General features: G+C 46.2%; 104 protein-coding genes, 1 pseudogene and 2 riboswitches (2 of these 107 only partly in view). Of the genes and pseudogenes, 73 read left to right on the plus strand and 32 right to left on the minus strand.

The genetic code is table 11. The features are described from left to right. From V1499_RS07800 to V1499_RS07830, 7 genes are all read left to right on the plus strand, one after another. Positions 1 to 933 carry the 3' portion of an alpha/beta fold hydrolase gene (locus V1499_RS07800; RefSeq protein ID WP_409275195.1) on the plus strand. Its footprint begins 867 nt before the window's first position, so only the last 933 of its 1800 coding nucleotides appear in the window; its start codon lies beyond the left edge, outside the window; it ends in the stop codon at positions 931 to 933. A gap of 179 nt (positions 934 to 1112) precedes the next feature. Continuing rightward, a complete protein-coding gene (locus tag V1499_RS07805; protein WP_409275197.1) occupies positions 1113 to 2732 on the plus strand; it encodes an ATP-binding protein in 1620 nt (539 codons plus the stop codon). Positions 2733 to 3013: 281 nt separating this feature from the next. Continuing rightward, a complete protein-coding gene (locus V1499_RS07810; RefSeq protein WP_409275199.1) occupies positions 3014 to 4039 on the plus strand; it encodes a Bug family tripartite tricarboxylate transporter substrate binding protein in 1026 nt (341 codons plus the stop codon). A gap of 98 nt (positions 4040 to 4137) precedes the next feature. Continuing rightward, positions 4138 to 4590, plus strand: a complete 453-nt coding sequence (locus V1499_RS07815; RefSeq protein WP_409275201.1) for a tripartite tricarboxylate transporter TctB family protein — start codon at positions 4138 to 4140, stop codon at positions 4588 to 4590. Positions 4591 to 4611: 21 nt separating this feature from the next. After that, complete coding sequence (locus V1499_RS07820) at positions 4612 to 6138, plus strand: tripartite tricarboxylate transporter permease (RefSeq protein ID WP_409275203.1); 1527 nt, start codon at positions 4612 to 4614, stop codon at positions 6136 to 6138. 100 nt (positions 6139 to 6238) lie between these two features. After that, positions 6239 to 7840 (plus strand): ATP-binding protein, encoded by a 1602-nt coding sequence (locus tag V1499_RS07825; RefSeq protein ID WP_409275205.1) that lies wholly within the window; start codon positions 6239 to 6241, stop codon positions 7838 to 7840. Then, positions 7824 to 8534 (plus strand): response regulator, encoded by a 711-nt coding sequence (locus V1499_RS07830; protein WP_409275207.1) that lies wholly within the window; start codon positions 7824 to 7826, stop codon positions 8532 to 8534. Before V1499_RS07825 ends, V1499_RS07830 begins: the two co-directional genes overlap by 17 nt. Before the next feature lie 87 nt (positions 8535 to 8621). On the opposite strand, the gene V1499_RS07835 is transcribed toward V1499_RS07830, so the two are convergent. After that, positions 8622 to 8927, minus strand: coding sequence for a BC1872 family protein (locus V1499_RS07835; protein WP_409275208.1), 306 nt, complete (start codon positions 8925 to 8927; stop codon positions 8622 to 8624). 209 nt (positions 8928 to 9136) lie between these two features. Here V1499_RS07835 and V1499_RS07840 point away from each other — a divergent pair, with 209 nt between their 5' ends. The 3 genes from V1499_RS07840 to V1499_RS07850 all read left to right on the plus strand — a co-directional run bounded on the left by V1499_RS07840 (position 9137) and on the right by V1499_RS07850 (position 11826). Further along, positions 9137 to 10348, plus strand: coding sequence for an MFS transporter (locus tag V1499_RS07840; protein WP_409275210.1), 1212 nt, complete (start codon positions 9137 to 9139; stop codon positions 10346 to 10348). 151 nt (positions 10349 to 10499) lie between these two features. Next, positions 10500 to 10817 (plus strand): hypothetical protein, encoded by a 318-nt coding sequence (locus V1499_RS07845; protein ID WP_409275211.1) that lies wholly within the window; start codon positions 10500 to 10502, stop codon positions 10815 to 10817. A 394-nt stretch (positions 10818 to 11211) separates the two neighbouring features. After that, complete coding sequence (locus V1499_RS07850) at positions 11212 to 11826, plus strand: TrkA C-terminal domain-containing protein (RefSeq protein WP_409275212.1); 615 nt, start codon at positions 11212 to 11214, stop codon at positions 11824 to 11826. Positions 11827 to 11958: 132 nt separating this feature from the next. On the opposite strand, the gene V1499_RS07855 is transcribed toward V1499_RS07850, so the two are convergent. Both V1499_RS07855 and V1499_RS07860 read right to left on the minus strand, forming a co-directional pair. Then, the gene (locus tag V1499_RS07855; RefSeq protein WP_409275214.1) at positions 11959 to 13530 is read right to left on the minus strand and encodes a glycine betaine ABC transporter substrate-binding protein; all 1572 of its coding nucleotides are present in this window, start codon (positions 13528 to 13530) and stop codon (positions 11959 to 11961) included. Continuing rightward, positions 13531 to 14655, minus strand: a complete 1125-nt coding sequence (locus tag V1499_RS07860) for an ABC transporter ATP-binding protein (protein WP_409275216.1) — start codon at positions 14653 to 14655, stop codon at positions 13531 to 13533. Between the two features lie 373 nt (positions 14656 to 15028). Between V1499_RS07860 and V1499_RS07865 the strand changes: the two genes are divergently transcribed. The 15 genes and pseudogenes from V1499_RS07865 (at position 15029) to V1499_RS07935 (ending at position 33070) form a co-directional block, all read left to right on the plus strand. Continuing rightward, positions 15029 to 15691, plus strand: a complete 663-nt coding sequence (locus tag V1499_RS07865; protein ID WP_409275218.1) for a lysozyme family protein — start codon at positions 15029 to 15031, stop codon at positions 15689 to 15691. 181 nt (positions 15692 to 15872) lie between these two features. Beyond that, positions 15873 to 16577, plus strand: a complete 705-nt coding sequence (locus tag V1499_RS07870) for a DUF421 domain-containing protein (RefSeq protein ID WP_409275220.1) — start codon at positions 15873 to 15875, stop codon at positions 16575 to 16577. A gap of 444 nt (positions 16578 to 17021) precedes the next feature. After that, positions 17022 to 18512, plus strand: coding sequence for a peptide MFS transporter (locus tag V1499_RS07875; RefSeq protein ID WP_409275222.1), 1491 nt, complete (start codon positions 17022 to 17024; stop codon positions 18510 to 18512). A gap of 363 nt (positions 18513 to 18875) precedes the next feature. Then, entirely contained in the window at positions 18876 to 20627 is a 1752-nt protein-coding gene (locus tag V1499_RS07880) for an ABC transporter ATP-binding protein (protein WP_409275224.1), read from the plus strand. 3 nt (positions 20628 to 20630) lie between these two features. Next, complete coding sequence (locus V1499_RS07885) at positions 20631 to 22400, plus strand: ABC transporter ATP-binding protein (RefSeq protein WP_409275226.1); 1770 nt, start codon at positions 20631 to 20633, stop codon at positions 22398 to 22400. 393 nt (positions 22401 to 22793) lie between these two features. After that, positions 22794 to 23537, plus strand: a complete 744-nt coding sequence (locus V1499_RS07890; RefSeq protein WP_409275228.1) for a L,D-transpeptidase family protein — start codon at positions 22794 to 22796, stop codon at positions 23535 to 23537. A gap of 193 nt (positions 23538 to 23730) precedes the next feature. Further along, entirely contained in the window at positions 23731 to 25431 is a 1701-nt protein-coding gene (locus V1499_RS07895; RefSeq protein WP_409275229.1) for a hypothetical protein, read from the plus strand. A 92-nt stretch (positions 25432 to 25523) separates the two neighbouring features. After that, positions 25524 to 25673: riboswitch (FMN riboswitch) on the plus strand. A gap of 232 nt (positions 25674 to 25905) precedes the next feature. Next, positions 25906 to 26562, plus strand: a complete 657-nt coding sequence (gene ribE / locus V1499_RS07900; protein ID WP_409275231.1) for a riboflavin synthase — start codon at positions 25906 to 25908, stop codon at positions 26560 to 26562. A 12-nt stretch (positions 26563 to 26574) separates the two neighbouring features. Then, positions 26575 to 27183, plus strand: a pseudogene (gene ribB, locus V1499_RS07905) (3,4-dihydroxy-2-butanone-4-phosphate synthase); the annotation flags it as partial. 50 nt (positions 27184 to 27233) lie between these two features. Beyond that, positions 27234 to 27704 (plus strand): 6,7-dimethyl-8-ribityllumazine synthase, encoded by a 471-nt coding sequence (gene ribE, locus V1499_RS07910; protein WP_409275233.1) that lies wholly within the window; start codon positions 27234 to 27236, stop codon positions 27702 to 27704. 143 nt (positions 27705 to 27847) lie between these two features. After that, positions 27848 to 28588, plus strand: a complete 741-nt coding sequence (locus V1499_RS07915; protein ID WP_409276253.1) for a GTP cyclohydrolase II — start codon at positions 27848 to 27850, stop codon at positions 28586 to 28588. Further along, positions 28581 to 29672 carry a bifunctional diaminohydroxyphosphoribosylaminopyrimidine deaminase/5-amino-6-(5-phosphoribosylamino)uracil reductase RibD gene (gene ribD / locus V1499_RS07920; protein ID WP_409275235.1) on the plus strand — a complete coding sequence of 364 codons (1092 nt, stop codon included), beginning with the start codon at positions 28581 to 28583 and terminating at the stop codon, positions 29670 to 29672. Before V1499_RS07915 ends, ribD begins: the two co-directional genes overlap by 8 nt. Before the next feature lie 126 nt (positions 29673 to 29798). Continuing rightward, a complete protein-coding gene (locus tag V1499_RS07925; RefSeq protein ID WP_409276254.1) occupies positions 29799 to 30725 on the plus strand; it encodes an ABC transporter ATP-binding protein in 927 nt (308 codons plus the stop codon). Between the two features lie 13 nt (positions 30726 to 30738). Beyond that, on the plus strand, positions 30739 to 31947 hold the full coding sequence (locus V1499_RS07930; RefSeq protein ID WP_409275237.1) for an ABC transporter permease: 1209 nt from the start codon (positions 30739 to 30741) through the stop codon (positions 31945 to 31947). Further along, positions 31940 to 33070, plus strand: a complete 1131-nt coding sequence (locus tag V1499_RS07935) for an ABC transporter permease (RefSeq protein ID WP_409275238.1) — start codon at positions 31940 to 31942, stop codon at positions 33068 to 33070. Before V1499_RS07930 ends, V1499_RS07935 begins: the two co-directional genes overlap by 8 nt. Before the next feature lie 53 nt (positions 33071 to 33123). Here V1499_RS07935 and V1499_RS07940 read toward each other — a convergent pair whose 3' ends face one another. Beyond that, on the minus strand, positions 33124 to 33564 hold the full coding sequence (locus tag V1499_RS07940) for a C40 family peptidase (protein ID WP_409275239.1): 441 nt from the start codon (positions 33562 to 33564) through the stop codon (positions 33124 to 33126). A gap of 435 nt (positions 33565 to 33999) precedes the next feature. On the opposite strand from V1499_RS07940, the gene V1499_RS07945 reads away from it, so the two are divergent. Further along, positions 34000 to 34767 carry an ABC transporter ATP-binding protein gene (locus tag V1499_RS07945; protein WP_409275240.1) on the plus strand — a complete coding sequence of 256 codons (768 nt, stop codon included), beginning with the start codon at positions 34000 to 34002 and terminating at the stop codon, positions 34765 to 34767. Continuing rightward, positions 34754 to 36673, plus strand: a complete 1920-nt coding sequence (locus V1499_RS07950) for an ABC transporter permease (RefSeq protein ID WP_409275242.1) — start codon at positions 34754 to 34756, stop codon at positions 36671 to 36673. Before V1499_RS07945 ends, V1499_RS07950 begins: the two co-directional genes overlap by 14 nt. Before the next feature lie 41 nt (positions 36674 to 36714). On the opposite strand, the gene V1499_RS07955 is transcribed toward V1499_RS07950, so the two are convergent. Next, entirely contained in the window at positions 36715 to 37734 is a 1020-nt protein-coding gene (locus V1499_RS07955; protein ID WP_409275244.1) for a sensor histidine kinase, read from the minus strand. Next, positions 37731 to 38396 carry a response regulator transcription factor gene (locus tag V1499_RS07960; RefSeq protein ID WP_409276255.1) on the minus strand — a complete coding sequence of 222 codons (666 nt, stop codon included), beginning with the start codon at positions 38394 to 38396 and terminating at the stop codon, positions 37731 to 37733. Before V1499_RS07960 ends, V1499_RS07955 begins: the two co-directional genes overlap by 4 nt. A gap of 112 nt (positions 38397 to 38508) precedes the next feature. Here V1499_RS07960 and V1499_RS07965 point away from each other — a divergent pair, with 112 nt between their 5' ends. From V1499_RS07965 to V1499_RS07975, 3 genes are all read left to right on the plus strand, one after another. Next, positions 38509 to 39165, plus strand: coding sequence for an HAD family hydrolase (locus V1499_RS07965; protein ID WP_409276256.1), 657 nt, complete (start codon positions 38509 to 38511; stop codon positions 39163 to 39165). Between the two features lie 139 nt (positions 39166 to 39304). Next, a complete protein-coding gene (locus V1499_RS07970; protein WP_409275246.1) occupies positions 39305 to 39841 on the plus strand; it encodes a DinB family protein in 537 nt (178 codons plus the stop codon). 529 nt (positions 39842 to 40370) lie between these two features. Beyond that, positions 40371 to 41627 (plus strand): cytochrome P450, encoded by a 1257-nt coding sequence (locus tag V1499_RS07975; protein WP_409275248.1) that lies wholly within the window; start codon positions 40371 to 40373, stop codon positions 41625 to 41627. 73 nt (positions 41628 to 41700) lie between these two features. On the opposite strand, the gene V1499_RS07980 is transcribed toward V1499_RS07975, so the two are convergent. Further along, positions 41701 to 42651 (minus strand): Gfo/Idh/MocA family protein, encoded by a 951-nt coding sequence (locus V1499_RS07980; protein WP_409275250.1) that lies wholly within the window; start codon positions 42649 to 42651, stop codon positions 41701 to 41703. Positions 42652 to 42926: 275 nt separating this feature from the next. On the opposite strand from V1499_RS07980, the gene V1499_RS07985 reads away from it, so the two are divergent. The 3 genes from V1499_RS07985 (at position 42927) to V1499_RS07995 (ending at position 48838) form a co-directional block, all read left to right on the plus strand. Beyond that, on the plus strand, positions 42927 to 43658 hold the full coding sequence (locus tag V1499_RS07985) for a TIGR02206 family membrane protein (RefSeq protein WP_409275251.1): 732 nt from the start codon (positions 42927 to 42929) through the stop codon (positions 43656 to 43658). A 451-nt stretch (positions 43659 to 44109) separates the two neighbouring features. After that, a complete protein-coding gene (locus V1499_RS07990; RefSeq protein WP_409275253.1) occupies positions 44110 to 47286 on the plus strand; it encodes an SNF2 helicase associated domain-containing protein in 3177 nt (1058 codons plus the stop codon). A 115-nt stretch (positions 47287 to 47401) separates the two neighbouring features. Beyond that, positions 47402 to 48838: an NAD-dependent succinate-semialdehyde dehydrogenase gene (locus V1499_RS07995; RefSeq protein ID WP_409275255.1), complete on the plus strand. Its 1437-nt coding sequence runs from the start codon at positions 47402 to 47404 to the stop codon at positions 48836 to 48838. A gap of 49 nt (positions 48839 to 48887) precedes the next feature. Here V1499_RS07995 and V1499_RS08000 read toward each other — a convergent pair whose 3' ends face one another. The 8 genes from V1499_RS08000 to V1499_RS08035 form a co-directional block, all read right to left on the minus strand. Beyond that, positions 48888 to 49370 carry a PepSY domain-containing protein gene (locus V1499_RS08000; RefSeq protein WP_409275256.1) on the minus strand — a complete coding sequence of 161 codons (483 nt, stop codon included), beginning with the start codon at positions 49368 to 49370 and terminating at the stop codon, positions 48888 to 48890. A gap of 122 nt (positions 49371 to 49492) precedes the next feature. Then, positions 49493 to 50191 carry a PepSY domain-containing protein gene (locus tag V1499_RS08005; RefSeq protein WP_409275257.1) on the minus strand — a complete coding sequence of 233 codons (699 nt, stop codon included), beginning with the start codon at positions 50189 to 50191 and terminating at the stop codon, positions 49493 to 49495. A 90-nt stretch (positions 50192 to 50281) separates the two neighbouring features. After that, a complete protein-coding gene (locus V1499_RS08010) occupies positions 50282 to 51631 on the minus strand; it encodes a sensor histidine kinase (protein ID WP_409275259.1) in 1350 nt (449 codons plus the stop codon). Beyond that, the gene (locus V1499_RS08015; RefSeq protein WP_409275260.1) at positions 51628 to 52323 is read right to left on the minus strand and encodes a response regulator transcription factor; all 696 of its coding nucleotides are present in this window, start codon (positions 52321 to 52323) and stop codon (positions 51628 to 51630) included. Before V1499_RS08015 ends, V1499_RS08010 begins: the two co-directional genes overlap by 4 nt. 268 nt (positions 52324 to 52591) lie before the next feature. Further along, complete coding sequence (locus tag V1499_RS08020) at positions 52592 to 53782, minus strand: NAD(P)/FAD-dependent oxidoreductase (RefSeq protein ID WP_409275262.1); 1191 nt, start codon at positions 53780 to 53782, stop codon at positions 52592 to 52594. Positions 53783 to 53915: 133 nt separating this feature from the next. Next, positions 53916 to 54524 (minus strand): hypothetical protein, encoded by a 609-nt coding sequence (locus tag V1499_RS08025; RefSeq protein ID WP_409275264.1) that lies wholly within the window; start codon positions 54522 to 54524, stop codon positions 53916 to 53918. Next, entirely contained in the window at positions 54505 to 55035 is a 531-nt protein-coding gene (locus V1499_RS08030; protein WP_409275265.1) for an RNA polymerase sigma factor, read from the minus strand. Before V1499_RS08030 ends, V1499_RS08025 begins: the two co-directional genes overlap by 20 nt. A gap of 261 nt (positions 55036 to 55296) precedes the next feature. Continuing rightward, positions 55297 to 55824 carry a DinB family protein gene (locus V1499_RS08035; RefSeq protein ID WP_409275267.1) on the minus strand — a complete coding sequence of 176 codons (528 nt, stop codon included), beginning with the start codon at positions 55822 to 55824 and terminating at the stop codon, positions 55297 to 55299. Between the two features lie 145 nt (positions 55825 to 55969). On the opposite strand from V1499_RS08035, the gene V1499_RS08040 reads away from it, so the two are divergent. After that, positions 55970 to 56353 (plus strand): VOC family protein, encoded by a 384-nt coding sequence (locus tag V1499_RS08040; protein WP_409275269.1) that lies wholly within the window; start codon positions 55970 to 55972, stop codon positions 56351 to 56353. Positions 56354 to 56419: 66 nt separating this feature from the next. Here the strand turns inward: V1499_RS08040 and V1499_RS08045 are convergent, their stop codons facing one another. Continuing rightward, positions 56420 to 56992, minus strand: coding sequence for an FAD-dependent oxidoreductase (locus V1499_RS08045; RefSeq protein WP_409275271.1), 573 nt, complete (start codon positions 56990 to 56992; stop codon positions 56420 to 56422). A 221-nt stretch (positions 56993 to 57213) separates the two neighbouring features. On the opposite strand from V1499_RS08045, the gene V1499_RS08050 reads away from it, so the two are divergent. From V1499_RS08050 to V1499_RS08080, 7 genes are all read left to right on the plus strand, one after another. Then, positions 57214 to 59100 (plus strand): site-specific DNA-methyltransferase, encoded by a 1887-nt coding sequence (locus V1499_RS08050; protein WP_409275273.1) that lies wholly within the window; start codon positions 57214 to 57216, stop codon positions 59098 to 59100. A gap of 4 nt (positions 59101 to 59104) precedes the next feature. Then, positions 59105 to 62053, plus strand: a complete 2949-nt coding sequence (locus tag V1499_RS08055) for a type III restriction-modification system endonuclease (protein ID WP_409275274.1) — start codon at positions 59105 to 59107, stop codon at positions 62051 to 62053. 161 nt (positions 62054 to 62214) lie between these two features. Then, positions 62215 to 63369: a glycerate kinase gene (locus V1499_RS08060; RefSeq protein WP_409275276.1), complete on the plus strand. Its 1155-nt coding sequence runs from the start codon at positions 62215 to 62217 to the stop codon at positions 63367 to 63369. Positions 63370 to 63677: 308 nt separating this feature from the next. After that, a complete protein-coding gene (locus tag V1499_RS08065; RefSeq protein WP_409275277.1) occupies positions 63678 to 64559 on the plus strand; it encodes a GNAT family N-acetyltransferase in 882 nt (293 codons plus the stop codon). Between the two features lie 19 nt (positions 64560 to 64578). Then, a complete protein-coding gene (locus V1499_RS08070; RefSeq protein WP_409275279.1) occupies positions 64579 to 65835 on the plus strand; it encodes an enhanced intracellular survival protein Eis in 1257 nt (418 codons plus the stop codon). Positions 65836 to 65990: 155 nt separating this feature from the next. Next, complete coding sequence (locus tag V1499_RS08075) at positions 65991 to 66539, plus strand: sigma-70 family RNA polymerase sigma factor (protein ID WP_409276257.1); 549 nt, start codon at positions 65991 to 65993, stop codon at positions 66537 to 66539. Next, positions 66532 to 67488 (plus strand): hypothetical protein, encoded by a 957-nt coding sequence (locus V1499_RS08080; protein ID WP_409275280.1) that lies wholly within the window; start codon positions 66532 to 66534, stop codon positions 67486 to 67488. Before V1499_RS08075 ends, V1499_RS08080 begins: the two co-directional genes overlap by 8 nt. Positions 67489 to 67672: 184 nt before the next feature. Here V1499_RS08080 and V1499_RS08085 read toward each other — a convergent pair whose 3' ends face one another. The 3 genes from V1499_RS08085 to V1499_RS08095 form a co-directional block, all read right to left on the minus strand. After that, the gene (locus tag V1499_RS08085) at positions 67673 to 69532 is read right to left on the minus strand and encodes a PAS domain S-box protein (RefSeq protein ID WP_409275282.1); all 1860 of its coding nucleotides are present in this window, start codon (positions 69530 to 69532) and stop codon (positions 67673 to 67675) included. A gap of 114 nt (positions 69533 to 69646) precedes the next feature. After that, positions 69647 to 70603, minus strand: coding sequence for an ABC transporter permease (locus V1499_RS08090; protein WP_409275284.1), 957 nt, complete (start codon positions 70601 to 70603; stop codon positions 69647 to 69649). A gap of 12 nt (positions 70604 to 70615) precedes the next feature. Next, positions 70616 to 71512 (minus strand): ABC transporter ATP-binding protein, encoded by an 897-nt coding sequence (locus V1499_RS08095; protein WP_409275286.1) that lies wholly within the window; start codon positions 71510 to 71512, stop codon positions 70616 to 70618. Positions 71513 to 71644: 132 nt separating this feature from the next. Between V1499_RS08095 and V1499_RS08100 the strand changes: the two genes are divergently transcribed. Next, positions 71645 to 72523, plus strand: a complete 879-nt coding sequence (locus tag V1499_RS08100; RefSeq protein WP_409275288.1) for a GNAT family N-acetyltransferase — start codon at positions 71645 to 71647, stop codon at positions 72521 to 72523. A 75-nt stretch (positions 72524 to 72598) separates the two neighbouring features. Beyond that, positions 72599 to 73573, plus strand: coding sequence for an aldo/keto reductase family oxidoreductase (locus V1499_RS08105; protein WP_409275290.1), 975 nt, complete (start codon positions 72599 to 72601; stop codon positions 73571 to 73573). A 96-nt stretch (positions 73574 to 73669) separates the two neighbouring features. On the opposite strand, the gene V1499_RS08110 is transcribed toward V1499_RS08105, so the two are convergent. After that, on the minus strand, positions 73670 to 74023 hold the full coding sequence (locus tag V1499_RS08110; protein WP_409275292.1) for a hypothetical protein: 354 nt from the start codon (positions 74021 to 74023) through the stop codon (positions 73670 to 73672). 347 nt (positions 74024 to 74370) lie between these two features. Between V1499_RS08110 and V1499_RS08115 the strand changes: the two genes are divergently transcribed. The 4 genes from V1499_RS08115 to V1499_RS08130 all read left to right on the plus strand — a co-directional run bounded on the left by V1499_RS08115 (position 74371) and on the right by V1499_RS08130 (position 77346). Beyond that, complete coding sequence (locus tag V1499_RS08115; RefSeq protein ID WP_409275293.1) at positions 74371 to 75099, plus strand: amino acid ABC transporter ATP-binding protein; 729 nt, start codon at positions 74371 to 74373, stop codon at positions 75097 to 75099. 21 nt (positions 75100 to 75120) lie between these two features. After that, positions 75121 to 75930 (plus strand): transporter substrate-binding domain-containing protein, encoded by an 810-nt coding sequence (locus tag V1499_RS08120; protein WP_409275295.1) that lies wholly within the window; start codon positions 75121 to 75123, stop codon positions 75928 to 75930. 102 nt (positions 75931 to 76032) lie between these two features. Next, entirely contained in the window at positions 76033 to 76683 is a 651-nt protein-coding gene (locus V1499_RS08125; RefSeq protein ID WP_409275297.1) for an amino acid ABC transporter permease, read from the plus strand. Between the two features lie 12 nt (positions 76684 to 76695). Further along, positions 76696 to 77346, plus strand: coding sequence for an amino acid ABC transporter permease (locus V1499_RS08130; RefSeq protein WP_409275299.1), 651 nt, complete (start codon positions 76696 to 76698; stop codon positions 77344 to 77346). Between the two features lie 83 nt (positions 77347 to 77429). On the opposite strand, the gene V1499_RS08135 is transcribed toward V1499_RS08130, so the two are convergent. The 3 genes from V1499_RS08135 to V1499_RS08145 form a co-directional block, all read right to left on the minus strand. Further along, on the minus strand, positions 77430 to 77825 hold the full coding sequence (locus V1499_RS08135; protein ID WP_409275301.1) for a hypothetical protein: 396 nt from the start codon (positions 77823 to 77825) through the stop codon (positions 77430 to 77432). 188 nt (positions 77826 to 78013) lie between these two features. Beyond that, positions 78014 to 78142, minus strand: a complete 129-nt coding sequence (locus tag V1499_RS08140; RefSeq protein WP_409275303.1) for a 3-methyladenine DNA glycosylase — start codon at positions 78140 to 78142, stop codon at positions 78014 to 78016. 12 nt (positions 78143 to 78154) lie between these two features. Then, on the minus strand, positions 78155 to 78385 hold the full coding sequence (locus V1499_RS08145; RefSeq protein ID WP_409275305.1) for a hypothetical protein: 231 nt from the start codon (positions 78383 to 78385) through the stop codon (positions 78155 to 78157). Between the two features lie 210 nt (positions 78386 to 78595). Here V1499_RS08145 and V1499_RS08150 point away from each other — a divergent pair, with 210 nt between their 5' ends. From V1499_RS08150 to V1499_RS08190, 9 genes are all read left to right on the plus strand, one after another. Then, complete coding sequence (locus V1499_RS08150; RefSeq protein ID WP_409275306.1) at positions 78596 to 79399, plus strand: cyanophycinase; 804 nt, start codon at positions 78596 to 78598, stop codon at positions 79397 to 79399. A gap of 3 nt (positions 79400 to 79402) precedes the next feature. Beyond that, the gene (cphA, locus tag V1499_RS08155) at positions 79403 to 82039 is read left to right on the plus strand and encodes a cyanophycin synthetase (protein WP_409275308.1); all 2637 of its coding nucleotides are present in this window, start codon (positions 79403 to 79405) and stop codon (positions 82037 to 82039) included. A gap of 125 nt (positions 82040 to 82164) precedes the next feature. Beyond that, positions 82165 to 83196, plus strand: coding sequence for a sporulation integral membrane protein YtvI (gene ytvI / locus V1499_RS08160; RefSeq protein WP_409275310.1), 1032 nt, complete (start codon positions 82165 to 82167; stop codon positions 83194 to 83196). Between the two features lie 161 nt (positions 83197 to 83357). Continuing rightward, positions 83358 to 83465 carry a YjcZ family sporulation protein gene (locus V1499_RS08165; RefSeq protein ID WP_409275312.1) on the plus strand — a complete coding sequence of 36 codons (108 nt, stop codon included), beginning with the start codon at positions 83358 to 83360 and terminating at the stop codon, positions 83463 to 83465. A gap of 18 nt (positions 83466 to 83483) precedes the next feature. Next, the gene (locus tag V1499_RS08170) at positions 83484 to 83609 is read left to right on the plus strand and encodes a YjcZ family sporulation protein (protein ID WP_409275314.1); all 126 of its coding nucleotides are present in this window, start codon (positions 83484 to 83486) and stop codon (positions 83607 to 83609) included. A 303-nt stretch (positions 83610 to 83912) separates the two neighbouring features. Then, positions 83913 to 85205 (plus strand): ABC transporter substrate-binding protein, encoded by a 1293-nt coding sequence (locus V1499_RS08175; RefSeq protein WP_409275315.1) that lies wholly within the window; start codon positions 83913 to 83915, stop codon positions 85203 to 85205. A 145-nt stretch (positions 85206 to 85350) separates the two neighbouring features. Beyond that, positions 85351 to 86304 carry a carbohydrate ABC transporter permease gene (locus V1499_RS08180; RefSeq protein ID WP_409276258.1) on the plus strand — a complete coding sequence of 318 codons (954 nt, stop codon included), beginning with the start codon at positions 85351 to 85353 and terminating at the stop codon, positions 86302 to 86304. Next, a complete protein-coding gene (locus V1499_RS08185; protein WP_409275316.1) occupies positions 86301 to 87170 on the plus strand; it encodes a carbohydrate ABC transporter permease in 870 nt (289 codons plus the stop codon). Before V1499_RS08180 ends, V1499_RS08185 begins: the two co-directional genes overlap by 4 nt. A 224-nt stretch (positions 87171 to 87394) precedes the next feature. Then, a complete protein-coding gene (locus V1499_RS08190) occupies positions 87395 to 87973 on the plus strand; it encodes a cell wall hydrolase (RefSeq protein ID WP_409275318.1) in 579 nt (192 codons plus the stop codon). A 30-nt stretch (positions 87974 to 88003) separates the two neighbouring features. On the opposite strand, the gene V1499_RS08195 is transcribed toward V1499_RS08190, so the two are convergent. Then, positions 88004 to 88420 (minus strand): YkvA family protein, encoded by a 417-nt coding sequence (locus tag V1499_RS08195; protein ID WP_409275319.1) that lies wholly within the window; start codon positions 88418 to 88420, stop codon positions 88004 to 88006. A gap of 143 nt (positions 88421 to 88563) precedes the next feature. Then, positions 88564 to 90300: an AAA family ATPase gene (locus V1499_RS08200; RefSeq protein WP_409276259.1), complete on the minus strand. Its 1737-nt coding sequence runs from the start codon at positions 90298 to 90300 to the stop codon at positions 88564 to 88566. 398 nt (positions 90301 to 90698) lie between these two features. On the opposite strand from V1499_RS08200, the gene V1499_RS08205 reads away from it, so the two are divergent. The 4 genes from V1499_RS08205 to V1499_RS08220 all read left to right on the plus strand — a co-directional run bounded on the left by V1499_RS08205 (position 90699) and on the right by V1499_RS08220 (position 95874). Beyond that, positions 90699 to 92279 carry a peptide chain release factor 3 gene (locus V1499_RS08205; protein ID WP_409275321.1) on the plus strand — a complete coding sequence of 527 codons (1581 nt, stop codon included), beginning with the start codon at positions 90699 to 90701 and terminating at the stop codon, positions 92277 to 92279. Between the two features lie 195 nt (positions 92280 to 92474). Then, positions 92475 to 93632, plus strand: coding sequence for a DUF5667 domain-containing protein (locus V1499_RS08210; RefSeq protein WP_409275322.1), 1158 nt, complete (start codon positions 92475 to 92477; stop codon positions 93630 to 93632). Positions 93633 to 93751: 119 nt separating this feature from the next. After that, a complete protein-coding gene (sigI, locus tag V1499_RS08215; RefSeq protein ID WP_409275324.1) occupies positions 93752 to 94507 on the plus strand; it encodes an RNA polymerase sigma factor SigI in 756 nt (251 codons plus the stop codon). Further along, positions 94504 to 95874, plus strand: coding sequence for an anti-sigma factor domain-containing protein (locus V1499_RS08220; protein WP_409275326.1), 1371 nt, complete (start codon positions 94504 to 94506; stop codon positions 95872 to 95874). The genes sigI and V1499_RS08220 overlap by 4 nt, the downstream gene beginning before the upstream one ends. Before the next feature lie 28 nt (positions 95875 to 95902). Here V1499_RS08220 and V1499_RS08225 read toward each other — a convergent pair whose 3' ends face one another. From V1499_RS08225 to V1499_RS08240, 4 genes are all read right to left on the minus strand, one after another. Continuing rightward, positions 95903 to 96103, minus strand: a complete 201-nt coding sequence (locus V1499_RS08225; protein WP_059173753.1) for an alpha/beta-type small acid-soluble spore protein — start codon at positions 96101 to 96103, stop codon at positions 95903 to 95905. Between the two features lie 123 nt (positions 96104 to 96226). Further along, positions 96227 to 97567: a (Fe-S)-binding protein gene (locus V1499_RS08230; RefSeq protein ID WP_409275328.1), complete on the minus strand. Its 1341-nt coding sequence runs from the start codon at positions 97565 to 97567 to the stop codon at positions 96227 to 96229. Then, complete coding sequence (glcD, locus tag V1499_RS08235) at positions 97564 to 98988, minus strand: glycolate oxidase subunit GlcD (protein WP_409275330.1); 1425 nt, start codon at positions 98986 to 98988, stop codon at positions 97564 to 97566. Before glcD ends, V1499_RS08230 begins: the two co-directional genes overlap by 4 nt. A 255-nt stretch (positions 98989 to 99243) precedes the next feature. After that, entirely contained in the window at positions 99244 to 99591 is a 348-nt protein-coding gene (locus tag V1499_RS08240) for a DUF3905 domain-containing protein (protein WP_409275331.1), read from the minus strand. A 142-nt stretch (positions 99592 to 99733) separates the two neighbouring features. Between V1499_RS08240 and V1499_RS08245 the strand changes: the two genes are divergently transcribed. Both V1499_RS08245 and V1499_RS08250 read left to right on the plus strand, forming a co-directional pair. After that, entirely contained in the window at positions 99734 to 99895 is a 162-nt protein-coding gene (locus tag V1499_RS08245) for a hypothetical protein (protein WP_316568306.1), read from the plus strand. Continuing rightward, positions 99895 to 100047, plus strand: coding sequence for a hypothetical protein (locus V1499_RS08250; RefSeq protein ID WP_409275333.1), 153 nt, complete (start codon positions 99895 to 99897; stop codon positions 100045 to 100047). Before V1499_RS08245 ends, V1499_RS08250 begins: the two co-directional genes overlap by 1 nt. Positions 100048 to 100063: 16 nt before the next feature. Here V1499_RS08250 and V1499_RS08255 read toward each other — a convergent pair whose 3' ends face one another. Together V1499_RS08255 and V1499_RS08260 are read right to left on the minus strand one after the other, a co-directional pair. Then, the gene (locus V1499_RS08255; RefSeq protein ID WP_409275335.1) at positions 100064 to 101809 is read right to left on the minus strand and encodes a B12-binding domain-containing radical SAM protein; all 1746 of its coding nucleotides are present in this window, start codon (positions 101807 to 101809) and stop codon (positions 100064 to 100066) included. A gap of 164 nt (positions 101810 to 101973) precedes the next feature. Next, positions 101974 to 103005, minus strand: a complete 1032-nt coding sequence (locus V1499_RS08260) for an acyltransferase family protein (protein ID WP_409275336.1) — start codon at positions 103003 to 103005, stop codon at positions 101974 to 101976. A gap of 322 nt (positions 103006 to 103327) precedes the next feature. On the opposite strand from V1499_RS08260, the gene V1499_RS08265 reads away from it, so the two are divergent. The 3 genes from V1499_RS08265 (at position 103328) to V1499_RS08275 (ending at position 107633) form a co-directional block, all read left to right on the plus strand. Next, positions 103328 to 104338, plus strand: a complete 1011-nt coding sequence (locus V1499_RS08265; protein WP_409275338.1) for a 2-oxoacid:acceptor oxidoreductase family protein — start codon at positions 103328 to 103330, stop codon at positions 104336 to 104338. Between the two features lie 3 nt (positions 104339 to 104341). Further along, a complete protein-coding gene (locus V1499_RS08270; RefSeq protein WP_409275340.1) occupies positions 104342 to 106636 on the plus strand; it encodes a thiamine pyrophosphate-dependent enzyme in 2295 nt (764 codons plus the stop codon). A gap of 412 nt (positions 106637 to 107048) precedes the next feature. Next, entirely contained in the window at positions 107049 to 107633 is a 585-nt protein-coding gene (locus V1499_RS08275) for a metalloregulator ArsR/SmtB family transcription factor (protein ID WP_409275342.1), read from the plus strand. A gap of 43 nt (positions 107634 to 107676) precedes the next feature. Here the strand turns inward: V1499_RS08275 and V1499_RS08280 are convergent, their stop codons facing one another. Then, complete coding sequence (locus tag V1499_RS08280; RefSeq protein WP_409275344.1) at positions 107677 to 108465, minus strand: carbon-nitrogen family hydrolase; 789 nt, start codon at positions 108463 to 108465, stop codon at positions 107677 to 107679. A gap of 118 nt (positions 108466 to 108583) precedes the next feature. Between V1499_RS08280 and V1499_RS08285 the strand changes: the two genes are divergently transcribed. The 8 genes from V1499_RS08285 to V1499_RS08320 form a co-directional block, all read left to right on the plus strand. Then, complete coding sequence (locus V1499_RS08285; RefSeq protein ID WP_409275345.1) at positions 108584 to 109801, plus strand: pyridoxal phosphate-dependent aminotransferase; 1218 nt, start codon at positions 108584 to 108586, stop codon at positions 109799 to 109801. Positions 109802 to 109840: 39 nt separating this feature from the next. Further along, positions 109841 to 109943, plus strand: a riboswitch (SAM riboswitch). Positions 109944 to 110055: 112 nt separating this feature from the next. Further along, positions 110056 to 111264, plus strand: coding sequence for a 2,3-diketo-5-methylthiopentyl-1-phosphate enolase (locus tag V1499_RS08290; protein ID WP_409275347.1), 1209 nt, complete (start codon positions 110056 to 110058; stop codon positions 111262 to 111264). Next, positions 111261 to 111935, plus strand: coding sequence for a 2-hydroxy-3-keto-5-methylthiopentenyl-1-phosphate phosphatase (locus V1499_RS08295; protein ID WP_409275349.1), 675 nt, complete (start codon positions 111261 to 111263; stop codon positions 111933 to 111935). The genes V1499_RS08290 and V1499_RS08295 overlap by 4 nt, the downstream gene beginning before the upstream one ends. Further along, on the plus strand, positions 111929 to 112558 hold the full coding sequence (locus V1499_RS08300; RefSeq protein ID WP_409275351.1) for a methylthioribulose 1-phosphate dehydratase: 630 nt from the start codon (positions 111929 to 111931) through the stop codon (positions 112556 to 112558). The genes V1499_RS08295 and V1499_RS08300 overlap by 7 nt, the downstream gene beginning before the upstream one ends. Positions 112559 to 112649: 91 nt before the next feature. Then, positions 112650 to 113174: a 1,2-dihydroxy-3-keto-5-methylthiopentene dioxygenase gene (locus tag V1499_RS08305; RefSeq protein ID WP_409275353.1), complete on the plus strand. Its 525-nt coding sequence runs from the start codon at positions 112650 to 112652 to the stop codon at positions 113172 to 113174. A gap of 233 nt (positions 113175 to 113407) precedes the next feature. After that, positions 113408 to 113668 (plus strand): Spo0E family sporulation regulatory protein-aspartic acid phosphatase, encoded by a 261-nt coding sequence (locus V1499_RS08310; RefSeq protein WP_409276260.1) that lies wholly within the window; start codon positions 113408 to 113410, stop codon positions 113666 to 113668. Positions 113669 to 114006: 338 nt separating this feature from the next. Beyond that, positions 114007 to 114831, plus strand: a complete 825-nt coding sequence (locus V1499_RS08315; RefSeq protein WP_409275355.1) for an electron transfer flavoprotein subunit beta/FixA family protein — start codon at positions 114007 to 114009, stop codon at positions 114829 to 114831. Positions 114832 to 114863: 32 nt separating this feature from the next. Continuing rightward, positions 114864 to 115343 carry the beginning of an electron transfer flavoprotein subunit alpha/FixB family protein gene (locus V1499_RS08320; protein WP_409275356.1) on the plus strand. 552 nt of this gene lie beyond the right edge of the window, so the window shows 480 of its 1032 coding nt (coding positions 1-480); the start codon lies at positions 114864 to 114866; the stop codon falls past the right edge of the window.

The following is a 115343-nucleotide window of genomic DNA, read 5'->3' on the forward strand; positions in this document are numbered from 1 at the left end:
TCTTTTTCACCGGACAGCAAAAAGCTGGCATATGTGCTGAACGGCGCGACCCAGCCATCCGATATATGGGAGCTGGAAATAGAATCGAAGAATACCAGAAGGCTAACCTTCGTATCGAGCCTGCCGGTTGTCGAGGAACAGCTCATCGCGCCAGAGTTAATTACATTCACATCGTTTGATGGCCTTGAGGTGCCGGCATTTTATTACCGGCCGAAAAACGCCGAAGGGAAGCTGCCGGTCGTGGTGTTTGTCCATGGCGGTCCGGAGTCGCAAATCCGCGCGGTCTATAATCCGTTCCTGCAATATTTCTTGAGCCGAGGGTATGCGGTGTGCACGCCGAATGTGAGGGGAAGCACCGGGTACGGGAAAAGCTATTCCCACCTGGACGATGTTAGGAAGAGGATGGATTCGGTCAAGGATCTCGTGGCGCTTGTCGAGTGGCTGAAGGAGGAAGGAAACGCCGATCCCGATAAAATTGCCGTCATGGGGAGGAGCTATGGAGGCTTCATGGTTCTTGCCGCCATTACCCATTATCCGAAGCTGTGGGCAGCGGCAATCGATATCGTCGGGATATCAAGCTTCCGGACGTTCCTGGAAAACACCAGCGTTTGGCGCCGCAAGTTAAGGGAAGCGGAATATGGCAGCATCGAAGCGGATGGCGATTTCTTTGATGAAATTGACCCGCTGTACCGGACGAAGGACATTGAATGCCCGGTCATGATGCTCCACGGTGCGAACGACCCGCGTGTGCCGATCGAGGAAACCGAGCAGATGGTCAATGAATTGAAAGCCCGGAACCATCCGGTCCAGTACATCCGTTTCGAGGATGAGGGCCATTTCTTTGTAAAATTGAAAAACAACATTACCGCCTATACTGGCGTCGCCGACTTCCTTGACGAACACATAGGGAAGGCCGCGATAACCGCCATGTAAATAAAGACAGAGCATATCAGCAAAGTAGGAAAACAACCCTATCTACCGTTTGAAGTTCACAGCCCCCGCGAGGAAACTAAGCGGGGGTTGTTTTTTAGAAAAAAATGTATAAAAATACCGAAAATTGTGATTTACTAAAAATAGGAATATCACTTCAGGGTAAGGATTGGGGCGATTGGATGTTGCTGGATTATATGATAAACCTTTCAATTTTTTCAACGATGGTCAGCATTCCTTTAGTCATTCGTTCGTTCATGAAGCCCATTCAAATGAAACATTGTCGTTTTCTTGCAGGTCTGTATGCTGGAATTGTATCGTCGGTACTTGTGTATCTTTCCATTCACGAACAGGGATATTTATATGATATCCGTTACGCGGTACTCATCCTCGTCTTTGCCTATCTTGGTCCTTTTCCGGGACTGTTAGCCGGAGGAATTTCCCTTATGTCCAGATTACTGGAAAGCCCGAACTGGCTGCCGGCGGTCGTAGGCTGGCTTGTGATTATGGGGGCATTTACACTGATTCATCGAAGATATTCCAGTTTCAGTCCGTTCCTGAAATGTTTCATTCTTTATGTGGCCTATACCGGCATTTACATTGCCATTGTTCCGTTCGCATTTAATATATTCAGGCACGATTTCTTTTTTCATTTTGAATACTTGCTATTTATCCTACTCGGAGTTCTGCTTGGAGGGCTCCTTATTGAAGCGAATGAGAAGCTTCATTGGACTATTACTGAAAAGGAGGCTATTAAGGAGAGTTTGGTGGAGAGCGAGCGAAAGTACCGACTTATTGCCGAAAACACCTCCGACCTCATTGCCGTATTGGGCAAGGATCGATCCTTCACCTATCTCTCCCCATCCCATGGAAGCGCGCTTGGTTACAGTTCCCAAGAGCTTGACGCAATGGGGATATTGAGTACATTCCATCCGGATGATTTGGATTTCTCTCGGAGGGCGGTTGAAGAAGTTTTTCAAAAAAAAGAAACCCTTTCGGTTGAACTGAGATTGCGCCATAAAGACGGACGCTGGATCGACTTTGAATCCCGCCTCATGCCAGTAAAAGAAAACGAATCAATCGAGCACATTGTCATCGTGAGCAGGGATATTTCTGAACGGAAAAAAGCCGAAGAAATCCTGTTGCGGTCGGAGAAGCTCTCAGTTGTCGGCGAGCTTGCGGCTGGGGTTGCCCACGAAATTCGCAATCCCCTTACAACGATTAAGGGATTTATTCAGCTTTATAAGACAGAAAACCCTGCTTTTAAGTTTAATGATTTGATTCTCAATGAATTGAGCCGGATTGAAACAATCACGAGCGAAATGCTGTCGCTCGGCAAGCCGCAGGCAATTACCATGGACAAGGCAAATATTAGGGACATCATTGAAAATACAATTGACACCCTTTCGCCAGAGGCGCATTTGAAGGACGTCCAAATCAATTTCCGGTATGAAGAACCTGAATACCTTATAATTTGTGAAAAAAATCAGGTCAAGCAGGTGTTCCTGAACATTTTTAAGAATGCCATGGAAGCGATGGAGGACGGAGGGAAAATTCATATCACGCTTCGAAAAGATCGAATCGGGAATTGTGTGATTACTGTACAGGACGATGGCTGCGGCATTCCTGAGGAGATTCTCCCGCGCATTGGTGAGCCTTTTTACACCCTGAAGGAGAAAGGGACGGGCCTGGGCTTGATGATTTGCCATAAAATCATTAAACAGCATCACGGGAGCATTGATTATCATAGCCGCGTGAATGAGGGGACGCTCATTACAATCACGTTGCCGCTTGCGGGGTGACAAACTGAAATTTATAATAGGTAAATATATTTTTAAAAAACGAATTTCTTCGCCTCCAACACGGAGGCTTTTTCTATTTAAAAATTGTTTATCAGCCTCAATTGGACCAGAAGGCTTCCCCGTCCCAAAATGATTATTTTCGTAAACTGCGAATTTCGCAAGTGAACAAAATGAACAAAATGAAGATTAAGTTTTTAATGCAATTTATATTTATAATATTCAAATTATCAAAATCTTTAATAAAATTAAGAAAGCGTTTTCAATTTAAAAGGGGGATATGTATGAAAGCATGGAAGAAGTTTTCGCTTTTGGCAGCTGCGGGGGTATTCGCATTAAGTTTGGGGGCATGCAGTGAAAAGGAAACTGCGGGGGGAAAGAAAAAAAGTGGTTCTGAATATCCAAGCAAAGCTTTAACTGTAGTTGCTCCATCCGGCGCGGGTGGCGGATGGGATTTAACCGCGCGTTCGTTTACAAAGATTCTTAGTGAAACAAAATTGGTCAAGCAGCCAATGACGGTAGAAAATAAGCCGGGCGGCGGCGGTGCGGTCTTTATGGCCGAGTATGCAACCCAGCATGTATCCAATAACCAAATGCTGTTTGTTAATTCTCCGCCAATTATCATTAATAACCTGAAAAAGGAAGGAAACAGCCCATACGGATATGCAAACACGACGCCTTTGGCGCAATTGACACGAGATTATGGAGCAATTGTCGTGAAGGCGGATTCCAAGTTTACTGATTTGAAATCCGTTTTGGATGAGGTGAAAAAGGATCCTGCCAAGCTGACCTTCGCAGGGGGATCCGCCCCAGGTTCAATGGACCACTTGATTTCCATTTTGCCTGCCTTTGAATATGGAATTGACCCATCGAAGGTAAAATATGTTTCCTATGATGGCGGCGGGGAAGCAATTACCGCTCTTCTAGGAGGCAATGCCGATGTCATTGGTACCGACGCGTCGAGTGTTAAGGAATTCGTGAAGGCCGGGAAGGTAAAGGTTCTTGCTGTTACTTCTTCTGAGCGCCTTGGAGGGGATTATGCTGATGTTCCTACTGCGAAGGAACAGGGAATAGACGCTGAATTTACGATTTGGCGTGGCGTGTTCGGACCAGAGAAAATGTCTGATGAAGCAAAGGCTTATTGGGACAACACAATCGCCAAGCTCGTTGAAACATCTGAATGGAAGACAGAAGTTGAATCACAGGGCTGGGAATTGGAATACAAAAACAGCGAGGATTTCAAACAGTTTTTGAAGGATCAGGAAGGCCAGGTTCAGAAACTTCTTGAAGCGCTCGGAATGCAAAAATAGGATATGGAGGGAAGGAGTCTCTTCTCCTTCCCGATTTTAAATTTTGTCCCTTGCTGTAATTGAAATGGAAACTTCAAGGGATGCGAGGGGGAATTACAATGGATAACAGGTTTGATCGGATAGCATCGGTTCTTTTTCTTGCGGTCGGCCTCGCTTTCGCGGTTGGCAGCAAAAAGCTGGCCGCCTCGGCATACGGAAGCAGTGTAGGCCCTGATATATTTCCTTTCACCTTGGGAGTGTTGCTTATCCTTTTGAGCATACGGCTTTTCTATGAGACTTTTAAAAGGAAAAACAGCGGAGGTAAAAAGGAAAAAATCCACTACAAACCATTCCTTATCATTTTTGCAGCCACGATTATTTACGCACTGACCTTGGAGAAAGTCGGCTATGTCATCACGACATTTGTGTTTCTCTTTGTTTGCTTCCAGGTAATGGAGCGTTCCAAATGGGTGGTTTCCTTAATCATTTCAGCCATTTTTTCATATGGGGTATATTTTATGTTTGTCGAAGTGCTTAAAGGAACGCTTCCTGGCTGGCCGGTTTGGTTTTAGATAAGGGAAGGAGAAGGTAAAGTGGACGTTATACAGTATTTAGTGGATGGATTCGGTACGGCATTAATATGGTACAACCTGATATTTGCATTTGTCGGGGTTTTAATTGGCACGGCCGTAGGAGTTTTGCCCGGCATCGGACCAATGAGCGGAGTCGCGCTTCTTATTCCAGTTACAGCGTCGATTACCGGGAATTTGCCTCCCGAGCAGGCTGCGACAAGTGCGATTATTCTTTTGGCGGGCGTCTATTATGGAGCAATGTACGGTGGGTCGACGACGTCGATTTTGTTAAATACCCCGGGAGAATCTTCATCGGTCGTAACAACGCTTGATGGCTACCAAATGGCCAAAAAAGGCAGAGCCGGAAGCGCTTTGTCCATAGCGGCAATCGGTTCGTTTGTCGCGGGGATATTTACGCTGATCGCACTTGTTTTGTTAGCGACCCCACTGTCAAATGTTGCCCTTAAGTTCGGGCCCGCCGAGTATTTTTCGTTGATGCTCCTCGGTCTTGGTGCTGTTAGTGGGCTGGCGGGAAAGTCAGTGACGAAAGCCTTGATTATGACCATTATGGGGCTTTTGGTGGGAACAATTGGGATTGACAATGTATCGGGAATTGCCCGGTTTACATTCAACCAGCCATGGCTTTATCAAGGAATTGAGTTCCTGACCATTGCTGTCGGACTTTTTGCTCTCGGAGAAGTGTTTAAGACAATTTTGGAAAAGGATTCGGAGGATACCCAAGCAGCCACCATCAAAAACCTGTATCCGACGAAAGCCGAGCTGAAGCAATCAGCCGCGCCCATTGCAAGGGGCTCACTGCTTGGCTTTTTTATCGGGATACTTCCCGGGGCGGGAGCGACCCTAGCATCCTTTTTCTCCTACCTTTTTGAAAAAAAGATTTCGAAGAACCCTGAAAAATTTGGGAAGGGAGCGATCGAGGGGGTCGCTGCTCCTGAATCGGCGAACAATGCCGCGTCTGGGGGAGCGATGATTCCTCTTTTGACACTCGGAATTCCGGGCTCAGGTACGACGGCCATCCTAATGGGGGCGTTTATGATGTACAATGTGCAGCCGGGACCGCTCCTATTTGACAACCATCCGCAGGTTGCCTGGGGGCTGATCGCGAGTATGTTTGTCGGCAACGTGATGCTCCTTGTGCTGAACTTGCCGCTAGTAAGAGTTTTCGCGAAAATCATCCAGACGCCAAAGAAGTATTTGATACCAATTATTATCGCCATTTCGATTTTCGGCGTCTATGCGGTCCAGGTTTCGGTCAACGATCTGCTACTTCTCATTTTCTGCGGCCTTGTCGGCTACTTTCTTGGGAAAAATGATTACCCGATTGCCCCGCTAGTGCTTGGGCTCGTATTGGGGCCAATGCTCGAGAATAATTTACGGAGGGCACTCACCATATCAAACGGCGACTTTACTCCGTTTTTCACAAGGCCACTCTCTCTTGTTTTCCTCTTGATGACCGTATTGTGGCTCATCATTCCAGTATTAATGAAACTTAAAGGAAAAACGGTAGTCATAAACGAAGAGGCTTGATTTGCAAAAACTCCTTTCGGGGAGTTTTTTTGCTTTTATAAAAAAGTATCTTGTTGGCAGAATATTCATAATTCATTATGATAAGAAGAGGGAGGTTATTATGCGCTTACATACAAAGTTGATGGTTGGCATAAGTTTGGTCATCCTGCTGATTGGCGGGTTATTTGAATATACGTTTAAAACGATTATGGAAGAGAATTTAAAACATGAAAAAGGAACCAAAGCCCTTTCTGTAGCTCAGTCCATCGCAAATATGCCTGAAATCCAAAGAGCTTTTTTTTCGGAAAATCCGTCCGCTACTATCCAGCCTATCGCTGAGAAAATCAGGCAAAAGGTTAATGCTGAATTTATTGTTATCGGAAATAGGAAAGAAATTCGTTACTCCCACCCGAATCCGTTGAGGATTGGGCAAACAATGGTCGGAGGAGACAACGTCCGGGTCTTCAAAGGAGAATCTGTTATCTCTGAATCTACCGGAACCCTTGGCCCATCTCTTCGTGGGAAAGCACCGATTTTCCATGATGGGACAGTCATTGGCGTCGTCTCAGTCGGATACCTTCAGACCGATATAGAAAGGGAAGTTTCAAAGGTCCAACAGAAAATATTCCTCGCGACTCTCACAATATTGCTCGGAGGCATCATTGCAGCCCTGTTAATCTCTTTAAATATTAAAAGAGCCATTTTTGGGCTGGAGCCAAAGGAAATCGCCTGGATGTACCAGGAAAAGCACGCCATCCTTGAATCCATTTACGAAGGCATCATCGCAATCGATACTGAAGGAAAAATAACGGTCGTCAATGAAACGGCCCATAAAATTCTGGACGTCCCAAATCAAGTCCTTTTAAGGGGGAAAAGGATTGAAGAGGTCATTGTTCATTCCCAGCTCCTTAACGTCGTGAAAAGTGGAAAGGCGGAATATGACCAGGAGCTCACCATTAACGGAAATTCATTCTTTGTTAACCGTGTTCCAATCATTAACAACAAAAATGAGGTAATAGGCGCTGTTGCAAGCCTTAGGAATAAATCGGAGATATCGAAGCTCCTCCAGGAACTGACGCATATCAAATCCTATGCGGAGGGGCTTAGGGCACAGACACATGAATATTCAAATAGGCTTTATACACTTTTGGGCCTTATCCAACTCGGCTCGTATAAAGAGGCAATCGAATTTATTTCGAATGAGATGGACCATGCACAAGGTTTTATCGAATTTTTGATGAGGGAAGTGCCCGATCCGGTTATTGCCGGGTTCATTCTTGGTAAAACAAGCCTAGCAAGCGAACTGAAACTAACGTTTCATGTGGACGAGTCCAGTTCTTTTAAGGATGTTCCAGCGGAAATTAGTAGGGACAAGCTGATTACCATTATTGGAAACCTCATTAATAACGCATTTGAAGCGGTTAAGAATAACAAGGACAAGGAGAAGAAAGTTTCCTTATTTTTGACAGACTTGGGGAAGGACTTGATTATAGAAATTGAGGACAACGGAAAAGGAATACCAACGGATGACTGCGGCAAAATTTTTGAAGAAGGCTTTTCGACGAAAGGTTCGTCAACGAACCAGGGAATTGGCCTTAGCCTTGTAAAAAATGCCGTGGAAAGCCTTGGCGGTACCATCACCTTTTCTTCCGTTGAAGGGGAAGGGACACTTTTCACCGTAGCACTGCCAAAAAGGGGGAAGCGGAATGGACAACGCCAATAACATTGAAGTACTCATCGTAGAAGACGATTTAAGAATTGCGGAAATCCAGCAGAAGTTTATTGAACAAGTCGGGGGCTTTACGACCGTCGGGATTGCCGCGAGCTATAATGAGGCGAGAAGCTATATTGACATCATGCAGCCCGATCTTGTCCTGTTGGATGTTTACTTTCCAGATATGGACGGCTTGGACCTGTTAAGGGAGCTAAAGCAGAAAAAAAAGAAGATGGATGTCATCATGATCACCGCTACAAAGGAAATTAACCGGGTCCAGGAAGCAGTCACGATTGGCGTTTTTGATTTTATTATTAAGCCGGTCATTTTTGAACGATTTAAGCAATCGCTTGTCCGGTATCGTGACTATTATGGCCAGCTCCATAATCTTGAGAGGCAGTCAGTTCTTGTTACCCAGCAGCAGGTTGATATGCTTTTAAGGAAAGAGGCCGGCGTCGTTGTGGCGGAGAAACCCCTGCTGCCAAAAGGCATTGACCCGCGTACACTTGAAAAAGTATTCGACGTCCTTGTAAAAGCGGACTCCGGGCTTACGGCGGAATCAGTTTCGATGGAAATCGGGGTTAGCAGGACGACCGGGAGGCGGTATTTGGAGTATTTGGTATCGGAAGAAAAAGTAGATGCGGACTTGGCGTATGGAACTGTTGGGAGGCCGGAACGGATTTATTTGGTGAAGGAAAAATAGGATTTTGATAGTTTCTGATTGTTGCCCGGCTATAGTGGAAAGCCGGGCTGTTGGTATTTGCCGGATATTTAGGTTGCTAAAATTATATTAAAACCAGCCATCATCTACCGAGCTGTTGTCGGCTATTGTAAAGGCGGCTTCGGTAATTGCTTCAGCCAATGTGGCCCCAGTGGCACGGACTCCATTGAAGGAAACTTCATTTTTTTCGGTAGCTTCATAGGTGTATCCGGCCATCTTCAGCCGCTTTACGATTGTCATGGCATTATCCAGATTAATAGAGGGCTGGAAATCGGCTGCGGGAATGAAAACCCTGTTTTCTGGATCGTACCAGCGGTCCCACCTGTTCAGCTTCCATCCCATAATTCTCCTTGCAATAATCTCGGTTTTATCCATCATGTCCGCTCCTTTTGTCAGATGATACTATTTTAGCATTTTTAAAGCTTGTACCTGTTTCAATTTATTGAAATTTAACCGTCCAAAAAGGTGGTAAACAAAATTATTTCGGATAACGAAAATTTCGGTAATGAAATTAATTTCGTTCCATGCTATAATTGTCGATATATGAGATGTTAATATATCTTCAGCTTGGAGATGGATAGTGCATGGAAATATGGAAACGTAATTTATGGGTTCTATGGATTGGGGTGTTTTTTACTGCAGCTAGTTTTTCAATGGTCATTCCGTTCCTGCCATTATTTCTTCTGCAATTGGGTGTTGAAGAAAACACTGAATTATGGTCCGGGCTCATTTTTGGCTCGGCGTTTTTCGCTGGTGCCATTGCTTCGCCTTTTTGGGGGAGGGTGGCCGATAAATACGGCCGTAAACCGATGATTGTAAGGGCAGGCATTGCCCTTTTTGTTATTTATACACTTATGGCGTTTGTTACGAACCCTTATCAAATACTTGGGTTAAGAATCCTTCAGGGATTGTTGAGTGGATTTATCCCGGGCGCGGTTGCCCTTGTCGGGACGAACACACCGGGCAAACATGTAGGGTACGCACTCTCGCTCATTTCCTCAGGCTCAGCAGCCGGACAAATTGCCGGGCCGCTGTTTGGCGGCACGATTGCCCATTTTGTCGGGAACCGCTGGGCATTTGCGACCGGGGGAATCATCGTCGGACTGGCGACTTTGCTAATCATCTTCTGGGTGCGCGAAGAAAACTTCAAACCGAGCAAGGAAAAGGGCTCCGTCCTAAAAGATTTCAAAGTCGCTCTTAACAATCATACATTCCTGCTCGTGCTCATCCTGACGCTCGTCGTCAGCTGTTCCGTTATGACAATCGAACCTGTCCTTCCTTTGTATGTTGTAAAATTAAGCGGGTCTGCGGATAGCGCCGCGCTACTGGCTGGAATCATTTTCTCCCTTCCAGCCATCGCAAGCGTACTGTTCGCACCTCGGTGGGGCAGATGGGCGGATAAAGTCGGTTTCCAGCGGGTCCTGTTTATCGGGTTGCTTGGAGGTGGCCTCGGTATGCTGGCGCATGTTTTATTCGCGCATATTTGGGGCTTCTCCATTATCAGGTTTATTTTCGGGATCTTCTTCTGCGCGGTTTACCCTGCATTGAATGGCCTCGTTGTAAAATCAACCCCAGACGATTTCCGCGGCAGGGCGTTCAGCCTGAATCAGACAGCGAACCAGCTCGGCGGTATGATTGGGCCAATGATTGGCGGATTTATCGGAGGTATTTTTCCTGTCCAGGTCGTTTTCATCGCAACAGGCATCCTGCTTTTGGCCGCGATGGCTGCCGTCCATTTGAACGCCGGGGAGCTGAAAGGCGGCAAAATAAGAAGGTCATTGGCACACGGAAAATAGAATTGTATGAGCCTGCAGGCTTTGCTCCGAAAAATCGGGCGGGCGGCAGGCTTTCTTTTTTGGGAAAATGGGCGAAATCGGTAGATTAGGAGTATTGATGGAAAGGGCCTGTCCAACTATAATAAGGGAAAATCCACCAAAGGAGAAATGTATGGGAAAGAAAATCGAATTCTGGCTTTGGGCAGTGCTGACACTTGGAGTTGAAATCCTTCTTGCGTATACAGTCTTCATCATGTTTAAGGAGAGAGGCTTTGTGTACACATTCCGCATCCCTGTGAGCACGCACTTTATGTCTTTTCAATACATTCTGCTGTTTTGTTCCGCAGTATTCCTTGCGGTTACGCTTGGCGTTTTCCGAAAAGAAAGCTATGAAGCCGAATCGTTGTTTCAATATTTTGCCTCGTTTCTGAAGCATCCTATTCCAGTCGGGTCGCTCTGCCTCTTCTTGGGAACGTTTTTGTTTTTATAATAAAGCTCTCAAAGTGGACTGGCTATAAAGGATATATGCCTTATTAATGCGTACGACAACAAGAGTCCATTTGCGAAAGAATAGGAAGGAAGGAGGCGCCTTATAGTGAAAGGCGTCTTCTTTCTATTATATAGACAAAGTTTTTATTTTCTGCTGGGAGGAGAAGATAATGGTGGCGGATGAAGGCAATTTCAAAGGCTGGCCGAGTCCAAACAACCATAACAGCCTTTATGAAGACTGTTCCATGAGTTGTCGGATGGTGAAACAGTTTTAAGAATAAAGAATTCGGTTTGAAATGGTATACTGTAATCAATGTTTCTTTTAAAATCCGCCTGGATAAAACCAGCGGAACTGTTTTAAAAGAAACACTATCATCTTATAAAGGAAGATTTTGATGCGGACTAAAATTCCGATTTATGAACAGATTGCAATTGATATAGCGAACAGGATTTACAATGAAAAGTACAAGGTCGGCGAAAAGATTCACGGGCGTTCCACACTGGCGAGCGAATACAACGTGTCTCCTGAAACGGTTAGAAAAGCAATAAAGATCCTTGAAGATGTCAAGATTGTAAAATCGGAGAAGGGCGCGGGTGTTGTTATTTCTTCGAGGGAGAATGCATTAACGTACATAAACCGCTTTTCCAACCTTGAGAGCGTAAAGGATATGGAAAAGAAGCTGCGAAAGATTATTGGGGAGCGGGAAAGGCTGGATGGGGAGCTATTTGAAACGATTGAGAAAATTGTTGATTACTCAGGAAAGCTGAGATATACAAATCCCCTAGTTCCATTTGAAATTGAAATTAACGAGGACTGCCCGCAAATCGGCAAAACGATTTCGGACATGAAATTTTGGCAAAATACCGGCGGCACGATTGTGGGGCTGAAACGGGAAGGGGAAATCATTATCTCGCCAGGACCATACGCCAGCATTGAAGCGGGCGATATTTTGCTCGTCATCGGCAACGAGCATACATACAACCGTGTTTTTGATTTTTTAAAAGAGTAAAGGGGTGGACCGGCCTCTCCTTGGATTCCAGAAAACAACGCTCGAACCGTCCTTCCCTTTCTTCAAGAGAAAAAGGGGCGGTTGCTGTTTCCTTCCATTTCCGATAGAAGGACTGAAACCGCCCCGATCTGTTTATTTATTGTTTATTAAACCTTCTTCAATCAGAAAGTCCTTTGCGACCTTTTGCGGGGATTCCTTCAGGCTGTCGACCCGGTAGTTCAGTTTACGCATTTTTTCATCTGTCAGTTTTCCTGCAAGCAGGTCAAACGCGTCCTTTATTTCTGGATGTTCTCTCAATGTGTCTTCCTTGACAATTGGAACCGCGAAATAAGGCGGGAAGAATTTTTTGTCATCCTCAAGCACCTTAAGCTTAAATTCCTCAAGCAAACCATCTGTTGAAAACGCATCGATTACATCTGTTTCTCTGCTCTGAAGAGCTTTGTAGCGAAGGCCCCCATCGACTGCCCGTAAATCCCCAAAGTCCATATTGTACATATTAACGAGGCCGGGAAGCCCGTCCTTCCTGTTCGTAAACTCAATCGTTGCGCCAAGTGTCAATTCATTGCTGACTTTCGCAAGGTCTGAGAACGTTTCAAGCCCATACTTCTCGGCGGTATCCTGGCGAACCGCAAGTGTGTATGTGTTATTGAAGCCAAGCGGTTTCAGCGTTTCAAGGCCGTAGGTTTCCTTGAAACCCTCGCGGACCATGTTGTACACCTCATCAGGATCATTCGAGACTTCCTTTTTCATAATGGTGACCAGCCCCGTCCCGGTATATTCGATATACGTATCAATGTCTCCTTTCTTGAGGGCATTGAACACAACCTGGGTTCCGCCAAGCTTCAGTTTTCGTTCAACCTCAAGGTCGGTTTTGTCTTCTATCAGGTCAGCCGCCATATTGGCGAGAATCACCGCTTCTGTGAAGTTTTTTGAACCAATTGCAATTTTTTCTTTCGCCCCAACCATATTGAACGCATAGGTAACACCTGTTCCGACGATAACGATCCCAATCAAAGCGGGGATTGCGATTCTTCTGATGAGGGGCGCATTCTTGCTTTTAGACTTGGCGGATGTTTTCGACGTATAGGAAATTTTTGACTCAACCCTGCCGACAACAAAATCGATGAGCAATGCCAGAATACAGGCTGGGATGGCGCCGGCAAGGATCATATTGTTGTCTACTGATGAGACCCCAGAGAAAACAAGGTAACCTAGGCCACCGGCACCTACGAACGCGGCAATCGTCATCAGCCCGACTGCTGTTACAGCTGAAATCCTTACGCCCGCCATGATAACTGGAAAGGCGAGCGGAAGCTGGATTTTCCTCATAATTTGGCTGTTTGTCAACCCGATTCCCCGCGCGGCTTCAAGGATATCCCTGTCAATATTCGTCAGCCCGGTGTAGGTGTTTTTAACAATGGGAAGAAGGGAGTAAATCACGACCATGACAATCGCGGGCGTACTGCCGATCCCGATAAAAGGAATAAGGAATCCGAGCAGCGCAAGGCTTGGGATCGCTTGCGCGACATTGGCCGCTCCGATTACCGGCTTTGACAGGGATTTATTCCGGGAAATAATGATTCCGAGAGGCACCCCGATGGCCACCGCAATCAATACTGAAAGGATGCTTAAATAAATATGCTGTCCAAGCAAATTCAAGATCTGGCCAGTGTTGTTCGATACATAGTCAAAAAAATCCTTCATTTAAAAGGCCACCTCCAGGTCCATAATCTGGCTGCTCAAGGCTGAAAGAATGCTGCTCCGGGTAATCAGTCCCATCAGTTGCCCGGAATCATTGACGACAGGCAAATAGCCAATTCTGTGTTCATTCATTTTCTTAAAAACACTAATTAAATCCAGGTCTTCGGAAATGGAATAGATATTCCGCTCCATTACCTCGCCGATGAGCATGGTCCGGTCGGTCACTTGGATGTCTTTTAATGTTACAAGGCCAATCAGCTTATTATCCTTACTTGTAACCATCAGGCTGTCCACCTTATTCTCCTTCATGATTTCAAGCGCCTGCAGCACGTTGCGTACCGGCGAAACCTTGACAGGATTCGGAATCATAATATCCTCCGCTTTCAGCACTTCCGGGTTGTTCCATACCCGCCTCTTACCTAGGAAGTTCTCAACGAATTCCGATGCGGGGTTTTTAAGGATATTTTCAGGGGTGTCATACTGAAGGATTTCTCCCTCCTTCAAAAGGCAAATGCGGTCTGCAATTTTATACGCTTCATCCATATCATGTGTAACGAAAATTATCGTCTTGTTCAATTCTTTCTGCATGTTGAACAGCTCTTCCTGAAGGGAACTTCTGGTTACGGGGTCTAGGGCGCTGAATGGTTCATCCATGAGGATGATATCGGAGTCAGTAGAAAAGGCGCGCGCAACACCGACGCGCTGCTGTTGGCCACCGCTTAATTCCATCGGGTAGCGGTCGAGATATTGGACTGGGTCCAGGCCGACAAGATTCAGCAGCCTTTCAGTTTTTTCTTCAATCGCAACGGAATCTTCGCCTTTAAGCTTTGGGATCAGTTCAAGATTTTCCCTGATTGTCATATGCGGAAAAAGGCCGGTGCTTTGGATGACATAGCCAATATTCCTTCGGAGCTCGATAGGGTCTATTTTGGAAATGTCTTTCCCGTTAATATAAATTTTTCCAGACGTGGGCTCGATCAGGCGATTGACCATTTTTAAAAGAGTGGTCTTTCCGCAGCCGCTCGGTCCTATGAAAACCACAAGCTGGCCTTCTTCAATTTCGAGGCTGAAATTGTGGATGACGGCCTGCCGCTGATATTTTTTTACGATGTTATCAAACTTAATCATCATATTCCCCCTTTTTTTGCAGTAGTTTTTCCTTTACCGAAAGTGACAACTTTATAGTAACACAAAAGTTGTTTGTTTAAAAAGAATTTTCATAGTTTTTCCCAAATTGGAAGAATGGTACAGTTTTGTGTGCTGGGAACATGGCAATCAGCCTTGTTACCAAATGGTTGGAGATTCGCTGCTTATCCTTTTATTTACCAACTTTCCAGAAAGGAAACCTTTTCCTTTAAAAAACTTTCTGGCGAGACTCCTGAACTTGGGGCCAATTTAGTGAAACGGAAAGTGCTAGTATTTTTTTCGCAGCCAAATAGTAGTCTTCCCCGCTATTTTTTGCTAATAATAGATAAGAGAATACAAGGTTTGGAGAGGCGAGATGAAGAAGAAACGAAAATTGTCGCAAAAAAGGAAGGAAAAGCGGAGATTTTTTCATATTTTGATTATCCTTGCCGGAGTCTTCTGCCTTATCGCAGTTTTGAACGAGGAATTTTCTTTTACAAGAAAAACAGAGCTCTTTTACAAAAGCATCCCATCTGAAAATGTGAAAAAGTATACACCTTTAATCCATACGGAACTTCAAAAGGTGCAGCTCGAGGAGTATACCCCGCTCCTGGCCGCGGTTATGCAGCAGGAAAGCAGGGGGAAAGGCGGGGACCCAATGCAGTCGTCGGAATCAGCCGGGCTGCCTCCTAACTCCATTAACGATCCCGAGCAGAGTATAAGGCAGGGGGTCAAGCATTTTCAGCGGGCAATCCAATATGGCCAAAAGAAGAACGTCGATCTTCCCACCATCATCCAGGCGTATAACATGGGACTTGGCTACATCGACTTTATCGCAGAAAATGGCGGTAGACACAAAGAAGACTTCGCGAAGAAATATTCATACATTCAGGTCCAAAAAAATCCACAGCTTTATAATTGCGGCGGCGACAAAAACAACTTCCGCTACCCTTATTGCTATGGGGATTTTACGTACAGCACGAAGGTGATGAGCAACCTGCATACGTTGAATCAGCCTTTGGCGGGGAAACGCCATTGATTTAGGGATTCGACTTTCCCTATCGAAGCTTCGGAGGACAGGCTTTTTTTACACCAAACAGATTAAGGATAAATATTGAATAGTTTGGAACAATAAAGGTCGGGTGGATTCTACGGAATCTCCCCGGCCTGTTTAGTTTTTTATGATGCCAGAAGGAATCCAATGTGATGGGAAGATTGGGATGGAAGAATTTTTAGTGCCGATAGGGAGGACGTTAACCAGTTTCGTTCTACTCGTTTTTGTAACCCTTGTAATCGGCAAGCATATTAATTCGCATAAAACTCACTTTAGCTTTGCTTTGTCCGTTTCAATTGGCTCCTTTATTGCCAATATGGGCTTCCATACAAATCTAAAATTCATGGATATATTAATCGCATTTATTGCTTTATTGATTTTATATTACCTTTGCCTTTTATTGTCCTGGAGAAGCCGATGGGTAAGGAAGTGGCTATCAGGCAGGCCGACAGTATTAATTGAAAACGGAAAAATACTCGATACGAACATGAAGAAAGTCAAATTGTCGATTGATGATCTAAATCAGCTATTAAGGGAAAAGAACGTTTTTAATGTTGGCGAGGTAGATTATGCCCTGCTGGAGGTAAGCGGAGGTTTATCCGTAATTAAAAAATCTCCGTTCCAACCCCCTACAAAACAGGATCTTGGGATGGCGTATGCGAAACAGTCCCTGCCAGTCGAGTTAATCATGGATGGGAAAATCATAGCCAAAAATACGAGCGGAATCTACAGCCAGGATTGGATTGAGGCGGAATGCAAAAATAGAAACCTTAGAGTTGAAGACATTTATTACGCTGTCATCAACACGGGAGGAGTCCTTTTCATCGACAAATATGAGGACAATCTTTCTTCGCCTGTTGATTTGGAATGAGGCAAGCCGTTGGAAGCTTTGCAGAAAAAAATTTTCACATTCAGGGTAACACTTAGACCTTCCACTTCACCTTCCAGAACAGAACAAGCAACTTCATACTTGGAGGTACGCAATCAAGTGGCGTTCCAGTCAGCTCCAAGAGCAGTCGGAAAAACTTGGACAGTTGGATGGAGAACTGTCAGAATTCATCCTCCCGCCATTTTGGCTGGGGCCTTATTTTGCAAGGTCAGGCATCAGGAAGAAGGGGAAAACTCCTGTATATGGAAATTTTTTAGAATATAAATACTATTTTAAAAAAACTTTATTTTTAGTGCTCTATTATTTGAATTCATTGTTTTATCAGCATTTTTCAACCATTTTAAAAATAATTGGCAAAAAAAGTTTTTGACAAATTTACATGATAGAAATTATCATAAAATAATGTAAATGAGGAGGCGAAGACAAATGTCAAACTATGATAAACAGAAAATTGTGGCTAGTGTCCCTCAAACAGGCTTCTTTGGCCATCCAAAAGGACTGTTCACTCTTTTCTTCACAGAATTCTGGGAGCGTTTCTCATATTATGGAATGAGGGCAATCCTAGTTTTCTATATGTATTATGAGGTTTCTGAAGGTGGGCTTGGGCTTGATCAGACTCTCGCACTTTCGATTATGTCGATTTACGGTTCACTCGTCTATATGTCCGGTATAATCGGAGGGTGGTTTGCGGACCGGATATTCGGTACATCTAAAGCCGTTTTTTATGGCGGTATTTTAATCATGTTTGGCCACCTCGCACTTGCGATTCCGGGCAATGTTGCTTTGTTCTTTATTTCAATGGTGCTCATTGTTCTTGGTACCGGGTTGCTAAAGCCAAACGTTTCAGCAGTAGTTGGTGATATTTACAGTGAAGAAGATGCCCGCCGTGACTCTGGCTTCAGTATTTTCTATATGGGAATCAACCTTGGTGGATTCCTCGCACCGCTGATTGTTGGCGCCGTTATGAAAACTAGCTTCCACCTTGGATTTGGTATTGCAGCTGTTGGTATGTTCTTCGGTTTGGTTCAATTTGTTACAACGAAGAAGAAAAATCTTGGACTTGCTGGAACTTATGTACCAAACCCGCTTACGGTTGATGAAAAGAAAAAAACCTACACCATTATTGGTATAGTTGTCGCTGTTCTTGCAGTGCTTATTGCATTCGCCATTCCAGCAGGCCTGTTGACTTTCAAAAGCTTTATTAATCTCGTTGGGGTACTGGGAATATTAATTCCGACCTTGTATTTCATCGTGATGTACCGCAGCCCGAAAACAAATGATGTTGAGCGTTCGCGCTTAATCGCCTACATTCCTCTGTTTATCGCCTCTGTTATGTTCTGGGCGATTGCGGAACAGGGCTCGACAATTCTTGCCAGCTATGCGGACAATCGTACCCAACTGAATTTTGCCGGTATGACAATATCCCCGGCATGGTTCCAATCTCTGAACCCGCTTTTCATTATCTTTTTAGCGCCAGTATTTGCCTGGATGTGGGTTAAATTAGGAAAACGCCAGCCGACCATCCCGCAAAAATTCTCGCTGGCACTGTTATTTGCAGGCTTGTCCTTCCTAGTCATCCTGCTTCCTGCATATTTCGGCGGAACTGACTCGTTGGTAAACCCGCTTTGGCTTGTCCTGAGCTACCTGATTGTGGTTCTCGGCGAATTGTGCCTGTCGCCTGTTGGGCTATCTGCGACAACAAAGCTTGCGCCGGCAGCTTTTTCCGCGCAAACAATGAGCCTTTGGTTTCTATCAAATGCGGCTGCCCAGGCAATCAATGCCCAAATTGTCCGATTCTATTCCCCGGAAAATGAAATGGCATACTTCGGCATAATCGGTGGCGCGTCCATCGTCCTAAGTATCGTGCTCTTCATGTTAGCTCCGAAAATACAAGGCTTTATGAGGGGAATTCGTTAATACCTTTCCTAAGCACCTGCTCCCGAATTGAAGGGGGCAGGTGCTTTTCTTTTTGGCCAGGGGAAAAAGCCCTCCCGATTCAAAGCAACTCCTCTCTTGAACCTCAAAATATAGCCCACTAAGGGCTTTTTGTTTCTCTTTAATAAATTCTTCAATTTATGGCATTTTTATCTAGTATTGGAGTTGTTACTGTTGTAGAATGGTTATCAAGTTATTATTTCGCTTTTCGTAATAGTTCGATAATAAGACATAGGAGGGCCGGATCCACAATATATTGGTTTTATTCCACTCGGGGGTTAACAGACCCCCAATGAGGGATGGTTCACTTACTAACTGTTTAGTTTTACCTGGGGGGAGAAAGAAATGCAAAGCTTTCGTTGGATATGGGGGTATCTGAGGGAGTACCGGTTCCGGTTTTTTCTTGGGTTGGCCCTTGCACTCGGCGTAACTTCTTTAAATTTGGTTAATCCATTTTTCGCGGGAAAAATCATAGACAAAGTCATTTTCGGGAAGCAGCAGGAATTATTATGGCCATTCATCGGTGTGATGATTGGGGCTACAGTGCTAAAGACGGTTATCCGCTACACCTACCAAATCCAGTTTGAGCGGATTTCCCAAAATACAATCTTCCGGATTCGGAAAGAGCTGTATGACCGACTCAACAAGCTGGATTTTCATTTTTACGATAAGACAAAGACCGGCGACATTATGGCAAGGATGACCGGGGACATGGAAATGGTCCGGGCGTTTTCCGCATGGTCCATTTATATGATTTTCGAAAATGCGACAATCCTGCTTTTCGCTGTCGGTTTTATGTTTTATATTCATCCGCAGCTGGCCCTTACAATGTTGCTTATAACGCCAATAATTGGTTTTTTTGCCTATAAGATGACATTTGCCGTCGGACCGACATTTTCGGAAATCCGGGCACAGTTCGCGAAACTCAACTCGGTCGTCCAGGAAAATATTAGCGGGAACCGGGTCGTAAAAGCATTTGCGAAGGAAGACTACGAAATAAATAAATTTACCGCCGAGAATGAAGGCTACAAGGAAAAGTCGCTTGCTTCGGCAAAGGTATGGGAGAAGTTCCTCCCTGTCCTCGACTCGCTTGCGGGCTTGTTCACGGTCGTAATGATTCTCGTCGGCGGAATAATGGTCATTAACGGGTCGCTTACAATCGGGGAACTTGCAACGTTCAACGGCCTCATTTGGGCGCTGAACAACCCGATGAGGATGGCGGGATGGCTCATCAACGATGTGCAAAGATTCAATGCCTCAGCTAAAAAAGTCGAGGAATTGATGAAGACAACGCCATCAATTGCCAACGATGGCAAAAAGCTGAACGGGGAAGGATTGAAGGGATTCGTCGAATTCAACAAGGTATCGTTCAGCTACGGCGATGAGGATGTACTGAAGGACATCAGTTTTTCAGGCTCGCCGGGGCAGACAATCGGAATCATCGGTGCGACAGGTTCGGGAAAATCAACCCTAGTGAATCTATTGAGCAGGTTTTACGATTCTGACAGCGGCGAAGTGAAGGTCGATGGCATCAACGTGAAAGATTGGGACCTTTACAAGCTCCGCCAAAGCATGGCGATGGTCATGCAGGATATCTTCCTTTTCTCGGATACGATTGAAGGGAATATTGCATACGGCAATCCGCATGCAACCTTGGAAGAGGTCCAGGCCGCCGCGAAAATGGCGGAAGCGCATGAGTTCATTCTCGGCCTTCCCGAAGGCTATGACACAATTGTTGGGGAACGCGGAGTCGGCCTTTCCGGTGGCCAGAAACAACGGATTGCGCTGGCGAGGGCTCTTTTAAAAAATCCATCGATCCTGATTCTGGACGACACAACGTCAGCGGTCGATATGGAAACAGAAATCAAAATCCAGGAAACGTTACAGTCCGTCTTGACGGGAAAAACTTGTTTCATTATCGCTCACCGCATTTCTTCCGTGAAAGATGCCGACTTGATCCTGGTCATGGAAAACGGCCAAATTATTGAACGGGGAACTCATGAAGAATTGCTCAATAAGAAGGGGTACTACTCGAAGGTTTTCAAAAATCAGCATAACAGCTATCAGGGCCAGGATGCGGCTAAGGAGGTGGTGTAGGCCATGGCGCGGAATAAATTTGATGTCGATGAGGAACTGGAGTCGCCATTCAGGCTCGTCCACTTCCAACGGCTGCTTGTGTATATAAAGCCTTACAAGAAAAAAATCATGATTACTGTCATGATGATGCTTTTGGCAAGCTGTGCCAACCTTATTGGGCCTTATCTGGTCAAGCAGGCAATCGATAAGGAAATCCCAACAAAGGATATTTCGGGATTGTTCATTTTGGCCGGGATTTATGTCCTCGCGCTGATCACAACTGGAATATGCATGAAATTCCGGATCCGGATGATGTCCCAGACCGGGCAGAGCATAATCCGGGACATCCGGAAGGATTTGTTCATTCATTTGCAGAAGCTGTCCTTCTCTTTTTACGACAGCCGTCCTCATGGGAAAATCCTTGTGAGAGTCGTAAACTACGTCAACTCCTTAAGCGACCTTTTGTCGAACGGGATTATCAATGTCATTACCGATTTGTTCAGCCTATTGGTAATTGTCGGATTCATGCTTTCAATCGATCCGAAGCTAACCCTTTACGCGATGGCTGGCTTCCCGGTTCTTGCCGGCGTTATTCTTCTTTTAAAAAATGCGCAGCGGAAAGCCTGGCAAATTTTAAGCAATAAGCAATCGAACATGAATGCGTATATCCACGAAAGCATCAGTGGGATAAAAGTGACCCAGGCATTTTCCAGGGAAGAGGAAAACGCGCAAATTTTCAGTGATGTTTCAGGCAGCTACCGCACGAGCTGGATGCGCGCGATTAAAATCCACTTCCTGCTCTGGCCGGCAATTGAAAACATTTCCGTCCTGACTGTATCATTTATCTACATCATCGGTGTATCAATGATCGGCGATGGAGTGACGGTCGGCTCGTTGGTTGCATTCGTGGGGTATATTTGGATGTTCTGGACGCCGCTTGCGAACATCGGAAACTTCTATAACGCGATCATCAACGCTATGGCTTATCTTGAGCGGATCTTCGAAACAATGGATGAAAAGCCAGCCGTAACAGATGCGCCAAACGCTAAAGAACTTGCTCCCATCCAGGGGCGGGTCGAGTTCAAAAATGTTGTGTTCGGCTATGAAGAAGCGGACCGTATCCTTGACGATGTAAGTTTCAAGGTCGAGCCGGGCGATACCATTGCGCTAGTCGGCGCAACCGGTTCCGGAAAGACAACTATCGTAAGCCTGATCAGCCGTTTTTATGATATCACCGGCGGCAAAATAGAAATTGACGGCACCGATATCAATAGCGTCACGATTCCGTCGCTCCGCGGCCAGATGGGCGTCATGCTGCAGGATCCGTTCATCTTCTCGGGGACCATCATGGACAATATCCGCTATGGCCGGCTTGATGCCACCGATGAGGAAGTAATTGAGGCGGCAAAAGCCGTCCAAGCCCATCAGTTCATCAGCCAGTTGAAGGATGGATACCAAACGGAAGTAAACGAGCGGGGTACAAGGCTATCAACCGGGCAAAGGCAGCTAATCTCCTTCGCGCGGGCATTGCTGGCCGACCCGAGGATTTTGATCCTCGATGAAGCAACTTCCTCAATCGATACGGAAACCGAACTCGCTTTGCAAAAAGGATTGGAAACACTCCTTAAAGGAAGGACGTCCTTTATCATCGCGCACCGGCTGTCGACAATTCAAAATGCTACCCGCATCCTGTTTATCGATAATGGCCGGATTGTTGAGGAAGGCTCCCATCAGGAACTGTTGCGGCAAAAGGGCTATTACTGGAAACTTCACGCCTCCCAGAAGGCTGTATAAAGTTTTTTAAAAAAGCGGCTTCTCCAAATTAATAAATAAAAGGCTTCTCCCTATTAAATGAGGGGAAGCCTTTTTTATTTGTATCAAGACCCAATAGTCGTGAAGACATCGTGGAGTTCTGATAGCTTTTAAGAAAATGGAGGCGGTCGAGTGAGAAGTTAATCCAATTTCGAAGTCCCTAGACCTTTCCCCCACGGAAGCTCCTCCGATACAGTCTAGAAAGGACCAGCCATAAGATATAAAAGCCAATCAGGAAAGAAAAATTTGTCGTAAAAAGCAGGAAGAAAAAAATACCAATATGGTGAAAACTATGTAACTATTATGGAATAAATCGTTCTAATATATAGAAGGCAAATTGCCAAACAGATTGTCGGAACTAAAGGGGGCAATAAAATGAAAAAAGTGCTTATAAGCCTGCTTCTGTTTTTTTCAATGGTGCTTTATGAAGCACCGGCACTTGCCGCGGGCAGTGATTTTATTATTATTAATAAGTCGACCAACCTATTGGCTTATTACAAAAATAGTACTCTTGTGAAAATCTTCAGTGTTGGCACAGGTAGAAATCCATCCCTGACACCAGAGGGGAAATTTAAAATCGTCAACAAAATCGTCAATCGCCCGTACTACAAAGAGAAAATTCCCGGTGGCAGTCCTAAGAACCCTCTAGGGAACAGGTGGCTTGGGCTGAATGCCAATGGGACATGGGGCACTACCTATGCGATTCATGGAAACAACAATCCTTCCTCGATTGGCAAATATGTAAGTGGTGGCTGTATCAGGATGCACAATGAGGAAGTGCAATGGCTCTATAAACAGGTAGCAGTTAACACGCCCGTCATTATCACATCTTCAAAATTGCCTTTTCACTCAATCGCTTCAGCGAATGGATATAAAGTGTCTGGCTCGGCCATCCCGGCAGGTGTCCCTTCATCTGTTACGCTAAAAAAAGGAAGCAAGGGCGAACACGTAAAAACACTGCAAATAGTTTTAACGCAAAGGGGCTATTCGACGAATGGGATAGACGGGGTTTTTGGGCCCGGTACCGAAGCAGCCGTGAAGAAGTTCCAAAAGGACAACAAACTGAAAGTGACCGGCATCGCCGATTCAGAAACTTGGAAGGCTTTGGAGAAATTTTAGCACAAAGTAAGACCTGGCTCGCCTCTAAAAAATGGCAAGTCGAAGGAACAAAAATTTAACATGGCGAAAGAAAAGCAACCCCGCTTCTCAACAGGAGCGGGGTATTTTTTTTGAATCCCCCCTTTTTTGTAACTTTATCCATTAAAATACAGTCTAAAGGTTTAGGAAAAAGACAGCCACCGGGAGGATAGCCATGGAAAAGAAATTCACGTTTGTTAACGAAAATTATGAGATGTTGAATAAGGAACAAAAACAAAAGGAATTTACATATTCCTCTGAAAATATAGAAGTTAAGCCGCATACGCAGAAAACGTACCGGTACGCGGCAATCATCATTGTTTCACTTGCCCTGCTTGTTGCCGCTTTTTTCTCAATTGAAAAAATGAAATCTTCGGAGCGGGGGATAGGGCGGGATTCCTTACATGAGCCTACAGCCGGATCAGATAAATCGGCACGAGAAAATATGCAAAAACCAGGGATGCCGGGGGATTTTCAACCTCAGGTTCTAAGTGAAGGATCCTCTGCTTCCTATATCGTCGATTTAAATGTGCCACGGGATAACAAATTTCTGGTCAGCGCGTCCATTGACGTAACCAATACATCCGAAAAGGGCTGGAACCAAATTTCTTTTCATTTTTTCCCAAACCTGCTCGGTGATTTGGGAAGGGAAGAATGCCGCAGGAAGGTCCTAACTTGGGCGATTGATAAGTGCCTGAATGAAATTGGCAGCGGTAATTTGGAAGTGGAGGGCGCAAAAATCGACGGTGTACCGTCAAAGTATGAATTGGAAGGCCTACAGCTGAAGGTGCCGTTAATGAAGGCCTTGAAGTCGGGCGGGAAAGCAAACGTCGAGATTTCCTACTCTTTTTCAATACCAAATGGGGGAAATGAGAAGCACGTTTACGATCTTCTCCAATGGCATCCAATGCTTCCGGATTATACATATGATTGGTTAATCCAGCCTCCTGCCTTTGGAAAAGAAACGTATTCCGCACCGCCTTCAAACTACCTTTTACACTATCAAATCCCAGAGAATCTTATCGCGGTAACCTCGGGTGCCGATCTCGATCAGGCAAGCGAAACAGGAGACATTCAGGAAAACCGCCTGAAAGAAATGTATGTTATTCTTTTGGATGGCTACAAAATGATTAAAACGTCGGCGGGTTCCATTGAAGTTCGTGTATTTGCTTTGGAAGAGGAATTGGAAAAAGGAAAAATGGTACTTGGAACAGCGGCGGAAGCGGTTGGTTTTTTTGCTTCCCGCCTCGGTGATTTGCCATATAAGCAGATTGATATTGTTATGACAAACGAGCGGAAAGGCAGTTATCCAGGGATTGTTCTCCAGCCGGACGTTATAAAAAGTGATGAACTCTTCTATCAGCCTATTGAGGAAACCCCTGACCATTTGCTCGTCCATCAGCTTGCCCAGCAATGGTTTTATGGCAAAGTCCATTTTGATCGGCATACCGATGCTTGGCTGAATGACGGACTTTCCGAGTTGGCCGCGTCCCTCTTCTTTTTGGGCAGCCAAAAGAAAAGCGAAGCGGAAAGCTTTGCCTACGCAAACGCATTTGATGACTTCTATATTATGAGGACGGATGTTAAATCAAACATGCCCGCGGACCGATATACCGGAATGCCCGGCGGAATGGTTGGCCATATCCAGGCAAAACCCACGCTATATCTATGGAGAATGATGAAACCTCACGGAACGGATACTGCACTTGCCTTCCTTTCCGATTACCTTTCCGCCTATTCAGGCAAAAAACTGGCAACGATTGAATTCATTCGTTTCACTAAAGAATATTTCAAAGTGGACAATCGCCCTTTTACCTCCTGGCTTGATTTTAATCCTTACGAAAACAGTGATTTCCAGGACTTTTTCAACTTGTGACCAGAGGCTTGAATATGGGAAACACCGGCACATAATACGAAATAGTTTCTTTTTGACGCTGGATTGAGTATAATGTTTCTATTCCAAATTGAATATTCCTTCGGGGCAGGGTGAAATTCCCTACCGGCGGTGATGGGGCAGTGCCCCTCAGCCCGTGACCCGTTTGCCTTCAGGTTTTGGCGAACGGTGGATCCGGTGTGAATCCGGGGCCGACAGTATAGTCTGGATGGGAGAAGGAAGCAGCAGGTTTTGAAAAAAGGGAATGGTGTGCCCTTCTGCAAACAGCGGCCGTATATAGGCAGGCTTGTTTCATGGTGGAAGGCCAGGCGTGCCTGACTCTGTTGTTTTCAAACCTTTATTTGAGCATGCCATTTTTCAGCCCCAAAGCGCTTTTGCCTTTGGGGCTTTCGCATGTTTTTCCACCCCTTTGGGATATCCTGTTAATGGATAAGCCACGATAAAAAGGAGAAGAGAATGTTTACAGGAATTATTGAGGAAATTGGCACCATTTCACGGATTGCCGCAACAGGCATATCCATGGTCCTTACAATCGAGGCAAAGAAGGTTTTGGAGGATGTAAAGCTCGGAGACAGCATATCCGTCAACGGAGTCTGCCTAACGGTTACTTCCTTTGAAAAAAGTAGGTTTACCGTCGATGTGATGCCTGAAACCGTGAAAGCTACGAATATTAAGGACTTAAAGACGGGCTCCAAGGTCAACCTGGAACGTGCCATGGCAGCAGGCGGGAGGTTTGGCGGCCACTTTGTGAGCGGCCATATTGACGGAACGGGAACGATTATTAAAAAGAACAAAATGGCGAACGCTGTTTATTATGAAATTCAAGCAGCTCCATCCATCATGCCTTTCCTCATTCTCAAAGGTTCGGTTGCAGTGGATGGGACAAGCTTGACAGTTTTTGATGTAACCGGTGATACGTTTACAGTTTCACTTATCCCCCATACACTTACTGAAACGATTCTTTCCATTAAGGAAGCGGGGGACAGTGTCAACATTGAATGTGATATGCTTGGCAAATATGTGCACCATATCCTAAATCCAGGAAAAAGCGAAACGGGGAAAAAGAAGCCGGAAATAACCGCCAAATTCCTGGAGAAGAATGGGTTCATTTAAGGAGGGAGCACCATGTTCAGCACAATTGAAGAAGCCCTTCGCGATTTAAAGGAAGGGAAGGTCATCATCGTCTGTGATGATGAAGGGCGCGAAAACGAAGGCGATTTTGTTTCTTTGGCGGAAAAAGCAGTGCCGGAAGTCATTAATTTCATGGCCACTCATGGCAGGGGCCTAATATGTGTTCCGGTTGAAGAAGGCCTCGCGGAAAAATTAATGCTCGACCCGATGGTGGACAAAAATACGGATGCCCACGGGACCGCTTTTACAATCAGCATCGACCATAAATTCACGACAACGGGGATTTCTGCTTACGAACGTTCGGCAACAATCCTCAGCATGATTGATGAAGCCGCCCGGCCAGATGATTTTAAAAGGCCAGGGCATGTTTTCCCGCTTGTTGCGAAAAAAGGCGGAGTACTGGAACGGCCCGGACATACAGAAGCGGCGGTTGATTTGGCGAAGCTATGCGGTGCCAAGCCCGCAGGCGTTATCTGCGAAATCATGAATGAAGATGGTACAATGGCAAGGGTACCGGAGCTAAAGGGCGTGGCCCAACGCTTCGAACTCAAAATGATTACTATAGAAGATCTGATTGCTTTTAGAAAAAGAAAAGAACAGCTAGGGGCAGTAAAATAATTTGCCCTGTTGGATATTGACTGGAGGAATGGAAAATGAATAAAGTATACGAAGGAAACCTCATCGGCACCGGCCTGAAAATAGGAATCGTTGCAGGACGTTTCAATGAATTTATCACCGATAAACTATTAGGCGGCGCGTTGGATGCCCTAAAGCGCCATGGAGTAAATGAAACAGACGTGGATGTGGCATGGGTGCCGGGCGCTTTTGAAATACCCCTTATCGCCCAAAAATTGGCCAAAGGCGGAAAGTATGATGCAGTCATCACCCTTGGCGCAGTTATTCGCGGGTCCACACCGCATTTTGATTACGTGTGCAAAGAAGTTGCAAAAGGCGTCGGGAACACCGCGCTATCCTCGGGAATTCCCGTCATTTTCGGCGTGCTAACGGTTGATTCAATCGAGCAGGCTATCGAGCGCGCGGGTACGAAAGCTGGTAACAAAGGTTGGGAGGCAGCCTCATCGGCAATTGAAATGGCTAACCTTCTCCGTACCATTGAGGCATAGTCGAGTTGATTCAAGGAACCGGACCGCCAGTTCCTTTCTTAAAGTGAATGACTAAAAAACAGGCCCTTGATAGCGGTAAATGCATTTAGTTGTATAAAACCTCATCTTTTTATAAAGGAGAAATAGTAGTGAGTGAGCTGAAAATGGATTCAAAAGTGCTTTCCGTTTTGGAAAATAAGATTCAACTCATTAAAACTGACAAAGGGGCGATTTACCTTGTCGGCCCAATCCGGCTTCCTGTCAATCTTTACGGGGAAACGGTCGTATTCCAGTGGTACTGCTGGCTGAACTGTGATGAAGTGACGGAGGATTATCAGCGGATCATAGATAAACTGTCCTCTTCCAATCTTGCGGAATTACAGCAATCAAGCGTCCTTGCTTACGGGGATTTCCAGTACGGCGATGAAGCGCTGATCAGGATGCACTCCATCTGCCATACCGGTGACATTTTTGGAAGCAAGCGCTGCGATTGCGGCTTCCAATTGAAGAATTCCATGAAAATGATTGTCGAGCATGGAACGGGCGCGTTATTTTACCTTGCCAATCATGAAGGAAGAGGAATTGGCCTGTTCAGCAAGGCGATGGCTTATATTCTCCAGGAAAATGGCTATGATACGGTTGAGGCAAATGAAGGGCTTGGATTTGTTGACGATTCCAGGAATTACGAAGATGCGATTTCCGTCCTGAAAGCATTACGCTCCAAGCCAGTCACGCTGATCACGAACAATCCGAAAAAACTTGAGGCTCTAAGGCAGTCAGGTATGCCGATTTCGGGCAGGCGCCCGCTGTGGGGGGATATTTCGGAATACAATGAGCAATACCTCCAAACGAAGGTGAACCGTTCAGGACACCTGAGGGAAGAGGGGACTTGCACGAATGACTAGCGATGCTTTCTATATGGATCTCGCCCTGCAAAATGCCCGGGCGTTAAAAGGCCAGACGGATCCAAATCCGCTTGTCGGGTCCGTTATAGTGAATGAAGGAAGGATTGTCGGTGTTGGGGCCCACCTGCAGGCAGGAACACCCCATGCGGAAATCCACGCCCTCCGGATGGCGGGGGAAAAGGCCCGAGGAGGCACCATCTATGTCACTTTGGAGCCTTGCTCGCACCATGGCCGAACAGGCCCGTGTGCCGAGGCGATTGTCCAGGCCGGTTTGAAAAGGGCGGTCATTGCAACACTTGACCCTAACCCGGTTGTCAAAGGGAATGGCGTTAGAATTCTTCAGGATGCCGGAATTGAAGTCGACATAGGCATCCGTGAAGAGGAATCCCGTAAGATGAACGAGGTTTTCAATAAATTTATCGTTGATAAGAGGCCATTTGTCACATTGAAAGCGGGGTCTTCCCTTGATGGGAAAATTGCTACCCACACATTTGAAAGCAAATGGATTACATCCGAAGATGCGCGCCGGGATGCCCATCATTTAAGGAACGAACACCTGGCGATCCTGGTGGGCGTCAATACCGTCATAAAAGACAATCCGGAATTGACTACAAGGATTCCGAATGGGCGTAATCCAATTCGTGTTGTGCTAGATTCTTCCTTAAAAATACCGCCCGATTCCAAGGTGGTTACGGACGGACTTGCGGAAACGTGGATTTTTACAACCCAAGATGCTGACAACAATAAGGAGAAACAGCTGAGGGAGCGGGGCGCAAGTGTTTTCCGGACAGCGGGCCAGGGGAAGGTGGACCCTGGAGAAGTGCTTGATATCCTTGGGGAAAAGCTCGTTTCTTCCGTCCTGATTGAAGGCGGCGGCACCGTCCATGCGAGTTTTATTGAAAACAAATTAGTTGATAAAGTCATTCTTTATTTTGCTCCGATGCTAATTGGCGGGCAAGCGGCACCTACATTTCTTGAAGGGGCAGGCGCCAATACAATGGCGGATGTAGTTGAATTGGAAAATACATCGATAGAAAAGGTTGGCCGTGATTTCAAGTTCACCGGCTATCCTTCCTATAATTAACGAAGGCCAGCAGCTCATGCTGGCCTTTTTTTGAATATTTTACCGACTCCCCTGGACAATTCACCCATTTTAGAAAAAAGTTGTAGTAAAATAGTCATAGATAAGAAGGGGGATAGGAGAATGGAACTGCTTTCGGTGTCGGGAATAAGGAAAGCGTTTAAGGATTTTGAAGCAGTACGCAGCGTATCATTTACAGTCAGTAAAGGAGAAGCTTTTGGATTGCTGGGTCCGAATGGCGCAGGAAAGTCTACGACTATCAATATGTTGACGGGCCTTTTTCCACCTACAGACGGTTCAATCATGCTTTCAGGCATTGATATGAAAGCCAACCCGAAAAAAGCACAGGCGCTGATTGGGATTGTCCCGCAGGAAATCGCGCTGTACCAAACGATGAGCGCGAAAGACAATCTTTATTTTTGGGGAAGGATGTATGGCCTTTCCGGAAGCATTCTCGATCATCGGGTAGCCGAAACACTCGAGTTGATTGGACTTGCCGACAGGGCGAAGGATAAAGTCGAGACGTTTTCCGGGGGGATGAAACGGAGGGTCAATATAGGCGCGGCCATCCTCCACAGGCCGGAATTATTGATTATGGATGAGCCAACCGTTGGAATTGACCCACAGTCAAGGGCTCATATCCTTGAAACGGTTAAGAGATTGAATAATGAGGGAATGACTGTCATTTATACAAGCCATTACATGGAGGAAGTGGAGTTTCTATGTAAGCGGATTGGCGTTATGGACCACGGAAAGCTGATTGCCTTGGGAACCATTCCGGAACTGAGGGAGACGATTGGCGACAGGTCGAGGATGGTCTTTGCCATTCAGGGAGGCGCGGCCAACCCAGACATGCTAAATGGCATTGTTCCGGCAGGGGATTGCCAGGTTTTCGGAGAGAATTTGACTGTGTTTCACAAGGAGCCTCAAGCTGTCTTAAGTACGCTCGTCCAAAGAATCACGGAAACGGGAGCGCAAATTTCCGGAGTGGAAATCGTCGAGCCGAATTTGGAAAGCGTCTTTTTGCATCTAACAGGAAGAAGCCTGCGCGACTAAGGGGGGAGAAAGAATGAATTTGTGGTGGCTTGCTTTAAAAGACACAATCCTTATCGCAAAGGACAGGAAAGCCTTGCTGACACTTATCCTGATGCCGTTGCTATTGATCGGTATATTGGGAGCGGCATTTGGCAAGCTCATGGGAGACGGCGAAGTGAAGCTGGACAAATTTACACTCGCCGTGGCCAATCTTGACGATGGGGAGATGGGCACGGTCCTAGAGGAAGAAGTTTTTGAAAAAGGCCTGCCTGATCTTGTGAAAGTGAAAAAAATGAATGAAGCTGAACTGTATACAACCCTTAAAGACCAAAAAGCCGCTGTAGGCCTGATTATCGAAAAAGGTTTTTCAAATGCGGTCCTTTCCGGTAATGAGGCGGAAGTGAAACTCATTTCGATTCCATCGGCGGGCATTCAGGCGACAATTACCGAGAACATCATCCAACAGTTTGCAAGTGAAGCCGCTATCCGGACAGCCGGGATGAAGGCTGCCATCGAGGCTGCCGCAAAAGCGGGGAATCAGGGGCAGGCAAACCTTGGTGCCGCAGGGTTTTCCCCGGGGGAGGAACCCTTCACGCTTGTGAAGGAGGAAGCTGCAAAGGAAGAAGGACTGCCGGTCGGCTCCTTTCAATATTACGCCGCGGGCATGGGGGTCATGTTCCTGCTGATGACAGTTACCATTGGGGTATCGGCCATGATTGAGGAAAAGGAGCAGGAGGTTTATAAACGGCTGCTTGTATCAAAATTGACCCATTATGAGTATTTGGCGGGAAAAGTCCTTGGGCTGCTGTTTTTATCAACGCTTCAGCTGTTTGTGATAATACTTGGAACCCGGTTCATTTTTTCGGTTGATTGGGGCTCATCCCTCACTGGCGTTTTCATAATCGGTATTAGCTTCGTATTCAGCGCTTGCGGACTCGGAGTTATGGCGGGTTCACTGGTGAACACAGGAAAGGCCTTTAACGTAGTAGGTATGCTGGGCACACAAATCATGGCGGCAGTTGGCGGCAGTATGGTGCCTTTATATTTGATGCCTGATTGGGTGAACACGCTAGTAAAAGTTTTTCCAAACGCACTTGCCCTGCAATCATTCCTGGAGTTGATGTCTGGGGGCGGGATAATGGATATCCTCCCGGGAGCGGCGGGCCTATTGGGGCTCGGGATTCTATTCCTTGCGATCGGCTGGCTTGTGCTTGCCGGGGAAAGGAGGAGAAAGTATGCGTAAAACAGCTGCGATTGCCCTGTTGCATCTGAAGTCGATGGCGCGCACCCCCTCCATATGGGTAATGATGGTCGTCATGCCCCTCGTATTCAGCATTATTTTCGGTGGAATGGCTGGCAGTTCGGAAAAAAACAAACCGCTTGTGCTGTATTCAGCGGGAAGCGATGATTTATCTTTACAGGCTGCGAAACTGCTGACAGGCAATAATCAATATAAATGGGAAAAAGTTTCCCCGCAAAAAGCTAGGGAAGCGGTTAACAATCAAAAGGCCATCGCTGCGGTCATGATTGGGGAAGGATTGGCAGAGCGGATTGCAAAAAAAGAACCGCTGTTCACCGTTGCAATCCAGCGTGAGACACAGGAGTATTTGGCGCTGTATCCCCATCTTGAAGGAGCCGCGCGGACGGTTGCCTCGGGTTATGAATTAGCAGCCGCTAGCGGGACCGATGGGTTTTCGGCACTTTTACAGGAAGTGTCAGGCAACCAGGGAATCAAAGTTAAAAAGGAGATTATTCAAAGGGAAGGAAGCAAGGGAGAAGCAGTTTCCTTGAGTTCAATTGGATTTACGATCATGTTCATGATGTTCGGGATCTCGGGAGCGGCAGCCACAATTCTTGAAGAAAGGGCTGGCGGAACCTGGGCAAGATTGATGGCCGCCCCTGTTAACAGGGTTCAGATTATTTGCGGTTATATCCTGTCCTACTTTTTGCTTGGCTGGCTGCAGCTTGGCATTCTCGCTCTCTCGATTAAAGTGCTTTTTAACGGGAAGTGGGGAAGCCCGCTCTATTTTATCCCGTTTGCATCGCTTGTCATTCTGACCGTGGTCGGCCTTGGCCTTATGATTGCAGGACTGGTAAAAACAAAACAGCAAGCGGGCGCGTTGAGCGCGGTTATCATCGTCAGCACCTGTATGCTCGGAGGTGTCTACTGGCCGATTGATGTTGTTCCTGATTTCATGAAGCTGATCGCAAAATTCGTCCCGCAAAGCTGGATGATGTCGGGTATCCGGGAAATTGTGAGCGGAAGCCTGCACGGACCGACGATTTGGACTGCAATCGCCGTTCTAGCTGGATTCTGCCTGCTGTTCTACTATTTGGGAATAAGGAAGCTAAAATACGAAAATTAATTTAATTGACAATACAAAAAAGAGAGCCTGTCCGGCTCTCTTTTATAGTATAATTAGATGCGCTTTGCACCTACATAACGTGGCTTCCAGTAGGAGTTGTTTAAGGATGAAACAGATACGCCTTTAGATGAAGCAGAATGGATGAATTTCCCGTTTCCGATATAAATGCCGACATGTGTCGGTCTTGAAGCTTTGTATGTTTGATAGAAAACAAGGTCGCCAGGCTTAAGGCTGTATACGCGTTTACCTTTGCCCCACATTTCCCCAGCTGTCCTTGGAAGGGACTTTCCTGCTTTACCAAAAGAGTATTTTACGAGGCCGGAGCAATCAAAACCTGCTCTTGGGCTGATTCCGCCCCATGTATAACGTTTTCCCATATTGGATTTAGCGACAGAAATTGCATTGTTGTGGTAAGTTGCAGCTTCACTCATGGTCGGAAGAAGTGTCATCATCAAAGTTGTCATAAACAAAACCGCCATAAATTTCTTCAACATGTAAGTTTACCCCCTGGTGTTTTTTGCTAAACCTACTATACTCTATTCTTTTTAACAGCGTCTTCACAGGTAGATTACAAGTCTATTACAAGAGGAAATGAAAATTCAGAAAATTAACATTGTTGTTACTTTTAAAAGTAAGAACACTTGTTTTTTCCGCAGGAAACCTTGATATTATTGGGTTTTTACAATCTTTTATCCTTTACGGCACAGCAAGGAGCATGGTCGATCATAGTGGCTAAAATGTAAACAAACTGTGAAAAAAGTAAAAAAATGTGACGAAAATATGTAATACAACTGTAAAAATGGATTTTTTCACCTTCTATTTCTTACAAAATTGTAAGACTGAAAGTTAAAAATGTAAGGGAATGCGATGGATGATAGAAAAGAATTTTATTACAGTAAAAGTAACAAAAGGATAAACGAGGGATGAAAATGGAATTGGTTTTGGAAGCTGTCGGGCTCAATAAGACTTATGGAGGAAAGGGGAATGTTTTTTCCGCCCTGAACAACATCGATGTAAAGGTTGAAAAAGGGGAATTCACCGCGATTATGGGGCCTTCAGGAGCCGGAAAAACAACCTTGCTGAACATATTATCGACGATTGACGCGCCGACTTCAGGCATCGTAAGGATAAACGGTACGAATGTGCAAAGTTTGAATGAAGAGGAAGTCAGCAGGTTCCGGCGGGATAGGATCGGCTTCATTTTCCAGGATTACAACCTCCTGGACACATTGACAATTGAAGAAAATATCGCCTTGCCGCTCGCACTTGCTGGTATGCCGCCAGTCGAAATTGCGAGGAGGGCAGCGGAATTCGCAAATATATTCGGGATAGAAGAACTACTCGGCAAATATCCTTATGAGGTTTCCGGTGGGCAGCAACAAAGGGCATCCGCAGCGAGGGCGCTTGTTTCAAGCCCGAGCATTGTCTTCGCGGATGAGCCTACGGGAGCCCTCGATTCGAAGTCGGCCCATATCCTATTGAAGACGCTTGAGGAAATAAACAGGATTAAAGGCTCGACCATATTGATGGTAACCCATGACCCTTTCGCAGCAAGCTTTTGCAGCCGTGTCGTTTTTATAAAGGATGGTGGGTTCTTCACTGAATTAAGAAAGGGAAGCCAAACAAGGAAACAGTTTTTCCAGCAGGTTGTCCATGTGCTGGCTGCCTTGGGGGGTGGACAGATTGAGTCTGTTTGAACTGACAAAAAGAAATATACGTAAAAACTTCAAGGCATATTTGGTTTATTTTTATCCGATGGCCTTTAGCGTCGTGATTTACTTTACTTTTGTATCCCTGCAATACAATCGGAAAATCATTGATGCTGCAGCGAGCCTTGGCAAAATAGGACCCGCATTTATGGCCGCTTCTGTTTTCCTGATGGCTTTCTCCGCTCTGTTTATCTTTTATTCCAATAGCTTTTTTATGAAAAAGCGGAAAAAAGAAATCGCCTTATACTCTCTTTTTGGTATGTCGAAAAAACAAATTGGGCTGATGCTTTTTTTTGAAAATTTGCTTGTCGGCACGGGGGCTCTACTGGTTGGTCTTGGTATTGGCGCGGTTCTTTCCAAGCTGTTTGCGATGGTCCTTGTTAAACTCATGGGAATTCCAATCGTAGCGGGTTTCACCTTATCCGTAGCTGCGGCAGTCCAAACGATTGTTATTTTTTTTCTGATTCTCTCTGCGGCATCGATTTATAATGCCCGGGTCATCCGGACATCCACGCTCCGTGAACTTTTCCAGGCGGGAAAACAAGCGGAGAAAAAGCCGTTTGCCTCCGTCGCTGTGGCTTTATTGTCGCTGCTGCTCATCGGAACTGGCTATTGGGTTATTCTCCAGCCCGTTTCATCCGGTATCTGGTCAAGCCACGCATGGCTGAAAATCCTTGGCGCGCTTGTGAGCATCATAATTGGAACGTTCCTATTCATCCGGGCATTCATCGTCTATTTGCTTTCGGCTCTCTCGAAAAGGAAGGCATTCTTCTATAAAGGATCTAACATCATAAGTACATCTAATCTGCTATATAGGATAAAAGGAAATATCGCCGTCCTGTCGGTACTGGCGCTGTTGTCCACATTCACGCTTTTCCTGATGGGAGTGACGTGGAGCCTGTACGCCAGCCTGAATGATATTTCTAAAGACAATTTTCCGCACAGCTTTATTTATTCGGTGCAAAATGGGGAAGATGAAACGGAAATAAACCGTCTATTCGAGGCTAGGGACGATATACGTTACAGCCAAAAAATAGAGCCGGTAAAAATGGAAGCGGGTCCGGATTTTTCCGGGAGGTTTCCTCCTGATTATCCAGTCCTGCTTATTCCCGAATCGTCTTTTAGGCAGCTCGGAAGGAAAATGGGGATGGAAGCGGATATTCAGTTTGCCGATAATGAAGCGATCGCCTTTTATGACGGAAATCTGAACAGGACGCACGACCCTTATACCGGCAGAAGCATCCGCTTGCCGGGCGGGGAAAACGCAACAATTGCTTCCTATGAAAACTATTCGCTGCTGAATCAAGCCATCTTCGCATTCCCGCTCGTCGTCAAGGATGCCGTTTATGAAAAGGCCGTTGAGTCTGGCGCGCCAACAACACAGCTGCAGATATACAAGCTTGGGAAAGAAAAGGCTACAAAGGAGCTTGGGGGGGAAATTGAAGAAATCCTCTGGAACCATACGGAAGAACGGAACGAGGTGATTTGGTCAAGTTTTTACCAGGAATATTCACAAGGAATGGAGACATACGGAATCCTTATTTTTATCAGTGGCTTCCTCGGGCTTGTCTTCCTGATGGCAACCGGCAGCGTCCTTTTTTATAGGCAGTTGTCGGAAGCGGCCGCCGACAAGCCGAGGTACCAAATCCTGAAGAAGATTGGGCTCGGAGCGCGGGAAATGAGGAAATCGATCAGGGTCCAAACGCTGTTTATTTTCTCTATTCCAATCCTGATTGCCGTATCGCATAGCTCGGTCCTGATATCGGCGCTCGCCGGGTTTGCCGGCATCCGGATGGCCGGCCCATTCATGGTCGTCCTTGGCCTATATATCGGTCTGTATTTGGCCTACTTTTCTTACACGTCGACCCGCTTCTATGCACTCGTTAATGAATAGCCATGAAAAAAGGGATGGTTCCTCCATCCCTTTTGTTCGTATTATTCCTTATGGTTTTCGGCTTCCAGTCCAAGGTAGGCGGCTCCACCAGGAACTGGGAAGTGAATGGCCGCCTGTGTGAATACTCCTCTTTCGGACTCGACACTCACCGAATGGCCGAGCTTATCGGCGATTTTTTTGGCGAGATAAAGCCCCATGCCTGTGGACGAATAAAGTTCGCGCCCGTTTTTCCCTGTAAATCCCTTTTCGAAAACCCTAGGAAGATCCTCGGGGAAAATCCCGATTCCGTTGTCGCGGATGGAAATCATCCTTTCCTTTGAAAGGACGGAAACTGTAAGCTCACCTCCCGGCGGGGTATATTTAAGCGCGTTCCCGAGCAGCTGGTTGCAAAGGAACAGAAGGGCTTTTTTGTCAGAGAGCGCCTCAAAGTCTTCGCAGCGGACGTCCAGGCGGATTTTTTTTGCATAAAATACCTTGGAATGGGCTTTCAAGGATTCTTTGACGATTTTCCCAATCTCAGCCTCCTGAATGAGGTAGTCATTATTGAAATCGTTCAGGCGAGAAAAATAAAGCGCCTGCTCGACGAAATGTTCGATCCGGTCCATTTCTTCTTCCAGGCTCGGGCTTCCTTCACCTGTCTCATAAAGCATCCTGCTAACGGCAATCGGCGTTTTGATCTCATGGAACCAGGAAGTCATGTATTCCATCCATTCCTTTTTTTCATCATTGGCGCGCCTGAGCCCTTCAAGAGAGGACCGGTAATGCCCAGCGATTATCCCGATGTACAGCTTTTCTTCTTCGGTAGGTTTTATCCCATGCCCGCTGGGTAGACCGCCCGGCTCATAGCTTTCAAGTTCTTTTAAAAATGCATTCTTTCTGCGGAAGTCGTAGAATAAATAACCCGCTATAATCAGTACGGAAACAAAATCGATGTACAAAAGGCTCGCCGGAAGGATGGACAGCGAGGGGTCGGCTAGGGCGACAGTATTCATAAAGCCGATGATAAGCAGTAAACAAACAATGAGAGCCTTTTGGCCTGACATGTATTCAATAGGTTTCATTGTAAACTATACCCCTGGCCTTTTCTTGTTTGGATGGCGCATGCGAGGCCGAGGCTTTCCAGCTTCTTTCTGAGCCGGTTCATATTGACGGTCAGCGTATTGTCATCTATAAAGCTTTCGTCCTGCCACAATGCCCGCATGATTTCATCTCTTCCTATTATTTTTCCAGGCCGCTTCATCAGCATCGCCAATATATGAAACTCATTTTTCGTTAATATCGCTTCCTTGCCCTCGAACTGGGCGGAAGCTTTTTCAAGATTCAGGAGAAGGCCGTTGTACTCAAGAACAATCGTTTCACGCTGTTGGGGAGCAGCCGCTCGCCGCAAAATGGCATTCAGCTTCGCGACCAGCACGTCGAGCGAAAAAGGCTTCTGGAGATAGTCATCTCCGCCGACATTCATGGCCATGACAATATCCATATTTTCCGTTCTTGATGAAATGAACACGATGGGAGCGGCAGTCACTTCACGGATTTTTTTGCACCAGTAAAACCCGTCGTAGCTTGGGAGGTTGATATCGAGTAAGATGAGATCCGGCTTCAAATCGGCGGCTTGTGCATCAATCTCCTCAAACGAGCTAACCGAACAGGGGGAAAAATCCCATTTTTCCAGGTGAGCGGCAATCAACTGTCTTAATTTCGGTTCATCCTCTACAATCATCACTCTTCTCAAAGTGCCACCTTCTTTTTGCAAAGTTTGTATCTATAGTATAGTAGACTTGGCAGGAATTTAGTAGAGTACCATTTTTTGAAAGTTGACTGGAGGGAAAAGTGTGATAAAGGGTATTATTTTCGACTTTGACGGCCTGATTGTCGATACGGAGTCGCTTTGGTATGAAGCCTATAAGGAAATCATGGCTGAATTCAGGTGCGAACTCCCGCTTGAAGAATTTTCAAAGGTAATTGGGACGACCAACGAAGTGCTAAATGCATATTTTGAAAAAACGACAGGCATGACGGTCGACGAAGCAGGCATCCATTTGAAAACGAAGGAGTTTTACATGCAAAAAGCAGGCAGCCTAGCGCTCCGTGAAGGGGTTCGCGAGTATTTGGATGAAGCAAAGTCCCTTGGTGTGAAAATTGGCCTAGCTTCAAGCTCGCGGAGAGAATGGGTCGAATCGTATTTAAGGAAGTTTGGCATTTACAGCTACTTTGAAACAATTAAAACGAAGGAAGACGTCGAAAAAGTCAAACCGGACCCAGCGCTTTACTTATTGGCCCTTGAGAGCCTGGGAATTTCGCCAAATGAGGCGGTAGCTTTCGAAGACTCGCTGAACGGGTCAGCCGCGGCCATCTCCGCCGGAATGCACTGTGTCATCGTCCCGAATCCGGTAACGAACCATCTACGATTTGAAAATTACCGGCTTCGGCTTGGATCGATGGCGGAGAAAAGTTTGGCGGAAGTGCTAAAGGAAGTAGGAAGGTACGAATAGTAAAATGGATCGGACGATCATTCGTATTTACCCTCAAGATTTTTTTATTAGGGACCTATGTTTGCAGTCCGCTTATCTTTGGTAAAGTTACCTTTGAACGTGATATTGTAAAACTAAGAAACCGAAGGGAGTGGTTTTCATGTATAAAACGCCTGAGCAAGGTGAATACGCATCTGCCTATGAACCGTACATTGTGTTGGTTCCGGAAGGGGACATCGTCACAACTTTGGAGAGGCAGGCGGATGAAACTGTCATCCTGCTGAAAGGGTTGTCGGATTCACAGGCTTCCTTCAGGTATGGCGAGTCAAAATGGAGCATTAAGGAAGTTTTGGGCCATATGGCGGACTGTGAGAGGATCATGGCGTACCGGTTATTGACAATTGCGCGCGGGGACTCGGTCCCACTCCCTGGCTTTGAGGAGAACGCATACGTTCGGGAAGCTGGGTTCGACAGGGAACCGCTTGAGAACTTGCTGGCGAATTTCATGGCGGTTCGGGCGTCGACAAGCGCTCTGGTAAGGTCGCTCAGCGAGGAAGCGTGGCCACGGACTGGGAATGCCAATGGCCATCTCGTATCAGTACGGGCAATCGCCGCCATGATCGCAGGCCACGAACTCCATCACCGTAAAATCCTCATGGAACGCTACTTGGGCTCAAACGGATTTCCTGCGGAGTGAAGCAGGGGACGAATTTGGCGGATCCATTTACGACTGCACAGGGGAACATATAGGCCGCTTCAATTTTAGGGAATTTTGGTAAAAGGCAGGGTTAAGCCCCTGTCTTTTTTGTTTCTCAAGAGTTTTTTTGCACCCCATTCAGGAAGAAGTCCCTGCTTTAGAGCTTCTTCATACATTTAGGTTGCTTATCCCCTCTGGACAGTCATTTTTTGCGCAGATTTTCATAGAGCGGCAAGATATCCGGGATTTCAATGCAGATATCCGGGATTTCAGGACAGTTATCCGGGAATACAATTCAGATATCCGGGATTTCAGGACAGTTATCCGGGATTTCGATGCAGTTATCCGGGAATTCAATGCAGATATCCGGAACTGCCAAATTTCAGACACAATTAGCCCACCGGCCAGGTCAGGATGGTCCGAATGTAGCTCACCGCGGAATAAATCCTTAATTGTTTAACAAGCCGCTCGATAGGCAAAAATGTATGCAGCAGCACGTACATATTTTTTCAAAAAGGAGAAGATGGATTTGAACGGTGAAGTTCCTAAAGACCACATTATTGATAACAGCCTAGCGTTGATGCAGGAGGGGTATGAATTTATCGGGAACCGATGCAAGAAATACGGAGCGGACCTGTTCGAGGCGCGGCTCCTTGGCCAAAAGGTCGTGTGCATGACCGGCGAGGAAGCGGCGAAGATTTTCTATGATAATGATAAGTTTCAAAGAATAGGAGCGGCGCCGAAAAGGGTGCAAAAGACGCTATTTGGGGTTAATGCGGTCCAGACAAAGGACGGCGCTGTGCACCAAAGTAGAAAGATGCTGTTCATGGCGCTCCTGTCACCGGAGGGAGTTGCCCAGGTCCGCAAACTGGCCGAAACGTATTTCCGCGAAACGGCTAGTAAATGGGAAACGATGGACCGGGTCGTCCTTTTTGAAGAGGCTGAAGAAATCCTTTGTAAAATTGCCTGCGAGTGGGCTGGCGTTCCTATAAAAGAGGAGGAGGCAAAAGAACGCGCGGAGGATTTCACCGCGATGGTCGATGCGTTCGGAGCTGTGGGGCCACGCCATTGGAAAGGCAGGAGGGCCCGGACTCGCGCTGAGGAATGGATCACGGAAGTTATCGAGAAGGTCAGGGCAGGTGAACTTGCGGCGAGGGAAGGGTCGGCGCTTCATTCATGGTCAGTATACCGTGAGCCGGATGGAAAACCGCTTGATGCGAAAATGGCCGCGGTCGAACTGATTAATGTGCTAAGGCCAATTGTAGCGATTGCGACTTTCGTTTCGTTCTGTGCCCTGGCCCTGCATGATCATCCGGAATGCAAGGAAAAGCTCCGTACTGAAGGGGATAAATATCGGGAATGGTTTGCCGAGGAGGTAAGGCGGTTTTATCCGTTTGGGCCGTTTGTCGGTGCAAGGGTAAAACATGCATTTACGTGGCAAAACTACAATTTTGAAGAGGGGCAGCTTGTCCTGCTGGATATGTACGGTACGAACCACGATTACAGGCTGTGGGAATTTCCGGACCAATTCCATCCTGAACGGTTCCGGGACTGGGACGGAAACCTGTTCAAATTCATTCCCCAGGGAGGCGGGGATCCGGCAAAAGGCCATCGCTGCCCAGGTGAGGGAGTTACAGTCGAGGTCATGAAGGTTTGCACCGACCTGCTAGTAAACGGAATCACGTATGATGTTCCAGAAGATCAGGATTTAAGCTACAGCCTTGTCCGAATGCCAACCCGTCCGGAAAGCGGATTTATCATGGCCAACGTGAAGAGGGTTCAATAAGAAAATGAAACAGTGGACGGATCTCTTGCTCCAAAAAAAAATGAAGCAGGAGATTCGTCCCTGCTTCACTAATTCACCCCTCCAAAAGCTGGTCGAGGATTTCCTGGACATCGCGGCCACGCTGGAAGGAAACAATACGAGCCGGTTTTCCATCAAAAGCCTTCACAAGCTCATCGATGAACCGGTGATAACTGTTTGCACCCTCCACCTCAATCCGCTGAAGGGGTTCATTTTTTCTGGCAGCCCAGATTTCCGACCAGTTACGGAGGGAAAGTGTCCCCTCTGTTCCATACAAATCGAAACGAAGCTCTTCCTTCATGCCAAGTCCAGATAGCCCGTTGAAAAGGACAGGCACACCATTTGAAAGGCGTCCGCTTACGATGATGCCGGTTTCGCAAAGGCCCGGATCTTCCGGCAACTCCAATGAGGAACGGACATCGCTTATTTTTCCGAACAAATGTAAAATAATCTGGATATAGTGCGGAAACACTTCACGGACGAAACCTCCTTGGTCCCTTGAAGAAATCCAACTGTTTTGCTGCCATTTCCGGGGCCATTCCTCAAAATGGCAGTGCAGTTCAACACGGCGTAAAGCCCCAAGGAATCCATTGCTCACCAACCGTTCGAGTTCTAAAAAACCGGCCCCGAAAATCGTCGGGAAATTAACTGCGTGAAGCAGCCCGCTAGAAGAAGCTGCTCCCACCATTTCATCCGCTTCAGTAACCGTACTGGCCAGCGGCTTTTCACAAAGGACATTTTTGCCGCTCCGAAGCGCCTCCATTACATATTGGTGATGGAATTTTGGCGGTACTGCGATATAAATCAAGTTGATGTCAGGGTTGTCAAAAAGAGCCCTGTAGTCATCCGCTGCGGCTATCCCATATTTTTCAGATACTTCTGCTAGTCGCTTTGCATTTCCGTCAAATACTTCAAGAACGTCTGCCTCGGAATGCGCCAGGAATGCGTTCATTACGCGCTCGCCAATGCCCCCGGTGCCAATGATACCAACATTTATCTTCCCCATAAAGAACTCCCCCCTTGGAAAATGGCCTTACGTTTGCCCATATGGCAAAGCTTGGGTTTCTCAAAAAATATGATTTTCGTAAATGTGTACCAGTCTATTTTATCACTGCAAGCTGAGGGGAAGCCATCAGCATTTCCTTATAATCTTGTAATAGAATTAAATAAGTCAGCTCTGCAGGAAAATGGTAAACTAATAGCAAATGGTATGCTGGAAGTATTTCCTTGGGGAAAATATACAGGTGAGAGAAAACTCATTGCCTTAATGGGGTGGAGTGGATGGACTGGTTCGGAGGAAGTTCGGAGAATTATCGGTTTGTGATGTTTTCGGTATCGCACATCTTCGTTTTGGTGATTCTTCTCCTGGCGGTAATCGCGATTTATGTATTCCGTGAACGTCTAAAAGGGCTTGGGCAGCGGAAAATGGAAGTTTGGGCGGCGGGAACGCTCATTGTAATGGAGTCCCTCTACCACATTTGGATGTATGCAAATGGCTTTTGGCGGGCGGTCGACTCTTTGCCCGCCGGCCTTTGCAGCATCAGCCTGATCCTGGCGGTAATCCTTTTATTAACGGGAAGCAAAGCGGTTTATGACATACTTCTTTACACTGCTCTGCTCGGCGCGACCCAGGCGCTCGCAACCCCGTATTTGTTCTATGACTTTCCGCATTTCCGGTTTGTCCATTTTTTCTATACACACATGCTGATCGTCCTTGTCCCGCTTTACTACACGTGGGTGAAGGGATACCGGCCGGCTTTTTCATCCGTCATCAGGCTCGTCGTATTTTTGAATTTGATCATGCCGGTTGTCATGCTCATTAACAAACTGGTTGGCGGCAATTATATGTATTTGAGCCACAAGCCGGAAACTGCGAGCCTCCTGGACGTGCTTGGGCCATATCCATGGTACATCCTTTCACTCGAAGGCCTGCTCGTCTCGCTCAGCCTGATTGTCTGGCTGATTTTCCGTGAAAGGGGAAAGGCGTCCGGTACTTCCAGGCAAATGAATTAGAGTGAAGCAGGGAACGCCTTGCTTCACTTTTTTAAAAACAGAAAGTTTCTCACGTTTACATGTTTAATAATTTGTTTGCATAGCCGTTTGGCAACAACCCCCACTTATAATGGAAGTACGAAGGGATAATCCGGAGGAAACCATCGAAAACCCTTGGAGGGCAGCCTCCAATGTTTGAAAAACCGATTCTTCCGTAACAACGACTATTATAGGCCTTTTATAACTTCGTCCCAGGCGGGGTTTTTCTTTTTTTGAAAATGGCCTTATTCATCAAAAGTGAAGCAATGAAGCATGAAAGGCCCTCTCCTTCATTTTGCTTCACTCTGGAAACTCGCCCGGAATGAGGGCTATAATGAGGTAAGATTCGAATTACACATAAAAAAACATTTCTAAAAACGTTTTTCCCATGGAAGGAACGGGTTATCCATTGAAACTAAAGCTGAATCAAACTATGATAAAAAATCGCTGCGGCCCGGCTTCCTTTAAAAGAGGTGAGGCTTATTACCGCGGGAATAAGGTGAAATTGCATTCCGCCGGAGAGGGAGAATGGACTGCCATCGTAAAAGGCGCTGAGGATTTCAACGTGACTGTGGAAGCCGACGGCCGAGGGGGGTTCATAACGGCATGTACTTGCCCTTCCCTAGCATCGGTCAACAAAGATTGCCAGCACATTGCCGCGGTCCTGCTTGCCATATTAGGGGATGGGAAAACTCCGCATCTTGGTGAACACTCCCCGCCGGTTTTGGATAACGGGCCGCTCGCCGCCCTTTTTGCCAACCGGACCAAGCTCCCTTCCGGCCAAAGGCTCCATTTTGAAACACGGAGCGTCCTGCATACAGGCTTCATTTGCAGGCCCACTGTCTTAAAAAATGGACAGGAAATGCTTGGGATCGAGTTATATGTAAATTCTACCGCCATCGGCAATATCCGCGGGTTCCTTGAAAACGTTGAAAAAGGAGCTCCCGACACATCCGTCCTTTATGATCCGCAGCTCCATTGCTTCGAGGGCGAAACAGATTCCGTCCTCCATCAATTAATCCGGATTATGGAGGACGAAAAAATAGTGAAGGGAACATTTTCAGAGAGCGAATTTGCGGGCGGGCAGGCTGAACCGGAGCTTCTTCCAATCCCTCCTGCATCTTGGAATCAGCTTTTGCCATTGCTTGCCGCGGCGCCCCGGGTAAAACTTTCCTATGGCGGCCATGAATATCCCAGCATGCAGTTGTCGGACGGTCCACTCCCTTTGCAGATTGAGATGAAGGAAGAAACCGGGATACATAAGCTTGTGGTTGAAGGGCTCGGAAAAATAGTACTAATGGAACCATACCGCATTGCATTGGCGGACGGTAAACTTGTCCAGCTGGCGGAAGAAGACTGTGCCCGCCTCGCTGAACTAAAGCGGCTTTTCAAAGGGGAAGGGACAAAGGAATTTCCCATCCCTTCCGGACAGGAAGCTTTTTTTCTTGAAAAGGTAGTTCCGGGGTTAAGGAAGCTCGGAAGCATCCAGGTTTCCGGGACGGTCGCAAGAAAACATGCCTTTCCGCCACTTGTTGCGAAGCTTTATTTGGACAGGGTAAAGAACCGCCTATTAGCAGGACTCGAGTTCCATTATGGTGATCACATCCTTAATCCTTTAGAAACAGGCTCTTCCGCCCATAACCTGGGAATCCACCGTAATACTGAAAAAGAAAACCTCATCCTTGAATTGATGGAAAAGGGTTCGTTTGCAAAAACGGAAGGCGGCTATTTCCTGCACAATGAAGAGCTAGAGTATGAATTTTTATACCACATAGTCCCGATGCTTGAAAAACATGTCCAGATTTTTGCGACAACGGCGGTTAGGAACCGGATTTTCAAAAGCCCTTCCCCTCCGAAAATCAGCGTAAAGGTTAAGAAGGAACGTACCAACTGGCTGGAATTTACATTCAAGCTTGCCGGAATAGCGGATCAAGAAATACGGGATGTCCTGTCCGCGCTTGAAGAAAAACGGAAGTATTACCGCCTTCGGAATGGCTCTCTTCTTTCACTTGAGGACAGGGAGTACGAAGAAATCCAACGGTTCCTGAAGGCGGCGCCTATCCAGAAAGAGGATTTTGAATCGACTTTGAATGTCCCGATCATCCAGGGGTTACGTCTCCTCGATACGGCGGGGGAAGGGACGGCATTTTCATTTGAGGAATCGTTCCGCTCCTTCCTTGAAGAAATCCGGAACCCGGGGGAAAAGGACTTTCCTGTACCCGAGCTGCTGGAGCCTGTTTTGCGCGGCTACCAGAAACAAGGCTATCAATGGATGAAAACCCTCGCCAGCCATGGTTTTGGCGGTATCCTTGCAGATGATATGGGCCTTGGAAAAACACTGCAAAGCATCGCGTTCATCCTGTCGGAGCTTCCGAAAATAAGGGAGCAGAAGATGCCGGCGCTCATTGTGTGCCCATCATCGGTAACCTATAACTGGCTGAACGAATTTTCCAGATTCGCACCGGAAGTGAATGCTGTTGTAGCCGACGGCGGGGTGGCGGATAGGGCAAGCCTGGCGCGCGACCTAGATGGTGTTGACGTCGTCATTACTTCGTATCCTTTGCTCCGGAAGGATATCGGCACATATGAGCGCAAAGAGTTCCATTGCGTTATCTTTGATGAAGCCCAGGCGTTTAAGAACCCTGTAACCCAAACAGCGCGTGCTGTGAAAAAAATCCGCGCGGCCCACCGGTTTGCCCTGACGGGGACCCCGATTGAAAATTCGATCGAGGAACTATGGTCGATTTTCCATGTGGTTTTCCCTGAATTATTCCAGGGCCTCCGCGAGTACAGCCATTTGACAAGAAAGCAAATCGCCCGCAGAGCCAGGCCTTTCATGCTTCGAAGGCTCAAAAAAGACGTCCTTTTGGAGCTGCCGGAAAAAATCGAGACAACCGACTCGTCCGAACTCCTCGCTGAGCAGAAAAAGCTGTATGCGGCGTATTTGGCGAAGCTCAGGGTAAAGACCTTCAGGCATTTAGATAAGGAAACAATCCGGAAAAACAGGATCCGGATCCTTGCGGGGCTGACGAGACTGCGGCAAATCTGCTGCCATCCCGCCCTGTTTGTGGACGGCTACAAGGATGGTTCCGCGAAGTTCGAACAGCTCATGCAAATTGTCGATGAATCGAGGCTTGCTGGCCGGCGTGTCCTGATTTTTTCCCAGTTTACTAAAATGCTTGAACTAATTGGGAGGGAGTTTGCAAACCTGGGTATTCCTTATTTTTATCTCGATGGGCAAACCCCATCCGAGGAACGCGTCGATACTTGCAGCCGTTTCAATATGGGTGAACGCGATTTCTTCCTGATTTCCCTTAAAGCAGGCGGAACCGGGCTTAACCTACCCGGGGCCGATACGGTCATTTTGTACGATCTTTGGTGGAATCCCGCAGTCGAGGAACAGGCGGCGGACCGGGCGCACAGAATGGGGCAGAAAAATCCCGTCCATGTTATTAAGCTGGTGGCCAAAGGGACGATCGAGGAAAAAATCCACGATTTGCAGGAAAGGAAACGGGATCTTGTTGATGGCATAATCGGAACGGCCGCTCCTTCCAAGGCTACGCTCACCGAAGAGGATATAAGGGAAATCCTCCTGTTCGGAAGCGGCTGACTTGCCGTTTTAATTTTGGAAGTACTAAGCTGCACGTTAAAAAGGAAGTTGATTTTGCTTAGGGCACCTTGGTTTTGGGCTGATCTGAAAATTTCCGATAAGGAGGAGCAAAGGGATGAGTGGAGCAATTTTAAAAAAAGGCATGTATATTAACGGTGAGGAAATTCACGCCAACGATTCATTTGAAGTTGATAATCCGGCGACGCTCGAGACGATCGGGTATGTGCCGGATGGAGGGGCAAGGGAAGCCGAGGTGGCTGTGGATGCCGCGCATGAAGCTTTTTTTGCATGGTCGAAAAAAACCGCTTATGAACGCTCGGCCCTCCTAGAAAAATGGTTCCAGGTGATTTCGGAAAGAACGGAAGAACTGGCAAGGATGATTACGCTTGAACAGGGGAAACCGCTCACGGAAGCGCGCGGCGAAATTACTTATGCGAACTCGTTCATCAAGTGGTTTGCCGAGGAAGCGAAGAGGGTTTATGGCGAGACCATCCCTGCCTCGTCAAGTTCAAAACGGCTTCTTGTCCAAAAACAGCCCGTGGGTGTCGTAGCGGCGATTACGCCATGGAACTTTCCGGCAGCCATGATTACGAGGAAAGTCGCACCTGCCCTTGCCGCGGGCTGTACGGTCGTCATCAAGCCTGCGCCGGCGACTCCATTGACCGCACTGCTCTTGGCTGAATGCGCTCATGAAGCAGGCATGCCTGCAGGAGTCCTCAATGTGGTCACGACAAATGATGCAACGGCTGTTTCGGACGTGTGGCTCGAGGACAGCCGCGTCAAAAAAATAACATTCACCGGCTCAACCAAGGTAGGGAAGCTCCTGATGGAAAAAGCGGCTAAAACTGTCAAAAAGGTATCCCTGGAGCTTGGCGGGCTCGCGCCGTTCATCATTGCCGAGGACGCCGATATTAACGCGGCAGTAAACGGGGTCATGCAATCTAAGTTCCGGAACGCAGGCCAAACATGCGTGTGCGCGAACAGGATCTATGTCCACGAAAAAATAAAGGAACCCTTCATCGACGCGTTCAAGTCGGCACTAAATTCGCTGCGTGTCGGTAACGGGCTTGAGCAATCGACGGACATCGGCCCACTCATCAATGAAGCGGCAATCGAGAAGGTGAAGAAGCAAATCGATGATGCCATTAGCAAAGGGGCCGAAGCCATCAAAGGCGCTAAAGCCGATGGATTAGAGGGCTTCTTCATCGAGCCGGTCATCTTGTCAGGTGCGACGGACGACATGCTCTGTATGCTGGAGGAGACATTCGGCCCAGTTGCCCCGGTCAGCACGTTTTCTGATGATGCAGAAGCCATCCGGAGAGCCAATAATACCCGCTACGGGCTCGCGGCGTATGTCTTTACACAGTCGCTCCAAAAAGCCTTCTATTATTCTGAAAATCTTGAATATGGCATTGTCGGCGTGAATGATGCGCTTCCGGCAACGGCCCAGGCCCCATTCGGAGGCATGAAGGAAAGTGGGCTTGGCAGGGAAGGCAGCCATCACGGTATGGACGAATTCCTCGAGATAAAATATATCTCGATGCAGCTTTAACTCGAAAGGCAGAATCCGCGTTTTACGGACTCTGCCTTTTTATTAATTCTTAATAATCGTCAGTCTTATCGTCATCCCGTTCGTCCTCGATTTCAATTTCGAGGATTTTTCCGGTTGTTCCATCAATCTTTACTTCCGTTTCTCTTTTCCCATCTTTAAGTTCGAACTCATACTCGATGCGGCCGTGTTCCATTTCAGCTTCAGCCTTTGTAATTTTACCTTTTGCAGCGGTTTTTGCTATTTTTGCTGCTTTTTCAAATGAAATTGAAGCGGCAGTTTCAATGGCCTTTTTATCATCAGTTCCTTTTGTTTTAACCAAAGCCACCCCATGTTCTGATTCCCGCTCGAGCTCAAATTCCACCCCATGTTCGGATTCCCGCTCGAGCTCAAATTCCACCCCATGTTCGGATTCCTGCTCATACTCAAATTCCACTTCACGGCCGGAATCATCTTTTCCTACCGCTCCAACCGCGAAAGTTCCTCCGGCGATCAGCCCAAATACGATGCCTGCAGCCAATAATTTGTTTCTCATATTTTTTCACTCCCATTCGTTATTCTGCTTTCACTATATCGTGCGAAAATGAGAAAAACGGGATAAATAGATTAGAAATTCATGAGAAAGTCGGCAATTTGTTCCACTGGATTACGCGGTTATTAATCGTCCCACGTCACGGCCATGACCTCTCCAGTTATGGCGTGGATTTGGACGGTCGCTTCATTATCGTCTGGCGTCTTTATTTCAATGAGATAGAACGTCTGGCCACTCTCTGTCTCAATGTCTACATCATCAATCTCGCCATTTACTTCTTTTTGGGCAGCCGCAATCGCCTCGTTCTCTGTAACCCTCTTTGGTGGATTGGCTGGGGTTGTTTTTTCAGAAACAACGTTACCGGTTTCCACATCGACTGTGACAGTTGTTTTATTCTCGTCTGTATCCCTGACAACTCCAACGAAAACCGGCCTTCCACCGCTTTCCGTTTTATTAAAAGAGATTAGTTCCCCGGCAGCTTTTGAGAGGATTAATTTCTTAATCTCGTCTTCTGAAAGGGAGGGAGGCGGATCTTCTTCATTTATCGTACCAATCCGTTCAATAGATAATATTTTTCCTGTTTTCGAATCAATCTTTACCCAGTAGGATTGGTTTTTGATGTCTAGCCTTACGTAATATAGTTGTTCTTCGGCTTGCAATAAAGTTACGTTCCCGCCGTAGCGGTTTTCAACAAGCTTTTTTGCTTCTTGTTTCGAAATCGCTTCGGCTGAGGAATCTTCTGGCTTAAGCAGGAGCCAGCCAACCAGTGCTGATAGGATGAGAAGCGAACTAAATAAAGTGATAAATCCCCATTTCTTTCCCACTTATACATCTCACCGCCTTTTTTCAGATTACCACAGCTGCATACTACAACCAGTTTGCATTGCAAACATTAAAATTTACTGAGAACGGCCTCATTTTTTAAAATAAAGGCTTACACTCGTTCCACTTCCTACCTTACTTTCAAGCCGCAGCCGGATTCCGAGGGCGTCGGCGATTTCTTTTGCCAGGGAAAGGCCAAGGCCCGAACCGCCGTTTTTTCTGCTTCTTGCTTTGTCCACACGGTAGAAACGATCAAAAACCTTTGGCAATTCGTCCTCATCTATTCCGATTCCCTTATCGGCAATTGTGATTACCGCTTCCCGGCCATCGTTGCCAACTGTGATTGTTATCGGTGCGTCACTGTATTTCCGGGCATTGTCGAGAAAAATAAACAGCAGCTGTTTCAGTTTCAGTTCATCTGTCTTGGCGATGAGGGGTTCTCCGGAGTGCTCCAGAATCACTTCAGAGTTGAACGCATTTTCAAACGCTTTTGTAGAAGAAATAACAAGCGAAATCAAATTAACAGGTTCGATTCGGAGGTTCCACTGTTCATTATGCTTTGCCAGAAGCAATAGCTGCTCAGTCAACTCCTTCATTCTGATGGCTTCCGAATGGATTGCTTCAACCGATTCCTCGAAAATTTTCGGATTCTGCATGCCTCGCCGTTTCAATAATGAGGAATAACTATCAATGATCGTAATTGGGGTTTTCAGCTCGTGGGAAGCATTTGAAATGAACTGCTTTTGCTTGTCAAAATTTGATTCAAGCAGCTCGATCATATGGTTGAATGTTTCGCCCATTTGGTATAGCTCATCCTTCGATTTACCTTCAAGCGCGATTTGTTTAAACTGGCCGCTTCGCCGGATGTCAGACATTGTCGTAATCATGGAGGTAACAGGGCCGATGATGATTTTTCCGAGTAATGCACTTGATGCCAGCACGGGAATCAAAGCGGCTAATGTAGCAAACAGGAGCACAACACCGAGTGTTTGGACGATTTTTGCAGCAGGTTCCAAGGTTGTGGTTATCTGAAGATTTGCGACGTTTCCGCTAGGAAGAATAATAGGCATCGACTGGAATGAGTAATCCCGGCCAAGGTACTCAATTCGTTTGCTCGTTTCCCCAGCGAAATAGTGGGGCGTCCGTTCGGCCAGCTTTTTCTCTGATTGGGAAGTGGTTGTCGCCAATCCTTTCCCTTCGGTGCTGACCAGCTGAATCATTCCGTTAACAGGCACGTAGGCACGCAACAGAACAGCTTCGGGTATGTTCCCTAGCGACTGGGCCACGACCGCGGAGACTTTTTTCATTTCGGCCTCGGCAGTTTCCATATGGCTTCCATAAGTCAGTTTGCTGAACGTGATGTATATGAAACCATTGACAATGATTAGCACAAGTGCGAATAGTGCGGTTGTGTACAGGTTTATTTTTGACCGGAGTTTCATTGGGCCTCCCGCAGCACATACCCGACGCCCCGTACGGTATGGATAAGGGGAGGGAGGCCGGAAAGGTCTATTTTTTTTCGCAAATAGCGGATATACACATCGACGACATTTGTATCGCCGGCAAAGTCATAGCCCCAAACCTTTTCAAGAATTTGGTCCCTTGTCAGTACCTGCCTTCGGTTGGTTAGCAGGTAGACAAGCAAATCATATTCCCTTGGCGTCAAATTAATCGAAGTACCTGAACGGTTTACATCCCGAGTAATCATGTTAAGAGTCAGCCCTCCAAAGGCCAGCTCGTTTTTATCCTCATTGGATGGCAGGATGGTTTTAAACCTCAGTGCAGCCCGGATTCTTGCCAGCAGTTCATCAATTTGGAAGGGCTTCGTTATATAATCATTTGCCCCCAGATCGAGGCCGGCCACCTTATCCTCTACCTCGCCTTTCGCTGTCAGCATAATAACCTTTGTAACAGGGTCGTTCGCCCTTATCCGCCTTAGCAGGTCGACCCCGCTCATGCCAGGCAGCATAACATCCAGTAAAACCAAATCCCAATTGCCCGTCCGGTATGCTTCAAGGGCCTCGATCCCATCCGCGGCTTTCTTTACGGAATACCCTTCAAATTCAAGTTCGAGTTCCAAAACCCGGGCAATCTTTTCTTCGTCCTCAACGATTAAAATCGATTCCTTTTCCATTTAACAGCCTCCTGGTAAAAAACTTCCCTTCCTATAAAAATAGATAAAAATCTTCAATTTTACCACACAATAAAAATAAAAAGGGTGAAATAGGACAGGTCTACTAGACTTTTAGGGTAAACCCCGTACTAACATAATAATTTAATAATGAGCGGCAGGGGGCATATTAAGGTAATCCACTTCCTTTGAAGCAGGAGCCGCATCCGGTGATTTCTTATTACAAACAAAAACCGCCCGCTAGAGCGGACGGCAACTTCATTCGTTTCCTTTATTTCCTGATTTCTTTGAGGAGCAGGCGGGGGCCTCCGAGCATAAAGAAATACCTTTTTTCAATTACCCATTTCATAAAAGAGGCGAAGCGCCCGTGGATCGCCTTTCCGTAAACGACACCGGTTGCGTTATGATGGCCCATGCTCATCACGGTACCGCGGTGAGTATACTTGAAGGGTTTCGCCGGAACACCGTAAATTTTCGCTGAGAGATTATACCCGCAATATTGTCCCTGCTGCAGGGCGATTTGCGCCGTTTGCGGGTAGGGAACGCCTTCGGGGGAGAAGCTGGCTGAAGCGTCCCCAAGCACATACACATCGCGGTAGCCTGGCACCTCGCAGTATTCATTCACAATCACGCGACCGTCACTGCAGGTCTTGAAGCCTTGGCTATCAAGAAGCGGATTGCCCTTGACACCGCCCGCCCAGACGAATGTATTCGTTTCAATTGATGAACCATCCGTAAAACGGACTTCCGTTTCGGTGCAGGAGGCGATTGTCGTTCCAGTCCTGAACTCCGCCGGGATCTTCTCGGAGGCCTTTTTCGCATCCTTTACCATGCAAGAATCATAGCCTTTCAGAAATTCATCATGGGCTTCAACGCAGATTACCTTGGCGAGATCCTGGCCGATACCGTATTTATCGCATAGTTCAGGCAATTTTTCAGTAAGTTCATAAATGAATTCCATACCGGAAAACCCGGCGCCGCCAATCACAAACCGAAGCCTCTTTTGATCTCTATCCTGAAGATATTTTTCAAACTGTTCCTCGATGTGCCCGCGGAGCCTGTTCGTTCCTTCCCAATCAAAGAGGAAGAAGGCGTGCTCATTCACTCCGGGAAGCCCGAATGTTTGCGGGACTCCGCCAATCGTGATGACGAGGTAATCATAATTCAGTTGATTGTTTTTTAGTATGACTGTTTTAGTAGCAAGGTCGATGCCAATCACTTCATCCTTAATAAAGTGTACCCGCTCTGGATCGATGAGTTCCTTTATCGGGAAAACGATTGATTCTGCGGGGATGGTCCCAGCACCCGACTCATGGACTTTGGTTGTGAGATAATGGTAGTCATTTTTGTTGACGAGGGTAATCTCCGCGCGCTTTGTATGGACTTTCTTCTGGAGAGTGACGGCCGTTAGCAAACCCGCGTACCCTCCACCAAGGATAACAATCTTTTCCTTTTTTACCATTTGTATCACTCCCTTTGGCTATAGCATACTACTTTGTTCAATATTTCACAATCTAATATTGCGGAAATTTTAGCATATTTTCACTTTTTATAAAAAGGCGCAAAAAAAGCCGGCTGCTGCCGGCATGGAAGGTTTATTCATTGATCCTGAACGTCCTAACGATTTTTTCAGCATCCGAATGATCAATTTGGTCCCAGTAGAAATAAACATGGTAGCGAAGCTTCGATTTTTCGGATAGGAAGAAGTAGTGGCGGATTTGAGTTATTCCCATGGTTTTCTGATGATCGAGTGTAAACTTGACAGGATACTGATAGCCCGGGAGGATGGTATGCTCAAACACATTTTGGTTGGCAATATTCTTGTGCATTTCCTCTTCCGTCATAATTTCAATGCCGCCCGCTTTTATTCCATCCACATAAAACTCTGCTTCATCGCTGGAAATCTTCTCGACTGTAAATTTATCCATCGGGTCGATCGAAAACTTTTCCTCTGTGGCTGAGCCCAGGCCGAAGAAGAGGCTGTTATCGGAAATACTGTTTATCACGAAGGTGGAAATTCCGATAAAAAGAAAGGCAAGCACCGCAAAGCTAAGGGCCGCTGGGAAAAAATTCTTCCTTTTCACGAAGGGGGAATCAACCCTATTCAGAGATACGCCAATCCGTTCCTTCGCTGCATGATTGAGGCCAAGGCGCGGGAAAGCGTTAAGTTCTTTCTGGATTTCTTCATTCGTTAATGGCCGCATTTTGGGCACCTCCTTTTTCATTTTTCGACTGTTTTCTCAGGCCTTCAATCGCCCGGTGGTAGGAAAGGTTGACCCTTGCTTTTTCCCATCCAAGGATCGCCGCTGTTTCTTCCGGAGTGAGCTGCATGATGCCGCGAAGGATAAGGACATCCCGGTACGCAGGCTTCTGTTGCTTAATCAATCCATAAAGCTCCCGCTTCGTTTCGTCCTCAAGGACATGTTCCAAAGGGTTCTTCTCCGGTGCGGCTGCCTGGTTCAACAGGCTGACGGGGAGGAACCGTTTTAGCCGGTTTTTTCGCATATGGTCGATTGCCACATTCCTCGCGATTGTAATCAGCCAGGTTTTCGGATTAGAGCGCCCTTCAAACCTGTTCATATTTTGATAGGCTTTTATAAAAGCTTCCTGGACAAAATCCTCCACGTCTTTTGTCCCAAAATAATAAACGAGGTAATTATAGACATCATCGTGATAATCATTGAACCATTGCTGGATGAGGTTTTCATTTTCCATGTCCGGCCTCCTTTGCTTTGATTTACAAATTAGACGAGGAAGGGAGGGAGTAATTTCAGTTTTTTGAAAATATGTGTATTACCCCGTTGAAAAGCCTGGTGCCCATTATATGCAGCCGGGGTTCCTATTTGTGGATTAGGAAAATATGCTCTTGGATTGCTTGACTAAAAAAGGTGCCTTTAAACAAGAAAGGTGTATTCCTTTTTAGGCGGAAAGACTCTAGCCCTTTATCAAGATACTTCAAACTTTTTTATGAGCAACTTAAACACTTTTCAAAATACCCAGGTATTCCTTCCAAGGCCCAACATCCTCACTGTACCGTTTTGCCATCACCCGGGCGATTTGGGAGATGTGCGTCAAATCATGGACAACCCATGTGGAGACAAGCTCCCTGACCTTTACAGTTCCAAACGCAGGATGGTACCCCGTTGCTTCAAGTTCTGCTTCCGATTGTACTAGTTTTCGAAGTGTGGCAATATTCTGTTTCCGGATCGACTTGAATTCCTCAAATAGTTCATGGAATGGCTTTTCACTCGCTTCATTTAGATGCGAAAAACGGTCGAAGGCGGGGAAGGGTTGGCTTTCCCCTTCGTTTAAAATAAATTCAAGCCTCGGAATCCAATTGGTTTTTTCAGCTTCAATAAGATGCCCGATTACCTCGGAAAGATTCCATGTCCCATCGCCTTCGTTGCAATCGAGCCAGCCGGTTGATAGCCCTGTTAAAAAAAATTCTAGCGTCTGCGGTGTCCGTTCGAGCACCTCGATCGCTTCATTCATTAAAAAATTCATCCAATCCACCTCACGTATTTTTAGTTATTTTAACAGACAAAAGAATAATGAGTGAGAATTATAGCCATGAAATTTTATACTTTAAAAGGTATTCAAAATGGAAAAGGAGAATACATAGTGGATAAAAGACAAAGGTGGAATTCGAATGGAAAAAACAGCATCACCAATTGCAAGCAAAATCAACAATGTATTCATCCATGTCAGCGATTTGAAAATATCCGCGGCGTGGTATGGTAGGCTTTTGGGCCTACCTGTCAACCTTGAGGAAATCGAATCGCCGGTATACAACATCCCTGTAACTGGCCAAACAGGCTTAACCCTCGATGACCATACGTTTGACCCAGGTTTTACATTGCGGCCATCCAAACATGTTTTGTTCAATTTCTATGTAAAGGATATCGATGAAGCGTATGCGTTTATAAAAGATAATAATATACCGGTTGTCAGGGAGATTGAACGGATTGGAGAGTTTGCGTATTTTAATTTTGAAGATCCTGATGGAAATGTACTGATGATTTGCAATTGCTAGGAGAAAAAACGGCCAAGCGCATGCCTGGCCGTTTTCATTTGAAAGAATGAATGTGGCAAAGGATTCTTATTCCTTTGGCTTTAAAACATCGTGGTCGACATAGCGTTCGCCATTCAGCTCGCTGATGACGTTGATGGCAACCTTCGCGCCGTCCCCGGCAGTGATGATTGTATGGACGCTAACGCCCGCGCATGTTCCGGCTGCCCACGCGCCCTCAACATTCGTCCGTCCTTGTGCGTCGGCATCCAGAACGGTTTTGATCCTTGGTTCCGTACCGGGCTTCGTATTTACGCCAAGCTTTTCGGCAAGGTCCACGGAAATGCCGGTGGCAAAAATAACGTGCTTAGCCTCGACTGTACCATTATTTTCGGTTTCAATCTTAAAACCGCTTTCAGTTTTTTCAACGTTAGTGGCGGCATCCTCAAGTACTTCCGTGCCAAATTTCTTAGCTTGGGATTTACCTGTTTCGATTAGGTCAGGTCCGGATATTTCTGGAACACCATAATGGTTCTCGACCCAGGCACGCTTTGTCATTCCTTTGTCATTGTCAATGACGACTGTCTTCTTGCCGGCTTTTGCGGTGAAAAGTGCTGCGCTTGCTCCAGCGGGACCAGCTCCGATAATTGCGATATCAAACATGCTGTAACCTCCTTAAGTATCTCTTGAACTAAAGATATCTTAAACAACGCTTTTGCCAAAGTCAACAAACTAGACTTACCTTTGCAGTTACCAATCCCGCCAGCCCCCCGCGCCTGAACCGTTTATCCAATCAAGCGAGTTTGTTATACTAAAAAATGAAACGGTTATGGACAGGGATAGATTTCCTGTTAAATGATTCTCATCATAAGGAGATTTTTTGGATGCAAAAAGTAGAATGTTCTTCATTAAATATAATGAAGCAAAACATCGATGAATTGAAACGGCTTTTTCCCGAAGCGGCAACGGAAGGGAAAATTGATTTTGATAAATTGCGGGCTTTGCTTGACGAGGCGGTAGAAACGGGCAAGGAGCGCTACGAGTTCAGCTGGAATGGGAAAGCCCAGGCATTAAAAATTGCCCAATCCCCTTCCACAGGGACACTGCGCCCTGATAAAGGCTCAAGCAAAAACTGGGATTCCACTGAAAACCTCTACATTGAAGGAGATAACCTGGAGGTCCTGAAGCTTTTGCAAAAAGCGTATTTCGGCAAGGTGAAGATGATTTATATCGACCCTCCGTATAATACGGGACGCGATTTTGTGTACAAGGACAATTTTATCGACAATCTCAAAAACTACAAGGAAGTGACGGGGCAGGCAACAAAAGCGAACGCCGAAACGAGCGGGCGTTTTCATACCGATTGGCTGAACATGATGTACCCGAGGCTGAAGCTTGCCAGGAACTTGCTCTCTGACGACGGAGTAATCTTCATTTCCATTGATGACCACGAAGTGACGAACCTTCGCGCGATTTGCAACGAGATTTTCGGTGAGATTAATTTCGTGGCCCAGCTCCCGACCATCATGAACCTGAAAGGGAACAATGACCAATACGGTTTCTCGGGAACCCATGAATATACTCTTGTTTATGCGAAAAACATTACCAATGAGGATTCGGTTGGCGAGTTGCCGTTGACAGAGGAAGATATCGGCGATTACAGCCTCAAAGATGAAAAGGGCAATTACAAACAGGGCGCGACGCTGATGCGTACAGGTGAGGCGGGTGCCCGGGAAAAACGACCGAAAGGTTATTATCCCATTTATGTAACGAAGGACCTCTCGCGGATTTCGATTGAGCGGATGAATGCCGACGACTACGAAGTGTATCCGAAAACAGCCGACGGCAAGGAAATGTCGTGGCGGCGCTCAAAGGAAACACTCGCTGAAACATATAGCGAAATCATTGTGAAAAAGACGGCTAACGGCATTTCTTTTTACAAAAAGCAGCGCCTTGAAGAGGACAAGGGCATTCGCGGCAAAAAACCAAAGTCGCTGTTCTACAAGCCTGAATACAGCTCGGGGAACGGGACGAACCAGCTGAAAAGCCTGTTTAACGGGAAGGTGTTCGACAACCCGAAGCCGCTCGAGCTCATTAAGGATTTCATCCTGATTGGGTCTGGAGAGGACGATCTCATCCTCGATTTCTTCTCAGGTTCAGCCACCACTGCCCATGCGGTCATGGAAGTGAACCGGGATTACGGCAGCAGACGGAAGTTCATCATGGTCCAGCTTCCGGAACGGACAAGCCCTGATTCGGAAGCTGCAAGGGAAGGCTTTGGAACGATTTGCGAAATTGCGGAAGAGCGTATCCGCCGTGCCGGGGAAAAGATAGATACCACGAGCGGAGCAGATATAGATACCGGATTCAAGGTGTACAAGCTCGATAGCTCGAACATCAAGGCGTGGGACCCGGACACCGACAATCTTGAACAAAGCCTGTTCGACCTTGAAAACAGCATCAAGGAAGGCCGGACGAAGGAGGACCTTCTCGCGGAAATGCTCCTGAAAGTTGGAATCCCGCTGACAGAAAAGGTAGAGGAAATCCGGATTACCGGAAAGACAATTTATAAGGTTGCCAATGGGGCTGTCCTCCTTTGCCTTGAAGATGAAATCACCCTTGATCTTGTAAACGAGCTGGCGAAGCAAAAGTCTGCCGCCGCCGACACAAAGGTGATTTTCAAGGAATCCGGCTTTCCGGACGATACGGTCAAAACAAACGCGATCCAGACACTTAAGAAAAACGGGATCCTTGATGTCAGGAGCGTGTAGGCCAATGAAATTGAAATTCATATCCGACCTGCCCTACCAGCGCAGGGCAATCGATTCAGTTGTGGGCATTTTTAAAGGCCAGCCGATGAAGCAGTCGAACTTCACGGTTTCCTATGGGGAAGAAGCCGGGATGCTCCAAACCGACCTAGGAGTGGGGAACAGGCTTGAATTGACTGAGGTTAAAGTTTTGAGAAATGTCCAGGAAATCCAGGTCAAAAACGGGCTTGCAAAAAGCGAAACGCTTGATGGTATGAATTTTACCGTCGAAATGGAAACAGGGACCGGAAAGACGTACGTGTATCTTAGGACGATTTATGAGTTGAACCGGAAATACGGCTTTTCCAAGTTTGTCATCGTCGTTCCATCCGTCGCCATCCGGGAGGGCGTCCATAAATCGCTCGAAGTGACGAAACAGCATTTTACCGAGCTTTACGACCGGACGCCGCTTGAGTATTTCGTGTATGATTCCGACAAACTCGACCAGGTGCGCAATTTTGCAACTGCGACGGCAATCCAGGTGATGATCATCAATATCGATGCCTTCCGGAAAAGCTTTGATGATCCGGATAAAGAGGATAAATCAAATCTGATCCACCGGGCGAATGACCGGATGAATGGTTACCGGCCAATCGAATTCATCCAGCAGACGAACCCGATCGTCATCATCGATGAGCCGCAAAGCGTTGATACGACGCCAAAGTCAAAGGAAGCGATTTCCTCATTGCATCCGCTTTGCACGCTTCGCTATTCGGCGACGCATGTAGAAACATACAATATGGTATACAGGCTCGACGCGGTGGATGCGTATAATGAAAAACTCGTTAAGAAAATCGAGGTCATGTCGGTCCGCTCCGAGGAGGACCATAACCTTCCGTACATGAAGCTTATTGAAGTAAAGCCTGGCAAGGCGAAGCTTGAACTCGATGTGGAAACACGGGGAAAAGTGAAGCGTACAGCCAAAATGGTGAAAAACGGCGATGACCTGTTCGACGTTTCAGGCGGGAGGGAGCTGTACCGCAATGTGTTCGTGGAGCAAATCGATTGGACGGAAGGCAGCGAGTCAATCGAGGTAAACGGGAACAGGCTGGCGATTGGGGGCCATGTGCAAGATGATTTGAAACGGTATCAAATCCGTAAAACGATCGAAGAGCATCTCGACAAGGAATTGCAGTTGAAGCCAAAAGGCATCAAGGTACTGAGTTTGTTTTTCATCGACAAGGTCGCCAACTACCGCGATTACGACAGGAACGGGCGCCCGGTTCCCGGTATGTATGCGGAAATTTTTGAAGAAGAATACAGCAAGCTTATCCGGAAGCCGAAATACCGGGGGCTATTCGAAGACATTGATGAAGAAGCTGGGCAAGTTGACCGGATCCACAACGGTTATTTTGCACAGGATAAAAAAGGCATTTTAAAGGACACGAAAGGAAACACAGCGGCCGATACGGACGTCTATTCACTGATTATGAAGGAGAAGGAACGGCTTCTAAGCCTTGATGAGCCGCTAAGGTTTATTTTCTCGCACTCAGCACTCCGGGAAGGCTGGGACAACCCGAATGTATTCCAGATTTGTACGCTTAAGGATTCAGCGGGCACGTATATAAGCAGGCGCCAGGAAATCGGCCGCGGTTTGCGGCTTGCCGTCAACCAGGCCGGAAAGCGTGTTGAGGATTACAATATTAACACGCTTACAGTAATGGCCAATGAATCATATGAAGAGTTTGTCGCAAACCTGCAAAAGGAAACGGAAGAACAAACAGGGATTGTTTTTGGGAAAATTGAAAAGCATACGTTCGCGAAGCTTGGCTATTTTAATCCGGAAAACGATGAATTACAAACGCTTGGATATGATAAATCAGCGGAGCTGTACAATTGGCTGAAGGCTGCTGGGTATCTTGACAGGAAAGACAAGGCGACTGGATCCCTGAAGGAAGCCCTTGAAAACGGCGGCCTTGCGCTTCCAGATGAATTTAGCCCTTGGACATCGGCCATCATGAGGGAGATGAATCATATCGTGAACAGCCTTCCGATAAAGGATGCCACGAAGAAACGAAAGGTAAAGCTAAACAAGGCTGTGCTCGATTCCGCCGATTTTCTTGACCTGTGGGAGAAAATAAAGTACAAGACTGTTTACTCGGTGGACTTTGACAGCGAAGAGCTGATTAAAAAGGCTGTGGCGGGAATTTCCTCGATGCCGAAAATCGACAGGGTGCGGATCATCTCCCGGAAAGACCGGATATCGGGTATTGACCGGTTGTCAGGCGTTCAAGGTGCGATGACAAGCGAACGCGTCGAGGACTACGTTGATTCGGGCCATGTACTTCCGGATATCATCACCGAGCTGCAGAACAGGACGAACTTGACGAGGAAAACGATAGTACGGATTCTGGCCGCTTGCGGCAGGCTAGACGATTTTAAAAACAACCCGCAAAAATTCATTGAAGAGTCCTCGAAAATTATTCAGCGGGAAATGAGGCTCCTGCTCGCGGATGGCGTCCGGTACCACAAGATTGGGGATGGCGCCTATTACGCGGTCGAACTTTTCAATAATGAAGAGCTGCTCGCCTATTTGAATGACAATGCACTGCCGAGCAGGAAGTCCCCGTTCGACTATGTGCTGTACGATTCGTATACGATCGAGGCGAAGTTTGCCGAACGGTTCGAGAATGACCCCGATGTCAAAGTATACGTAAAGCTGCCTGGATGGTTCAAAATTGAAACGCCTGTTGGCAATTACAACCCGGACTGGGCCGCGGTCATCACAAAGGACAGCGAGGAAAAGCTGTACTTTGTCATCGAGACGAAAGGCACAAACATCGAGTCCGGCCTCCGTCCAGACGAACTCGCGAAGATTAAATTCGCGAAAAAGCATTTTGAGGCTATTGACACAGAACTTGCCTTTGCTGGACCGGAAAGCGATGTACATGAATTTATGCTGAAGGTGAATGGATGATGCAGCCCGGGGATGCCCGGGCTGTTTTTTCTGAATGCAAGTTCGTTGGTTTTTGTGAAAGTAAACCATAGCTTTTAACAGTTGAACGCCACCTGAAGGAACTTTACGTAAACCTTCCACATTGTTACGATGAAGTTATCGAAATTGTACGGAGGGTCAGCATGAAAAAGGAATTTACTGTAGTGCTCGCACCAGACTCTTTCAAGGAAAGCATGACGGCGAAGGAGGCGTGCGTGGCGATGGAACTGGGAATCCATAAATCCGGTTTCCCTGCCCGCTGCATCCAAGTCCCGATGGCCGATGGCGGGGAAGGAACAATGCGGTCGCTTGCGGATGCGACCGGCGGGCGGATTTTCACAAAAACGGTAAGCGGCCCGCTTGGCGAAGAGGTGGAAGCTGAATATGCAATCCTTGGGGATGGGGAAACGGCTGCAATCGAAATGGCGAGCGCGAGTGGAATCCATCTTGTACCGAGGGAGAAACGCAATCCGCTTATAACCACAACCTTTGGGACAGGGCAGTTGATTGGCGCCTGCCTCGACCACGGCATCAAAAAACTGCTGATTGGGATTGGCGGAAGCGCCACAAATGATGGCGGCGCCGGTATGGTCCAGGCGCTAGGCGGACGGTTCCTCGATGAAAACGGGATTGAACTTCCAAAAGGGGGAGGCAGTCTTGGAAGGCTGCACGGGATTGATCTTTCAGGGCTCGATCAACGGTTGAAATCCATTGAAGTCGAGGTTGCCTGCGACGTCTCCAACCCCCTTTGCGGTCCAGAGGGCGCATCCCATGTTTTCGGGCCGCAAAAAGGCGCGAGCCCGAAAATGGTTGAAAAGCTTGACGAAAACCTTAAGAATTTTGCTGAGGCCATAAAAAACCAGCTTGGGCACGATATCATCAATATCCCGGGCGCCGGCGCTGCTGGCGGGCTTGGAGCCGGCCTGATCGCCTTTCTAAATGCCAGCCTGAAGCCAGGCATTAGCCTTGTGATCGAATACACCGGGCTTGAGGAAAAAATAAAAAACGCGGACATGGTCTGGACCGGGGAAGGAAGCATCGATTTTCAAACCCGCTATGGGAAAACGCCATATGGTGTCGCAGAGCTTGCTAAAAACTGGAACAAGCCAGTGATTGCTTTTGCCGGAAAAATTGGCGATGGGATTGAACCGCTCTATGAAAAAATCGATGCCATTTTTGGGATTACAGAAGGCGTGGTTCCGTTGGAAAACGCCCTTACCAATGGGCCACGGAATCTCGAAAGAACAGCGGAAAATGTCGCAAGGCTGCTTAAGATAAAGAGTCGGAAAGGATTTTAATTCATCGGGACACAGAAGCGTTTTTGCCCGGTTTATGAGTCCAAATAAACGTGGGATCGGGACAAAGGACCAACATTTCACGGGTTTATCGTCTCAAATAACCGGAATGGCGGCACAATCCCCTTCGATCGAAACCTTTATTTAAAGGCACTATTACCTATCTTCATGCCTCAGTTTAGCTTATATAAACCATTCAAAAGATAACCGCCGCCCGGCCATCACCGAGCGGCGGTTCATTTTTGACGGGAAAACCCCCATGTAGTTAAACTAAAAAGGAATGGAAAATAAAGCTAATTGGGGGAGAGAGAATGATAGAGATAAAGCGGCTTACAGGCTGTACATATAATGAGGTATTGACAGCATGGAACACCGGCTTCGAAGAGTATTTTGTAGATTTAACGATGTCCCATGAGGCATTCCTTAGGAGGTTTTCGGCCGAGGACCTCTCACCGTCAATGAGTGTCGCCGCTTTTGTGGACGGAGAACCTGCTGGGTTGATTGTGAATGGAATCCGAACAATCAAAGGGATAAAAACCGGATGGAATGGAGGCACCGCAGTCGCTGTGAAATATCGGAAACAGGGCGTCGGGCGGGCGCTTATGGAAGCAACGCTCGATTTATACAGGCAGGAAGGCGTCCAGCTGGCGATGCTTGAAGCAATCAAAGGAAACGATAAAGCGATTGCCTTGTATGATAGCCTCGGCTATGAAACCGTTGATGAGCTTGAATTCCTCGAATTAAAAGGGAAGCTTGAAGAGAGCCCGATTGTAAAAGAAGAAGGTTTTTCAATCAGGAAAGCATATCCGGTACAAGTAGGGAACCTTGCTTTTTACAAAGGAGGAAACCCTTGGCAAACCCACTGGCAAAGCGCAAAGGATGCCGAAGCGGTTATTTTGTCCGATGAAAACGGGAACGATGCCGGCTACGCGTATTTTAAAAAAGCGTTTAATGAAGAAGGCGTCCATATTTCAACCACCATCAGCCAATGCGAAGCGGATGAAAACAGGAAGGATGCGAAGGAAATCCTGCAAACTCTCTTAATACACGTTTTTGGCTCATTTGAAGATGACATCAGGCGGGTAGTCCTTAATTTGCCAAAGGAACGGAGCAGGCTTGCCCATGAAACATTGAAGGAAATCGGCTTTACGCCATTTGTTTCCCTGGTCATGATGAACCGTGAAATGGAATAACGCTACGGAGGGAAAACAAATGGAATCAACCATAAGAAAATTGGCCGAGGATGAATTCCTTGACTTTGCCAACATTGCCATACAGGCTTTTCCGGCGAATAAGGAAAACACTCCCGAATACAAGGAGAAACTTGCGGCAAATCTCCGCCGTATCCACGAAGAATCAGGAACGATCGAGTTTTACGGCCTGTTCCGGAACGGGCAACTGCTGGGGGGGATGAGGCTCCATTCATTTGAACTGAATCTTTTTGGAAACATAGTTCCTGTTGGGGGAGTCGGCCTTGTCGCCGTCCATTTCTTGCATAAAAAAGAGAAGGTTGCCAAAGAGCTTATTGGCTATTTCATCCGCCATTTCCGGGAAAAAGGGGCGTCAATAGCGATGCTCTACCCTTTCAGACCTGATTTTTATAAAAAAATGGGCTTCGGTTATGGGACGAAGATGAACCAATACAAGATTAAGCCTGATAGCTTTCCGGCTGGTGGCAGCAAGGAAGGGCTTGCGATGCTTGGAGAAGCTGATAAGGAAAGGATCCGGGATTGCTATAACCGTTACGCGAAAAAAACAAACGGGATGATTCTTAAAACTGCATACGACATCGAAGCTCTTTTTAAAAACCCTGAAAACCGCATCCTTGGCGTTTTCAATGGGGATGAGGTGAGCGGCTATATTGTTTATGGATTTGAACAGGCTGATAAACAAAATTTCCTGCGCAACAACCTTGTTATAAGGGAATTCATTTATGAAACGCCCGACGCCCTTGCCAGCCTGGCAAAATTCCTCAACACCCAGTCCGACCAGATAGAGCGGATTATCCTGAATACCCAGGATGACGGATTAGAATATCTTCTTGGTGATGCGCGGGACGGGAGCGATTATCTGATTCCAAGCGTCTTCCACGAAACGAATCGCGCTGGCGTCGGCCTAATGTATAAAATCATCGACATAGAAAAAATGATTGGCGACCTTGAGGGGCGGGTATTCGGCAATGTGTCAGCTTGTTTTTCCCTGCTTGTCCACGACAGCTTCGATACGGCCGCACCGGTAACAATAATCGTCAGACTGGAAGATGGGAAGCTTTCGAAAGGAAAGGCGGAATATTCACAGTTTAACATTGAACTGGATATCGCCGATTTCTCCTCCCTAATGGTTGGAGCGGTTGGCTTTAGGAAGCTGCATCGTTTTGGAAGGCTTAAGCTAAGCAAACCGGAATTCGCTCCTCTAATGGAGAAGGCTTTCCAGGGTGATGAAAAACCGATTTGCACTACGCCGTTTTAAAGGAAAGATAAATCGGAAAAAAATGCTGATTACCGAAATGTTTTTCAAATAGAAGATAAATTTTACTTTAGATAAATCTCCCTGGTGAATAGGCAGGATGTTTTTTTATGAAAAAACAGGAATTTTTAAAGCCAAAAGAAGTAATTGTCCGTCTAATGAGTAAGGCAGTTAAGGAGGCGGCTAGGTTGGACTTAATCAAACAAGCTCTAAAAGGTAATGATAAAGCGTTTTTAACATTGTTTCAGCAATATGAACAAGACATTTATAGAACAGCATTTATATATGTGAAAAATCAAAGCGATGCCCTTGATGTTGTTCAGGAGACAGCATATCGTTCATTCAAGTCAATCAATAATCTTAAAGAACCTCAATACTTTAAAACCTGGTTAATCAAAATTGCGATTAGTTGTTCAATTGATTTGCTTCGTAAGCAAAAAAAAGTAGTTCAATTTAAACCAGAGTATGAGAGATTCATATCTTTAGACGACAATGAAGATATTGATTTGGAAATAACCATTCGAGATTTAATCGAACGATTAAAAGAAGATGAGAAAAGCATCATCATTTTAAGATTTTATGAGGGTTTGACTATTAAAGAGGCTTCAGAAGCTCTGGATATTCCTTTGGGCACGGCAAAGACCATCTTATATAGAGCTTTAGGCAGCCTGCGCAAAAAATTGAAAGGAGATCGTGTATATGAGTAATAAGATTAAACAAGAAATATATCGAATTGAAATACCTAAAGAACTTAGTGAAAGAAGTGAGATTGGCATTCGTAAAGCGAAGAAAGAAATGCAAAACAGCAAAAAGCGATATCATATAACAAGTATTGGCATTGTCGCTTGTTTGCTTTTATCCATGGGAACATTCGCTTACTTTAAACATGATTTATCCTATCCGAAGGAAACAAAAAACAATAATATCGCCCCAATTGTTGCAAATGGTGGCGGGGTGGATATCCCGTCCATTCAATTGCCAAAAGATGGTTCGAAGGCTGATATGATTGGTTTAATCGTTTACAACGGAAAGATTTATACTCAAACCAGCACTGAACTAGATGGGGAAAATGCAAAAGCTATTTTAGGACAGAAACTTGGTACGACGAAGGCAACCATTGATGAATGGAGTAAACAACAAGCCTATGATGAAGAATTCGCATCAACAATAGGCATAGAAGACGTTTTTTCTGTGGAAGGGTACGATAAAGATTTTAGGATAATGGTTTATGGAGAACGGGACGGGAAGCCTCATGCGGGTTTTTACGAAAACCTTAACGGGCTAACAATAAATAGCGGCGTGGATGTTTTTGGTAAATTAAAAATGGTTGGGAATGTATCCGGTGCGGAATATAGAACATTCAGCGATTGGGACAATAACGTTGACAATTATCATCCTATTGCGAATATGAAAATTTTAAATGATTTTGTTAAAGAGTTAGATAAAACAAAACCTCTCCCTCGCGGAGAAAATTCCGACCCAATCAGTAATTCCCGAAACAACGATGAATTTAGGGAATTAACGATCCAGTTAAATGATGGGACAAAGGTTAAACTCATCCTTCTTAAAGATGGGTATATCTATTATGGATATATGGGTGCATATTTCAAAATGAAGGATGACATATTTTTGAGTATGTGGGGTCAGCTTCAGTGATTGAAATTGAACAAAAACGCCCAGATTTAATTCTGAGCGTTTTGGTTATTGTTAAAAACTAATTTGGATGTAATTTACATCATTATTAATTATCTAGTATTTTTCTCTCCCAAAAACGATTCTCTTTAAGGATGATCAGGTCGTTTCCACTGTTATTGTATTCGAACCATCCTGCCTACTTTGGCTATAAAGGTGAGTTCATCAGTTGCGTGCATACTTTATTTTTCCCGTTCCGTTTGGCCTGGTAAAGGGCGATGTCGGCTTCCCTGATTAAATCCTTCGGCTCAAACTGGGCATCTGGGACAATGGTGGCGTAGCCAGCGCTAATGGTGATATACGAATCGATTTCCGATGATGTATGAGGGATTTCCTGCTTCCTGATCGATTCGCGAATTGTTTCAGCAATGAGCAAGGCCCCCGCTTTATCCGTTTCCGGGAGAAGGATGATGAATTCTTCGCCGCCATACCTTGCCGCTAGGTCTCTTGGCCGTTTTAGGGCGTCGCGGATAACCGATGCAACCTGCTTTAGGCAATCATCGCCGGCAAGGTGGCCGAATGTGTCGTTGTAAAGCTTGAAACAGTCGATATCAAGCATGATTGCGGAAAGGGGGGTCTCATTTGCCTTGTTTCTCTCCCATTCCTTCTCGAGGATTTCCTCGAAATAGCGGCGGTTCGAAATGCCCGTCAAGCCGTCGAGGGAAGATAGTACCTTTAGGAAATCGTTTGCTGTTTCAAGGCTTTTTTCTTTCTCTTTCCGCTCGGTGGCATCGCGCGAAATTGCAAGGAAGGAATCAATTTCTCCCTTCTCATTCAAAAGCACTTTCGCCACTGTATCAATCCACCGATAGCTTCCATCCTTTAAACGATGCCGGTAAATCAACGAAAAATGGTCATTCACCCCGATGAGATTTTCAAGCTGTGCTCTTTCCAATTCAGGGGCATCGTCTTCATGAACGAAGCTGAAAACATTTTTGCCAATCAGTTCATCCGGTTCATACCCAAGAATATCCCTGCTGGCGGAAGAAATATAGTCATAGCGGCCACCGGAATCAAGGAAAGAAATGACGTCCTTCGAATTTTCGGTAATGAAGCGGTAGCGTTCAGTCGCCTTCCGAAGATCTTTTTCAAGCCGGTTTCGCTCCGTTACATCCCGGAAGGTAGCCTGGATGGAGGGAAGCCCTTCATATTCAATGGTTTTATGGGTTATTTCGATTGTAAGCTTGCGTCCGCCAGGAATGATAATTTTAAAATCGCGTGTTTCTTCTTCACCTACAACGTTTTGTAGCTCATCAAGCCTTTCCCTTGTCCTGCCGTGGTAGTCGGGGCTGATAAAGTCATAGATGGATTTGTGATGCAATTCTTCCTTTGACATTCCGACCATTCGGCAGGCCTTTTCATTTGCAAAAATAATAACGCCGTCGCGGTGGACGATAATGGGTTCAGGAGAATAAGCCACCAGGTCACGGTATCGTTTCTGGCTTTCCTTTAAATCCTTTTCAAGGAGCTTTTCCTTTGTAATATCCTCCACATGGGCTATTGCGTACATCGGCTCGCCGTCATCACCGAGGACAAAAGAAGCAGAGAGCTTTCCGATGAACATCTCGCCGTTTTTCCTCCGGTATCTTTTTTCCTTTGAATAAGGAAGCTTCTTTTTCACAGCCTGCTCATAGAGATCCCTGTCCTTTTCGCGGTCCTCTGGGAAAGTCAGGTCAATGAAACTAAGAGTTTTCAATTCTTCCATGGAATAACCTAGCATCTCAAGGAATTTCGGGTTGGCATCCAATAGCTGCCCGTTTCTGGCGGCAACCATAGTCCCGAGGGCTGAGTGGCCAAACATGGTGTCCAGTTTCCTGTTTTTTTCATTTAGTTCATCCCGGGCGTGTTTCAAATCCTGCTTTGCCTTTTTAAGCTGAAAATGAATGTGAACCCAAAAGGCAACAGCTGCAAGAGAAATCAATAATAGGAGTGTATCCATATTTTTCATATGTATGTATAACAAAGCTGGCATCGTCAACATTGCTATAATAATAGCCCTATATTTCATTAAGCATCACCCAATTTAATTATACCTCATATGGACTGGTTAAGGTTGCCTGAATTTACAATTTATTTACAAAAAAAAAGAAAAGGACTCCCTTTGTAAAAACAACCGAGGGGATTAGGCCGCGACATCCCGCTTCGAGAATATCCAAAAAGCGAGCAAATGAAAAAGCGTAAAATAAATTAACAGCATTATGATGGAAAATCCAAGCGTCATCCCCGCAATAGGCGGTGTTCCATCAAGGTATACAGTCAGATCCGTATTTGCAAAAAGGAAGTATTTTGTCCATTCAAACCTGCCAGCCAGCAGCATGGTCAAAGTACCGCCAGTCAGCAGAAGAAACAATGAAATCCCAATCGCAAGCGAACTGTTTCGGAAAACAGCCGAAATCATGAATGCCATCGTCGCAACCATCAGGATGTCGATGGAACTTAGCAAATATTCTGCGATAAGCTGCAGGGCGATGTTCCGTTCAACCACTTGGCCATTGGTATAAACAAGGTGGGGAGCCGGATGGTCCGGAAACCCGAAAAGGATTATTCCCGCCAATAGGGAAAACGCAAACAACAGGGTTAATAGGCCCACTCCAAAAATGAGTACCGCTAAATATTTTGAAAGCAGGATTTTCCACCTTCCAATCGGCCTGATGAGCAAAAGCTTCACAGTCCCCCAGGAAAATTCGGATGAAACGATGCCTGCTGCGATAACAATTGCAAAAAGCCCGACAAAACTGATGAAATTCTTTGCATCATTCACGAAAGACCAAACATGCATCCCGGAAGGCGGGGCCATATCATGCTTGAGCCGATATTCCTTGATAGCGATTTCCCGTTTGTAGAATTGAGCCAGATTTGGATTTCCCGTTTGAAAATTTTCGAGTGAGGCACGGTCGTTCACAATCTGTTTATCAAGTTCTGCTTTCCAATGCGGATTTTCCTTTGGAGGATTGTCGTACTCCTCGTATTTGGACAGCCCTGCCATCCCCATTACAAGAATGACAATCAGGCCTATCATGACATACGTCCCGGCCCTGCTGAAAATTTTAACTAATTCGTTTATTACAAGATTCTTCATGGATGAGCCTCCTTAGTTGGCCGTGATTTCGAGGAAGCGGTCTTCCAATGTTTTCGATTCCGCCTTCACTCCGAAAACGGCCACGTCCGCTCCGACTAATTTTTTCAGGATAAATGGAATGTCTTCCCTCTTAGCATCGACAGTAAAGCCATCGTCCGAGAAGACAGCGCCCCACTCGGACTGGAGCCAGCCGCGCATATCTCCCAGCGGCCCTGTTTCAAAGGAGTATTTACTACCAGTTTCAGCAACAAACGCATTCACTTCCTGGACCTGGACAAGCTCGCCATCCTGGATGATGGCAATCCTGTCGCACATCTGCTCCATCTCTGATAAAAGATGGCTTGAAACAATCACAGACATGCCTCTTTCGCGGGCGAGCATCCTCAGGTGGTCCCTGATTTCACGGATACCAGCCGGATCGAGGCCATTTGTTGGCTCATCGAGGATAAGGAGCTTCGGATCATGGAGGAGGCACTGGGCAAGCCCCAGCCGCTGCCTCATTCCGAGTGAATAGGTTTTTACTTTGTCATGTATTCTATCGGCAAGCCCGACAAGATGGACAACTTCAGAAATTTTGCTTTTAGGGATGCCTCCGTGCATTCTGCTGTATTGGAGCAAATTTTGATAGCCTGAGAGGAATTTGTACATTTCGGGATTTTCAACAATCGCCCCGACATTACCGATCGCTTCTTCAAAGTTTTTCCGGATGCTGGTCCCGCAAATAAAGATGTCCCCTTCAGTAATATCCATTAACCCGACGATCATCCGGATTGTTGTTGTCTTGCCCGCGCCATTCGGTCCAAGGAAACCAAAAACTTCCCCTTTGCGGACCATGAAACTCAGGCCGTTAATGATGGTCTTTCTTCCAATCGTTTTTTTGACATTTTTTAATTGTAATATGTTTTCCACGGCAATGCCCTCCAGACGCTGCGCAATAAAACTAGGTTTCTATTTTTTATAGTACACTATTTGAGATTAGTATTACATCCATCAAAGGAGTAAAATGGAAAGAAGTTCTTAATAAGGATGGAGAGAGAACGGATGGCGTTTACGTTTGTAAAAGGGTATCGAGAGGACCCAGTTTTAAGGGAAAGCTTCTTCAGCCTGGCAAGGTCGGTATTCGGAATACGGTTTGATCGCTGGTATGAGATGGGGTTTTGGACCGATAAATACATTCCTTATTCGTATAGTGATGGCGAAAATATTATTGCAAATGTTTCTGTTAATCGAATTGGCCTTGTAATGGATGGGGTGGAAAGAAGAGGGCTCCAAATTGGAACCGTGATGGCCCATCCCGATTTTCGGAGGCAGGGGCTTTCCCGCAGACTGATGGAATTTGTATTGGACGATTTTGAAGGCATGTATGATGTGATGTATTTGTTCGCCAACCAATCAGTGCTCGATTTCTACCCCAAATTTGGCTTTGTTCAAAAAAAGGAGTTTCTCTTCTCCCTGCCCTATAGGCGACACCGGGAAGCGAGCGGGCTAATTCGCAAACTTAATATGGAAGATGTACGAGACAGGCAATTTCTTTTTCAATTCGCGAAGCGGCGAGTACAGGTTTCTCAGAGGTTCGCGGCAATCGATACGGAGGAGCTTCTCATGTTCTACTGCTTGAATGTATTCAGTCATTGTATTTATTATCTTGAAGATGAGGAATGCATCGCAATTTATGAAGAAGAGGCTGGAGAATTGCAGCTTTTCGATCTCATAGGCATATCCCTCGTCGATTTGCATTCGATAGTAGCCAAGATTGCCGGAAAGAATACCGAAAGAATCGTTTTTCACTTTACGCCAGAAGACGTTGGGTTGCCGGTTGAAAGTGATACATTCCAAGGAAGTGAAACCTTGTTTGTCCGTACGGCTGAAGGAGTATTTTTGCCTGAAAAGTTTAAGCACCCACTTACAGCCCAGGCTTAGAGGACTGAATGGTTTTCATAGGACTTTTAGTGTTTTTCATTCATTCAAAAATTATTTGAAAGAGAGGAAAAAGAGATGTCAATCATGCCATTGGAAAAAAGGGGAATTACCAGAAGCCGCCTTATTCTTGGTTTTATGGGCTTTGGAGGCGATTGGGAAACAGGTGAAATTGGGAAGGGCGAACTTGCCGATGCCGAACGCGGCCTTGATACAGCCTTGGAAACAGGCATTACGATGTTTGACCATGCGGATATTTATAAGAGAGGAAAAGCGGAGGCCGTATTCGGGAAATGCCTCAAAAACCGGCCTGGCTTAAGGGAAAAAATTATCATTCAAAGCAAATGTGGGATCCGTTTTGCGGATGCCGCAAACCCGGCTCGTTATGATTTTTCAAAAAGCCACATTCTCGGAGCGGTGGATGGCATACTCGAAAGGCTCGGGACGGATTATTTGGATATTCTCCTTCTTCATCGTCCAGATCCGTTGATGGAACCGGAAGAAGTCGCCGAAGCTTTCAGTTCCTTGCTTGAAGCGGGAAAGGTAAGGAATTTCGGTGTATCGAACATGAATGCCGGGCAAATGAAGCTTCTTCAAGCGTATATCGGCAGCCCGATCGTTGTTAATCAAATGGAAATGAGCCTTAGAAAAATCGATTGGGTAGATCAAGGAGTCCATGTCAACCAGTCTGCTGGATTGGAGACTCATTTTTCCGAAGGGTTAATCGAATATTGCATGCTCGAATCAATCCAGCTCCAGGCATGGGCGCCGCTTGCCAAAGGGCTATACACAGGCAGGACGGATTTTGCCTCAGCTGCTGAAGAAAAAACCGCGGAACTCGTCGCAAGGATGGCCAAAGAAAAAGAGACGACAAAAGAAGCGATTCTCCTTGGCTGGCTCATGCGCCACCCGGCAAACATCCAGCCCGTCATCGGCACCACAAACCTTGCACGCATCAAAAACTGCCAGGACGCAACCCGGCAGGCCAGCCTCATGACACGAGAAGAATGGTATAGCCTCTACATCGCTTCAAGAGGCAATCGTCTGCCATAACATTTTGCTTAAACTATGCTTACTTTTTTGGTTACAAGTTGCCTGGCACCTGGCTGGGAGGTTTTCTCCCACTCTGTTGCCAGGCACCGGAATTGTTTAATCGTTGTCAGGCTGGAAGCCGATAAGGTGGGCTTTTTTGTCGACTCCGACACGGCTCTTTTCGGGGAAGGTAATGATGGAACTAATGTACTCCCATCGGATGAGAAGGTGGGTGATGCATGTTTCTTCAATTTGCTCCTCTTGTGGGATTACGGTTCCTTCTTCGTCTCGGATCATTGTCCGTTTGTAGCACGGGTTTTCGACCCAAATGCCAAAGTTTTCGCTTTTTACAAGTTTCGCAAGGTACCATTCTTCCGGCTCGTAGATGCCAGTCACATCGCCTTTCATTTCCTCTGGGAAGTTGCGGAATTTAATTTGTACTTTTTTATCTTCGAAATTATCCAAATGCATGGCGAAAAATTCCTCCCTTAAAAAGTTGTTCCTCCCTGTACTTCTTCCTTTTGAGCCAAAAGTTAAACTTGGAATTTAATGAAACCTTGGAAGCTAGCGGTTCCGGGGAAAATCGAAGCCGAATGCTGCTGTAAAAACGTTCATACTTTTTAAACATAAAAACTTGTAAACATTGAATAAGATGGCGGGTCTATTCTCTGTGATGTTACAGTGTTGACCAATTAATAATTGTTATATTATAATAGGAAAATGAATTCTGAAAATTTACAATTATCTTGTATGCAAAAACATTTATTTTCATCCACTTGTATGCGAATGAATTGATGTTTGATGAGAGGGGAAATGGCATGATTGTTTTCGACAAGGTCAACAAGTATTTTGGGGACTTCCACGTCCTAAAGGACATTAATCTCACAATCAACAAGGGGGAGGTGGTAGTTGTCATCGGGCCATCCGGATCAGGGAAAAGCACGATGCTCCGTTGCATCAATCGGCTTGAGGAAATTACATCCGGAAATTTGACTGTCAACAATGTAAGCGTTCACGATAAAAAAACCGACATTAATAAACTGCGCAGGGAAATCGGGATGGTATTTCAGCATTTCCATTTGTATCCTCATAAAACCGTCCTTGAAAATATTACTTTGGCACCTATGAAAGTACTTGGAAAATCTGAAAAGGAGGCTAAAGAAACAGCAGTCAAATACTTGGAAAAGGTAGGCATTCCTGAAAAGGCCAATTCCTATCCTTCCCAGCTTTCGGGTGGCCAACAGCAGCGTGTGGCCATAGCGCGCGGCCTTGCGATGAGTCCGGAGATCATGCTTTTCGACGAACCGACTTCCGCTCTTGATCCGGAAATGATCGGGGAAGTGCTGGATGTTATGAAAGCGTTAGCAAAGGAAGGCATGACGATGGTGGTCGTCACGCACGAAATGGGATTTGCGAGGGAAGTAGCTGACAGGATTGTGTTTATGGATGAAGGCAGAATCCTTGAAGAAGCAACACCGGCTGAGTTTTATGAGAACCCGCGTGAAGAGCGGGCCAAGTCATTCCTCAGCCGTATATTAAACCATTAAAATAGTTGGAGGGAAATGAAAATGAAAAGGATTTTTAAATTAACGATTATTTCGATTATCGCGGTATTGCTTCTTGCTGCATGTGGAGGCAATGACAAAAAGTCGAGCGGCGAGGGTGGCAAAGACAAAAGCGTTATGGGCCAGATTGAAAAACGAGATAAAATTATCTTTGGGGTTAAACATGATACAAGGCTCTTTGGTTTGAAGAACCCAAGTACCGGGGAAGTAGAAGGGTTCGATATCGATTTGGCAAGGGCGTTGGCAAAGGAAATCCTCGGAGATGAAAATAAGGTTCAGTTCAAGGAAGTTACCTCCAAGACAAGGATTCCGATGCTTAACAATGGCGATATCGATGCTGTTATCGCAACAATGACCATATCTGAAGAGCGTAAGAAAGAAGTCGATTTCACCGATGTGTACTTTCTCGCAGGCCAGTCCTTGCTTGTAAAAAAAGGAAGCAAAGTCAAGGGACTTGAAGATTTGAAAAAAGGCACAAAGGTGTTGGCGGTAAAAGGCTCCACCTCTGCGGTCAATATCCGCGAAAAAGCACCTGAGACCCAGGTGCTGGAGTTTGAAAACTATGCCGAAGCGTTTACTGCCTTAAAATCTGGAAAAGGGGATGCCCTGACTACTGATGACTCCATCCTGTACGGAATGGCCGATGAAGATCCGTCCTTCGAGTTAGTAGGCGGCACATTTACTGAAGAGCCTTACGGGATTGCCGTGAAAAAAGGCAACGAGGAGCTTGTCGAAAAGCTGAACGAAGCTCTTAAGGCAGTTAAAGATTCAGGTAAATATGATGAGATCAAGGATAAATGGATTAAACAGTAATAATCGGCAAACAAAATCGGGATGGGCCTTCCTGGCTCATCCTGATTGTATAAAGAGGATATATGTTTGCCAGATTGGCAAAATGCAAGAGAGGTGACGCGAGTGGATTTTTCAATTTTAACGAACAACCTTGATCTCTATCTCGAGGGTTTTAAAGTAACAATCATTGCAAGCTTAATCGCGCTTATTTCCAGCTTTTTGCTCGGGACCATTATCGCTGTCTTCAGGATTGCTCCCATAAAGCCATTAAACTGGTTTGGAACGGCGTATGTTGAATTTATTAGGAATATTCCAGTCCTGGTCATCGCTTTCTTTTTCTTTTTTGGAATGTCTTCCGTTGGGGTGGATTTTGACGGATTAACGGCGGGAACAATCGCATTGGCCGTCTACACGGCTGCTTTTATTGCCGAGGCCATAAGAGCTGGAATCCTTGCTGTTCCAAAGGGACAAATGGAAGCGGCCCGGTCGTCGGGCCTGACATACAACCAGGCGATGCTTTCGATTATTTTGCCCCAGGCGATCAAAATCGTCATTCCCCCGCTTGGGAACCAATTTATCAATCTCGTAAAAAACTCCTCAATTCTTGGGGTCATCGCTGGAATGGATTTAATGTATCAGGGTGATATTATATCCTCAAGGACTTTTGTAATCTTTGACACGTATATCATCGTCGCGCTGTTTTACCTAGTGTTGACAATACCACTCAGCCTTGGCGTCGGTTATTTGGAACGCCTGCTGGCGCGGAGCAATTAAGGGGGTGCCCGGATGGATTTTATAGGCGCTTATTCGTTCGACCATTTGAAATTTCTTCTGCAAGGATTCGGGATTACACTTCTGGTCGCATCAATTGCCATCGTTCTAAGTTTTATTATTGGAGGGGCAATTGGAACCGCCAGGTATGCCAGAATTCCCGTTTTATCACAAGTATTGGCAGTTGGGGTTGAAACAATTCGAAATCTTCCTTTGCTGCTAATCATTTTCTTTACGTATTTCGCGCTTCCGGAAGTGGGGCTCAAGCTTCCGGTGACAACCGCTGCGATTGTAGCGCTAACGATATTCGAATCGGCGATGCTATCGGAAATCATCCGGAGCGGCCTGAATTCGATTGAAAAGGGGCAAATTGAGGCCGCGCGTTCTTCAGGACTGGGCTACGTCCAGACAATCCGGTATATTGTTATGCCACAGGCACTACGAAGAATGGTCCCTCCGATTGTCAGCCAATTTATTTCCCTATTAAAAGATACTTCCCTGGCAGTCGTAATTTCATTGCCGGAATTAACGCATAATGCCCAGATTATTTATGGGCAGAAGGATGGATACGTCATTCCAATGCTCGTTTTCCTTGCATTTATGTATTTTGCAGTCAACTACCTGCTGTCGATTTTGGCAGGAAAACTCGAACTCAAAAAAGCCTGATTCCTTTCGAAGGAGCCAGGCTTTTTCCTTTTAAGGCCATTGACTATCTATTCTCGCTTAATAAAAGATTCCTGGAAAAGTTATCACGGAGACTGCCGGTCCTTGCCAGCCACAACAAACGCTATCCGTTGCGGAAGTAGCTGTAGTTGGTTATTCGTGCTGCATGTGGCCATAGCCTCCGGAATATTCTCCATGTCCATGGTGATGTCCGTGGTGATGCCCATGGTGATGTCCGTGGTGATGCCCATGGTGATGATGGTGGTGGCCATATCCATAATGGTGCCCGGGGTATCCGCCGAATCCCCCATAACCGCCATGCCCAGGAAATCCGCCATATCCTGGATGTCCTCCATAACCAGGATATCCACCATAACCTGGATATCCTCCATGACCAGGAACTCCGCCGTATCCCCCAAATCCGTGATAACCTCCATGGCCGGGATATCCGCCAAATCCACCATAGGCAGGATATCCGCCATAACCTCCCGCACCAGGGGAGAAGCCAAACATTTGTCTATTCTCCATTCGCCTACCTCCTTCAATGACTTCCAAGATAGTTTATGAATAGTCCGATTTTTTTGTGAAGATACAACCGTATGCCGTGTTGTTAAAAAAGGTACGATGAAATAGAAGAGCCTGGCTTTTACGCCAGGCTTCGCTTCTTCGATTATTTGGTTTTCTCATTTGGTTTTTCTTCCTGTGGCTTGGCGGGATCCCGCTGGGGCTCGATGTCTTCACCCAGCCGCCTTTTCTGTTCTTGTTCCAAAGAGTTGCTTTGATCTTTGTTTTTAACCAACCTTGCTCCCTCCTAATTAAAACCTGTATTGTATTTTCGCTCGCTCGAAGAATCCTTTTTTGTATGGTGTTCGGCCTTTTCCTCCCGCTGTTCCATCTTTAGGTCCTCCAAAGGAATCGGGTCGACGTTCCTCTCGCTCTCAAATTTGTCAAATAGACTCTCAGTATCTGTTGGAAATTGCTCGGGATTGTCGCGTTTTCCCTGCTGAAGTGATGCGTTCTGCTTCTTTCCCATTCTATCCATGATATCACCTCTTACAATTGTATACCCTTTTCCTGTTATGGCTAAAACAATTATGGTAAATGAAAATTCCTAAAGGATATTTGCAAAAATAAGCTATATTTTTTTCTTTTCACACATATACGTTGTTACGGATTGCGTTTTAAAAAAGCAGGAACGGGTAAATAAATGTTGTTGTAATTTTTAATAATTCTGACCAAACAGGTGATGAGTTTGAAAAATGGCCCTTTATTAATCATTGGCGGCGCTGAAGAAAAATACAGCGGTGTCACCATCCTGAAAAAATTTGTGGAGCTTTCCCAGAAACATGAAGGGAAAGTCGGAATTTTGACAACCGCCACGAAAATACCTATAGAAGTAGGCGGCGAGTATAAAACTGTGTTTGAAAACTTGGGGATAGAAAACCCAATCACCCTTGATGTCGATTCAAGGCAAAAGTCCGAAGACCCAAAAATACTTAAGGATGTGGAGGGCCTTTCCGCACTATTCATTACAGGCGGGGACCAAAGCAGGTTGACCCAAATGATAACTGGCACAAAATTGCACAAGCTATTTTTTGACAAATGGAAACAAGGAATGGTGCTTGGCGGTACTAGCGCGGGCGCGTCCATCATGGGAAAGCATATGATTGTAAACGCACTGACAAAAGATTCGGATGAAATCCTCCAGGTTGAAATGGATATAGGATTCGGGTTCATGGAAAATATGCTAATCGACCAGCATTTTTCACAGAGAGCCCGTTTTGACAGGCTGCTAGGGGCCATTGCGGGAAATCCGGATTTAATGGGAATTGGAATAGATGAGAACACAGCAATACTAGTAGAAGGCGACCAATTTGAAGTGATTGGCGAGCATCAGGTACTAATTCTTGACGGGAAGGAAAACAGTTTTGTCGAAGTAAATAAAACCGAGGAGGGGAGCGAGGAACTAACCCTCTCTAACTTCAAGCTTCATACCCTTACACATGGCTATAAATTCGATTTAAAAAACAGAAGACTATTGTTCAAAGGGGAGTAAACCATGAAGATAAACCGAGTACGGTACTTAAAGGGGCCAAACTACTTTAGCTACAAACCAACAATGTGGATTGAGCTGGATTTGAAGGAATTGGAATTCAGCCCTTCCAATGAGCTCCCGGGTTTTAATGAAGCTTTACTTAAGACAATTCCAACCCTGATGGAACACACTTGTTCCTACGGCTATCCTGGAGGATTTGTGGAAAGGTTACACGAAGGAACCTGGATGGGACACATCCTTGAACATATAGCTCTTGAATTGCAGCATTTGGCCGGAATAAAGGTCCGGAGAGGGAAAACCCTGACTAGCATCAAAAAGGGCATTTATTACGTTACGTACGATTACCGCGAACCAAAGTCGGGGCTTTATGCGTTCGAGGCGGCGAAAGAGATGGTTGAAAAAATACTTGAGAGCGGCCATTCCGTCGATGCGGTTCCATATATTGAAAAAATCGAAGACCTTTATTATACAAATAAGCTAGGACCAAGTACGGAGGCGATTTACAATGCCGCCTTTGCGAAACAAATCCCTGTTGAAAGAGTCGGGCAGGACAGTTTATTAAGGCTTGGCACCGGTTCGAAGCAAAAATACGTCCAGGCCACCATAACCAGCCAGACATCTTTCATGGCTGTTGAAAATTCCTGCGACAAACAAATAACCAAAACCATCCTCGCGGGAGCAGGCGTTCCTGTTCCTAAGGGCGAGATGGCATCAACCCCCGAGGAGGTTTTCGAAGCAGCTGACCGGGTTGGTTTTCCACTAGTGCTTAAACCGTTGAACGGGAATCAGGGGCGGGGGGTTTATACGAATATTAAAAGCAGGGAGGAGCTTTTTAACATCCTCCATTGCATGGAATCACCGGACACCAACTTTATCGTGGAGAGATTTTATGAGGGCCATGATTACCGGCTCCTGATTGTGAATGGGAAGCTTATTGCCGCAAGTATGAGAATGGCCCCATTTGTCATAGGGAACGGCCGCGATTCCATCCGGGCCTTGATCGAGGAGGAAAACAACAATCCGCTAAGGGGAGACGGCCATGAAAAGCCGATGTCCAAAATCCCCCTTAATCCAACTATCTCCTGCTTCCTTGAAAAATCAGGCCTGACATTTGACGCCATTCCGGAGCCGGGGAGTATCGTCCAAGTTGCGGGAAATGCAAATCTTTCAACCGGTGGGCAAGCCATCGATGTGACGGATGAAGTTCACCCGACCATCCGTGAAATGGCCGTCACCGCAGCAAAGGCAATCGGGCTGGATGTAGCAGGGGTAGACTTTATTAGCCCAGATATTTCCACTCCGCTTGACAGGAAAAAAGCCGCAATCATTGAAGTGAATGCAGCTCCTGGAATCAGGATGCACCATTATCCGGCGAAAGGGAAACCGCGTGATGTTGGCAAGGCAATCGTCGACTATCTCTTCAAGTCAAGGGAAGACGCGTCGATTCCTATTATTTCGGTTACGGGAACGAACGGAAAAACAACAACGACGAGGATGATTAAGCATTTCCTTGAACGGGAAGGCTATACAGTCGGTATGACGAATTCAGATGGCGTTTATATCGGGAACAAAACCATTGACGAAGGGGATTGCAGCGGACCGATCAGCGCACGCAAAATCCTATCAAACCCTAACGTCGATGCTGCGGTCCTTGAAACGGCAAGGGGTGGAATTCTACGTGAGGGGCTTGCTTTCAGGCAATGCGACGTTGGGATTGTTACAAATGTATCCGAAGACCATCTCGGCCTTGACGGGATTGAGGAATTCAGCCAGCTAGTCAAACTGAAACGGCTTATTCCGGAGGTGGTCATGGAAGGCGGCCATTGCATCCTGAATGCCGATGATCCCGAAGTTGTTCAAATGGCGGAATATACAAGAGGAAAGATTGTCTATACAAGCCTGTTTTATACAAACCACCATATTAGGGAAGCCGCCGAGAAAGGTTGGACAGTTTGGATTCTCGATGAAGATAATTGGATTTGCTGCATTGAAAATGGTAACCGGAAAAGGCTCCTTCCTGCCAAGGACATTCCGGTTACAATTGAAGGAAAGGCCCGGCACAATATTTCCAACCTCCTCCAGGCACTGGCAGCGGCATACGCGCAAGGTGTCCCTTTTGAAGTGTTGAAGGAGAAGGCGTTGACTTTCAAGCCTGACAGTGAACAATCGAAGGGACGGTTCAATACGTACGAGATGGCTGGGCGGAAGATAATCGTCGATTATGCGCATAACATTGCCGGGGTCAACGCGTTTTTCGATACCGTCCGCCACTTTAAAGCAGGATCCGCGATAGCTGTCATATCCGCCCCGGGAGACAGGCTGAATCATGAAATCCGCGAAATGGCCAAAATCGCCATGCGACATTCCGACCGAATAATCATCCGTGAAGACGAAGACCTAAGGGGAAGGGCGCCTTATGAAATAGCGAATATTATGCAAGCCGCGGCGCTAAAGGAAAAAGGAAATAGCGGAAAACAGATTTCCATCATCCCTGAGGAACTCAAAGCTTATGAGGAGGCCTGGAATCTGTCGGATGAAGGGGACACGCTTATTTTCCTATATGAAAAATACTCTGTCGTAAAAGAGTTTTTCTCTTTGGTGAGTGGGCGGAAAAATGTCCTGGCACGGAAAATAATTTGATAAGGAAGGGGGGCCTACGAATGGTCCCCATTTTTTTTCGACAAATGTTTCGCTTTGGCCGGATATACAAGATATAATTGAATAATAATGCTTAAATGCCTAATAGTTCCCGGGAGAGAAGTAGAATGTGGAAAAAGTGGATCACAATTACAGCGCTAATCCTGCTGTTCATCTTTTTTATACCATATAGCCTGCCGCTAATTTTTGCGTTGGTAACCGCGATATTCCTGGAAGGGCTGGTGGGTTATTTTCAAAGGAAGCTGAAACTGACCAGGGCCAAATCCGTTATCGCGGCTTTTGTAACCTTCCTGACTGGCCTACTCGTTATCGGCTACAACCTGTTCCTTATTCTCTTTCAACAGGTCATTAACCTATCCGAAAAAACGCCTACATTTGTCAGGGATTTGTATTCAACAGGAATCAAACCGCTTATAAAAAAGTGGAAAGCCTATTCAAAAACACTTCCGCCGGATGTTATTATTTCCGTGGAGAAAACGATTGACAATTCCGTTAATGCGCTGGACCGGTTTGTTCATGAAATCATCCAGGCTTTAATCGGTGTACTTACTGCAATTCCCGGTTTCTTAATTGAATTCCTTATTTATCTTGTCGCGCTGTTTTTAATCAGCCTCGAACTTCCGGAGATTAAAGCATCCATTAAAGCGCATCTTACCGAAGGGACAAAGAGGAAAGTATCCATTGTCCTTAACCAGTTGACCAAAGCGGGGGTCGGGTTTATAAAAGCCCAGATAATCCTTAGCCTCATGACCTATATCCTTGCTTTTGTGGGTCTGCTTCTTTTAAAAGTGAAATATGCCGCTCTGCTTTCGCTTCTGATTGTGATTGTCGATATTCTTCCGATCCTCGGAACCGGCTCCTTCCTCGTTCCGTGGGCTGTCCTTTCCCTTATCCAGGATAAACAGTTCCTTGGGATTGGATTGATTGTGCTTTTTGTAGCCATTACTGTCATCCGGCGGACTGTGGAGCCGAAAGTTTATGCGACCAGCCTTGGGATATCACCATTAGCATCCCTTGCCAGTCTATATATCGGATTCAAGCTTATCGGCTTTATAGGCCTCTTCGCCGGGCCTGCCATCGTCATTATTATCGATGCGCTCGTAAAGGTGAATGTCATCAAAATGAACTTCAAAATCTAGGGGAAAAGGGACCTATCAAAAGGTTCCTTTTTTCTTTTGGTTTAGATAACCTTGGCTATGTTATTCTTTGCGCCCAATTATTAAAATTGTATCCTGAGTCTATTGCACATTTTCACGCCTTTGAATAGGATATATGGACTTAACTAAAGGAGGTAATGTGAATGTCTGGAGGAGCTTACGGATACGGCGGAGGTTTCGCCTTGCTGGTAGTATTGTTCATCCTGTTGATTATCATCGGGGCTTCCTGGGGGTACGGAGGTTTCTATTAATTTAAAGGAGGTTCTATTATGTTTGGATACGGATATGGCGGCTGCGGTTACGGGTATGGCGGCTACGGACACGGCGGTTTCGCCCTGATCGTCGTTCTGTTCATCCTGTTGATTATAGTTGGCGCAGCTTGTTTTAAATATTAGTTGGAAATAAAGGCTGGACCTCCGTGGTTCAGTCTTTTTTAGTTACAATCGCGCTCCTTATCCCTTCATCCGTTTTGTAATAACTACTGCGGTTTCAAAAGTACTTAAGAATAATGCGCTGTATGCCGAAAGAAGGTAACCCAATTTCTCTTTCCTTATTGAAAGAGGCTGAACCTTTTTCATCCTCTTGATTTGAAAAAATGTCGAAATTACAATGAATTTCGCAAAAAAAGGTTTGAAATGTGAGACCGTGGGTAAACAGGTGTAGTGCTAAAAAATATATAAAAATTGTAGGAGGAGAAAATGAAAAAGGGGTTAATTGGGTTTTTGAGTATTCTTTTGGTAATAGGAATCCTAGCTGGATGCAGTGGGGAAAAGAGCTCGGCTGACACGAAGGAAAAAGAGGGCAAAGTCGTCCTCAATTTCTGGACGTTCTGGGGTTCGGAAACACGGAGGCCGATTATCGAAAAGATTGTTAAAGATTTCAATGACTCTCAGGACAAAATTGAAGTTAAACATACGTTTTTGCCATGGGGAGACATTTGGACGAAAAACCTTGCCGCGGTTGCCGCGGGGAATCCCGCTGATGTCATTGTGAATGACATCAACTCAGTTGGACAGCGGGCGGAGAATAACCAGGCTGAAGATTTAAGCAAATATCTGGATGATTCTTTCAAGGACAATTTCTATCCACACCTTTGGAATATGGTTGAATATAAAGGAAAACCTTACGCGGTTCCTTTCAATACCGACACGAGGCTGCTATTTTACAATAAACAGGCATTCAAGGAAGCAGGACTGGATCCTAACAAACCTCCGCAGACTTGGGCGGAGCTGGAAGAATACGCAAAAAAGCTTGATATTAAAAACGGCAATAAATACGAGCGCTTCGGGTTTTATCCATTATGGGGAAGCATTGGCCCCTCTTCCTGGATGGCAAGCGCGGACGGAGGGAAAGGCTTCATCCATGACGGGAAGCTGGAAATTAATACTCCGCGGAAAGTAGAAGCGCTTGAATGGCTGCTGGGCTGGCAGGAACATTATGGCGAAAAGAATGTTCAAGCATTCAAGGCGGAATTTGGAAGCGAGCAGGCCAACCCATTCATCTCCGGCAAGGTAGCGATGATCATTGATGTTGGGACATTTTATACGCAAATTCGTGATTACGGGAACGGCATGGAATTCGGGGTCGCCAAAATTCCCGCATATGATGAAAACAGCGGACATTGGGCTGACGGAGGAGGCTTTGTTGTTGAAGTTCCAAAAGGTTCCAAGCATCCTAAAGAAGCTGTTGAATTCATTAAATACTTGACCGGCAAGGAAGCGCAGAAATATTGGGGAGAAAAGAACTACGACAACGTCGCCAACATTGATGGCGCTCAAGCTGTTTCGGAGTCGCTCGATGGACAAGCTAAGGAAGTATACGAGATGACTGTTGAAAACTTGAAGGAAACGAATCTTTACCCAGTCCCTGTCGAATATCCTGACTACCAGAACAGAATCAATCCGCATATCGACAAGGTCTTTACCGGAAAGCAAAACCCGGAAGAAGCATTAAAGAAAGCGGAAGCGGATGTGAAAAAAATAAAGAAATAATCCATAAAGCAATTCTTTTACAAAAGAGAAGGGATGGCCGCGCTGAGCTGTCCTTTCTCTTTTCAATCAAAAGAGAAAAGGGGGAAGAAAAATGAAGCCGCCTCAATCGGCAAACGTTGCACTGACTGAAGAAAACCGGCTTTCGATGAGAGATGATATTCAGATTGATGCTTCCCGTAATACGTCTCCGAAAAAAGGAATATCGAGGGCGGTGAAGGAAAATATTTGGGGATATTTGTTTATTAGCCCGTGGATTATTGGGTTTCTCGGCTTGACTCTTGGCCCGCTGCTATTTTCCCTTGCAGCGAGTTTTACGGATTATAACATTACATCAAAAATGAACTTCATTGGCTTCGACAACTTTGCCAGGATGTTCACGATTGATGACCTTTTCTGGACGTCTTTATGGAATACGTTTTATTATGTCATTTTCTCGGTCCCTTTGACGACTGCAGGCGCAATCCTAATCGCGGTCCTATTAAACCAGAAAATTTTCGGGATGAAGGTTTTCCGGACAATTTATTATTTGCCCGCAATTTTATCCGGAGTCGCGGTATATTTCTTATGGATGCAGTTGTTAAGTCCGTCAACAGGGCTCGTGAACACTTTCCTCGGATGGTTCGGAATCGATGGACCCGCCTGGCTTTTTGATCCCGAGTGGACCAAGCCGGCATTGATCCTGATGAAAATGTGGGGTGTCGGTGGCGGGATGCTTCTTTATCTGGCGAGCCTCCAGGGGGTTTCTCGGGAAATGTATGAAGCTGCGGACATTGAAGGGGCGACCGGCCTGCAGAAGTTCTTCTACATCACACTGCCAATGATTTCCCCGATTATCTTTTTTGATATCATCACAAGCACTATAGGAGGTTTCCAGATCTTTCAGGAAGCTTATGTCATGACGGAAAACGGAAGTGGGGCGCCGGCTAACTCACTGCTATTCTACAACCTGCATATGTGGAACAACGCCTTCAAGTTTTTTGATATGGGTTACGCCTCCGCGATGGCATGGATTCTCTTCATCATTGTCATGATTTTGACGGTGCTCAACCTAAAGCTTGGGAAACGCTGGGTCCATTATGAAGGGGGCGAGAATAAATGAGTGCCTACACTGCTCCAAAATTTTATGAGAAAAAGAAATTCAAGGAAAAGATTAAGGCGTGGATCATTACCATACTGCTTCTGGCGGGCAGTGTGATTATTCTATCGCCGCTTTGGTGGATGATTTCTACATCCTTAAAAACGCCGGCTGAAATCGCCCAATACCCGCCGACATTTTTTCCAAAGGAATTTAGGTTTGATAATTATATAAAAGCCTGGCAAACAGCGCCATTTACCCGCTGGGCAATGAATACCGCATTCATCGCCATTGTCGGGACAATCGGAAGTGTTCTCGTCAATTCGCTAGTTGCGTATTCATTCGCAAAAATCCGGTTCAAGGGGCGCAACGCTTTATTTGTCATCGTCCTATCAACGATGTTGATTCCGGGATTTGTAACGATGGTTCCCCAGTATATCCTTTTTTCCAAACTTGGCTGGGTAAATACGTATTTGCCATTGATCGTCCCGGCATTCCTCGGAAGCGCGTTTTTCATCTTTCTGCTCCGCCAGTTCATGATGACAATCCCAAATTCACTTGTCGAGGCTGCTGTGCTTGACGGGGCCAACCATCTACAGATTTGGTGGCATATCATGATTCCGCTCACAAAGCCGGCATTGATGGTTGTGGCCATATTCTCATTTAATGGCGCGTGGAACGACTTGCTCGGTCCGCTTCTTTATATTAATGATGAACGGATGTATACGTTGCAGATTGGCCTGCAAACCTTTAAGGGCACCGTCCAGACGCAATGGCATTATTTAATGTCGATGTCTGTAACGGTTCTGCTGCCTGTCGTTCTTTTGTTTTTCTTCTTCCAGCGATATTTCATTGAAGGGGCTAATATCTCTTCCGGAACGAAGGGGTAGAGGTATATACCCTCATAACAGAATAAAGCGTGAAAGCCCGGGTGCTCCGGGTTTCTTTCTTTCAATTTGGATTGGCTCTCCATGCCTCTTAGTTGACGGAAGAACCAACTTTCTTTCCGGTAAAAGTTGTCTGTCTTTCCATGGCAACATTTTGGGGTTGGTTTCGGGTATAGGCAATGTTAGCCTTATAGGGAGCTAAAAAGAAGGGAGTTGGAGGGATGAGAATGCAAAAACCTGCATTTATGCTTCTTATGCCGGCCATGTCGCTCATGCTTGCCATTCCTACTTTCCTCTCTGGCAGCCTGTCAGTTAAGAAACAAAATGATCCACAATGCATCCCGGCGGTTGAAAAATTATTCAAGCCCAAAAAAGGGGCCGCTTCGGCAAAACCTGGCTCGGAGCCTCAAAAGAAAAATCAGGTACCTCCCGCTAAACGTGTGCCTGTATTGTCCGAGGACGAGAAGGAGCTTCTTGCTCGGCTTGTCCATGCCGAAGCGAAGGGAGAACCTTTTAAAGGAAAAGTTGCCGTTGCGGAGGTAGTGCTGAACAGGGTTCAGAGCGGGAAATTTCCGGATACAGTTAAAGGCGTGATTTATCAAAAAAGGCAATTCCAGCCTGTCTCGAACGGGGAAATTAACAAGCCTGCTGGACCGGATGCGAAAAAGGCTGTCGAGGAAGCTATCCGAACAGATAAGAAAGTAACCGATGCATTGTTTTTCTATAATCCTGATATTGCTACAGATACATGGATTCGAAAAAGGTCAATCATTGGAAAAATAGGTAGGCATGTATTTACAAGCTAATCATGGCAATGATAAAAACCCCTTATCCAATTAGGAAAGGGGTTTTTCAGTTTGAGGTAAATCAATCGTATTTTTCCAGTCGCTGAATTTTTCAAGGTCTTTTGAAATCCTTTTCCAAGTAAATGCAAGGACTGCGGCATCATCAATAAGGCCAAACCCGAGAAAGAAATCGGGAATGATATCGACTGGGGAAACAAAATAAATGATTGCCCCGATGACAGCAAGGATTGTTCCTTTGGATACATTTTTGTAATCTCCTTTGGCCCGTGCCCTTACCAATTCAAATAAAAGCTGAAGTTTCTGCCAGGAGAAGCCAAGCGATTTCCTGTTTTTGTCCGCTTTTCCAAATGCCCGCTTGAGGAGCGAGTCGGTCTTGTGCGGATTATCATAATACGTTTCCGCTTCCTGTTTGTATTTTTTGCCGAAGCCTGCAAAGCCGTTTGCCATATAAAGCATCCTTTCGTTTATAGAATGGTATTTGCTTTTTGGTCATTTTCCACGGAATGGGACCGGCTAAACTTTATGCACTTTTCCCTGATATAGCACTGAAATGAAAAACCGGGTCCCACTGAGTAGGACCCGGTTTCTTGTTATGCGTAAATGAAATCTTCCTCTGCGGCTCTGCAGGAAGCGATAATTTCTTCGACTTCGGAGCCTTCGAGAGTTTCTTTTTTAAGAAGGGCTTCCACCAATTGTTCATAAGCCTGGCGGTTTGAACGGATAATCAGTTCGGACTTTTCAAGGCCGTTTTGGAACAGTTCCTGCATCTTCGCTTCCTTTTCGGTTTTTACGAAGGTGAGGGTGAACCCGTCTTGAAGCATGCCGGTGTCGACCATTTGTTCAATGATATGCTTTGCCTGCCGAACATCCCCGCTTACCCCGATACTATGCTCGCCAAGGAACATCCTCTCGGCGACGCCGCCTGCCAAAATCATTGCAATCCGGTCAAGGAGGTCGCTGGTAGTTGAAAGATGAAGTTCTTTTGGAATTGGCGCAACATAGCCGAGTGCTTCACCCCTTGGAATAATGGTCGCTTTCCGGACAGAGCCCGGCTTTGTGATCGCAGCGACAATGGCGTGGCCTGCTTCATGGATTGCCACCCTCCGTTTTGTATCGGAATCCTGAAGCTCGCGTGATGTACTGCCTAGGATGGTCCTGTCGAGCGCATAGTCAAGGTCTGCCTTTGTAATGAGATCCTGGCCGTTCCTGACTGCCCTGCGGCTGGCTGTTTCAAAAAGCATGCTTAAATCGGCACCGGAAAATCCAGATGTACTTTCCGCCAGGTCATCAAGTGATGCCATAACGTCGTCGGCAAGCATCTTGCCTTTCGTGTGGATATCAATGATTTCCCTGCGGCCCTTTGTGTCGGGCAACGGAACCTGGAACGAGAAGTCGATCCTTCCAGGACGGAGGAACGCATCGTCCAGCATGTCTTTACGGTTTGTTGCCGCCACAAATAAAATTCCGTCATTTGAAAGTCCGCCATCAAGCTGGACAAGCAGCTCCGTAAGCGTCTTTTCGGATTCCTCGCCGCCAAGCGCTTTTCGTTTCCCGGCAAGGGCATCTACTTCATCAATAAAGATGACTGCGGGTGTCTGCTTCCTGGCATTTTGGAAAAGGCTCCTAACCCTTGAAGCACCTACTCCGACAAACAGTTCGTTGAAGGCTGAGCCGCTTGTTGAAAAAAATGATGCGCCAAGTTCTTTTGCGATCGCCTGCGCCAATAGCGTTTTTCCTGTTCCCGGAGGCCCATATAGAAGGATACCTTTTGGTGGCTTGATTCCAAGCTTCGAGGAGCGTTCCGGTTCTTTTATAATGGAAAGCGTCTGGAGGATTTCTTCTTTCATTTCTTCACCCAGTCCGCCTACATCCTTAAGGGAGATTTCTGGCAGTGGACGGGCTTTGGAAAGGCTGTTTTTCATGGTGTTTGAAACGCCGATACCGCTGCCGCCTTTTGCTTTTTGAAGAGCAAACGCCGCGGCTGCCAATGAAACAATCACTCCACCCATAATCCACTTTCCGTACTTGCTGCTGTTCGTAAATGTATAATCAACCTTGTATTCGGAAACCAATTCATCTGCCATTTGGCTGTTTGGTGGCACTTTTGCCATGAATTTCCCCTCGCTTGTTGTTAATGTCAGGCTGCCATCGGACCGTTCTTCAAGAGAGACCATTTTACCGTTTTCCGCCTTGATTTTATTTTCCATCGAAGAAAACGGAATGATGGTTTCTTTCGCCGTAGACTGTATTGCCCAAGTAATTCCCGCGGCTGCTATTATCACTGCTACAATCAGCGGAATGAATTTATTTAAAGCTTTTTTACTCATATCCACTATGCTCAACTCCTTTATGTCTATCTCTATTATATGAAAATACCATTTGTAATAAATAGGGAAAGAGGATTATCCCCATTGGGAATTGCAGGAAATTAGCAGTATGGGATATGAACAACCTGTGAATTTATGAGTATTTTAGCCCTCCAAACACATCCGGGCCATTGTCGGGAAGGGACTTTCGGCGTATAAATCAAACTGAAAAAGTCAATAAAATACAATTTGGTTTTTTTGGCATCCCCCTGCAATATGGTCACATTTCCGCCATATTTGTTTTTTTCAAAAAGACCTCCCAGTTAAAAAGGAAAATATTCAGGATTGCAAACTTTATTGCTCAGGGATAATATAGAAATTATGGACAAAATCTAATTGTCAAAAGTGAGGATACAAAAATGGGTAAGAGTTTAAAAGAAGAAGTCCTCTCAAGAAGGACTTTTGCGATTATTTCCCACCCGGATGCCGGGAAGACGACAATGACGGAAAAATTGCTCCTGTTTGGCGGGGCCATCCGTGACGCGGGGACTGTTAAAGCTAAGAAAACCGGAAAATACGCGACAAGTGATTGGATGGAAATCGAAAAACAGCGCGGAATTTCCGTTACATCAAGTGTTATGCAATTCGATTACGACGGCTTTAGGGTCAATATCCTTGACACGCCGGGCCACCAGGATTTCAGTGAGGACACCTACAGGACGCTGATGGCTGTCGACAGCGCCGTCATGATCATTGATTCCGCGAAAGGAATTGAGGAACAAACCATGAAGCTGTTCAAGGTTTGCCGAATGCGCGGGATTCCGATTTTCACGTTCATGAACAAGCTTGACCGCCAAGGGAAACCGCCGCTAGAACTGCTTGCAGAGCTGGAGGAAGTCCTTGGAATCGAATCGTATCCAATGAATTGGCCGATTGGCATGGGCAAAGAGTTCCTTGGTATTTACGACAGATACCATAACCGGATCGAGCAGTTCCGGGTGGAGGATAAAGACCGTTTTATTCCATTAAATGATGATGGGGAAATTGATGGTGACCACCCGATTAAACAAACGGGATTATATGATCAGACACTAGAGGAAGTCTTGCTGCTGAATGAAGCGGGTAACGAATTTTCTCCTGAGCGTATTGCTGCCGGGAACCTGACGCCTGTCTTTTTTGGAAGCGCGCTAACTACTTTTGGCGTCCAGACATTCCTAGAATCTTACCTGGAATTCGCTCCACCGCCAAAGCCGCGTAATTCCTCGATAGGTGAAATCGATCCCCTTTCCGAGAACTTTTCAGGCTTTATTTTTAAAATCCAGGCGAACATGAATCCTGCCCACCGTGACAGGATTGCTTTCGTAAGGGTTTGCTCCGGAAAATTCGAGCGCGGGATGAGCGTAAATGTGCCAAGACTTGGAAAGCAAATTAAGCTTTCGCAATCTACCTCTTTTATGGCAGAAGAGCGGAATACCGTTGAAGAGGCGGTCAGCGGAGACATAATTGGCCTTTATGACACGGGGACATACCAGATTGGCGATACGATAACTGGTGGCAAGACCCAGTTCCAGTTTGAGCGTCTGCCGCAGTTTACCCCAGAACTTTTTGTAAAAGTGTCTGCGAAAAACGTGATGAAGCAGAAGTCTTTCTATAAAGGAATTGAACAGCTTGTACAGGAAGGAGCCATCCAGCTTTTCAAAACGGCCAGGATGGAAGAATATTTGCTCGGCGCCGTTGGGGTGCTTCAGTTCGAGGTTTTTGAACACAGGATGAAAAATGAATACAATTCGGATGTCATCATGGAACGCCTCGGCACAAAAGTAGCAAGATGGGTTGAAGGGGAAACAGTCAATGAAAACCTTTCTAATTCACGCAGCCTTCTCGTCAAGGATCGTTTCGGAAAGTATGTGTTCCTTTTTGAAAATGAATTTGCCTTAAGATGGTTCCAGGATAAAAATCCTGAAGTAAAGCTTTACAACCCAATGGATATGCATGAGTAACCGGGTCCACCGAGTTAAAAAGGCTGCAGCGCACCGTGCTGCGGCCTTTTGTTTTTTCGCTAATTATTCTACCGCATCAGCTGTTCGCCTTTTTTTGCTAAGGACATAATTTTTCTATTACCCACAGAAAAACACACACTGGCTGCGTAAGGTTTAATGAAAGCGGCCGCTACAATCTTTCACGAGGTGACAACAATGAAAAACGTAGAAATGAAAAAATTAAGCAAAGCCGCAATGTCGATGGCTCTTGCAGGAACAGTTGCATTCTCTCCAACATTCGCGTCCGCGGACACACTTAAGGAGGGACAGAAGGTTCAGTCTGAAACGTCAGTTACGACCGATGTCCAAGTAAAGAACGATGCTGAAAAGCCGTCTTTGGTTCCTGGCGATTTCTTCTACTTTGTAAAAATCGCCCTTGAAAAAATCAAGCTAGCCATTACATTCGATAAGGAAAAAGAAGCTGATTTATTGGCGGGATATGCCGCTGAAAGGCTTGCTGAGGCAGAAGAGCTTTTTAATGCCGGAAAAGAAGACTTGGCGGTTAAAACCCTTAAAGACGGTATTGCATATCTGAACGAATACGATGCAAAAGCGGAAGAAACAACCGATGAGCAAAAGTCCGAAGAACCTAAAGAAGAGGAGCAACAATCGGACGAGCAAAAAGCTGAAGACAAAACAGAAGGCACTGGACAACAGCCAGCGGAAGAAGACGCTGAACAAGATGAGGGCAAAACAGAATCAAGTGAAGAGCTGGTCCGCAATAACATTATTGCGCTGAAAGCCGCGCTTGAAAAAGTTAAAAACCCAACAGCCAGGGCTGCCCTACAGAAAAATATCGACAAAACGCTAGCTAAAATGGCTGAAAAGGCTGAAAAAGCTGTTCAATTGCAAGAAAAATCCGAAATTGGTAAAACAGACGAAACAACAGAAAATACAGAAGAAGTCGCCAAGACCATTGAAACTGAAAAAGCAACTAAAACCGAAAAGGCCGTATCCGCTGAGGCTGAGGTTACTGTAAAGGAAGAGCCTAAAGTTAAAAATGCTGCAATAAAAGCTATCCCTGCTGTACCAGCCACGCCTGCTGTACCAGCCACGCCTGCTGTACCAGCATCCACAGCTAAGCAGGAAGCAAAACAACAAGCAAAAGAAATCCGCCAACAAGCAAACAAAAAATCAAAGGAAGTAAGAAAGCAGGCGCACCAGGAAGCAAAGGAAATCCGCAGCCAGGCAAAACAGCAGGCAAAAGAAGTGAAGCAGGCTGAAAAATCCGTCAAGGTTGAGGCGAAAGCACAAGTAAATGTTGAAAAGAAAGCAAACGGCAATGGAGCCGGAAAAGGCAAGAACGGCAACTAAGGCTGACCAGGCGGAATCCATAAGCATGGAGCAATCGAAAAGATAGTCCTATTTGGGCTATCTTTTCTCCCAATTAAACCACAGGCATCTCTCATATGCTATAATTGGGGATTAGAGAGGTGAGGTTTATGCTAAGCTTATTGTTCTTAGCCAGAAAAAAGAAGCAAACGCTAGAAGAGTCTGTAAGACTAATACAGCAGGGCGACAAGAAGCTGAATAATGAACTGATTGAAGCCTATAAGCCGTTCATTGCCAAAACTGTTTCGGTTGTATGCAAAAGATATATCGTTCAATCAGACGATGAGTTTAGCATAGGCCTTATTGCATTTAATGAAGCGATTCAAAAATATTCGCCTGATAAAGGAAGCTCGCTGCTGAGCTTTGCCGAAGTGCTTATTAAGAGGCGTGTGATTGACCATATCCGGAAGGAAGCAAAGAATCAGACCGTAAGCTTTGAGCTTCAGACAGATGCGGGAGAACCTGATTCGAGGGGATCATTAATCGAAAATGAAATATCACTCGATGACTACCGGAAAAAGACCGATGAAGAATTGAGGAGAGAAGAAATTCTTCGTTTTCAGAAACATCTGCGTGATTATGACTTAAGCCTCCAAGATTTGGTTGACCAGGCGCCAAAACACGCGGATGCGCGCAAGAACGCGATAGAGGCGGCAAGGCTTCTTGCTGAAAATGAGGAATTACGGGAAAGCCTCCTCGTCAAAAAACGGCTTCCAATGAAGCAATTGGAAGATTTGGTTCATGTCAGCCGAAAAACACTTGAACGGAACAGGAAATATATTATCGCGATGGCTTTGATCATGTCCGGCGATTATGTATATATGAAGGATTATATAAAAGGGGTGCTTGATTCATGAGAACAGGTATCATTTTGGAAATGGATGAGTCGTTTCTAACCTTATTAACCCCTGAGGGAGAATTTTTAAGGGCGCGTAGGAAAGGAAAGGTGTACTCGATTGGCCAGGAGATTACGTTTGAACCTGCAACCGAATCGCATAGAGAAAAGAGAAACGCGATTGTAAAGCTGGCCGGTATGAAGAGGATTTGGATGTCCGCAGCCGCGGCATTGATTATTATGGCTTCTGCGATATTCCCGCTAAACAGCAGCAATCAGGTCTACGCATATATGTCCATTGATGTGAACGCTAGCATTGAGCTTGGGGTTAATGAGAAAATGCAGGTCCTGAAAATGGTTGGCTATAACCCGCAAGGGAAGGAAATAATCTCCCAGGTAAAAGATTGGAAAAAGGAAGATGTATCCGAAGTAGCGGAGAAAATCCTTTCCGAAATTGGCCGCCAGGGCTATTTTGCACAAACAAATAAAGTTATCATTTCGACTGTGAAAACTGGAGAAGAAGAAGAGAAGGCCGACCTAAGGCTAAGGGAGACAATCCAGGAAATCTCCGAGGCAGCTAAGAGGGATGAACACGAAGTAACGGTTGTGAGCGCTTCAGCGAAGGAATTGAAGGAAGCCCGTAAACAAGGAGTGACAACCGGCAATTACAAGGCCGGGGTTTCTGCCAAACAGCAGACTGATTTGAATCCGTCAATAAAGGACAATCCTGCGTCAAGTCAATCCGCCGTTAAAGCGAATGAAGGAAAATCAACCGCTCCAGGCCAGACGAAAAAAGCCGATCCTCTTAAGCCAGTCGTACCTTTGAATCCTGAAAACAAAGGCAACGAAAATAAAAACCCGAATGCCGAAAATGGAAAAGGAAAACAAGAGGATAAAGCTAAAGAAAACAAGAGCAGCCAAAATGGTAAAACACATGGCAATGGCAATAAGGAAAATGGAAAAGGCAAAGGAAAAGAAAAAGAAAAAGAAAAAGAAAAAGAAAGAGAAAGAGAAAAAGAAAAAGAAAAAGAAAAAGAAAAAGGCAACGAACAAAACAACGGGAATGGCAAGGGGAATAACCAGGGAAAAAAGGGCAGTGATGTAAAAGGTGGTGACCCGAATCGAAAGAAAGACAACATGAAGGATAAGGACAGCGGAAAAGGGAACGGCAGCCAAAAGTCAAGTTCTGAAAGCAAGCAGGGTAAAAACAATGGCAAGAGTAATAGCGAAGATTCTAAAAACAAGAACGGCGAAAAGAGCAATAAACAAGAAAACAATGGCCAGGAAAATAAAGGCAAGAACGGGGAAAAGGAAAATAATGGCTCCCAAAAAAATGGCGGGCACGATTCCAATAACGATAAGAAAGAAAAAGGGAAGTCCGGCAAATAGCCGGACTTTTTCCATGTGTATTCAGTTGTTATTGGTTGTTTTGCCCGGTCATTTGAGCCTGGGCCTGGCGAACGAGCCGTTTCGTAATTTCTCCGCCAACAGAACCATTCGCGCGGGAAACTGTGTCCGAACCCAACTGGACGCCAAACTCCTGGGCAATTTCATATTTGACCTGGTCAAGGAATTGTTCCACACCGGGAACAAGCAGCTTATTGCTGTTTCTTGCCATGGATCTCACTCCTTCACTAACATCAGAGAATGTATCTCTGTAGGTATAGTTTTTCGGGAAGAGACAGAAAATATAAGTGGTAATTCTTTTTCCGGATGGCAAATCGGAAGGACACCGACACTTTTACAATGCTTCCGTTTTCGTTGATACAGCCTCAAGAAGCAAATCCGCTATATGCACCGCCCGCATCGACTTTGATAAGCCTTCCCGCTCAATGCCAAGCTTCATCTGCAGCAGGCAGCCGGGATTCGCAGTTACAATCGTAGCGGCATGTGTATCTTTCACTTTATCCATTTTGTAATCAAGAACCTTCATTGACATTTCCGATTCCAAAATATTATAAATTCCCGCAGACCCACAGCAGCGGTCTGCTTCATCCATTTCCCGGTATTCCGCGCCTTCTAACGCCATTAACAAAGCTCTCGGAGCGGAGGACGATTTCATAGCATTCCGTAAATGGCAGGAATCCTGATACGTGACGATTTGCAGTGGAAGCTTCAGCTTCACTTTTTCGGGGAAACCGGCTTCAATCAAAATTTCGGATAAGTCCTTTACCTTGCCAGAGAAGGAATCGGCACGCGTTCTCCATTTTGCATCATTTTGAAACAGATGGCCGTATTCGACAAGGAAGCCGCCGCACCCGCCCGCATTGGATATAATATAATCCGCTTCTGTCCCTTCAAACGCTTCAATATTCCTTTTCGCCAATTCCATTGCGGAATCCTTTTCTCCATAATGGCCGTGGAGCGCGCCGCAGCAAGCCTGGCTCTTCGGAATAACCACTTCACAGCCGGCGAGCTGGAGAAGCTTGATTGTCGCATTGTTTGTTTCGAGAAACATCGTATCCATCAAACAGCCCCTGAAAAATGCAACCCTCATCGTCTTTTTGCCCGATGCCGGCAGGAAATCGGGCCTGTTTTTTAATTCCTTCATTGGTGGTACATCAGGCAGTATTTTTTCCATTGATGCGAGCCCTTCAGGTAGAAGATTCATAAACCCAATTTTCCTGGCGGCCGTTTGCAACCCGGACCTTTGGTAAAACCCAATCAGGCCAGCCACAGCGCGCATCCGGTTTTGGTGCGGAAACAGCCCGCTAAAAGCAGCCTTTCTCGCAACCCGTACCGGAAGCGAATAGGTTTTATTGCTTGCGATAATATCGCGTGCTTCCTCAAGAAGGGAGCCATATTTGACTCCGGGCGGGCAGACCGTCTCACAAGCCCTGCACCCAAGGCACAGGTCCAATGAACGCTCAAAGTCTGCATCCGGCTCGATTAGCCCATCCGCGACTGCCTTCATCAGCGCAATGCGGCCCCGTGGTGAATGGTTCTCCTGGTATCCGGATTCGATATAGGTCGGACAGCTAGGGAGGCAGAACCCACATCGCATACAATTCAATAATTCGTCTTCATCCATCCTTGCTTTAAAATCCCGCTCGATGGATTTCCTTTCCTTCACAGTTGTCATCTTGATACCACCACCCGATTCCGGCTGTCTCCAGCAAAGATTTTCCCTGGGTTCATGATGTTGTTCGGATCAAGCGCCGCCTTGACTGCCCTCATGGCTGCAACGCCTTCTTTCCCCAGTTTCATCTCGAGGTAAGGGGCTTTCATAATCCCGACCCCGTGCTCGCCAGTTATGGTTCCGCCAAGCTCGATGGCTCTTGCAAAAATTTCTTCGAACGCCTTTTCGACACGATCCATTTCTTCGCGGTTACGGATATCGGTCGGGCAGGTCGGGTGAAGGTTTCCATCGCCTGCATGGCCGAATGTGCAAATAGTAAGATTGTATTTCCCGGCGATTTCGGTAATGGACTTGACCATCCTGGCAATTTCGGAACGAGGGACCGTCGCATCCTCGAGAATGGTTGTAGGTGCAAGCCTTGCAAGGGCGGATAATGCCGTCCTCCTTGCCATCCTTAGCGCTTCCGCTTCCTGTTCCGTTTTCGCGACCTCGACAGAAAACGCGTTTTCCTGCATGCAGATTTCCGTTATTTTAGCCATGTCGCGCTCAACGATTTCCGGCGGGCCGTCCTGTTCAATCAATAGGATTGCTTCGGCATGGACGGGAAGGCCGATTTTTACATAATCCTCAACGACCCTGATGGTCGCATTGTCAAGGAATTCAAGGGTGGCCGGTATGATTTTATTCGCGATGATTTTCGATACCGCCATGGCCGCAGATTCAAGGTCCCTAAAAAGTGCGAGCCCCGTCCTTTTTGTTTCTGGCAGGGGAAGGAGTTTCAAAATTGCTTCGGTTACGACGCAAAGAGTACCTTCGGAGCCGACAAACAGGCGTGTGAAATCGTAACCTGCGACATCCTTGGCAAGCTTTCCGCCCGTCCTGATAATATCGCCATTCGGCAATACCGTCTCCAGGCCAATGACATAATCCCTCGTAACGCCATATTTCAGGCCGCGGAGCCCACCGGCATTTTCGTTGATATTGCCAGCTATTGTCGAGATTTTCATTGAACCTGGGTCTGGCGGGTAAAAAAGCCCCCTCGCTTCGACGGCCTGGATAATTTGGCCTGTCAAAACGCCAGGCTGGACAGTAATCGTCAAATTCGCCTCATCAATTTCAAGGATTTTGTTCATATGTTTGAAAAGGAGGACGATTCCTCCTTCGACCGGGCATGTGCCCCCACATAGGTTCGTCCCTGATCCCCTCGGAACAACTGGTATTCGGTGCTCATTGCAAATTTTCAGTACCTCTGACACTTCCCGGGTATTCCTCGGGCTGATGACTGCTTCCGGTAGTGCCTGGTAATTTGGTGTCGCATCATAAGAATAGACGAGCCGGCTCGTTTGCGTATCTTCGTAATTTTCCTGCGATACAATCGCGATGAATTTCTTTTTTATCTCCTCTGAAATTCCTTGCGCCAACATAGTTGATTCCTCCCATCCTTCGAAGTACAGCCTTACAGCCATTATAAACCTAAATGTCGATTGCCGCTTTTAAAATGAATAAGAAAGAACCGCCCGCATGTGCGTGGCGGTTTTTTTCTTAGGAATTAATAAAATGTTTTTGGTAACTCAAAAATAAGTTATTGTAATCCAGCTCCACAAGGAAAGCTCCTTAGAGTAATCATCGCAGGGACAAGCGGTTTTTGCTTGTCGCGAAGGCGCTTCCGCATTCTGTTCTTAATCCGTGTCTTTTCCTGTATCGATATTCGGATGCATGAAGGGGGCCGCATTTGGCTTTCGCCTATTTTCAAGCAGCTCCCTGTTTTCGGCGGTGTTCCAGCCGATATCGTTTGTTGGATGGACCCATTGATTGCCCGCCATAATTTCCGGATCCGTTTCTTCGGACCAATTTTCAAGAGGGGAGTTTGGGGAAGTATAGGAGCTGTCTCCAATAATTACGCCATGCCGATTCACAAAAGGCGGTTCCATGGTCCTGCCTGTTCCTTTGAAGTCGGGGGCATTGATTTGGTGTGGGAGAGTTCCATCAATTTCTGGCCGTTTTAACCCGTCCGCATCCTGTGTCATACTGTTTCCTCCTTTTTTCTGTTATTTTTTGAAAAAATGGAGGCTTTTATCCCAGCAGGAAGACCGCTGAAAGTTCGATTTAAAAGGTATGCATGAAAAAACCATAGGTGAAAGAGACTAATGAAAAAAGGAGGCATCATCTATGGCTAAGCGTAAAGCGGAACGGAATGCGGTCGAGAAATATAGCAAGACTCCATATAAAAATACCAGGGAGTCGGATTTTTCCGCAGAACTTGCCCACGAGGAAGATCCGATGAAAGGAGCAAACCGTAATTCCAATCTTGGGCGGAAAGGGCGGGGCTGATGAAGGACAGAGCCCAAAACCAAGGCAGACAGGAAGAATTCAGCATTGAATTCGGGGATGTGAACGGAATCAAACTCTATGAACTTTTTGCAATGGGCCGGGGGGAAGAGATTAAAAAGGATAAGGATGAAACCGAAAAAGGAAAAAAATAAGCCGGCAGTTGCCGGCTTATTGTGCGAATGAACCAATTAGAGGCCCCTTCCCGGACGGATCATAGTAAACCGCCAAGGCGGAAGGGACTGTCCGGATTTCACCTGAGGACATGTAGGCGTTCAGGTCAAAGGCAAGAGGCTCCAATATCGTATGCTTGTACATTTCCTTTTCAGAGAGGCCAAGGCTCTCAAACGCTTGCCCGGCAATGGACGGTTCCGCCAGAATGCGCTTGTATAGGGCGCTTCTGTCTTTTTTATCGAAGCGTTTTTCCCACCAAGGTTTTCGTGGGCTGTATTTATGCCTCGACAAATAGTCGAATATCATAAGCCCTTCTACAATGTCAAGATTCCGGGTATTCCGTGATTCCAGGAAGGAATGAAGGCGTTTGAACAGGTCCTCAAGCTGATGGCCGATCCTGGACCAGCCCTTTTCATCCCAATAGGCACCGAACTCCTGGAAGAAATCAAAAGGTGATTCGAATTCCTGTGCAATCAAATACTCAATCGTCGCATCCATGCGGTGGCTGTTCCAGTATTTTTCCAAAACATCCTCAACCTGCTTGATTCGGATGATATCTTCGAAAGGGAGGACATTGTTTCCGAGAATTTCATATGGGGCCTGATCCATAAAAATGTAATCATGCTCATCCGCGCGAATTCTGAGGCCAGTCCCACGGAGCATTTTCAGGAAACCGAGCTGCAACTCTTCCGGTCTCATCTCAAATACATCATTGAAGGTTTTTCGGAAAGATTGATAGTTTTCCTCCGGCAGGCCGGCTATCAGGTCAAGATGTTGGTCGATTTTGCTGCCTTCCTTCACCATCGTGACGGTCCGCTTCAGTTTTTCAAAATTCTGCTTCCTCATCACAAGCTCATTCGTATAGTCGTTGGTTGACTGGACGCCGATTTCAAAACGGAACAATCCTTTGGGCGCTTCCTTGTTAAGGAATTCAATAACCTCCGGGCGCATGATATCCGCCGTTATTTCAAATTGAAAAACAGTCCCGGGCAGGTGTTCGTCTATGAGGAAGCGGAACATGTCCATTGCATAGCTTCTGCTTATATTAAATGTCCGATCGACAAATTTTATCGTTTTTGCCCCATTGGCCATCAAATGGCGAATGTCTTCCTTGATTTTCTCCCTGTCGAAATAGCGGACGCCCACCTCAATGGACGAAAGGCAAAATTGGCAGCTGAACGGGCAGCCCCGGCTTGTTTCGATGTACGTGACCCTTTTTGCAAGATGGGGGATATCTTCCGGAAAGCGGTACGGGGAAGGGATTTCCTTCAAATCGAGCTTGCCAGACTGGAGGTTGATTTTAACACTGCCATCATGCCTGTATGCCAAACCCGGTACTTTTTCAAGCTTTGGCGCTCCGCTATTAAGTTCCATCAGAAGCTGCTTGAATGCGGCCTCCCCCTCACCGATCACGATGAAATTCGCTTCAGGCACTTTTTCCATCCATTCCGTTGTATCGTACGTGACTTCCGGCCCGCCAAGGACAATAGCGATGGCTGGATTGATTTTTTTAATCATTGAAATCACTTTTAGTGTTTCTTCAATGTTCCAAATATAGCAGCTAAATCCAATAACATCGGGTTTTCTTGCAATCAGGTCGGAGACGATGTTCATTGCGGGGTCCTTAATCGTATACTCCGCAAGTTCAATGGTGAACTCGGGAGCCGCAAATGCCTTTAGGTATCGGATTGCAAGATTTGTGTGTATATATTTTGCGTTCAAGGTTGAACAGATGATTTTCATTTTTAGTAACTCCTCGAAAAGGTTCTTAGTCAGTATTTTAGTATAATCCCGGTGGGATGTAAAAGGAAGGAAAAATTTAATAGGAAAGGGGATTTAATTAGCGACATAAAAAATCCCTTCCAGACGCCGGAAGGGATGTAAGGATTTGGGATTCTCTAGCTTTATTAGCGTCCTTGGTTAAGCCGAAGGCCGACTGACAGCCTTCCTAGAAGTTTTTTCATCTGAGAGGTTCTCAATTCAATCAGCGGTTGGGTAAAGGATGTAATTAGCTTGCTTGACAGCCCAAGGACAATGATAAGAGACATGCCGGCGAGCAGGACAATCCTTTCCGTCTCATCAAAATAGGAAGCAAAGTTGCTCTCACGGAAAACCTTGACGAAGAAACCGTGCAAGAGGTAGACGTAAAGCGTGTTTTTTCCAAGCGTCGTAAAGAAATATTGTTTCCTTGGGACAAAGGCGAAAAAGCTCATCACCATGACAAGGCTCAATGCATAAATACCGAGGCGTTTAAACATGGCCCACACAGATGCGGCCCCCATTGCCTCGTACGGCTTGGAGCCCAGCAGCCACTGATACTGCGTATCCGGATAAATATAAAACCCTATGAAAACCGCAAGGAATATTCCAAGCGCGAGTATACGTTTCCTAAAGGTGAACAGCGAATAAAAATGTTCTTTCTTCATGTGATAGCCAACCAGGAACAGCGGGAAAAATACAAACGTCCTGGAAAGGCTCAAGTAATTCGAAACCCAATCGATATAGCCGATCAGCAATCCGATTGCGAACGCCGCCGTAATGGCAAAAGATGGCCTGATTTTCGTGAATAGAATCAGCATCAAGTTCCAGCAGAACATGCTGACTAAAAACCATAGCGACCAATGTGGATCGAACGGGTCAATCTTAAGGTTCGGTTTTTGGTAAAGGTAATAGTAAAAAACCGAATAGATTACCTGGAAAATGATATACGGAAGTATTAATTTTTTGGCTATTTTCGCCACATACCCCTTTTCATTGAATCCCTTGGCGAAAAAACCAGAGATCAGGATGAAAGCGGGCATATGAAATGTGTATATCGCCTTGTAAAGTGCGAAAAAGACCTCATTATCCTCAATGAACGCCCTTAGCAAATGGCCGAAAACAACGAGAAAAATCAGAATGAATTTTGCGTTATCAAAGTAGTAGTTTCGTTTTTTCATTATTTCCTCCAACTAAGAGACCCCCAGCTATCCCACTTAATTGTTACCCGAAAACTATTTTGATGAAACAGGTAATGAAATCCAACCGGGTTTCTGGTTCTGTTATATTACAATGAGTTATCTGTACTAGTTGTTATGCATAACCTTCAGCCTTTGCAAAACCTGTATTCATGAAAAAGGTATTCGGGCTGTATCTAAATTTTAATAGGGGTGTATAACATTTGTCACAGCGTAAATATTTCCTGTTGCCTAAAATAGATGGTGGGGAATGCAGGCTTTTAACTCTGCATTGAAAATGTAAGAGGGAAATGGGAGGGAAAACATGTCTATACTGCCAAAAAGAAATGAACTTGGATTTTTTGAAATTCGCCTTGAATCGATTGGCGGCCTCGGGGCAAACCTGGCCGGAAAAATGCTTGCTGAAGCAGGGGTACTCGGGCTTGGGCTGAATGGATCGAATTTTTCATCGTATGGTTCGGAGAAAAAGGGTTCGCCTGTAAAGAGCTTTATCCGTTTTTGTGAACCTGATGTGGAAATACGGGATCACAGCCCGATTGAACAGCCGCATATCATAGGCATTTTTCATGAGGCTTTGTATAAAATGGTCGATGTTGTAAGCGGCCTGGATGCCGAGGGAATTGTTCTAGTCAATTCACCACGGGATTTTGACGGCATCAAAAAGGATTTGCAACTTGAATACGGAACCCTCGCGATTGTCGACGCGCTCACAATCTCGGTGGAAGAGAAAACGAAGGTCAATACCGCAATGCTTGGAGCGCTTTTCCGGATTTGCGATTTTCTTGACCCGGATGCGATGAAGAAAGTAATCAGGAAAACATTTGAAAAGAAATACCCGCACATGGTCGAACCGAACATCAGGACGTTTGAGCGTGGATACAATGAAGTCCGTTTCAAGCATTATGATGCGCCGGTCGGCGCGGAAGGGAAGACCTTTTCCCGGCCGCTTCCACAGCTTGGCTATCTTACCCAGGAGATAGGCGGCGCCATTATAGCTCCGGCGAACAGCATCCTTAAAGATTTAAGCGGTTCGAGGCAAGGATTCCTTCCAGAATTGAAAATCGAAAAGTGCATTCACTGCGCTTCATGTGACACGGTTTGCCCTGATTTCTGCTTTGTTTGGGAAAAAGGAGAGGATAAGCGCGGCAGGGAGCAAATGTTTTTGAAAGGCATCGATTATCAATACTGCAAAGGCTGCCTGAAATGTGTTGAGGCATGCCCAACCGATGCGCTCGGCGACTTGCGCGAGGCGATTGGTTATGCGGAAGCCAACCGGGTCAGGCAAAACTTTCCTTATGCTGCGGGGAGGATATAAAATATGGCAATGCTAGAGGAACAATTAAAAGAAACTACAAAAGCGGAGCAAGTACTGACATTTGAGTCCGGCAACGAAATGGCAGCGATGGCAGCCGCGCAGATTAATTATCATATAATGGGATATTTCCCTATCACACCTTCAACAGAGGTCGCCCAATACCTTGACATGATGAAGGCGAGGGGCGAGCATGACATTAAGCTAATCCCGGCTGACGGGGAACATGGCTCCGCGGGGATTTGCTACGGTGCGGCGGCAACAGGGGCGCGTGTTTTCAACGCGACGAGTGCGAACGGGTTTTTATATATGATCGAGCAGCTCCCGGTTCAGGCGGGTACTCGCTTTCCCATGGTCATGAACCTAGTGACAAGGGCTGTCAGTGGACCGCTCGACATCAGGGGAGACCATTCAGATCTTTATTACGGACTGAATACGGGTTGGGTAATCCTGACCGCGAGAACACCGCAGGCAGTTTATGACATGAATATCATGGCCCTGAAGATTGCCGAGCATTCGAAGGTCCGTCTGCCTGTCATCGTTGCCTATGACGGATTTTTCACCTCCCACCAAAAGAGGCGGGTTGAATATTTCAAGGATCGAGCGGTTGTCCAGAAATTTGTCGGCGAGTGCCCGGTCGACTACAATTTTGCAAGGGATCCTAAAAAACCGGTTACGATTGGCGCGCATATGAATGGCGAGGACCTTATGAACAACCACTTCCAACAATCCGAAGCGATTTACGCTGCGGGCGAAGTGTTCAAGGAAGTTACGGCTGAGTACGCAAAGCTCTCCGGAAGGGAATACCCTGTCCTTGACCTTTATAAAATGGAAGATGCCGAAGTTGCCTTGTTCCTCCTAAATTCCGCGGCCGAATCAGCCAAGGATGTTGTTGATAAGTTAAGATCCAGAGGAATCAAGGCAGGGGTCATTTCACCAAACATCATCCGGCCATTCCCGGCAAAGGAAATCCGCGAAGCCCTTAAGAACGTCAAGGCATTGCTTGTTGGCGAGCGGGCAGATTCGTATGGCGCCCACGGGCCGAATTTGACTCATGAAGTGAAATCGGCATTACAGGACGACAGGGATAACGCGACCATTGTCCTGAGCAGGGTATTCGGCCTAGGCGGCAAAGATTTTTACGCGGACGATGCAGAAGCGTTTTTTGAACTGGCCATCGGCGCAGTAGAAAAAGGATATGCGGATAAGCCGTTCGATTATTACGGAATTGTTCCAGGCAGCCCGGAAAAAGCGCTCAAGCCTGTTATTGAGCCGCAATACGGAGCTACATATAATTCCGGCCTAATCGACGTGAAAATGGATGAGGAAACCGGCAAACTGAAGGTGAAAATCCCGCCGCTCAGGGCGCTTGCAGCGAAGCCGAAGCGACTCGGTTCCGGCCATGGAGCTTGCCCGGGATGCGGCATATTCCCAGGACTTGAGCTTTTCTTTAAAGGTATCGAGGGCGATATTGTCGTTCTTTACCAGACCGGGTGCGCCTATGTAACGACGACAGCGTATCCGTACACTTCCCACAAGCAAACGATGATCCACAACCTTTTCCAGAACGGGGCGGCAACATTGTCCGGTACGGTCGAGGCATTCTTTGAGCTGCAAAAACGTGGGGAAATCGAGATTGCCGATGATGTAACGTTCGTGATGGTTACCGGCGACGGTGGAATGGATATCGGAATGGGCTCTGCGATTGGCACCGCGCTTCGCGGCCATAAGCTGATCATCGTAGAGTACGATAATGAAGGTTATATGAATACTGGTTCGCAAATGTCGTATTCAACGCCGATGGGCCATATGACAAGTACTACGAGTGTCGGGAAAACCCAAAAAGGCAAGAACTTCCATCATAAGGACACGGCACAGCTGATGGCCGCGGCGAATATTCCTTACGTCTTCACAGGTACGGAAGCATTCCCTCAGGACCTAGTCAAAAAAGGTGCGAAGGCGCAGTGGTATGCGCAAAATGTAGGTACCGTTTATGGAAAAATACTGATTACCTGCCCGCTGAACTGGAAATCTGAGGACCGGTACGGCAACACCATCATGGAAGCGGCGGTCAATTCCTGTTTCTTCCCGCTGTATGAAATCGAACAGGGCTCCACAACGATTACGTACAATCCAGAGGAAAAAAATAAGCGAGTGCCTGCATCCGAATGGCTGAAATATATGGGTAAATCAAAGCATTTACTTAAGGAAGAAAACAAGGAAATGCTCGTGGCATTCGAAAAGGAAATCGAAAACCGCTGGCAGCGCCTAAAGGCTAAGCACGACCATCCGATCCTGTAAGAGAAAGAAACCCTATAAATTCATCCAAAGCGGCTCTTTTTGTGAAAAAAGGCCGCTTTTTTTATTTTAAAACCGGGATTGGCTTGTTTTTCTGGAAGGCTTCCAGTTTCATTTTAGTCGCAATGGCGAATTTGTCCGACCTTGAAATGTAAAACGACTGTTTTTTTGAGACTCGGAAAATATATCGAAAAATTTCGTGCCGTTATCGAAAAAATTTTAGATATATCGAAAACTTTTAGAGGGATAACGAAAATTTCCATCCACTTATCGAAAACTGTCACATTTCGGACAAAATCGCCAACCGGGTTTAGCAGGCCCATATCAGAAAATTACCCCAACCCCCCTTGACTGCAAGTTGTAGATTTGATATAAATCTAATTAGATATATATCAAATTAGTTAAGGTGATGAATATGCAATTAAACAAGCTGGTCGCCTTTTACAAAGCGATGGGCGATCCAACACGCATCCGCATTGTCAGGTTGCTTGCTGGCGGCCCCCTTCATGGCCAGGCGATTGCCGGCAAGCTTGGATTGACGCCGCCGACGATTACCCATCATTTGAAAAAACTCCGGGATGTACATGTCGTATTTGAAAGAAGGGACAAAAATACTATTTATTTTTACCTGAATGAAAAAGTGCTGGGCCAGCAGGCGAAGGCGTTAACGCAGCTTGCGGAACGGCAGGGGGAGGAACTAGACGAAATGGATAATGCAACAAACCAAGAGAGGCAGAAGGTTATCAGCAACTTCTTCACAACGGAAGGGAAGCTGAAAAACATACCGGCCCAGCGGAAAAAAAAGCTATTTGTATTTGAGCATATTGTAAAAGGGCTGAAAAAGGGTGTGAAATACGAGGAAAAGGAAATAAACGAGTACATTAAAAAGTTTCACGAGGATTACGCCACCATCCGCCGCGAATTTATCATCAACCATTACATGTACAGGGAAAATGCAACATATGAGCTGAATCCGGAAGAAATGTGGGCGAAGCCATAAAACACAAAAAGGAGGCCTCGTCTATCGAGCCTCCTTTGTTATACTATTCTCTATAATGTTCCGGCCTTCTGTCTTCAAAGACGGGAATTATCCCACGCACTTCCTTCACCTTTTCAAAATCGATTTCAGCAGTAAGGATTTCCTCTCCTTCTCCAGCTTCAGCAAGTATTTCGCCCCACGGGTCAATGATCATTGAATGGCCGGCGAATACATTTTTCGGATCGCTTCCCGCCCGGTTGCAGGCGATGACATAGCACTGGTTTTCAATTGCCCTTGCAATCAGGAGCGAGTGCCAATGGGCAACCCTTGGCTTTGGCCATTCCGCTACTACGAAGATTGCTTCCGCTCCTTTTGACACATGCTTCCTGAGCCATTCGGGAAAGCGGATGTCGTAGCAGACAAAGCCGGCAAGCATGCGGCCGTTAAGTTCAAAATTCGCTGTTCCGGTTCCTGGGATAAAGTAATGGTGTTCGTTCATCAACTGGAATAGATGGAGCTTGCTGTACGTATGGACAAGGCTGCCTTCTTTTGAAACGACGAGCATCGTATTTTCCACGCCGGCCCCGGTGCGGTTCGCAACCGATCCACCGATCAGGTTGACCTTGTTCTCCGCCGCTTTTTTACCGAGAAAGGCTATGGATTCGGCAGCCTGGGCGTCGGAAATTTCATCCAGTCTTTCAAGGTCGTATCCCGTCGTCCATAGTTCGGGAAGGACAACAAAATCGGGATTTCCCTTAGCAGCTTCGCTAATCATTCTGTCCGCGATGGCATAGTTCTCCTCGGGATTTCCATATGCAATATCCATTTGCGCGATGGCGATTTTCAACTTCAAGTTAAGTTCCCCCAATTCAGAAAAGTGAAAAACCTCTTTACAAGATACCTATTACGTTATATTATTTGTGACTAGATTTCCATAAATATATAAATCATTTAAAAGCAGGTGGTCTATTGTGAAGGAATACCCGAAGTCCGAATTATTGAACAGCCTTCCGGGGCAGTTTTTCGCGGGACTTGTGAAAAAGGTGGGCGAGGCGATTGCGCAGGGCCATGATGTGATCAACCTTGGCCAGGGAAACCCGGACCAGCCTACACCGCTACATATTGTGAAGCGGCTGCAGCTTGCTGCCGAAAATCCGGTTAACCATAAATATTCTCCTTTTCAGGGATACAAATACCTAAAGGAGGCAGCAGCCAATTTTTATAAACGGGAATACAATGTTGATTTGGATCCGGATACAGAGGTGGCCATCCTCTTTGGCGGGAAAGCCGGCCTTGTAGAAATTCCGCAATGCTTGCTTAACCCGGGAGACACGTTGCTTGTTCCTGACCCGGGCTATCCTGATTATTTATCGGGCGCAGCCCTTGCACAGGCGAAGCTTGAGATGATGCCGCTCCTTGAGGAAAACCGATTCCTTCCCGATTACGGTACGATTCCAACTGAAGTTTTGGACAATACGAAACTCATGATTCTCAACTATCCGAACAATCCTACCGGTGCAGTCGCGACAAAGGAGTTCTTTGATGAAACCGTGTCGCTGTCAAATAAGCACGGCATTTGCGTTGTCCATGATTTTGCCTACGGGGCAATAGGATTTGAGGGGGAAAAGCCCGCAAGCTTCTTACAGTCTGAAGGGGCGAAGGAAATCGGCATTGAAATTTATACTCTTTCAAAAACATATAACATGGCAGGGTGGAGGGTCGGTTTTGCTGTTGGCAACAAAAGCGTCATCTCAGCAATTGAACTGATACAGGACCATTTGTATGTTTCTCTGTTCGGGGCTGTCCAGGAAGCGGCAGCGGAGGCGCTTAATGGCCCACAGGATTGTGTAGGGGAACTTGTCCGCTTATATGAAAGCAGGCGAAGTGCGTTAATTGGCGGATTAAGAAACATTGGTTGGGACGTCGCTGCGCCCGCGGGTTCGTTTTTTGCCTGGCTGAAGGTTCCGGAAGGATTCAGTTCGATGGAATTTGCCGACTTTCTATTGGAAAAAGCGCATATCATGGTTGCCCCAGGCATAGGATTTGGCCGATATGGCGAGGGTTATGTCCGTGTTGGCCTCCTCGCAACGGAAGAGAGGCTGTCGGAAGCAGTTCTCCGAATAAAGGGTTTAGACATTTTTAAAAAAATGTTTGACAATGAATTTATTTCCTGCGATAATCCAAATTAAATCTTAACATTATGAAAATAGTAAATATATAAAAATCATTTCTTATCAAGAGCAGGCGGAGGGACTAGCCCTATGAAGCCCGGCAACCGACTTATTTTTAAGCACGGTGCTAATTCTTGCAGCGAAAGCTGATAGATGAGAAGAGATTAGTTTGCGCGCGCTAACCTCTTCTTTGGAAGAGGTTTTTTTAATGCAAAAAACAAAATCTTGTCTGTGTTGAAACATGTAACACTGCCTTGGAAAGGAAGGACATCATGAGTGAATTGGTAGCGACATATCATGTCCGGGATGAAAAGAATCCTGAGAAAAAAGCGGAGGAAATAGCCCTGGGCCTGACGGTCGGTTCATGGACCAGCCTTCCCGCCCTTGAAAAGGAGCAGCTAAAGAAACACAAAGGAAGGGTCGTATCGGCTGAACAAATCAGCGAAAACATCGCTGAAATTTCCATCGCTTATCCCGCAGCCAACTTTTCCGCAGACCTTCCCGCCATTTTAACTACCGTCTTTGGGAAATTGTCCCTTGATGGGAAAATCCGGCTTCTTGACCTTGAATTCAGTGAGAACCTAAAAAGCTTTTTCCCAGGTCCGCGCTTTGGGACTGAGGGTCTAAGGGAAAAGCTTAACGTCCACCGCCGCCCCCTTTTGATGAGCATCTTTAAAGGGGTCATTGGGAAGGACCTTGATTTCCTTTCAAGCCAATTAAAGGAGCAGGCATTGGGTGGGATTGACATCGTCAAGGATGACGAAATTCTTTTTGAAAACCCACAGACTCCATCAGATAAAAGGATTCAGGTAGGGCGCCGCATTCTGGATGAAGTGTTTTCCGAAACAGGGCACAGGACACTCTACGCTGTAAACCTGACGGGAAGGACTTCGGAACTAAGGGAAAAGGCAAAAAGGTTTGCGGAAGCAGGTGCGGATACCCTCCTGGTCAATGTTTTTTCCTATGGGCTCGATGTCTTGCAGGAACTAAGGGAGGACGATAGCATTTCCCTCCCCATCATGGCGCATCCGGCATTCAGCGGGGCAATCGCTTCCTCGTCTGTATATGGTGTTTCCCACTCCCTCCTTTTAGGAAAATTGCAAAGGTATGCCGGCGCGGACCTCGTATTATTCCCATCACCGTACGGCTCGGTGGCACTTGAAAGGGAAAACGCGCTCGGGATTGCAAAGGAGCTGACGAAGGACGAGCCGTACAAAAAGGCATTCCCGGTACCATCGGCAGGAATCCACCCTGGCCTTGTACCTTTGCTTATTTCCGATTTCGGAATTGATTCGGTGATCAATGCGGGCGGTGGAGTCCATGGACATCCGGGAGGCGCGGCGGCTGGAGGGAAGGCATTCCGCCAGGCGATGGAAGCGGCTCTGGCTGGCCACAGCTTGTCCAGCGCGGCAACATACCAACCTGAACTTTTTGCAGCGTTGGAATTATGGGGTTCTCCTAAAGAGGAGGCCGTGAAATGAAAAAACCTGTGATTTACTGTGACTTTGACGGGACGATTACCGAAAAGGATAACATCATTTCAATCATGAAGGCCTTCGCTCCCCCTGGATGGGAACGGATTAAGGATCGGATTCTTTCAGGAGAAATCTCCATTAGGAAAGGGGTTGGGGAACTATTTTCTCTGCTCCCATCGAAACAAAAAAACAAGATCGCCGAATTTGCAGTTGAACAGGCAAAAATCAGGAAAGGCTTCGGGGAGTTTGTCTCTTTTACAAGAGAAGAAGGGATCCCTTTATATATCGTAAGCGGCGGCATCGATTTCTTTGTTCTTCCAGTCCTTTCCGAATACGGGCCTTTTGACGGCATTTTCTGCAACGGCGCGGACTTTGGTGGAGAAACAATCCGCATCCTTTGGCCCAATAGCTGTGATGAATTCTGCGGAAATGACTGCGGCTGCTGTAAGCCAAGTGTCGTTAGGAGGCTTGGCCACGGGGATGATTATTTTAAAATTGTAATCGGCGATTCGGTAACCGACCTTGAAGCGGCAAAACAGGCCGATTTCGTACTGGCCCGGGATTTACTTTTGGAAAAGTGTGAAGAATGGGGTCTTTCCCACTCACCATTTGAAAACTTCCTTGATTGCATTGAAACAATTATAAAAAGGACAGGGGTGAAGGAGCAGGCATGCTGAATGAAAAGTGGAATGAGCTTGCAGATGTGAAGGATGAACTTTCCGGACGTGATTGGTTTATGGGTACGAGCGGCAACCTTGCGATAAAGGTAAGCGACAGGCCGCTCCAATTCCTTGTTACAGCGAGCGGGAAGGACAAACGGAAGAGGACGGATGAAGACTTTTTGCTGGTCGATGAGTATGGCAGGCCGGTGGGAGAAACCCATTTGAAGCCTTCAGCGGAAACGCTCCTCCACGTTGAAATATACAGAAGGACGAATGCGGGCTGCAGCCTCCATGTCCATACCATTGACAACAATGTCATATCCGAAATTTACGGGGACCGCGGGGAAGTGTCGTTCCAGGGGCAGGAGATTATCAAGGCATTTGATAAATGGGATGAGGATGCGGTTTTAAAAATCCCGATTATCCGGAATTATGCCCATATCCCGACTTTGGCAAAGGAATTTGCACAGCGTGTCCATGGAGACACGGGAGCCGTACTGATTCGAAATCATGGAATCACGGTTTGGGGAAGGAGTGCTTTCGAGGCGAAGAAGCTATTGGAGGCATCCGAATTTTTATTCAAATATGAGCTCCGCCTTCTCGAGCACAAACCAATCCAATTGTTCAGGGTTGTGTGAAAATTATAGGAAAAGAAGCCTCCTGGCTGATTGGAGCGGAAATCAGCCGGTGGAAAAACCTGGCCAAAAGATAAGGAAAGAGGTATAGAAAATGGCGTGGATTAAATTTCAAACGAGCGGTGAAGAGTTACGTAGGCATGAGGAAGTCGCGGCTTTCCTTGAATCGCAGGAGGTCATTTATGAGAACTGGAATGTCGGCAAGCTGCCTGAAAACCTAAAGGAAAACTATGCTCTTTCCGATGGGGACAAGGACGAGATTCTAAAGGCATTCGAGAATGAAATCAAGGAAATTTCCGCAAGAAGGGGCTATAAGGCGCAGGATGTAATATCACTGTCCGAGTCGACCCCGAATCTGGATGCACTCCTTGAAAATTTCAAGAGGGAACATCATCATACTGACGATGAAGTCCGGTTCATTGTAAGCGGACACGGGGTCTTTGTGATTCAGGGGAAAAATGGTGAATTCTTTGAAGTCAATCTTGACCCGGGCGACCTAATTTCAGTCCCGGAGAATGTCCGCCACTATTTTACACTTCAGGACGACAGGAAGGTTGTAGCAATCAGGATTTTTGTTACCTCTGAAGGTTGGGTTCCAATTTACGAAAATGCTATATAAAAATATTCAAGAGAGCCGGCCCCAAGTTATCCGGCTCTTTACTTTTTTTAGAAAAAAAAGAATCCCGCCATGTCGAATAACGATGAAATATAAGATGTTTTGACCTGTTTTGCGAATCTATTTACATTTATGCCAAAGGCTGGCATAATGCAACAAGCGCCTCTATTTACAATACTGGGGCCAATCTCTATTGTAAAATAATGGATTTAGCTGGAGGCAAGATAAAGGTGCTTATGAATAGCTTTGACCTATTAAATCTTCTGGACGAGATTAAGAGGAAACAAAAAGTGATGATCGATTCGGCTAACGAAAATGGTTTAACCAATGAAAGAACGATTCAGTACAGCCAGGAACTGGATGAGTTAATTGTTGCCTATCAAAAGGCGAGGCAACCTTGCTGGCAGCCAGAAAACGGTTCCGCCATGTTCCATACTAACTGGCATAACGGGCGAACAATTAACCGGGAAAGACTTGCGGTCACGTCAGCAATTTAAAACATTTTTGAAGGAATGCGTAACGGCATTCTTTTTTTTGTCGAAAAAGTTCTTCGTTTTTCCTAAATTTTATATAAAAATCCATAAGATGTGATTTATATCATTGTCTATATCTGAATATTTTTTATAGTAGTATTAGCAGCGTGTTAATAACCGCCTCAACTGTTTTTCTTATTTCGGGCTGCCGACAAACAGGCCGGGACGGTTCATCATGTGTTCCAACAGGTTTTTATTGGTACTATGCTTGTCTTACGAATCATATATCGTAATACAAAAGCATTAAATGAATTAATAAGGGAAGCGCTTACACAAATTTTTTGCAGAGGGGAAGGTAGTACATGCATATTGTTGTTTGTGTCAAACAGGTACCGGATACAAAAATCATCAAAATCAATCCAAAAACAAATACGCTTGACAGGCGGAGCGCGCCAGCCATCCTGAATCCATATGACGCCCATGCCGTCCAGGAAGCTGTAAAGATCAGGAAGATTACGGGAGGAACGATATCGGTCCTTTCGATGGGCCCGCCCCAGGCAACCGCAGTCATAAAGCGAAGTGTCGAAATCGGTGCCGACAGGGGTTACCTCATTTCCGACCGTGCGTTTGCCGGTGCGGATACTCTTGCAACAAGCTATGCCTTGTCAAAAGCATTGGAAAAAATCAGCAAGGAACTGCCAATTGACATGGTGATTTGCGGAAAGCATGCAATCGATGGGGATACAGGGCAGGTCGGCCCCGGAATTGCAAGGAGGCTCGATATCCCGCCTATAACCAATGTGATTGAAGTAGCTGAAGTGAATCTGAAAGAAAAGTCAGTCTTGATTAAACGGAAGCAAACAAATGGCTATGAACTTATCCAATCCCAGTTGCCTTGTCTGTTGACAGTAGAAAAGGAAATAAATGAAATTGAATACTCGCCTCTCCCGAATATGATCAAGGCGGCCAGGTACGAGCCTGTCATCTGGGCAGTGAGTGATTTCGAAAATGTTGACCGAACCCAGCTTGGGCTCAAGGGGTCCCCGACCATCGTAGGCAAAATGTTTTCCCCTCCAAAGCCCGAAGGTGGAAAAAGGCTCGAAGGAAGCGCGGATGAGCAGGTAAAGGAGCTAATCAGCCTCCTGATGGACAAAAAAGAGCTTTTGACGCCTAATTCGGCAAATTGATTAAACCAGCATAAGGGGATAGGAGGATTCTGATGAATATAGAAGACTACAAAGGAGTTTGGGTTTTTATAGAAGAAACGGATGGCGAAATTGAAGGAGTTTCGCTTGAACTGCTCGGCGCTGGCAGAAAGCTTGCCGATAAGCTTGAGGTTCCGCTTGCAGGTGTGCTGATGGGGCATGGCATAAAGGCGCTCGCATCAAAGGTGATTGCATATGGGGCTGATGAAGTGTATGTAATCGACCACCCGGTCATGAAGAACTACAGGACAGAGTCGTTCATGAAGGGCGTCATTATGCTTGCAGAAAAGTATAAACCAGAAATTTTCCTTTATGGCGCGACACCGAACGGAAAGGATCTCGCAAGCGCAGTTGCGACTGATTTGAACACCGGTTTGACCGCGGATACGACGATGCTTGATATTGACCTCGATAATCGCCTTTTTGAAGCCAGCAGGCCGGCGTTCGGAGGAAATATCATGGCTACCATCCTTTGCAAAAAGCACAGGCCGCAA

The sequence above is a fragment of the Neobacillus oceani genome, assembly GCF_046237595.1.
GTDB lineage: Bacteria > Bacillota > Bacilli > Bacillales > Cytobacillaceae > Bacillus_D > Bacillus_D oceani.

What these genes read in the sequence shown, in the direction of transcription:
- V1499_RS07805 (WP_409275197.1), top strand. Translation starts at nt 1,113, where the DNA reads ATGTTGCTGGATTATATGATAAACCTTTCAATTTTTTCAACGATGGTC.
- V1499_RS07810 (WP_409275199.1), top strand. Translation starts at nt 3,014, where the DNA reads ATGAAAGCATGGAAGAAGTTTTCGCTTTTGGCAGCTGCGGGGGTATTC.
- V1499_RS07815 (WP_409275201.1), top strand. Translation starts at nt 4,138, where the DNA reads ATGGATAACAGGTTTGATCGGATAGCATCGGTTCTTTTTCTTGCGGTC.
- V1499_RS07825 (WP_409275205.1), top strand. Translation starts at nt 6,239, where the DNA reads ATGCGCTTACATACAAAGTTGATGGTTGGCATAAGTTTGGTCATCCTG.
- V1499_RS07830 (WP_409275207.1), top strand. Translation starts at nt 7,824, where the DNA reads ATGGACAACGCCAATAACATTGAAGTACTCATCGTAGAAGACGATTTA.
- V1499_RS07835 (WP_409275208.1), bottom strand. Translation starts at nt 8,927, where the DNA reads ATGGATAAAACCGAGATTATTGCAAGGAGAATTATGGGATGGAAGCTG.
- V1499_RS07840 (WP_409275210.1), top strand. Translation starts at nt 9,137, where the DNA reads ATGGAAATATGGAAACGTAATTTATGGGTTCTATGGATTGGGGTGTTT.
- V1499_RS07845 (WP_409275211.1), top strand. Translation starts at nt 10,500, where the DNA reads ATGGGAAAGAAAATCGAATTCTGGCTTTGGGCAGTGCTGACACTTGGA.
- V1499_RS07850 (WP_409275212.1), top strand. Translation starts at nt 11,212, where the DNA reads ATGCGGACTAAAATTCCGATTTATGAACAGATTGCAATTGATATAGCG.
- V1499_RS07855 (WP_409275214.1), bottom strand. Translation starts at nt 13,530, where the DNA reads ATGAAGGATTTTTTTGACTATGTATCGAACAACACTGGCCAGATCTTG.
- V1499_RS07860 (WP_409275216.1), bottom strand. Translation starts at nt 14,655, where the DNA reads ATGATTAAGTTTGATAACATCGTAAAAAAATATCAGCGGCAGGCCGTC.
- V1499_RS07865 (WP_409275218.1), top strand. Translation starts at nt 15,029, where the DNA reads ATGAAGAAGAAACGAAAATTGTCGCAAAAAAGGAAGGAAAAGCGGAGA.
- V1499_RS07870 (WP_409275220.1), top strand. Translation starts at nt 15,873, where the DNA reads ATGGAAGAATTTTTAGTGCCGATAGGGAGGACGTTAACCAGTTTCGTT.
- V1499_RS07875 (WP_409275222.1), top strand. Translation starts at nt 17,022, where the DNA reads ATGTCAAACTATGATAAACAGAAAATTGTGGCTAGTGTCCCTCAAACA.
- V1499_RS07880 (WP_409275224.1), top strand. Translation starts at nt 18,876, where the DNA reads ATGCAAAGCTTTCGTTGGATATGGGGGTATCTGAGGGAGTACCGGTTC.
- V1499_RS07885 (WP_409275226.1), top strand. Translation starts at nt 20,631, where the DNA reads ATGGCGCGGAATAAATTTGATGTCGATGAGGAACTGGAGTCGCCATTC.
- V1499_RS07890 (WP_409275228.1), top strand. Translation starts at nt 22,794, where the DNA reads ATGAAAAAAGTGCTTATAAGCCTGCTTCTGTTTTTTTCAATGGTGCTT.
- V1499_RS07895 (WP_409275229.1), top strand. Translation starts at nt 23,731, where the DNA reads ATGGAAAAGAAATTCACGTTTGTTAACGAAAATTATGAGATGTTGAAT.
- ribE (WP_409275231.1), top strand. Translation starts at nt 25,906, where the DNA reads ATGTTTACAGGAATTATTGAGGAAATTGGCACCATTTCACGGATTGCC.
- ribE (WP_409275233.1), top strand. Translation starts at nt 27,234, where the DNA reads ATGAATAAAGTATACGAAGGAAACCTCATCGGCACCGGCCTGAAAATA.
- V1499_RS07915 (WP_409276253.1), top strand. Translation starts at nt 27,848, where the DNA reads ATGGATTCAAAAGTGCTTTCCGTTTTGGAAAATAAGATTCAACTCATT.
- ribD (WP_409275235.1), top strand. Translation starts at nt 28,581, where the DNA reads ATGACTAGCGATGCTTTCTATATGGATCTCGCCCTGCAAAATGCCCGG.
- V1499_RS07930 (WP_409275237.1), top strand. Translation starts at nt 30,739, where the DNA reads ATGAATTTGTGGTGGCTTGCTTTAAAAGACACAATCCTTATCGCAAAG.
- V1499_RS07935 (WP_409275238.1), top strand. Translation starts at nt 31,940, where the DNA reads ATGCGTAAAACAGCTGCGATTGCCCTGTTGCATCTGAAGTCGATGGCG.
- V1499_RS07940 (WP_409275239.1), bottom strand. Translation starts at nt 33,564, where the DNA reads ATGTTGAAGAAATTTATGGCGGTTTTGTTTATGACAACTTTGATGATG.
- V1499_RS07945 (WP_409275240.1), top strand. Translation starts at nt 34,000, where the DNA reads ATGGAATTGGTTTTGGAAGCTGTCGGGCTCAATAAGACTTATGGAGGA.
- V1499_RS07955 (WP_409275244.1), bottom strand. Translation starts at nt 37,734, where the DNA reads ATGAAACCTATTGAATACATGTCAGGCCAAAAGGCTCTCATTGTTTGT.
- V1499_RS07970 (WP_409275246.1), top strand. Translation starts at nt 39,305, where the DNA reads ATGTATAAAACGCCTGAGCAAGGTGAATACGCATCTGCCTATGAACCG.
- V1499_RS07980 (WP_409275250.1), bottom strand. Translation starts at nt 42,651, where the DNA reads ATGGGGAAGATAAATGTTGGTATCATTGGCACCGGGGGCATTGGCGAG.
- V1499_RS07985 (WP_409275251.1), top strand. Translation starts at nt 42,927, where the DNA reads ATGGACTGGTTCGGAGGAAGTTCGGAGAATTATCGGTTTGTGATGTTT.
- V1499_RS07990 (WP_409275253.1), top strand. Translation starts at nt 44,110, where the DNA reads ATGATAAAAAATCGCTGCGGCCCGGCTTCCTTTAAAAGAGGTGAGGCT.
- V1499_RS07995 (WP_409275255.1), top strand. Translation starts at nt 47,402, where the DNA reads ATGAGTGGAGCAATTTTAAAAAAAGGCATGTATATTAACGGTGAGGAA.
- V1499_RS08000 (WP_409275256.1), bottom strand. Translation starts at nt 49,370, where the DNA reads ATGAGAAACAAATTATTGGCTGCAGGCATCGTATTTGGGCTGATCGCC.
- V1499_RS08010 (WP_409275259.1), bottom strand. Translation starts at nt 51,631, where the DNA reads ATGAAACTCCGGTCAAAAATAAACCTGTACACAACCGCACTATTCGCA.
- V1499_RS08015 (WP_409275260.1), bottom strand. Translation starts at nt 52,323, where the DNA reads ATGGAAAAGGAATCGATTTTAATCGTTGAGGACGAAGAAAAGATTGCC.
- V1499_RS08020 (WP_409275262.1), bottom strand. Translation starts at nt 53,782, where the DNA reads ATGGTAAAAAAGGAAAAGATTGTTATCCTTGGTGGAGGGTACGCGGGT.
- V1499_RS08025 (WP_409275264.1), bottom strand. Translation starts at nt 54,524, where the DNA reads ATGCGGCCATTAACGAATGAAGAAATCCAGAAAGAACTTAACGCTTTC.
- V1499_RS08030 (WP_409275265.1), bottom strand. Translation starts at nt 55,035, where the DNA reads ATGGAAAATGAAAACCTCATCCAGCAATGGTTCAATGATTATCACGAT.
- V1499_RS08035 (WP_409275267.1), bottom strand. Translation starts at nt 55,824, where the DNA reads ATGAATTTTTTAATGAATGAAGCGATCGAGGTGCTCGAACGGACACCG.
- V1499_RS08040 (WP_409275269.1), top strand. Translation starts at nt 55,970, where the DNA reads ATGGAAAAAACAGCATCACCAATTGCAAGCAAAATCAACAATGTATTC.
- V1499_RS08045 (WP_409275271.1), bottom strand. Translation starts at nt 56,992, where the DNA reads ATGTTTGATATCGCAATTATCGGAGCTGGTCCCGCTGGAGCAAGCGCA.
- V1499_RS08050 (WP_409275273.1), top strand. Translation starts at nt 57,214, where the DNA reads ATGCAAAAAGTAGAATGTTCTTCATTAAATATAATGAAGCAAAACATC.
- V1499_RS08055 (WP_409275274.1), top strand. Translation starts at nt 59,105, where the DNA reads ATGAAATTGAAATTCATATCCGACCTGCCCTACCAGCGCAGGGCAATC.
- V1499_RS08060 (WP_409275276.1), top strand. Translation starts at nt 62,215, where the DNA reads ATGAAAAAGGAATTTACTGTAGTGCTCGCACCAGACTCTTTCAAGGAA.
- V1499_RS08065 (WP_409275277.1), top strand. Translation starts at nt 63,678, where the DNA reads ATGATAGAGATAAAGCGGCTTACAGGCTGTACATATAATGAGGTATTG.
- V1499_RS08070 (WP_409275279.1), top strand. Translation starts at nt 64,579, where the DNA reads ATGGAATCAACCATAAGAAAATTGGCCGAGGATGAATTCCTTGACTTT.
- V1499_RS08075 (WP_409276257.1), top strand. Translation starts at nt 65,991, where the DNA reads ATGAGTAAGGCAGTTAAGGAGGCGGCTAGGTTGGACTTAATCAAACAA.
- V1499_RS08080 (WP_409275280.1), top strand. Translation starts at nt 66,532, where the DNA reads ATGAGTAATAAGATTAAACAAGAAATATATCGAATTGAAATACCTAAA.
- V1499_RS08085 (WP_409275282.1), bottom strand. Translation starts at nt 69,532, where the DNA reads ATGAAATATAGGGCTATTATTATAGCAATGTTGACGATGCCAGCTTTG.
- V1499_RS08090 (WP_409275284.1), bottom strand. Translation starts at nt 70,603, where the DNA reads ATGAAGAATCTTGTAATAAACGAATTAGTTAAAATTTTCAGCAGGGCC.
- V1499_RS08100 (WP_409275288.1), top strand. Translation starts at nt 71,645, where the DNA reads ATGGCGTTTACGTTTGTAAAAGGGTATCGAGAGGACCCAGTTTTAAGG.
- V1499_RS08105 (WP_409275290.1), top strand. Translation starts at nt 72,599, where the DNA reads ATGTCAATCATGCCATTGGAAAAAAGGGGAATTACCAGAAGCCGCCTT.
- V1499_RS08110 (WP_409275292.1), bottom strand. Translation starts at nt 74,023, where the DNA reads ATGCATTTGGATAATTTCGAAGATAAAAAAGTACAAATTAAATTCCGC.
- V1499_RS08115 (WP_409275293.1), top strand. Translation starts at nt 74,371, where the DNA reads ATGATTGTTTTCGACAAGGTCAACAAGTATTTTGGGGACTTCCACGTC.
- V1499_RS08120 (WP_409275295.1), top strand. Translation starts at nt 75,121, where the DNA reads ATGAAAAGGATTTTTAAATTAACGATTATTTCGATTATCGCGGTATTG.
- V1499_RS08130 (WP_409275299.1), top strand. Translation starts at nt 76,696, where the DNA reads ATGGATTTTATAGGCGCTTATTCGTTCGACCATTTGAAATTTCTTCTG.
- V1499_RS08135 (WP_409275301.1), bottom strand. Translation starts at nt 77,825, where the DNA reads ATGGCGGATATCCTGCCTATGGTGGATTTGGCGGATATCCCGGCCATG.
- V1499_RS08145 (WP_409275305.1), bottom strand. Translation starts at nt 78,385, where the DNA reads ATGGATAGAATGGGAAAGAAGCAGAACGCATCACTTCAGCAGGGAAAA.
- cphA (WP_409275308.1), top strand. Translation starts at nt 79,403, where the DNA reads ATGAAGATAAACCGAGTACGGTACTTAAAGGGGCCAAACTACTTTAGC.
- ytvI (WP_409275310.1), top strand. Translation starts at nt 82,165, where the DNA reads ATGTGGAAAAAGTGGATCACAATTACAGCGCTAATCCTGCTGTTCATC.
- V1499_RS08165 (WP_409275312.1), top strand. Translation starts at nt 83,358, where the DNA reads ATGTCTGGAGGAGCTTACGGATACGGCGGAGGTTTCGCCTTGCTGGTA.
- V1499_RS08170 (WP_409275314.1), top strand. Translation starts at nt 83,484, where the DNA reads ATGTTTGGATACGGATATGGCGGCTGCGGTTACGGGTATGGCGGCTAC.
- V1499_RS08175 (WP_409275315.1), top strand. Translation starts at nt 83,913, where the DNA reads ATGAAAAAGGGGTTAATTGGGTTTTTGAGTATTCTTTTGGTAATAGGA.
- V1499_RS08180 (WP_409276258.1), top strand. Translation starts at nt 85,351, where the DNA reads ATGAGAGATGATATTCAGATTGATGCTTCCCGTAATACGTCTCCGAAA.
- V1499_RS08185 (WP_409275316.1), top strand. Translation starts at nt 86,301, where the DNA reads ATGAGTGCCTACACTGCTCCAAAATTTTATGAGAAAAAGAAATTCAAG.
- V1499_RS08190 (WP_409275318.1), top strand. Translation starts at nt 87,395, where the DNA reads ATGCAAAAACCTGCATTTATGCTTCTTATGCCGGCCATGTCGCTCATG.
- V1499_RS08195 (WP_409275319.1), bottom strand. Translation starts at nt 88,420, where the DNA reads ATGGCAAACGGCTTTGCAGGCTTCGGCAAAAAATACAAACAGGAAGCG.
- V1499_RS08200 (WP_409276259.1), bottom strand. Translation starts at nt 90,300, where the DNA reads ATGAGTAAAAAAGCTTTAAATAAATTCATTCCGCTGATTGTAGCAGTG.
- V1499_RS08205 (WP_409275321.1), top strand. Translation starts at nt 90,699, where the DNA reads ATGGGTAAGAGTTTAAAAGAAGAAGTCCTCTCAAGAAGGACTTTTGCG.
- V1499_RS08210 (WP_409275322.1), top strand. Translation starts at nt 92,475, where the DNA reads ATGAAAAACGTAGAAATGAAAAAATTAAGCAAAGCCGCAATGTCGATG.
- V1499_RS08220 (WP_409275326.1), top strand. Translation starts at nt 94,504, where the DNA reads ATGAGAACAGGTATCATTTTGGAAATGGATGAGTCGTTTCTAACCTTA.
- V1499_RS08225 (WP_059173753.1), bottom strand. Translation starts at nt 96,103, where the DNA reads ATGGCAAGAAACAGCAATAAGCTGCTTGTTCCCGGTGTGGAACAATTC.
- V1499_RS08230 (WP_409275328.1), bottom strand. Translation starts at nt 97,567, where the DNA reads ATGACAACTGTGAAGGAAAGGAAATCCATCGAGCGGGATTTTAAAGCA.
- glcD (WP_409275330.1), bottom strand. Translation starts at nt 98,988, where the DNA reads ATGTTGGCGCAAGGAATTTCAGAGGAGATAAAAAAGAAATTCATCGCG.
- V1499_RS08240 (WP_409275331.1), bottom strand. Translation starts at nt 99,591, where the DNA reads ATGACACAGGATGCGGACGGGTTAAAACGGCCAGAAATTGATGGAACT.
- V1499_RS08245 (WP_316568306.1), top strand. Translation starts at nt 99,734, where the DNA reads ATGGCTAAGCGTAAAGCGGAACGGAATGCGGTCGAGAAATATAGCAAG.
- V1499_RS08250 (WP_409275333.1), top strand. Translation starts at nt 99,895, where the DNA reads ATGAAGGACAGAGCCCAAAACCAAGGCAGACAGGAAGAATTCAGCATT.
- V1499_RS08255 (WP_409275335.1), bottom strand. Translation starts at nt 101,809, where the DNA reads ATGAAAATCATCTGTTCAACCTTGAACGCAAAATATATACACACAAAT.
- V1499_RS08260 (WP_409275336.1), bottom strand. Translation starts at nt 103,005, where the DNA reads ATGAAAAAACGAAACTACTACTTTGATAACGCAAAATTCATTCTGATT.
- V1499_RS08265 (WP_409275338.1), top strand. Translation starts at nt 103,328, where the DNA reads ATGTCTATACTGCCAAAAAGAAATGAACTTGGATTTTTTGAAATTCGC.
- V1499_RS08270 (WP_409275340.1), top strand. Translation starts at nt 104,342, where the DNA reads ATGGCAATGCTAGAGGAACAATTAAAAGAAACTACAAAAGCGGAGCAA.
- V1499_RS08275 (WP_409275342.1), top strand. Translation starts at nt 107,049, where the DNA reads ATGCAATTAAACAAGCTGGTCGCCTTTTACAAAGCGATGGGCGATCCA.
- V1499_RS08290 (WP_409275347.1), top strand. Translation starts at nt 110,056, where the DNA reads ATGAGTGAATTGGTAGCGACATATCATGTCCGGGATGAAAAGAATCCT.
- V1499_RS08295 (WP_409275349.1), top strand. Translation starts at nt 111,261, where the DNA reads ATGAAAAAACCTGTGATTTACTGTGACTTTGACGGGACGATTACCGAA.
- V1499_RS08300 (WP_409275351.1), top strand. Translation starts at nt 111,929, where the DNA reads ATGCTGAATGAAAAGTGGAATGAGCTTGCAGATGTGAAGGATGAACTT.
- V1499_RS08305 (WP_409275353.1), top strand. Translation starts at nt 112,650, where the DNA reads ATGGCGTGGATTAAATTTCAAACGAGCGGTGAAGAGTTACGTAGGCAT.
- V1499_RS08310 (WP_409276260.1), top strand. Translation starts at nt 113,408, where the DNA reads ATGAATAGCTTTGACCTATTAAATCTTCTGGACGAGATTAAGAGGAAA.
- V1499_RS08315 (WP_409275355.1), top strand. Translation starts at nt 114,007, where the DNA reads ATGCATATTGTTGTTTGTGTCAAACAGGTACCGGATACAAAAATCATC.